Source organism: Paenibacillus abyssi (assembly GCF_014640295.1).
Taxonomy (GTDB): domain Bacteria; phylum Bacillota; class Bacilli; order Paenibacillales; family Paenibacillaceae; genus Paenibacillus_D; species Paenibacillus_D abyssi.
Genome location: NZ_BMGR01000020.1, coordinates 1 through 97,649 on the forward strand (window position 1 = coordinate 1; position 97,649 = coordinate 97,649).

A 97,649-nucleotide genomic window follows, 5' to 3' on the forward strand; every position below is an offset into this window, starting at 1 on the left:
TCTCTCAATGTATTTGAGGGACGGTACCTTCTTTGTTTAAAGGACTTTTTCAGTGGCCTCATTCTTACTGAGGGGGTGTATCTTTCTACATCAAAGGGACTTTTCAGTGGCCTCGATTGCTCCGGGGCGTTGCCGGATTACCGGCTTGTGTACCATTCTGTCAAAATCTCGCCTGCCCGCTTGCCGTAAATATCGAACCCGCGGTTCGTCTTCGCCTCCGACAGCGGGTACAGGTTCACGCTCCAGTCCCACCAGAAGAAACCGCCGAACCACGGCTGATCCCAGAATACCTTGAGGACAGAACTGTAGAAGTTGGCCTGCTCCTCTTCGTCGTACGGCAGACCGCGGTGCATATAATCCCAGGGCATCGTCGCGCAGCCGTGCGCGCTTCTGCAGCCAATTTCCATGAATACGACCGGCTTGTTGAACTTTCTGTGCAGCCGTTCCATTTTCTCGCGGACCGGCAGCCACTTGGCGATCATGTTCTCCTCGGTGTCGCCCGGCACGCTGCCGACCGGATAATACGCGCTCGTACCGATGACGTCCACCTGGTCGAACCACGCGACGCCTTCTTCTTTACCATGGTTGGCGTTATAGATCAGTGGGCCCGAATAAACTTCTCTCACGCGCGCAATCGTATTCGTCCACCTGGCCGTCTGCGACTCGGTCTTGAGCATCTCGCAGCCGACACAGAACATTTCGCAGCCTAATTCTTCGGCCAGCTCGGCATAATGAACGAGAAAGTTCGTATAAGATTCAAACCAGCGGTCCCAGTAGGAGGGGCCGCCGCTTTCCTCCTCCGGAAATCCGATATGCGCCCGCCAGATGCCGTCGTGTGAATTGACCACGGGCTTGAGGCAGATTTTCAGCCCATTTTGTCTCGCTTCGCGCACAGCGGCCTCGATGTCGCGGTCCGTTACGGTATAGCCGTAGTCGAACGGAATCTGCGTCGAATGCACCGTCTCCTGCCAGGTCCAGAACGACAGCGCGATCCATTCGCTTCCGGTTTCCTTCAGCCTGCGCATGGAGTCCGCCGCGGCTTCCGTTCGATAGTCGCCGCGCTTCGAGCCCCAGCCCCATGTCATACCCCTGATGAACAATCTTTCCATGCCGTCCCTCATTTCGGTTTGATCCTGCTGCCGCTTTCGATTTTGGAGCGATTCGATTATACCACGCTATCCTGACGCCCGAGCGCCCTGCGGATGCTGAGCTCCAGCGGAGAGTAATCCGCTTCGTTCTCCCTGTTGAGGTTGAGCCGCTCCTTCACCGGCGTCGTGCGGTTGCACATAAACCGGGGAACGCCGATCAGGTTCTGGGAGGACGAATGGTACAGGAACGGATGGCAGAGAATCGCATCGCCGGGTCCGCCTGTCGTCTCTAGCACGCGCAGCGTGAAGCCGTCGGCATCGGTGTAGTCATTGTTCATGAACTTGTCGAGTCGCTCCGTAGCGATTTCTTCGGTCGACTTTCCGTCCGAACGCCCGGTAGACTGCGCTTCCTGGTCGGCATAGATATCGCCGCCCTCCTTGTTCGCCCTCTGATCCGCGCCGGTCAGCTCGCGCAGATACGGATGCTCGCGGTTCAGCAGACGGATTGCCTCCCCCAGCTCCAACCCCTCCGGATGGCCTTCCAGGAACCGGGCTACAACCTTGTGCGAGCCTTCCACGATAAACGTGCCGCCGCCCTGATGCGCGATGTCGGAGAACAGGCACAGGCACAGCAGTCCCTGCTCCGGGCTGTCGATGTAATGCTTGAAGTGGATGCCGTCCCAATGCCAGCCGTTCACCGGAACCGTCCACGGCTGGTCGGCGTCCAAGAAGAAGTTGACGGGCCACCAGCCGAATCCGCTCAGCTGCTTAGTCTCACCGTATACAGTGCGGTTCGCCCAGCGGCCGTGTCCGATCAAATCTTCAATGGCGTCGCCGAGCCGAGCGCTATTGCAGCGCTCGAAGTCCGGCGTCAGGAACGTTTCGTTGATCCGAACCATCGGCTGCGTCCACGTTGCTTTGTCGTCCCGGCGTACGCTGCTGCGCTTTTCAACCTCGGTCCACAGATAATCCTGAGCCGCCAATGCGTCTTCCCGGGCGTATGCCCCTTCGAGCTTCACCCAGCCTTTCTCGATGAAATGCTCGACCTGCTCTTCCGTCAGCACTTTGTAAGTCATGGTCCGTTTCCTCCTGTTATTCGTAATAGGTAGCGGTGAAAAAGATTATTCTATGAGACGCTGGGCAAAAAGGTTCACCATACTTTCCGCAACACCAGCTAACAGTCCCAAGAGCGCGTGGCGGAGCGGCTATTCAACTTGACGTTACGTCTTGTCCGGCAGAGGATAGACGGTAAGATCCGGCAATTCGTCAAGTGTCACCGTAAGCGGATGCCCGTAAAACTTGAGCAGCATTTCCCGCTCCGTGTATTGCTCGCCGACGACCCATTCACCGTCTGCGTCTCTCAAACATACGAAGTCGCCGTACCATGTGCAGTTCCACGCCCAGGGCGCGCCATCGCCGACCATCTTGTCAGGGTCCGGCAGCGGTCCGTTCTCCGACAGGGCAATAATTTTATTCGCCGCCGTATAGTCCAGAGCTTGGCGAAACCGGTCGACATTAGAAACGTACGTCCGCTCCGGCGGGTAGATGTCCTCTCCGATAATGTCGACATATTCGTCTCCCGGATACCAATCTTTATGCTGACCGTTCCATACCCAGACCAGGTTGTTAAGCCCGTGCAGATTCGTCAGCCTCTCGTACATGGTGATCCACAGCTTGACACAAGGCTCAGGCCCCTGAGCGCCCCACCAAAACCAGCCGCCGGACGCTTCGTGCAGCGGCCGCCACAACACGGGAATCCCCTCGTCCTGCAGGCGCCCCAAATTGACGGCAATCGCGTCGATATCGCGCATCAGAAGTATATAGTCTTCGGATGACTCGTCGTTCATGGCTTTGGCGATATCGAACGTCGTTGCCGTCGTATAGAAGCCCCGGTGCCATCCATTGTCCGGCTCTTCATCAATCAAATCTTTCGGCGGGTTCCAGTGCCAGCAGAACGTGACGATCCCGCCGCGTTTCCACCATTCGATCGCAAGCGGCGTGTCGGTTGGGACAGCGCCGCGTTCGACGCGGGACGGCGAATCGTTCATGAAGTCGAAGCCGCCGACTGCCGGGTATTTCCCGGTTTCCCGAAAAATAACATCCATCTCGGGCGTCGAGACGACGCCGTATTGCTGTCCGGTCAGCGTCCGTTTTCCGTAAATGCTGCACAAATAGGCCATCAGCCGTTTTGCGTTGTCGCTTGCCGCCGGATTGACAAGCTTCGGCTCGACCGTTAATCTCCCTTGCAAATGCTTCTTCATTTCATACGCTTCCTTCCCTTATATGCTTGAAAATAAAGCGGTTCTCGTAGAGCCGCGCTGCGCTTCGAACCGCTTCTTCTTCCGGTTTATTCCGGCCGGTCAGCCGACGACGCCGGTGCGCTCGACGCTTTCGACGAAATAACGCTGAACGAACAGATACAAGATGATGAGCGGCGCAATGGCCAGCAGAATTCCGGTATCGACGATCATCGATACATGGTTCGGATCCGCACGCGCCTCGGTTCCCTCGATGCCGAGCAGGCGGGGAAGAAACTGATTGACGTCGGCCGGGAACGACGCGATCTTAACCGCCATCAAGTTACTATCGCTCATGAACAGCGACGTATAGAACGTGTCGTTATACTGCCAGACGAAAGAGAACAGCACAACCGTGATGATCGGCGGAACCGCGTTCGGCAGCATGATGGTGAAGAACGTGCGCAAGCCGCCCGCACCGTCGATGAGTGCCGATTCTTCGATCTCCTTAGGCAGTCCTCTGAAGAACTGCCGGAAGATATAAATGTACAGGCCTGATTTCAACCCGATGGCGAATGCCGAAGTGATGAGAGAAGGCCAATACGTGTTCAGCAAATTGATGCCTTCCCTACCTGTAAAAAGCTTTACAAAACCGAGCACATCAAATGCCCGGAAATGGAGGTACATAGGTACCATGAGCGTGCTGGACGGAATCAGAATGGTCATTATGACGAGCGCAAACAGAATATTGCTGCCTGGAAAAGTAAACCGAGCGAATCCGTAACCCGCGAGGGCACAAGACGCAGCGGCCAGAACAGTCGTCGACAGGACGAACAGCAGCGTGTTCTGAAGCAGGGGCCAGTAGTCCAGAATGCCCATCGCCAGCTTAATGTTCTCCATCGTATAGTGAACGGGAACCATATAAATCGTAGGGTCGTAAATATCGATCGGAGCTTTGAAGGCGACCGATATTTGTTTCAGGATCGGAAGCAGAATGACAAACGAGATGCCGAGAATCAGGATGTAGCGGAAAATCGACCACAACAGCTCGACGCTCTTGTTTCGAGCACGCTGGTACCGAAGCAGGACGGCTTCGTTTTCGCTTATTTTGGCGGACATTGCCAACCCCCCTCTAGGTACGTCAGTTATAGTAGAACACCCTTCTGGAAATAATGACGCCGACCACGACCAGAATGATACTGACGATGATCGTATACATCCATGCCATCGCCGCGCTAAGCCCAAAATTTTGGGACGTGAACGCTGTTTCATAAATGTACTGCGTCACTTGGCTGTCAGCGAACGAATCGATGATCGTATAGATTACGTTAGTCAAAATAAGCGGACTGACCATAGGGAACGTAATTTTCCAGAACGACTCATACGCGGTTGCGCCTTCCATCTTCGCGACCTCGTACATCGTCGAAGGAACCGATTGCAGTGCGGCCAGGAAAATCAGGATCTGGACGCCCGAGCTGCGGATAATCTCATAGATCCGGTTAACGGCCGTTACGATGTAGTCGATAAACCAGAGCGGGATGCCGCCGTTGTCGAGAATGGCCGCGAGAATCATCGGATCGAAGCCGTTCTGCTGTTCGCCAAGCTCCTGCGCAATCTGGGAGCTTCCGGTCAGCTGAATCAAGCCTGCGGACTGCGCCGCCGCAATTGCACCTGACGCGAGAATAACCGGCAGGAAGAAGATCGCGCGCGCCAGCGGCCGTCCCTTGAACTTCGAATTCAAGAGCGTAGCCGCGAACAGGCTGAAAAACAGGATCATCGGCACGTTGTATGCCATTTCGGAAACGGATTGCGTCAAGATCCGGTTAAAGTTCGGATCGACCCGCAGCGCATTATTGTAGTTATCGAGACCGGTAAAGTTCAGCTCATACCCATTAGGAGCCACTTTCAGTTCACTGAAGCTGAATTGCATGGACTGAACGAACGGCGTCACGAACAGGAAGAGGAATCCGAGCAGCCACGGCAGGATGAAGAAAATCCCGAGAAATGCCCGCTTCTGTGTCAATGTCAGACTTCTCTTGATCAATTGCCATCACCGCCTACCGAGAAGTATTTCGCTTCGACCGCCATGCCGTTCACCGTCACCGGCTTGTCGGTATAGTTGACGTATACCGAGACACCGTTGCCATAGCGCACCTCGACGACACCTTCCTGATGTGCGATATGATCGACGATCGGCTGAGAACGCAAGCCGCCCAGCGCCTCGTTCGCCTTGGCGTACATGTCCGCGGCGGCGTCGATCCAATTCGTGTACTCCGTCGAGAAGAAAATGTCGAACGCCGTAAACTTCAACTCCGAAGACGATTCGTGCGACCACAAGAAGTGCGGCGCCGCGCCATACTCGATCCAACGAAGCAGATGGTACTGCAAATCCTGCTCATCGTTCAAGTTGACTGGCGGGCCCGCATAGTCGATGTAGCCGTGAACGACCATTTGGTAGAACGGAACGGTATCATCGACAATATTGAAACCGCTGCCTTCCATCGGTACGTTAATCAGCTGGTCGGCATACGGAAGTGCATAAGCGTTTCCGCCGGTTACCATCAGGTTCGGAAATTTCCCCTCCAGCTTGCCGAGCTGTTCCGTAACGATATTTTTCGCCGTCTCGCGGAAGACGACCCGGTTGGCGCGATAATCGGCATGGAGCAAATCTCCGAGGTCGCGGAGCGAGACGGAATCGATCTTGTAGTCGTCGTAGCCGGCAATGAACTGATTGACGAAGTACGGAAGCTTGGCCGGCGACAGCAGCCAGTAGGTGCCGAGATCGTAATCCATCGTATTGAACGCCCGGTTGTACGGTGTCCGCGCGGCTTGCTCACGGGTAATGAACCGGGCCGCGTCGGAGGCGGGCTTAAACGCGAAGCTGTCGCGCAGCACATGCTGGAACGCTGCGTCCGGATACAGCTTGCCGCCGGACTCTTCCAGCTTCTCGGCCAGCGCGTGTAGCTCCGTCTTGCTTCCAAGCTTCCCTTCGATATCTACGCTGGCAGGGAGGGAATGCTTCATGCCGCCGTTAAACCAGCCGAGATAACGCATCTGCACGTTCGAAATCCCTTTTTCGTCCAGCACATCCGCGATTTCGCCGGCTTGTTCGATCGTCGTCATCGGCACGAGCCCTTTGTAGGGCACACCCAGGAACGATTTGCGCTTGTCGACCGCACCGAGCACGTCCACGTAGAACGGAAGGCCGCCTTCGGCTTCGACCGGAGTCAGCTGGCCGTCCGCCGCAAGCCGCTCGCGGTACTTCCTGGCCATACCTGCATACGTGGCATCCGAACCGGACAGAAAGTCGTACCGGAGCTGAATATCGCCGGTATAGCGCGCTTCGGACAAGAGCTGAATTTCATCGACCTCGTTGCCTTTATACAGCTCCAGCTCGTCCTCGCCGCGAAGCGCGAAGCTCGCATAGATATTGTTGTACGAATTTTGCCGTCCGCCGATGTCGGCTGTAATGTTTGCGATCGATTCGCCTTTCTCGATTTGCGCGAACCATGCGTTGTCGCCGGATTTCAAGCCGAATACCGGTAGACGGGCATTCTCCGAAACTTGACCGCGCCGGCCGCTATTATCGTTATAATCGTCGCCGTATACACGCTGCGCGTAAACTTCGGCATTCGACTTCCCGTTGTTCAAATGGATCAAACCGCCCGATCCGTCGGGCACCAGCATGTAGCCCTGCTCGTCAAGGCCAGCCGCTCCGAAGAAGTTCAGCAGCTCGAGGTTCCTTATTCTGTAGCCTTCGCTTTCCGCCATCTGCCCTGCCGGCACGTTCACGACGAAGCTGTCGCCGTCGAGACGGTATTCGATGACGACCCTGAAATTCGGTTTTTCTGCGGCTCCGGCGCCGATGCCGTTTTCCTCATTGTCGAACGCGAGATCTTCATCGGTGTAGCCTGCTTTGGCGAAGACGTCCAGCACACGCTGAAGCACGAGCGCACGCGAGACCGCCGTGTCCAGGCGCTCCAGCACGTCGGGATTCGTATCCGACGGAAGATACGCCCTGTTAATCGTCACCTTAGCTTGGTCGTCCAGCTTGCTTAACACCTTCTCTTCCATCCGCTGCTTGCTGATGAACTTCGGCAGCGCGTCGATGCCGAGCGACATGTCGCCGATCGTGTAGGTAAGGCGAAGGCCGTTCTCGATTATCTCGGCCTTAAACTGTTTGTTCAGGATCGAATGCGCATAGTTGGTGAACGTACCGAGCGTCCCGATGCGATCGCGGTAGTTGACCGTTACCTGAGAGGACAGCAGCTCCTTTTCAAAAGGGGAAGCTTTCATGTCCTCGTTCCGCGTCTCCGGATTCGTCCGCCATACTTTCCCGCTCTTTTTGTCCACGACGGCAATTTCGGTTGTTTCTTCATGAAAATACATGGCCAAGGCATCCGTCTCGGCGGCAAGCTTCATGCCCGGAACAGCGCTTCCGGACAAAAACTTGGCTTCAGAGCCGGCGGCCGGCTCCGGCGTCGACACGACATAGGTGGAAATGCTGACGGCCGGGGCTCCTTTGGTCAGGATGACGTAGAGCAGTACGCCGATACCGGCCACCGCGACACAAGCCAGCACCGCATAAAGTTTGTTTCTTCTGTTCACTGGTGCGGCCCTCCTTTACGTACGGAATATTAGTTCGCGGTAGATATCATAGATGAAGTACCAAATCTGAGCCCCCAGGCTAATGGCCAGCGTGCCCAGAAATACGAAGATCCCCATGGCGATGACGGTCAGGATCATCGTGATGACCGTCTTCGAAGCCGTATATTGATGTACCGTCATAATGCCGACAAACAGCAAATAAATGAACCAGATGCCGGCAAAGCTGTTCATCATATAATAGAAGGCCGTTTCCTCCGACACCATGATCCGGCTGATGAACGTCATCGGCAGGTTGAGCAGAATAAGCGGCAGCAAGGCATAGCCTGTCGCCATCACAATTTCCTTAAATTTTCCTTCACCTTCCATCAAGGTTGTAATCGACCAGTTCGCAACGCAGAACAGGAAGAAGGGCAGCAGCGTGTATATGATATCGTTCAGGCTGTTCAGGTCGCGCGGATCATAAAAGTTGACGAGGAAGCCTGAAAACTGCTTCTGGAGAATCAACGTTAGGATCAGCAGCGCGAGAATCGTCAATACGACCCTGACCTTCCCCTTCCGCTCGTATTTCATATCCCAGAACCCGTCGAACGGGTGGAAGATGACATGGAGAGGAAACTTAACAAAATCACGCTTCACGTCTATCACTCCTTCTCACCCTGACTTTCCTCGCGATCCGATAGGCAACGAAGGCGGCGATAAGCACCATCAAGGTCGTCATAAAATTACCGAACTGCTCCTGCATGACTTCGCGGCGGTATCTTTTGAAGGCCGTCGAATAATATTTACGGTGCATGCCGAGTTTGAAATACGCCATCGCTTCCTTGTTCTTTTTCTCCATGAGCAGCGACCGGCCTATACCGAGATAAGCGATATCGAAGTTCGAGTTCAAGCGGAGCACATCTCTCCATATATCGACCGAACGGTCGGTATTTCCGTTGTAATGCTCGATGGTCGCTTCGGTGACGAGTTTTCCGAATTGCGTGGGCTTAAAGACGACGATATTGTTCTTGCCCCGGTCAAGCACAACGAGCTTATCGCCGGCCCGTTCGACCGCTACCGGCGTATTGAAGACACCGAGCTGCGTCCCCCGTCCGCCGAAGGCGTACAGCAGCTCGCCTTCATCGTTGTACGTGAACAGCCGGGCGCGCAGGGAATCGAGCGCGACATACATGCCGTCGCCGAGCACCTTGATGTCAACCAGTTTGGACGGACCCGAGTTGTTCCCGAGTCTCCGGTAGCGGATATCCCCCCTTGGCGGATAATAGCCGAATCGTTTCAGGACATCCTGTCCGGACGGGTTGAGCCGCTTGATCGTTTCGGTCGAGTTGATATCGACGGTCGTTGCATAGACAAATCCTTTGCTGTCGATATCGACACTCGCAAATTCCGTCGGAATGAACAGCTGCATCTGCGCTTTCTGCGCGTCTGTCGCCAGCGTCCGCCAGAGCCGGTCGGCCGGGTTCGTCGACACTTTGATCGTGCCCACATAGCCCAGGAACCGCCCTTTCTCGTCGAACTGCATGATGCCCTCATACATCCCCCGCGCGACGACAAAGATCCGGCCCGCCTTGTCTACGGTTACCTTGAGCGGGACGAATTTGAAGCCTTGCGGCAGAATTTCCGACTGGGGATTATTCACGACCCGGATCAGCTCGCCTTCGTTCGTCAGAACGACGACGCGGCCTTTGTCTGTATCGGCGACGTAGATCTCCTTCTTATCCGATACGAAAATGCCGGACGGGTTCGCGAACTTGTTCTCCGTCCCGTCGATGTCGAAGCTTTCAATCGTCCGAATCACCCGCCATTCGTTGTCGAGAGCGATGATCCGCGCATTCCCGCTGTCCAATATGTAAATGAATCCGTCTTCCGTGACGAAAAGGTCGTTCGGTTGATTGAAGCTGCCCACGCCAAGGCTTTGACCCGAAATGGCTTTCTCAGGGACATACGGCGCCGGCAACGGCACCGAATCTTCATAATAGTTGTAGGTGTATGCCTCATACGGCGTTGCGGCGGAAGCGGCCGGCGACGCTGCGGTCGCGAGCATGGAGACGATCGCCGCCAGCACAAGCGCTTTTTTTAATTTCACGGACGATCCCCCTTAGTCTTTCATGCCGGATGTCGCCATCGTCTCGATAATGCGGCTCTGCGAGAAAATGAACAGCGAAATCGGCACGCTCATCAAGATCAGCGCGACTGCTGCGCCAACGCCGGCACGGGCAATGCCGCCCTGAATGATTTGATTGGACGCATAATGGAGCGTTTTCAATTGCTCGCTGTAGATGAAGCCGTTGCCGTCCGTCCCCCACAGCAGCTGGAACAACAAAATCATCAGTGTGAGCCATGCCGGCTTGACATTGGGCATGACGACCTGCCAGAAAATGCGGTATTCGCTCGCGCCGTCGATTTTCGCCGCTTCCAAGAGCGAATCCGGCAGCTGCTCCATGAATTGCTTCATCAAATAAAGGCCAAGCGGGTACGCGAATGCCGGTACAATGACCGCCCAGTACGTATCGATAAGGCCGATCCACGACATGATCATGTAGTTCGGAATCGACGTTACGGCGCCGGTGAACATGAGCGACAGGACGACCGTCTGGAACAAAGTCGCTTTACCGGGAAACACATGCTTCGCAAGCGGATAGGCCGCCGCCGATGCCAGAATGACGTGTCCGATCACGCCCATCCCGGTAATGAAGAACGTATTGAAAATATAACGCGAGAACGGCACCCACGATTGGCCAAGCAGCGTCATGAGATCGACGAAGTTTGTGAACGTAGGGTTACGCACGAACAGGGTCGGCGGAAACAGGAAAATTTCGTCGAGCGGCTTGAACGCCGCGTTGATCGCGTAGACGAGCGGCAGCGCCATGAATGCGCCGACGACCGCCAGCAGCACAAACAGCGAGAAACTTCCCATGAAAGACCGGTTGACGCGCTTTTTTCGCATCGAAAGGATGTAATTCATGCGATTATTCCCCCACCTTCCTGAGCAGTCGTTGGATCACCAGGTTCGTGCCGAGCATGATAATGAACAGCACGGTCGCGATCGCCGAAGCATAGCCCATCTCGAAGCGGATCGTGCCGAAGTCGATCAGGTGGGTAACGACCGTTTGCGCGGCGTAGTTGACGCTCGGGAATCCGGCGAGGTTAATCGAGACGTCCGCGACGGCGAGCGACGTCGTTATCTGGATGACGGCGCCGAACATCAGCTGCGGCCTCATTGACGGCAGCGTAATGAACCAGAGCTCCTGCCAGCGGTTCTTGATGCCGTCCACCGCGCCGGCTTCATACAGCGTCCTGTCGACCGTCTGCAGACCGGCAATGAATGCCAGGAAGCCGGTGCCCAGAGACAGCCAGAGCTGTACGAGAATGATAATGCCAAGAATATATGCCTCGGTCTTGAGCCACTGAATCGGCTCCAGGATGACGCCGAGCTTGATGAGCAGGCCGTTGGCGATACCGTAACGGTCGCCGGAAAAAATCATCTGCCAGATGAAATATACATTGCCGGATATGGATGGCGCATAAAAGACAAGCGTCATCATTGCGCGCAGCTTCGGTCCGAGCTCATTGATGATCCACGCGAAGATGAAGCAGGCAATGTAACTGACTGGGCCGGTAATCGCGGCGAACAAAAGGGTGTTCTTGATTGCGGTCAAGAACACGTCGTCTTCCAGAAACAGCCTCGAATAGTTCTGCCAGCCGATGAAACGCGGAAACTCGAGCAGGTTAAAATAAGTCAAGCTGATGATAATGGACATAATGACGGGCAAAATCGTAAAGGCCGCGAACAAAAGCATATACGGCGCCATCAGGATGTATGAATGTTTATTGTTTCTGATCTCCCGCTTCTGGACGGCCCACCATGTATGGGAACGTGCCGGTTTGCCGGATCCGGCCGGCTTCTGCTTTGAACGCTCAATCGTGATATTGGACACGGTAGTCTCCCCTTTATTCCGGCAGGCCGAATTCTTTGCGTTTGGCTTTGATTTCTTCGTGAATGTACTGCACGTAGTCGACGATCGCTTCGCGCGGTTCCGTCTGCGCGTTGACCACGGTTTTATAGAATGCATTGAGCAGGTGGCGTCCGGTAAAATACCCGCCCGGAACCTCCGGAATACCCTTTACATATTCGAACTGCGCCTTCAGGTTTTCGTACTCGGTAACCGGCCACGGCAAGCTGTCGAGAGACTCGATGTTGGCGGTCGGGTAGCGGGCCGATGCGCCGAGCAGACCTTCCATTTCGCGGCCGAATTGTGTCTGCGTCTCAGCGGATGTCCACCATTTCATAAATTCCCACGCGGCATCCTTGTCGGCAGCGCCCTTCAGCATGATCGTACTGCTGCCCGCGCTTGGAACGGACCGGTCGATGGTACCGTCTTCTTTCGGTGTGCCGGGTACCGGCAAGAAGCCCCACATGCCGCGAATTTCCGGTGCGAAGACGGTGAGCAGGTTATAAGTCGTATAATCGGCGATGCCGATCGGCATTTGGCCGGTACGGAACCGGTTTGCGAAGTCGAACTCGCGTTCCAGCTTGTAATCTGTGTAGAGCTCCGTCCACGTCTTGAACGTCTCGATGCCGGTACGGGAATCGAGATCCGATTCCTTCCCGTCGTTGCGGTAGAATTGACCACCGTTCTGCATAAGCAAGGAGGCGTAGATCGAGTTCGGCGGCAAGTTCTCTCCCGGATACGTCGGGTTCAGGACGAGCGGCAGGCCGAACTCCATATGATTCTTATTCAAGATGGCAAGCAGATTCGCAACTTCATCCCACGTTTGTGGAATCTTCAGCCCCAGTTCGTTCAAGACGTCTTTACGGTAAAAGAGCATATTGAACGTCTGTGTCTCCGGCAGAGCGTAGACGCCTTTCTCGTACGTGTACGGCACGAGCGCGCTCGGACGGAAACGTTCGGCGACATCTTCAAAGTCGTCAAACTGCGTTAAATCCGCTGCCGCATTCCGCATCGCATAATTGACCGGGATGTCGTTGCCGATTTGCATCGCAACGTCGGGTCCTTGCCCGGCCAGCGTCGCCGGCAGCAGCGTCTGCATTTGCACGAGCTTCAGATTGACGTTAATGCCCGTCTCAGGCGTGAACGTCTCGTCGATCATCGCCTTCAGCGTATTCGCCTGATCGCGGCCGGAGCCGATCCAGACCGTGACGGAGCGCCGATCGTCTCCCTCGGCAACGTTGCCGATCGTATTATAGTCGATGAAGAAGGAGTAACCGAACGTGACGATTTCGTGCTTCAACTCCGAAAAGAATCCGAGGCCCGAACGGGGAAATTTCTTCTCCGGCGAAGCGACGTAGATCTCGTCGATCTCGAGCGGCATTTCGCGAGTCCGCAGCAGCCAGGTGCCAAGACCGCCCGTATTGGTCTTATAGGAGACAAGACGGCGCGGAATGGTATCCGGCTCGTCGATCATTTCGTCGAGCTGCACATACATCGTCTTCAGCAGCGCTTCGGAGTCGCTGCTTCCGCCCGACAGACGGCGAAGCTCCTGGCTGACGAGCTTGAGCCGGTCGCTCTCCGCTTTGAACGTATCGAGCAGATCCGGAATCCGCACATGCACACGGTAGTCGCGGTACTGGTCCGGCGCCGTGCCGGTAATCATCAATATTTTGCGGTATACGCTGTTCAGATTGAACAAGCTCTCTTCGATGGCGCGAATAAGCGGCGCGAATTCACCAAGGTTGTTCTCAAGGCGGATGACGTTCCTGCCTTCGTTCAGCCGGAACAGGTACGGTTCGGCGCCGCCAGGCACATCGACACGGTAGCCGCTCTTAAACCGAAATGGCACACGTTCCGCTTCGCTGAACGGAATAACGCCATTAATAAGCAATCTGCGCGTCGAATAGATGCCCCTCACGAAATTTTGCTGCGATTTGAACCCCAGCTTGTAAAGTCCGGTTTCCGGAACCTCTACCTCCCATTCCATCCATTGACCCGGGATTCGCCAGTTGTAGCCGCCGATCGTATTGACCCGAACCTCGGACGGACTGTAAGGGGTAACCGCAGGGCTGGATCGTTCCGTTTGCGGATAAAGGGTCGGCGATGACTTCGCGACGGCGTCTTCCCCCTGGATCGTCAGCAATACGCCGGTTGGAGCCTGAGTACCTTCCTGCTGGTAGCCATTCAGCGTTTCTTCATAGGAAGCCGGTTCCTTGTGCTGAAACAGCTTCAAATGACGGATCACCATCGGCTCTCGCTGCGAGAGCAGTGACAGCTTATGGGTGCCGGCTGTCAGATAGAACAGGAATGGCTGCTCGAAATAACCTTCGTAATCCTTAAACAGCGTCTCGCGCCATTCAGGCTTCTCGATTTGCTGCGGCCGCAGATCGTTGCCTCGATTGTCCTGCCGCACTTCATCAAGCTCATTGTCCCAGATGCGGTCGAACTGCAGGTACGCCGCCTCTTCGAACGGCACTTCACCGTCGATGAGGAACGACCGCTCGATACTCGAGCTCTTGCCTTCGATGGGATAATAGAATATCGAGATATGATACAATCCCGTCTCCGGCACCTCCACCGTCCAATCAGCCTGCCCCCTCTCGCCGGTCTTCAGCGAGGCGCCGCTTTGTCCTTCGAAATTGTCAAGCTTCTCGAAGCCGTCGCCTTCAATTGCGTCGTAGTCGGCAGCCATGATGACGACTTCGCGATTCGGCCGGACAGCGCTTTCATATTCCGCCGAGTAAGCCGCGTAACTCCCCTTGTCTTGGATCATGGAGAAAAGCTCATCTTCCGCGGACAACTGCACGGTTGCAGTATCGGCTGTATCGTTCGGGCTTTCTGCTGAAATCCAAGGTCCGGAAGTCAATACGCTGAGCGCTAAGACGGTGCTCATCGCCGTCAACGCCATTTTTTTGAGCCGTGGAATCCCTTTCAAAATTAACCCCCCTCAAAAGCTAAGCGACGGATGTCTTCGCGTCACGCATTTGACCGCCTGCTGGAATCAAATACACACCGGGTCTCCTTTTACAATGCATCAAGATGCATCACCAAACCAAACAATAATTAATATATAAACAAAATATGTTAGTCTTTTGTTATTTTATGTTGAAATTATTCCCCGTAATTTAACCGAATTTTGTCAAGTGTCGATCAGAAGTTGTAGACTAGTGTAGATTTTTGGCAGGAATGCTCTTTAATACGATCAGAGAAGATTAGGTCTGTTTGTCAGCAATGCCCAAAAAGAAGGGGTGCGCCGATTTGAGCTGCACACCCCCTCCCCATTATAACCGCATACTGCGTGAACGGTTCTTTTATTGTACCTTGGCGAGCGCAGCCTCAGCGGCTGCCTTGTGCTTCTCAATCGTGGCCGATACCGATTGGTTCTGGATGATGACCTCATCCATGACCGCAAACAGCGGGAAGTCCGGGATTCCCTCTTCGACCGAAAGGCGGCCGGTGCCGTTAATCTTGCTTAGACCGAGGTCGATGTCAGCCTGGTTCTTGAAGCGGGATTCCAGCCAATCTTGACCGAGGTACTCTTCCGTCGGCGGCACGTCGAAGCTTTGCTCCCAGATCGAGTAAATCGTTTTTGCGTCCTGGACGCCTTTCAACATGAACCAGCCATTTAGTCCCGTATTTGCATATGTATACTTACCGTCGCTGTTCGGACCGACCGGGTTCGGCACGACGCCGACTTCAAACGTCAGGTCGCCCACGTTCCAATCATAGTTGACCGACATGAGGACGTCGCCGTCTTTGAACGTGTTCGTCTCATTCCAGTCCATCTTGTTGCCCGACTTGACTTTGACGACGTTTTCCACGTTATAGAGACGGTTGATGAAATCCAGCGTTTCGGCAAATTTCGGATCCGTCATGCCCATCGTCAAATCTTCGTACACGAACATCGCGTTGTTCGTTACGCCAAAGTGGCGGGCGGCATCGACCGGCCAGCCGGCGTAGCCGAACGTGTCCACTTTGCCGTCGTTATCCGTATCGCGCGTCGCGGCTTTCGCGAGCTCCAGGAATTTTTCCCAGGTCCACTGACCGGCGTTGTACAGCTCCTGCGGGTCCTGCACCCCAAGCTTCTTCACGAGATCGCGGTTGTAATAGGTGCCGACAATCGATACGCCGGGCGTGCCGAATGAGTACTCCGTGCCTCCGATCGCAGGCAGCCTGGTCATCAGCTTCTGCTCGTTGTTGATATCGTCCGTGTCCGACGTGAATTCACTGATCGGAAGGATGAGGCCTTGCTTCGCGAGAGGAATCGCGCGCTTGAGCTCCATGATCGCGATGTCCGCGAAGGGCTCGCCCGCAAGCGTCGAAGTCGTTACTTTGTCCATGTACTCTGCGAATGGAACATTAATAAATTCAAATTTGAAATTGTATTGCTTCTCGAGCTCCGCCAGCTTGTCGAGACGCGCTTTCTCGCCTGCCGTGTTACCCGCCGGCTTCTGGTCCCACCAGGATGCAACTTTAATCGTGCGGCCGCCGAGATCGACTGCCGCAGGCGCAGCTTCCTCAACGGCAGGCGCATTGGCCGCTGCAGCATCATTCGTTGCCGCACTGTCGTTCGCGGCATTCTCGGCAGGCGCATTGGGCGCATTATTGCCGCCGGAGCAAGCCGTCACAACGAGCAGAATGGCGATAAGAAGGAATGAAAGCCCTTTCAACTTTTTCATTGTCAAGCCTCCCAATTTAATATTATTTTGTTTTTTGCCGTGGTACTGCGGCGCAATAGCCCGCTTCGCGATGGCCCCTTCCCCGAAAGTAACCGTTTACAAAAATCACTTTAAAATAACCGCCTCATCACCACCGTAATCTGACGTGTTGATTGATTGCAAAACAATCATAACACCACAACCAATCATCGTCAATTCAAATTTAGCAAAAAACTAAATATTTGTTTGGTTGTTGTTATGTTTTTGTTTGGCGGTTTAATTTCGCAAACCTTGCTGCTTAACGGAGAGAGTTTCCTCTCGTTAACTTATTTCATTTAAGTCAGCGCGGCTTCGCTGGCTGCTTTGTTCTTTTGAACCGTCGCCGTTACGGATTCTGCTCGGACATGAACAAGTGTTTCCAAGATCAAAAAGAACCGATACCGGTTCACCGTGTATCGGTTCTTTTTGGACAGATGGATCCTACACTTGCTTGACGCGCATCAAATCTCCCGATGAATCTCCGCCGCGTAAGCGTACTGATCGCGAATAATAATCTCCCCGTAAATCAGCTTTTTCTCATAGGCCGAGCTGCGGTTCACTATCCGCCACAGCATCTGATCGACGGCACGCATGCCGAGCAGCTCTTTATTGACATCCACCGTGCCGTGGATCGGGTGGGTATCGCATGTATTGTCGAAGCCCGTTACGGCGCAGTCCACCGGTACGGAGATATTCCGCTTGCCCAGCTCGTCGATCAGAAATTGGGCCGAAATGTCGTTGGCGCAGACGAACACTTCCGGCAGCTCCGTCAGGGTCATCTGAGGGACTAGCTTATAGATGTCGTCCGCTTCCTGCCCGATCAGGAGAGGGTCCTGATTCAAGACAATCCCAAAGCTTTCGAGTGTCGTCCGGTAAGCCAGCCATCGTTCGATAAAGCTGTGCGCATCGGTTATATTGCCGATGAACTGGAATTTCCGGTAGCCCTTGCTGACGAGCTTTGTCATCAAATTCTGCATGCATCTGAAATTGTCCATGAAAACCGTATCGCAAAGGAACGCCGGATCCGAATGATCGACCATGACGACGGGGATGTCAAGACGTCCGATTTCAAGTAAAATAGGCGTAGAGATTGTACCGACCGTTATGATCCCTTGGATCGCTTCCGGCTTGAGCAGCGAGAAAACATGGTCGCTGGAAGGTTCCGTCAGCGTCAAGATATCGATGCCCTTCTGATTGAGCCTTGTGGATATGCCGTCGAATACAGCTCCCCAATACACCGATTCCTTGTTCTGGTAACGGATGTTGGGAAACAAGACGACAATCGTTCCCGCCCATTTCCGGTCGTCATGATCCTGCAATTCGCCGGAAAAACGTTTTGGCTCGTTATTCTTAAAATAGCCGAGTTGTCCGGCCACCTTAAATATCATTTCACGCGTCGTCGCACTCACGCCGTCCTTGCCGGCAAGCGCGCGCGATACCGCGAATTTTGATACGCCCGCCAAATCCGCAATCTCCTGAATCGTTACTTTCTCTCTCAAAATAATCATCCTAACTGACGAGTTTTCAATTGCTGCTCCTGCCATTATCATACATGATAGGAGAAATCGTGTCGAACCACCTGATCAAGTCGGGCATGTCCAAGATCATTTGACATTATCCGCCGGCAACAGGACGATTTTGTCATCTTCCAGTCGCAGCAGCACCTTGTCGGCGTTTTTTGCTCCGACTGCTTCCAGATAGTGTTCCGGCACCTGGATCCGTCCCGCGCGGTCCATGACCGCATATTCGACATGCGTGTCGTCCGCTTCGCCGTCTGCGGGGGCCGATTCGGCGGTTGTGTACTCGTCCTGCCGCCGGATCATCTCCGAGGAGGTCCGCCCGTCGCGGATCGCCACGACGCGTTTCACCTGCTTCGCAAGATCAAGATCATGCGTGACGATAACGATCGTCAGACCCAGATCGGCGTTCAGCTTCCGCAGAAGCCCCATCACTTGAGCGGAGGTGCGTGTGTCGAGTGCGCCGGTCGGTTCGTCTGCCAGCAGCAGCTTGGGACGGTTCGCAAGCGAGATCGCGATCGCGACCCTCTGCTGCTCTCCTCCGGAGAGCTGCTCGAGACGGTTGTTGATGCGGTGGCCGAGTCCTACCGCCTCAAGCAATTCGATGGCACGCTCCCGCTTTTTCTTCCGATCGTGCAGGAGCATCGGAATTTCTACGTTTTCCCTTGCCGTCAAATAAGGTATCAGATTTCGGGCTTTGTTCTGCCAGATGAAGCCGACCGTCTCCCGCTTGTAGCGCGTAAGCTCTTTGTCCGTCAGTTTCTGCATATCAATGCCGCCGATCGTAAGCCTTCCTGCGGATGGACGGTCCAGTCCCCCCAGCATATTCAGCAGCGTCGACTTGCCGCTGCCGGAATTGCCGATGATCGCCATCATCTCGCCTTGCTCGACCTGCAGGTTCAGTCCCTGCAGCGCCATGACCTCAATGTCGGCCGTCTTGTAAATTTTCACCAGGTTCTCGCATGTGATCATCGGTTTCAATCCTCCCCCAGCTTGACGGCTTGATAGATGTTCATTTGTTTCAGCAACCAGGCGAGAATAATCAGCGCGGCGGCGAGCATGAGGCACGTTGCGGCCGTGAGCCGGACGATGTCGGCGTTATCCGAGATCACTGCAAACGGCGGTACGATCTTCCCAGGATCGAAAGAGAGCTGATAAAGCGGCACGAAGAGGCGGCTTGCGGCCAATCCCGTTGTGATGCCGATCAGGAAGCCCGCGCCTGTCGTCAGCAGCTGCTCGATGATGAGCATACCAAGCAGCTGGCGGAACGAAATGCCCATCGCCCGGTAAATGCCGAGCTGCAGCATGCGTCCTTGCAGCGACAGGAGCCAGAAGAGCATAAAACCGATAAAGCTGATGACTAATGAAACAATGAAACCGAGGCTCATAACGCCGTTAATCGCCATCCGGAACGGGTCGAGACGGCTCTGCGCTATTTCGCCGATCGTATCCTCGAATTTCTCAAGCGCGATACCCTTCACTTCGATTGCTTCAAGAAGCTTATGACGATCCGCGCCCGGCGCCAGCTTGATCCACGCATCGTACGGCTCCATCGCCAGCTCGCTCTGGATCTTCTCGAGATGGCCGATGATCAGCATCGGACTCCGGTTGTCCGGCGCCTCCGCAACAGATGGCGGATTCGGATTGAATGACGGGAAAAAGTCAATGACGCCATAGACGATGAACCGCGTTGGCCGTATCCCTTCCCAGCCGACGTCCATGACGTCGCCGATCTTCGCGCCATAATAATCGGCCGCCGTTTTCGACAGCAGCACGGCGTGAGCGTCGGGTGCCATCAGGTTCAAATAATCATAGAAGTGATGCGGCAGCAGCCCCTCCTTCATCCAGGCGGCTTCGCCGAAAGCGTCTGTATCGATGCCCATCAGCCGAACCTTACCGCTCTTGTTGCCGAGCCATGCGTCCGATTCATCCTTTACGAACACCTTTGCCGCCCGCTCAACACCGGGAAGCTGCTCGATCAATTCGAACGGCGGCTCCTGATAGTTGATCCGGGACGGACTGGCAATCGGCTGGGACGGGCCGGCCTGACCGGGCACAGGAGGCGGCGGAGCGTCACTGACCCAATGCTGGCGCAGCACGATGTCGCTGCCTCTGTCATACCAGATTTGGTCCTCCATGTTCCCGTTAATCGTGCGGGCGGTGTTCGCATTATAGACGCCTGTGCCGATTGTCAGTACGAGGAACACCATCAGACCGTGGTAAAGACGGTTCCGCCTGCTGACCAGCAGCAGCGTGGAATAATGCTGCGGCGCCCAACGCTTTCGGCCAAGCCGATAAATGAGCGAAACGATGAGCGGGTACACACGGATAAGCAGCAGACTCGCCCCGAGAATAAAGAGCGTTGGCACCGTGTAGAGCAGCGGATCCGCCGACAGCGATTTTCCGTCCAGCCCGAGCTTGACCAGATCGCGCATCCGCTGATTGAATAAGTAATAGCCATAAAACGAGAGGCCGAGCAGAACGATGTCCAGGCCGAACGTCTGCCAGGCCGGACGCCTCCCCTCTCTGGCTTTCGCACGGTTCTGATCGACGATCGAAGCGCGGGTTGCCATGTATACAGGGACTAGGCCGACGATCCAGGAGACAACAGCAGCCCCGGCGGCGTACAGCCAGCTTTCGGCGGAAATCTGCACATCCAGCGCGCCGCGGTCCACGAAACTTAAAAACGTGCTGGTCGAACCAAGCATCCGCGTGAACGCCGCGCCTAGAACAGGGCCGGCAGCGAGCGCGGCCAAAGCGAGCAGTCCGAATTCCATCGCGTAGACGGACAAGATATGAAACCGTGTCGCTCCGCGGCTGCGGAGGACGGCGATCTCGGACTTTTGCCGTTCGATCAGCATACCCGTGACCATATAGAGATAGAAACCGATCAGGATAAAAAGCGGAACGTTGAGCGACCAAAGTAAATTGCGAAGCGTCTGCTCCCGGTCGGCATATGCGGTCATTGCGTCGCTGCCAGGAACCCAGACCGACGAGCTGACGGAGAAATTGTAATTGCCCATCATCTCTGCGGCCATGTTGGCTTTGAGCCCAATCATGAATTCCGCCGTCTTGATGTCAAACGTCGTATAATCAGCAGCCGCTAATGCTCCGATCTTCGAGAATACGAACGGACCTTCGTTCGCGAAGTCGCGCGCGAACAACCCGTCTGGCAGAAACAGCGTGTTGCGCTGGGGTCCCAGGCTTGCGCGGCTCCAATAGACATCGCTCAAATCGTTCTCCGCGATGACGGCGACGGGCTTTACGCGAATGTCTTGCCGTTCCGTCTTCGGGTCGTCGATGATATATTCCTGACCGAGCAGCATCTTTAGTTCAACGAGCGCATTGTCCGTTACCATCACTTCATATACGCCGTTCACCGGCTCCTTCTTGGGGAGGACGCCGTCTACGACGCGCACCTTTCCCTCGAGGCCGGTGCGGGCGGCAAATTTGGCCGAACGGTTCTCCGTCGGGTCGACGCGCGACGGGTCGGCCGGTGTGAGGGCGAAACGAACGGTTTCCATGATCCGTTGGTCGTGCAGAAGCTTCAGGCTGCCGCCTGTGATGTTGGCCGACCAGTATGAAGCAAGCCGGTCCATAATAGCGGCTTGTATTTTCGGATTGTCGTCGCGCATCGTAATGTCGATGGAGACGATGCCCGGGTGACTGCCCGTTTCCGCGTAGCTGCGGTCCATGTCCTGGACCAGCATATAGCGGAGTACGGCGTTTTTATAAATCGGCATGCTGGATGTCAGCGCGATGCAGCAAAGCATGCCCGCGAGCAGGCTGGCAACCAGCCAGCGGTTTCTTGCCAGCTTGCGGAACAACATAATGAGAACAGACATTGGCGGGCTCCCTCGTTTCCTTCCGTAAGCTTATTGAAGAATGATCTTCATGCCTTCTTCGACGCCTTGGACGATCTCATACTCCGTTGCGGTCTCAAGCCCGGTCTCGACGTCGAGCTCCTGGCGGCGTTCACCGTCGAGCACCTGCACGAAGGTCCGCCCGAAATAGGTGCGCACGCCGGCCTTCGGAACGACGATTACGTGATCCCGCCGCGCGGCGACGATTTTGACGTCAGCCATCGCGCCGAGCGCCGCACCCTCAGGCAGGCTGTCCAGTTCGACATACAACGTTCGGGAATATTCCTCACGCAGCCTGTCGTCATCCGTCTGCGGCGCCGACGCGGGCGTTTGCGTTACTTTGCCCGAATACGTCCCGCCTTGGAACGTCACTTCCGCTGCCATGCCGACTTTAATATCGGAAAGCACAGGGTTACTGGTCGTCAGCAACGCAAGCCGCACACCCGACGGATCGGCGACCGCCGCCAGCACGCGGCCGGGTTCCGCCCGGTCGCCGGGCATCAGATCGGTGGAGTAGGAGACGACGCCGTCGGCCTCCGCTTTGAGCACCGAAGTGGCTGCCTTTTCCTTCGTTTTGTCGAACAACAGCTCTGCAAGCTCATAATCCAGCCGCGCAATCTTGATTTGCCCTTCATTGCCGCTCTTGACCGCATCATCCAGCGCCAGCCGCTTCCGTTCGTATTCCAGCTCCCGCTGCAGCAGTTCGACATCGAGGCCTTCATTCTCCAGTGTCACGAGCACATCGCCTTTCTTGACTGCGGTTCCTGCGCGTACGCTGACGGTGTCGATGACGCCGCCTTCCCGGAATTGATAATATTTCACGCTGGTCGGCACGAACGTGCCCGAACCCGCGATCTGTCTCACGATGCTCCCCAGCTTCGCGTCGACCGTCCGCGCTTCGGCTTGCGCCGGCTTGACGAGCGGCGGCTTCAGCGGAGTCTGCTCTTGCGGCAGCAGACTGCAGCCGCCCGATACTGCGGCAATGACGACCAGCATGCCCAGCACATATAAGCGGGGGTTAAGCCTCCTTGATGCTTTCCGATCCAATTTGACCATCCTCCAATGCGTATACGTCGTCAACCAGTTCCATAATGTGCGGGTCGTGCGTCGACATGACAATGGTGATCCCCTCCGTTCGGATAAGCTCGCGGAACACCTGCATGACTTGCTTCCCCATTCTCGAATCCAATTCCGCCGTCGGTTCGTCGGCCAGAATGAGCTTTGGCTTGTGGGCGATCGCTCTAGCGATTGCTGTCCGCTGCTGCTCACCGCCCGAGAGCTCCGAAGGCATATGATGCATTCGACCGGCCAAACCGACGAATGAGAGCGCCTGCTCCGCCAGCTTCTTTCGCTCCGGCGTCGGAATGCCGGCGATGCGAAGGCCGAACTCGACGTTCTCGTATGCCGTCATATAAGGAACGAGAGCGAATGACTGGAATATAAGCCCAATCTCGCTCTTGCGCATCTCATTTTTCTGCTGCTCAGTCATCTCACTGCCGTCCCTGCCGCTGTAAAACACTGTGCCTTCGGTAGGAGAGTCAAGTGCGGCCATAATATTCAGCAGCGTCGTCTTGCCCGATCCGGAGCGTCCCTTCAAGGCGATCAGCCGGCCCTGACCGACGCTTAGCGTTGCACCTCTGAGCGCGTACACTTTGCCGTTTCCCTTGCCGAACACACGAGTTACGCTGCGCGTTTCCAGAAGCGGAAAGCAGGCGTCGTCTGTCCCGTTCACATCTCCTCACTCCCATTCTTCGGCTGCAACGACGGTAACCGCCCATCCGCCGCATTTTCCAATGCTTGCGCTTACATTAATATCATAACAAATTGTTGGCATATCGCAATTAAAAGTTTTATAATTACATAAATTGTTATGATAACATACTGACCACTCACAAACTTTTACTCCATATTTCATCCCTGTCGGCGTGCTAAGTTAAGTATTACGGCAATAAATACGTGAAAACATGTGCCGTTATAATATGGGGATCGATACCTCCAGATAGCAAACGGATACCTAACTTCACCTAACATCTTGTCAAAATCCGGATCCGCCGCCTTCTTTGGAACCCTATCGCAAAGAAACAAATTTGCCTTATGGAGATGGTGTATTTCAAAATAAGAATTCTAATTTTTGTATGATATAACAACATCAACCTAATAGAATTCGTCAAATCTCATGGCTATATCCACGAAAATGATGGCCGCCCCGTGCCCTCATGCTAAGAAATGTGGTGGTCTTTACTTTTCCTAGTAACAAATACTAGGTGCCATGAAAAACACCTCCAAGATTATATGAACATCTTTCGATAGTCACATTCAGTCTTGAAGGTATTTTGATTTCACGCGCTTTGGGGTCAGTTCCAAGACGCTTTTTTTCTTGGGCAAAAGTATAGAAGTAAAAAAAGTTTAAGAATTGGGAAAGGCCGTGGGGCCAGAAATAGTCATCCCTCGGATGGAAAATCTTCAAGCTGGCGTAACGAATATAATAAACTCATGTGGGCTATTGGGAGGATAGGCTCTTACTTAATCAACCACTTTTTCTCAAGCTTTAAATTCATTCGATATAAAGCATAAATTAAAGTACCAATTAATAAACTTTCGGCTGCCTGAACATATTCTCCGGCATAAATTAAACCGGTTCCCCATACGGCGAATATGGCTGTTAACCATCCCATAGTCTAGAACTCCCTATTTTTCTTATGGAATTTATAATCAACAAATTCAACAACACTTTCTTGATAGTCTGAATTGAGCCTTCTATACATTGAAATAAGATTAGCTTCCGCTTCCACATCGAAAGTGGATATGATCCTTCGGTTTGTCCGAACCTAGGATATAAAATTTTATCGGGTCTAAAGTACACTTTTTTATCATACATCTTTCAAATTGTTTAAGCTCATATATAAACCAAATGGCAACAAGTCCTTGTATTACAAAGGTTTTGTTGCCATTTGGTGACTCTATAAATTATTCACTTGATCCGCTGCCTAAGCGCCTCGTACAGCAGAACCGTCGTCGCCATCGCCACATTGAGCGACTCGGCGCGGCCGCGCATTGGGATGAGCACCGTCTCGTCCATCAGTGCCTTGATCTGCGGAGAGAGGCCTTGCGACTCGCTGCCCATCACAAGCCAGGATGCCGCTGTCCAATCATAATCATAACAGGAATGATCCGTTTGCAGGCTCGTTCCTGTTAGGCGAATGCCGCGCTGCTTAGCTTCCGGGAGCAGTGTTAGCAGATCCGCTTCCATGATCGGCAGATGAAAGATCGACCCCATCGTAGAACGCACCGTTTTGGGATTGTACAGATCGACACAGCCTTTGCCAAGTATGACGCCGTCAGCGCCGACCGCATCGGCGCTGCGGATAATGGTGCCGACATTGCCGGGATCCCTTACGCTATCCAATACGACGACGAGAGCCCGCTCCTTGTACAAGGCTTCCAAAGAAGGCTTAGGCTTGGCCACCACCGCGAATACCGGCGGCGGCGTATCCGTCTCCGTACACTTCGCAATGACATGCGGAGCTGCCGCTATCCATTCCACCGCTTCCAATTGCAGGATGTCCTGAAGCTCGTGAGGCACGCCCCGTTCCGAATCATATACAATACACTCGATCTCAGCCTGCATCGCCACGGCTTCCTGTACCAAGTGAACGCCTTCAATCAGAAACCGGCCTCTGCGATCGCGGTGCTTCTTTTCCAGCAACCCGGCCCATTCTTTGACCCGCGCATTTTGTGCGGATGTGATTTCAACATGTGCGCTGTTCATTGTTCTTATATCAGCCTTCCGAATAAGCGAGCTCAAGACCCGTCAAATCTGTATTTTTGCCTACTACAACAAGGACGTCGCCCTCTTTGATCGTATCCTCCGCATGAGGTGCGATGTTCATCCCTGCCCCGGACTTAATTCCCATCACGTTACAGCGGAATTTGGCCCGAATATCGAGCTGTTTCAAGTTTTTGCCGAGCATGGCTTTCGGGGCTTTAATCTCAGCAATACTATAATCATCCGACAGCTCGATGAAGTCCAGGATGTTCGGCGATATCAAATGGTGCGCAACCCGCAAGCCCATATCTCTCTCCGGGTATACAACCTTGTCCGCCCCAATTTTATTTAACACTTTTCCGTGCAGCTCGTTTTGCGCTTTGACGATAATCGTCGAAACGCCCAGATCTTTTAATATTAACGTCGTGAGGATGCTGGATTGGATATCCTCGCCAATCGCTACGACGACCACATCTATATTGCGAATTCCGATTGCGCGCATTGCTTCTTCATCCGTTGAATCCGCAGCAACCGCATGGGTAACGATATTAACAACTTCCTGTATTCTATGCTCATCGGTATCGATCGCAAGCACTTCGAATCCCATTTGCGATAAAGATTGGGCGACACTTGTACCGAAACGTCCCATACCGATTACCGCGTATTGTTTTTTCGCCATCCTGTTCCCATCCCTTCAGCATCGCTAATTCATCTTCACATTATATCACATCGAGGTTCTGATTACGCTCTGGATGAAACGGCAGCCTCAGGGACATATTAATCGGGAAAACGACGTATGGAGGGACTTAAGCTTGAATAATCTTGATTTGCGCCAAGCCATCATACAAAGGGTACAAGGCAAAACGGATGAAGATTTAACCGATGTGATCGAAAGCTCAATCGGCAATGATGAACGTACGCTGCCCGGTCTGGGCGTATTGTTCGAAATGATCTGGCAAGAAAGCGATAAAGCCGCACAGACTACAATGGTTAGTGCGCTTCATAACAGTCTCCAGAAGAAAACAACCGTTTAACGCGGGAAATAAGCGCTGCTCTCATATACAAGCGTGCCGTCAACAATGGTATGCGAAACCATCGGATAACGGTCAAACGTATCAACGACCAGTACGTCGGCCTGTTTGCCGATTGCAATGGAGCCTCGCTCACCACCCACGCCAAGCGCTTTTGCAGGGTGGAGAGAAGCCATTCTTACGGCCGCCGCCAGGTCAATGATGCCTTGCTCGGCGAGCTTGAATACAGCGGCAAGCAAGGAGGCCGGATGATAATCGGAGCAAAGAATATCCGCTGCGCCGAATTGGATCGCATCAACGGCCCGCATATTTTTGTCGTGGGAGCCGCCCCTTACTACATTAGGCGCTCCCACACAAACGTGCAGGCCTTGCTCCGCTGCGAATTGTGCCGTCCCGATATTCATCGGGAATTCCGATACATTCACGCCAAAGCCCATAAACTCCCGTACCCGATCAGGCGAATCATCATCATGGGAGGCAACTGAAATTCCCTGCTCGGCCGCTAACCGCCCCAGATCGCTTAGATGCTTCCAGTCCACCCGCTGCTGTCTCTCCAGCAGATCCCTCACAATCTCCTGCACCTCGATCACATCAACGCCTTGATTTTTCATCACATAACGCTCAAAGGATCCCTCTTCCTTATATTGTCCCTGTCCGGGTGAATGATCCATAAACGATAAATAATCGACCTTACGTTCACGTACAAACTGCTCTACAATCGGCAATCCTGCCAAATGAGCCACCTCATACCGCAAATGAATCCCATGCCTGATCATCGCTCTGCGGCTGCGGTAACGATGGATGAGCTTGATCATCTGTGTCAGCAGATGGTCTCCCCGCAAGCTTAATCCCACCCCAAGCGATAAAGAATGATACATGGAGGTAATGCCATGCACAGGCAGCTTTCGTTCAAATTCGATGAGCGCCATCTCCAGCGGAAACAACGTGTTCGGACGAGGCTGAACCTCCTTCTCGATCGCATCGCAGTGAATATCGATCAGCCCGGGCAGCACATATTTCCCTTTAGCATCTATACATCGAGCCTTATCTTCACCACCACGTTCAGCGGCTGCTGCTTCCCGCCCTGCTCTGCCGTCCTGTTCGGTTAAAATTGCTGTAATACGCCCATTTTCAATGACGATGTCGCCCTCTGCCAGCCGGTCTTCCAGCACGACACGTCCTCCCTGGATAAGAAGCTTTTCCGCTCCCATGTATGGATATCCTCCTTTGCTCCAATAGCCGCAAAAATCTATGAGAATTATTGTAAACGTTTCGTGAAAGGAAAGCCACTATTCTCTCTTGCGTGATCGCACCAGGTCTGTGAACAAAACAAGAGACAGCGCCGTTCCAGCGCTGCCTCTTTATTGAGCTCTATTCGATTAATGGCCTTCCATGAAAACGTAACGTGCGACGATCAAAATCGCGAGCACCCACATCAGCCAGTGGATCGAGTATTTTTCTTTTGCTTTGCCGCTTACATTCGCGATCACAGCAAGAACAACGTAGAATACAATACCGAACGAAATACCGTTAGCGATGTTGTATGTGAAAGGCATCATCACGATGGTAAAGAACGCGGGAATCGCATATACCATATCGCTAAAGTCGATTTCCTTCACAGACTGCATCATCAGCACACCGACAATAATCAATGCCGCTGCAGTTGCTGAGCCCGGAATGAGCGCAATAAGCGGGGAAAGGAAGATCGCCAGCAAGAAGCAAATACCCGTCGTTATAGCAGTAAGACCCGTCCGGCCGCCCTGCGCGATACCGGCAGAGCTCTCGATGTAGGCTGTTACTGTACTTGTACCAAGCACCGCACCGCCGCTTACGCCAATGGCGTCAACAAACATCGCTTTACCAACTTTTTGCTTGCCTTTATCTTTGTCCTTCATAAAGCCGGCGCGGTTGGCCGTACCAACCAACGTGCCGAATGTATCAAACAATTCCACAAAGGTGAACGTCAGGATGACTGTAATGAGGCCAACCTCGATAACCCCTGCGAAATCAAAGTGCCAAAAATTCAATTCAGCAAAATTAGGCATCCATGTTTTGCCGCTCAATGTAGCATTCACATCCACGTTGCCGACCAGAATAGCCAAGATTGTCGTGAGCAGGATCCCGAACAGAATTGCGCCTGGAACACGCAGTACCATCATAATCGCGATCGCAAGAATAGCAAATATCGTCAACAAAATGCCTTCATTATGCATGCTTCCCATATGAATGACGGATTCAAAGCCCATCAGGTTTGTGAATTGTCCTGCAGGCACATCATTCACCGTTTGAACTGCAACGGTAAGCAGGCCGCTGTTCTTCAAACCGATGATCGTGATGAAAAGACCGATCCCAACCGTGATCGCATGCTTAATGCTGTCAGGCACCGCTTCGAGCAGCATTTGACGAATCTGAGTGACGGTCAGGATAATAAAGATAATCCCCGAAATAAATACGGCGGTTAATGCCATAGCCGGCGAAATAGGTGTGCCGGTTGCTTGTGAAGCCAGTACAACTGCTGCAAAGTAAGCATTTAACCCCATACCCGGCGCCAAAGCGACCGGAAAGTTAACAAACAAACCCATTGCAATCGTAAAAATCCCTGCGGACAAAGCCGTCGCCAAAAACACGGAATCCCAAGTAAGACCTGTTGGAACCAAAATTGACGGATTGACAGCCAAAATATAGGCCATCGTCATAAAAGTCGTCAGTCCCGCCATGATTTCCGTTCTGACATTTGTTCCGTTTTCCTTCAGCCGAAAGAAACGTTCCATTTTTCTAAACCCTCCTAAAAAATGTAGTGGAACAAAAATAACCTAAAAAAGCGCCATATTGGCATGCTCTTCTAGGTTCCGCGCAAAACAGGAAAAGTATACCCTTCGGATCATATCGCTCCGGATGTGCTTATTACTTTTCCCGCTTTTCGTAGCCAGATCATTTACGGTGACCTCGTAGAGACTTCCAAGCCTATTCTTGGAATTATACGAAAAGGTATGCTGTTGTTCGTTATCCTCATTTATTCTAATGAGAGCTGTACAACTTTGTCAACAGATTTTACGAATAATGTCGATTTTTCATAAACCATTGTTCGGAATTAGGAAGTGATGGCATTTTGTAAACGTTTGCACTTGAAATATTTCCGATTTTTCCCTGATTGCTGCTGCAGTTACGCGGAAAACCCGAGCAGGAAATTTAACAATGTGTGTATATCCTGAGGACCGTGCTGCGGTTGCAGCACTGTATCACGGTAGTCGAACCATAATGAAAAAAGCCGCCAGGCCATTCCGGCATTCTCCCTTAGGAAAACCCTTTAGTAGGCACTGACGACGCTTATATCATGCTTTTATGGAGTTACATCCTTATTCCCACTCGATGGAGCGGATAGGACTTGTAAAGCCTGTTGTTATCACATTTATAAGGTGTCTCCCTTATCTTGGAGACAGTTTTGGCGACAATCGTTTCACCGTTTGATTACCGACAAATGCAAATTGCTTACTTGTTGCAGTGTTAATTTTGATAATGCCTGCCATTGATTCTGCGACAGCGTCATCAATTCCACGCCACAAATGTGCATAGTGTTTTAGCGTAATTTCTGGCGAACTATGCCCGAGACGTTTTGAGACAACCAAGACAGACGCATTTAATTCATTGATGAGAAAGCTTACATGTGGATGACGTAGACCTTTAGCCTGTATTACTGGAGAACCTGCTAGCTTCGCATAACGAGCAATAATTCGGGCTATCGTTGATTTAATCATGGGTAAGCCGTCATAGGAGAAAATGAAATCCACATTTCCGTGTTTTGCTTGTCGTTCTTTCCATACACGCAATACTTCAATCGTATCATTATCTAAAGCGAGCACCCGTTTTCCATCAACTGTTTTCGTGTGATTCTTCCGAATGTAATTCTTTCGACTCCTAGTGACTAACATATGATGAACACGAAGCTGTTTTTTCTCAAAATCAACATCATTCCACCAGAGAGCAGCTCCTTCGTTCACACGAACACCTGTCATATAATAGACCCACAACATCACAAAGCACAAATGCTCATAAAAATCTTCGGTGTAAATCTTTGAGATTACTTTCTCAAATTCATCTTTCGTCCAGTATGCAACATCCGTTTTCACTTTAGCAATTGGTTTCACTTGTCGAGCAACATTCTTATCAAGGTAATTGAGGGTTACGGCAAATTCAAGAATTTTCTTAAACATTCCAAAGACCAATGAAGCGTATGCCTGTGAATATCCTGCCGCATTTTTATCTAGAAGCCACGTTCTGAAAAATTGAATATCGTGCAAAGTAATCTTCCGTAATGGCTTCTTTCCGAAACGTTCGAACAGAATTTTCAACGATGGATTCCGTGACTCAAATGTATTTTCTGTCACCTCAGTCTTATAATGTGGAATGTAGACATTATTCATGAATTGTTCAAAGGTCATACCATAATCAGAATATCCTTGAGTTTGCAGAAAGTCATTTTTTACACGGATAGCTTCCGCATAGGCTTCTTTTGCTGACTCAAATTTCTTTCCAGATTGCGACTTGCGACCTTTACGCTTGATACGCTTTCCTGTGATTTTGTCCGTACCTAAGCTTACCTCGTAATAGAATTGCCCATTTTCATCCTGATAAATATCTTGGTAGCTAGTTTTTGACAAATTTAATCCTCCGTTTCGGACAACTCAACATCACCGATAACGGATTTTACCGCCTGTAAGGGGACAACAGAAATACGCCGCCCCTCGTAAAACTCATACCCTTGTTGTACCATATAGTGTTTTGCTTGTCTAATGATATTGGAAGCCGTGTAAGGTGAGAATCCAGCACGCTTTAAGTCCTCTGAGTTCACCATTGTTTTACTCATCGCCATCCCCCATTTCTTTATAAATTTTCTTAATGGGTCTTTCCGAACTGTAACGCCTTGAATCTAGTAATCTTGAGAAGAAATACGTTTTATCTACGATTAACTCAAGCAACAAATAATCATTACTTCTTGCGTACATTACAAGTTCTTCGAATTCCTTAAAATCTTGTTCTGCAATCACATCAATAATGCTGTTCAAAAATTCACCCGTATTATGCTCAACAATGAATTTCCCAAGTTCAAATCCACACCCCCACTCAATATCTTCTGTTTGGTAGGGTGTCTTATCTGGATTTTCTGCGTGTGTGAAATACTCATACATTCCTTTTGGGGACATCACAACCTCAACATGCTTTGGAGCGTTAAGCTTTTCGCTAATCAGACTTGAAACCTGCGAATAGCTTTTCAAAGAATCAAAGTATAGTGCACCGTGCTTGTGTGCCTTTTTAATTTCCCCTGTCTCTTTATTCACGTCCTTATCGTGCCAAGGGCTCAACACAAAAGGTATGTGCATTTCTTCTAAAATCTCTAAATAGTTCTTCGGGGCACTCTCTTGATAGAAAATGAACGCCCATTTATTGCTTCTCTGCTCTTTTTTCTTATCCATAGTTCATTTCCCTCGATTATTGATTATTGATCCCACGGGGGTCGTAGTAGCCCCGTGGGATATCGCTTTCTGCCATCTTTCAAGAATAGCGGAGCTCCTTTGCTTCTGCCCAAGGCAGGCAAAAGCTCCGCTATTCTTCACCTCATTTTTGTTCCCTCAATTGTCAGCCAGTGTTTGTACCGTTCAAAATTCGAGAAAGTGTAGTCTGGAAAGCGACTTGATATTTCTTCTCGAAGAATTTCTTTTGCTTCTAAGATTAGTTTTTGTGCTTGCATGTCATTTGGCAATTTAGCGAGATAGGTGATTTTTTTATTCCTAATATCAATGATGGATTTTCTGATTGCTTTATTATGCTGTTGTAGCTTGAATATCCCTTCACCTTCATGGTCTGCCTGTCTCATTAGGAATTTTCTTAAACGGAAGCTAACCCATATTGAATTGAACCAATTCCCTAATGAGTCATGAACTATCCTTGTTATTAGTTCTGGAACTACCAGTATCAGTAAAGCCCCGACCGATAACAGAATCATCCCATCCAATGTGTTGGAAATTGACCCCAATACTTTAGACATTATTTCTGAGTATTCTCTCAGGAATGAACTTGTTTCATCGTTCAAAAGACTTTCTATTATTTTGAACGCAACTCGAAATAGAAGGAGTATCAATCAAATAAATAACAGAAATCGGTTAATATGGAACGTCCGAATGAAGAATGATTTACCTGTTTTTTTCATCTACATTACTCCTTTCAAATTATTAAATGTTGGTGTTAGTAATGGAATAATTTGAAATGGGTGCTCCGAGTCAATAACCTGTATCAGACCCGTCCCAATTCCTTGCGGTATGACTATCCCCTCAAGTGAGAGGTCGGGAAATAGAAATTGTGTTGTCTTGGAATTAATATTCCCAACCTGAATTAACACATTGAGTTGCTCTCTACAAGAAATAGGAATTGCATTGTTATCAAACCTCTGTGATACCAGTAGCAAATGAACCTTTGAAGCTCTACCTAGTAATGAAATCTGCGACAGAAGACTAAAGAATGCTTCCTTAATCGGCTTTGCCACACCATCACTCAATGCTAGAACCTCGTCAATTACCAACGTATAGTGTTCAAAGTCGGCTTGAGGGTTATCGTAAAGCACCTGCTGCCGTTGATGAATTAGCTCCAAGCACTGGCTAAGCTCTGCATTCACACTTGAGACAAAATCATTCTTGTTCCTGTTATCAGTTGGGGCTATGACTTTAACATGGTTTTCCCTTCCCCACCTACTAGGCATATCACATTTCGGATCAATAATTACGAGTCTTGAACTCTTTTTCAATACACATAAAAAATATGTCAACACATAGGACTTGCCTGAACCTGAATTTCCTGCGATAGCAATACTTGTGACTTTGTTTAGATTGATAGTGTAATTCTCCATCACAGGAACTTGGTTAAGTGGCAAGTCATCAACATATTTTTCGATATCCCGTACAATCAATCTTTTTGAAATGCCTTGCCTCCAAGGGAAGAACAATGCCCTTTTCACATGAATATCTTCTGTATCCAGTGGGACAAAATACGATCCCGTTTGCTTTAAAAGCGTATAATCTGGATATAAAACAGCATTACTGATGAGGTAAATCTTTTGATAAAGCTCATTATCAACGACATAGCTTGCAGGAAGGCGAGGGACGAAGTAAAAACCTTCGTCCGCTACACTTACATCAAATGAGTTCGTGTAAGAAGTCTCACCATTTATCTGTAATGCCATGTTCAGAGCTTGGATCAAGTAGCCTTCAAGTTCTGAGTTTTTCATTATTTAACAACCCGTACCCCTTCTGAACGGAAATACACATTCGAGCGGATTTCGATTGCTTCAAGTTTATCTAGCCTTACTTCAGAAAGGAACGGTGCTAATGATGGTTTCTTCACAAATTTAACCATAAAGGGGTTAACTCCTTCCTGTACAAAATAAAGCTTGTACCCTGTTACTTCATCTGTACGTTTACCGTCGATCCAGTTATATTGTGTTTCTACTTCGGAAGAAACACTGATGATTGGTTTCTCGTCTGAAATATACTGCTTTGCTGTATTCTCGTTGTATGCGTTTCGCGAATTTTTTGTTTTCATAAAGGTCTCCTTTTGCAGCGTGACTAATGCATATTGAATAGATTTATTTATCCCTGTACTCATGATTCCTTTGACTTTTTTATTCTCCGCTATATAGGCTACATAAAGGCTGCATTCCCTTTACCTGTGAACCGTCATTTACCTTGAAGCCAAGCTCCCTAGCACCGACTAAAAGCATTTTCTATTATGTGTTCATCACCTTGTAATTAAATTCAACATGGCCATGTCGTATCTTTATTGTAAAAGAGCCATATTCAGATAACGAGAACCTAAACGGCAAATTGAGGGCATCATTTTCCGCGATTGTCACTATACGACTTTGTATAGTAAAATAATTTCATGGACTAGGAAAGGAGCGGAAAAATGACCGATAAAAAAGGATCGAATATGCGAAAAAAAGATATTACACTTGGGCGCGTTAAAGAATTAAGAGAAATAAAGAATCTTACACAACTCGAATTTGCAGAAAGTATTGATGTTTCATCCAACACCATTAGCCGCATTGAGCGTGGAGAGATGAGCCTTTCATCTGACCTAGCTTTGAAAATTGCAGATACATACGGAATTAGCCTTGATTGGCTTTTTTATCGTGGAAATGAACAGTTAAGTCCTAAGCTTCGAGCAAATTTGGAAGAAGCCTTTAAATGTATACAGGAAAGCACCTCAATTCCTATACGCTTAAAAATCAACAAAAAAACGCCCTCGGATTAAAATCCAAAGGCGATGTGAATATATCAATTTCTAGAATTCAAATTCTTAACCGCTATTATAGATTAATCAAATCTTTCCACCTACACCCTTGAACTTATCCACAAAGGCAGAGATTTTCTGAAAAACACTCTGCTTTTTGGTTAAATACTGAGGATTGAGAGGACTCATTTTAGGAAGAACTTCATTAAGCTCTGTCCCATTTTCACTGGCATATTCTCTTCTCAATGAGGTTAACATGTATCTTTTTGCTGCCTCTTCATTAAGTTTTTCCGCACTAATCAGTTCTTCTGCTTCACGTATTTGCTCCATCTGAGCAAAGGAGAAAAACTTATCAATAATACTGGCTTTATCTTGGATATTGTCTAAATCAGCTTGGTTGATAAAATCAACGACTAAGCTTTCTTTTGCACGATTTCCTACACTAGAACGAATTATGCGGCGAACTTCTTCAACCAAGGATGCTTTATCCTTCACCTTTTTGTTGTATTCGAAAATAAGTTCAAGAATGTAATCCAGATTGATCTCTTGGGATTTCAGTAGATCTACCTCAAAGACAACATCATCCCAATCAATAGCGGAATTCCCCTTTTCTTTTCCCGTTTTTTCACGACGCAGCCAATCACGAATATCATTGTATGTAGAACGATAATCTTGAACCGTCCTTTCCTCTAACACTTGAACCCCTTGCATGCTAGCTATATCTTCATCTGTTACATAGTGAGTAGACTTAAAATCTTCAACCGCATCCGAATCCGTCAGATCTATAGTTTGCAAAGCTTTCAGACCTGAAAATTCATCATAGTTCTGTAGGATATTTTCAATCCGCAAATATTCACCGAAAAGTTTAACAAATTCTTTCTTATCCCTTTCAGTAACAATCTCATCAATATTAGAAAAACGTTCCTTTAATTCTTTTACTACGTCAACATAACCACGACGGGCTTCACCTGTTGTCACATCAGCGAACCCTTCCATATACTCTTTGTAGCTTTTTTCCAGCACTACATTTTTAGTGTTTTTATCACCAAACAGCGTAATGGCGTCTACGGTTGCTTGTTCTAAATCTCGAAAAGTAACAATGTTTCCAAAGGTTTTGGTGGAATCATAAATACGGTTAGTTCTCGAATAAGCTTGCATTAACCCGTGATACTTAAGATTTTTATCGACAAATAAAGTATTTAATGTGGGGGCATCAAAACCCGTTAAAAACATGCCGACTACAATCAACAAATCAATTTCTTTGTCTTTTACTCGTTTCGCAAGTTCACGATAATAGTTTTGAAACTCCTTACTTTCTACGCCATAATTGGTTTTGAACATCGCATTATAATCTTTAATGGCTGCGCTTAAAAACTCTTTAGCACTGCTATCCATAGCGGTTGGTTCGAACGTTTCATCCAGAATTTCACCGATCGCCGTTTGCTCTTCATTCGCAGCAAAGGAGAAAATTGTCGCAATCTTAAGCGGTTTATCGCTTCCTTGTTGCAAATTATTCAGAGACTCATAGTAAAGTTTGGCTGCGTCAACACTGCTCACAGCAAACATAGCGTTAAATCCTCTACCACTTGCATTCAAACGGTGCGTTTTATTTTTAAAGTTATGAAGAATGTACTGAGAAATTTTTTTAATCCGTTCAGGATGTAGCAATGCTTCTTTGTTTTCTGCAGCCGATAGCTTTTTTTCGTCCTGTTCTTGCTCAATCGTTTTAAACTGTGGGCGGACATCGTTATAATCTACTTTGAACTTTAATACCTTCTCATCTCTGATCGCATCGGTAATGACATACGAGTGTAACTCTCTGCCAAAGACAGAAGCCGTCGTTTCAGAACCTAAGGCATTTTTCGGAAAAATAGGCGTGCCTGTAAATCCAAATTGATAAAACCTCTTGAATTTTTTCTTTATGTTTTTTTGAGCTTCCCCAAATTGCGAACGATGAGCTTCATCAAATATAAATACCACTTGCTTATGATAGATAGGTAACTCGGTTTCGCCCTTCATCAGATTATTTAGTTTTTGAATCGTCGTCACAATAATTTTATTGTCAACTTTTTCAAGATTACGCTTCAACCCTGCCGTACTCTCGGAACCATTCACACTATCAGGAGAAAATCGCTGATATTCTTTCATCGTCTGAAAGTCGAGGTCTTTTCTGTCTACAACAAAAAAGACTTTATCGATAAAATCGAGTTCAGTAGCCAAGCGAGCTGCTTTAAAACTAGTAAGCGTTTTCCCGGAACCAGTTGTATGCCAAATATACCCGCCACTTTCCGGGCTACTCCATTTTTTCGCTTGATATGTACTCTTAATCTTCCATAGTATTCTTTCTGCTGCGGCTATTTGATAAGGTCGCATCACCAGCAGGTTATCGCTTGTATCAAATACGGAATATTTTAGCAGTATATTTAATAACGTATCTTTCTGAAAAAAAGTCGCCGTGAAATCTTTCAGATCTTTAATGAGGATATTATCCGCTTTGGCCCAATTCATCGTAAAGTCAAAACTGTTCTTATCCCGTTTCGTCGTATTGGCAAAATAGCGGCTATCTGTGCCATTAGAGATCACAAAGATTTGTACATACTTAAACAATGAGTTTTCGGAATTAAAACTCTCTTTGCTATATCGATGAACCTGATTAAAGGCTTCACGAATGGCAACCCCACGCTTTTTAAGCTCCACTTGTACTAGTGGCAAGCCATTGACTAAGATGGTCACATCATATCGATTCGCATGCGTTCCTTTTTGTTCAAATTGGGATATAACTTGTACCTTGTTACCGGCAATATTGTTTTTATCTACTAGGTAGATATTCTGAATATGTCCATCATCAAACACAAAGTCATATATATGATTGTCATGAATTTTACGGGTTTTATCGATATGGTTGTCACTCTGTTTATCTAAATACTGCTCACAAAACCTAAGCCATTCGGCATCTGAAAATTGCATTTTATTCAAGTCTTGGATCTGCACACGAGCATTCGCAAGCATCTGTTCAGGAGAAGTGAAGTTAGGTAGTTTTTCATAGCCTTGATTCACTAAATCTTGAATCAGTTCTCGTTCTAAATTAGCTTCCGTTTGATAGCCGACTCCTTGTTCGGCTATCTTGCTATATTTATCTAGAACGATGTAGTGATTTGATTCAGCAATGGGTATGTACTCGCTCATCTTTATGCCTCCTTCCTAAAGCTATAGTTATTTATCAAATGATCGAATAATAACCTAACTGTTTGTTTTTCCTGAGGAGACGGCTCTGCTGCACTTGAATCCGCCAGAGTAGAATGACTTGTAAATTGAATAATCCGATTATAATATGCTTCTTTATTATCAGGTAATAAGTCTGACCAGTATGGAAATCCAAGAAAACTAGCTGTTTTTTCATATAGATTTCTTAAAAGAGTGAAATGATATTTTTGTACTTGATTGTTCTCAATAGCTTCCTCTATCGTATTCTTCAAATGCAAGTGGTATGAAAAACTCTTATTTGAGTCTCCTGGTTTTTCTTCTAATTCGAAAGTACCATCTTCTTTACGGCCTAGCATGTAGCAGGTCTTTTTATTAACTTCATTATAGAGCACATTATAAAAAATAGGATTGTGAGTTGTAATAACAAACTTTAGTTCGGAATCACTTTTTTTGATCAAATGAGCCAAGTCTACAGCCAGTTGAATTAAATGGTTATCGTCTAATGAAGTTACAGGATCATCAATAAACACATATTTCAACTGATTAAGTTGATCTGTTTCTCGTTCACTTGGCTCAGCTATATTTAATACATCAATCACTTGGTTAAGCAAGCTATAAAAAACACTCCAAACAAAGCTGCTTTCCTCACCTTTGGAAACCTTAATGTTTGGAGAAGGTTCTTCATTTCCTCGTTCATAAGAAAATGTAACTTCCGAAAAATCCGAATTAAATTTAGGTGTTAATGTACGATCAGTATAATTCTGAAAATGACTAATAACATTTTGATCTTGTCCCTGTTCATTAAGCACCCATTCAGTAAAAGAATTGGGATGAATTTTAAGTTTTAAATCAATATCATTTGCTAGATCATTGTCCCAATAGAACAAATCTTCCGTAAAAGCGTTATAGTAAATGATTTTTTTGCTGGCTAGCCCCGTTTCGTCCGTCTCTGTATCGTTTTTAGGTGCAACCAGCAATCTAAATTCTTTTGATAGTCTGGTTTTTCCATTTCCATTAAAGCCATAAATTAATTGAACTTTTTTATCGCTCTCTTTTAATTGTTGTGCAATTTCAATTAAACTCTTCCCCATACTATGCTTCTACCTCACTTTTCGGAAATGAAAGTAGCATATTACGATAATATTCGTATTGCTTTTTACGCAATTCTATTTCACGAGGTAAGCCCTCGGTAATAGAAGATGTCAAGGCATCGAATTTGTCTAAAATAGATACTATACGCTTTTTTTGTATAGGTAAAGGATTAGGAACCATTATGCTATTCAAATTCTTCTGATTTAGTTTAGGTTGAGCTGCCCCCGATATATAGGGGGTTAAATCTATATAATTTAAATAAAACTCAACAAATCTACGATCTTCATAAGTCTTAAACTTAAGTACATGAGCATGATTGTTAACCCATATTTTCCCACTAGCACTAAATGCAATTGGTGTATTTCTGGCAACCAAGTTTGCCCCATCTTCCGAAATAAGCAAAAAATCCCCTTCAAAAATATAATCTTTTACATAATCAACAATACCGGATGCTCCATAATATGGGATATCACCAAACTCTCTTACGCCACTAGTAACCGGTTTACGCATTGAGTCAAGATTCTCAGCAAGCTCCCCCAACGGTTTCCAGTCAATCTCACCCTCTTCAAAAGTCAACAACCTATCACGATAGTATTCATACTGTTTTTGACGAGCTGTTAGCTCTGCTGTTAGCTCTGCTGTTAGCTCTGCTGTAAGCTCTGTGAAGGCGTCCAAAATACGGACGATTTCTTTCTGTACTTCAAGGGGCGGAATGGGGAGTTTGAATTTTTCTAACTTATCTCCATGTACTCGAATAACCTTAGTTCCAGTTCTATTTTGCTTTTTATATTCAAAAAACATAGGGGTTTGCAGATAATAAGCTAAATACTTTGGATTTTGATTATGCTTAAAAATGTAAGTCTCTCCGCTGACACAGACCTCAGCCTCACCCAGCCAAACTAGAGGCTTACAAACATCTTCAATATTTTCGCTTGTAGTTGCAATTATTAAATCGCCTTTCTGAGCTTTTCTCAACTTTGTTGCCAGTGTTTGTGAAACAAAAGATTTTGTTTCATATGCAAAATTTCCGTAGAAAGTATAAATTTGACCATAGTGGATACAACCCACACCGCTTTCTGTGAAATCACTTTTTTGCAGTCCACTACCTCGAACAAACTCCCCTATTTGCCCTAATGATTTCCATTCAACTTCAACCCCCTCTAGGAGTTTCTCGATATAATTCGGATTAATCAAGATTCAATCACCTCAATAATGTCATCAATTTCGGCACGAAGTTGGTCTATCTTTGCTACAGTTGTTTTTATTTCTGCATTCAGCTCATTTATATCAATCACTTCACTTGTGTCTTTCGCTACCACATATGCGCTTACAGATAGGTTGTAATCTTTTTGAACGATTTCATCATAATCAGCAGATGTCGCAACATAATCAACATTTTCTTTCCTATCAAAAATCCCCATAATTTTCTCAATGTGTTCATCTGTAAGTATGTTATTATTGGTCGCTTTCTTATAGAAATCTACTCCACTTGCATCAATAAATTGAGTTTTATTATCGGTTTTATGTTTAGAGAGAACCAAGATATTAACCGCTATTGAAGTTCCATAAAAAAGGTTAGGTGCTAATGAAATAACAGTTTCAACAAAGTTATTATCAATCAGATATTTTCTGATTTTCTGCTCTGCACCACCACGGTAAAAGATACCAGGGAAGCAAACGATAGCAGCACGACCTTTGCTTGAAAGGTAACTAAGCGAATGAAGTACAAAGGCAAAATCAGCTTTGGACTTTGGCGCTAATACGCCTGCAGGGGCAAATCTTTCATCATTAATAAGCGTTGGGTCATCACTACCAATCCAATTTACGGAATAAGGTGGATTCGATACAATCGCATCAAAAGGTTTTTCATCACCAAATTGAGGGTCTAATAGTGTATTTCCTAAAGCAATATTAAACTTATCGTAGTTTATGTTGTGTAAGAACATATTCATACGAGCAAGGTTATAAGTTGTATGGTTAATCTCCTGTCCATAAAACCCATCTTCGATAATATGAGCATCAAACTGTTTTTTTGCTTGTAATAAAAGTGATCCCGAACCGGCTGCAGGGTCATAAATTTTATTGATTGTTGTTTGCTTGTGTATTGCTAATTGAGCTATAAGTTTTGATACATGCTGAGGTGTGAAGAATTCTCCTCCAGATTTCCCTGCATTGGCAGCATAATTAGAGATTAAAAACTCATAGGCATCACCAAAAAGGTCAATTTGATTATCTTCAAATTTACCAAAATTAAGCCCTGCAACACCTTTAATGACAGCAGCTAAACGACTGTTTTTGTCTTTCACAGTATTCCCCAGTCTATTACTTGTGGTGTCGAAATCAGCGAATAATCCTTTAATATCTAGTTCAGATGGATAACCATTTGCTGAACTTTCAATGGCAGCAAATATAGCAGCTAGATCTGTATTCAAACTTTCATTTGTGTTGGCGGTTTTCACAATATTAGAAAACAGCTGACTCGGATATATGAAATAACCTTTTGTTTTAATGGCATCCTCTTTGATTTCTTTCGATATAATATCATCAGGAAGGTCTGCATACTTGATACTTTCGTCTCCAGCTTCAATATAGCTAGAAAAGTTCTCGCTAATGAAACGATAAAAAAGCGTTCCTAAAACATATTGTTTAAAATCCCATCCATCTACTGAGCCACGGACATCATTGGCTATTTTCCAGATTTGAGATTGTAATTCGGCACGTTGTGCTGCACTTGTCATTTGTATACCTCCAAATTTTCCCTCTTACTTATATTGTCTATAGAAGCACTTCTTAAAGGCTTTATAGCCCCTTACCTATTCCAACATACTTATTCCTCACTCTAGCCGGAAATCCTTTTATTCGACAGTCACTTACCACATAATACACCATGCCATCGTGATGAAGCTAATCGATCAGAAATGTCCTAAAGGAAATCCCTAGGCATCTTCATTATGTTTCGCGCATTCCACGCACTCAACCGGCTAAAGCCTAAATAAAAACTCCCACCGACAATGATTCGGCGAGAGTTTTTGGCGACAATCTTGGAGACAATTCAAGTGAATTCGGGTTTCAGTAAGTCTTATGAGTTTTACTTAAACAGCGTAAAATCAACGTTCTGGGATGAGTAAGGTGTCACTAACTTATTCCCACTCGATTGTTGCCGGCGGCTTCGACGTTACGTCGTAGACGATACGGTTGACGTTGTCGACTTCGTTGACGATGCGGGTCGAGATTTTCTCCAGCACGTCCCACGGAATACGCGCCCAGTCGGCGGTCATGCCGTCAATGGAGGTTACTGCGCGAATGCCGACGGTGTAGGAGTAGGTGCGCGCATCGCCCATAACACCAACGCTCTTCATGTCCGGCAAAGCGGTAAAGTACTGCCAGATCTCACGGTCGAGTCCGGCCTTGGCAATCTCGTCGCGCAGAATCGCATCGGATTCACGGACAATTTCCAGCTTATCTTCCGTGACCTCGCCCAATACACGGATCGCAAGACCCGGTCCAGGGAATGGCTGGCGCCATACGATCTCTTCAGGCAATCCGCACTCCTCGCCGACCTTGCGCACTTCGTCTTTAAATAATGCCTTGAGCGGTTCAACCAGTTTGAACTTCATGTCCTCAGGCAATCCACCGACATTATGATGCGATTTGATCGTTTGCGCGGTAGCTGTGCCGCTCTCTACGATATCCGTATATAACGTGCCTTGCGCAAGGAATTCAAAATCATCGAATTGGGATGACTCTTCTTCAAATACGCGGATAAATTCATTACCGATATTTTTCCGTTTCACCTCAGGATCGGAAATGCCTCTAAGCTTGTCCATAAACCGCTCGCGCGCATCGATTTTGACCACTTTCATATCGAATTTGCCGACGAACGTCTCCATGACGCCTTCCGCTTCACCTTTGCGGAGCAGGCCATGGTCAATAAACATGCAGGTCAATTGGTCGCCGATCGCTTTGTGCAGCAGAATCGCTACTACGGAAGAATCAACGCCGCCGGACAATGCGCACAATACCTTGCGGTCGCCCACTTGCTCGCGGATATCGCGAATTGTATCCTCGATGAAAGTTTCCATGCTCCAGTTGCCTTCGCATCCGCAAATGTCATACAGGAAATTGCGGATCATTTCGTTGCCGTATACAGAGTGGCGAACTTCCGGATGGAACTGTACCGCGTAGAATTTCTTCTCCGGATGGCTCATCGCCGCAATCGGCGCATGCTCCGTGCCCGCATCCACTTGGAAGCCGGCAGGCGGCTCAACTACCAGATCGCTGTGGCTCATCCACACCGTTTGGCGTTTGTCCAGTCCTTTGACAAGGTGGCAGGCGTCTTGGAAATCGACCTCTGCTTTGCCGTACTCGCGTTTTCCTGCACGCTGCACCTTGCCTTGCAATTGATGCGACATCATCTGCATGCCGTAGCAAATCCCGAAGATCGGGATACCCAGATCATATACCGCAGGGTCAACCAATGGCGAATTTTCAGCGTATACGCTGGCCGGTCCGCCGGAGAATACGATTCCTTTTGGATTCAATTCGCGAATTTTGTCTACTGTCGTGTTATACGGCAGCAGCTCGCTGTATACTCCCAAGTCACGGATACGTCTGGCAATAAGCTGGTTGTATTGGCCGCCAAAGTCCAAGACAACAATAATTTCATTCGATTTATTCATTTCCGAGCCTCCCTCGATTCATAAAGAATATTATATCCAACCGGATTTACGGCAGTCAAGAAGAAACGGCTATCGCCGTTTTTGGCGGCTTATGTCGTTTCGTGAACCGAGGATGATGCGGTCAGATTTAATCGGTTGGAACTCACTATTTGCTCTATGGGAGATGCTGCGGCGGGAGCGTTCATGTAAGATGGATCGCTTGCCGCAAAATTTACGGGGCGATCCTTGGCTGTGTACGAGATGATGCGTGTCAAGCGATGCGGTCTATTCTGTCAAATCATTAGGGACGTTTGCGCTTTTGTGAAAATGCGAGCAGCGCTTTGATCGTCGCAGCCAATGTATCAGGCGGCGGGGGCGCAGGCCATTCCTTGCCGAAGCGAGCCTGTTCATCCCAGCGGACAAAATCCTTCAGCTGCTGGTTCCCATACGCCGGCAGCGTAAGCGAACCGGCATATTCGCGCGCGGTCATGGCCGGCGGCCTGCCCCCATACTGGCGGTAAAGTATCCGCCAGCACGGGTGGGCCACGGCCAGGAAGCGTCCGCGCGCATCACGGCCGGCGGCATACGCCCGGCCGTAGCGGCGCAGCGCCAGCGCCAGCGCAAAGCGCGCGCGGCTGCGCCATGCCGCGGCCAGCGCTGCGCATGCCAGCGCTGCCGCAACCGCTGCGGCCCCCGCCCATCGGCGGGCCGCAGGATCCGCGGCGGCCGCTGCGAGCCGCCCGCCCGCGCCCAGCGCGCGCTCCGCGAGGGCTTCCGCCCCTCGCGGCAAGGCGATGGCGGCCTGCACAGCGGCCGCCTGCAGCCGCGCATACGCCCGGCCGGCGAAGCCGCCGTGCGCAAGCGCGGCCCGTGCCGCATCGGCCTGTGGCCCCGATGCGGCATCGCCGCCCGCCGCCGGGCTGCTGCCGGCGGCGTCCCCTTCGGCTGCGGACATAATCGCAGCCGCAGCTGATGCAGCGCCGTCATAACCCGGCGTCGGATCGAACGACACCCAGCCCGCTTCCGGGATGAAGACCTCTACCCATGCGTGGGCGTCCTGGCCCCTAATGATATAACGCTGCTCTGCCTGCGTTACGCCCGGGCCGGAGGTGCCCAGCATTGACGCTTCATCATTGATCAGCTCTCCCGGCGCAAAACCTTTGACCCAGCGTGCCGGAATGCCTTGTGTGCGCAGCATCACCGCCATTGCCGTTGAGAAATGAACGCAGTAGCCCTGCTTCTGTTCAAACAGGAAATGGTCCACAAAATCGTCTCCCGCCTTCGGTGACCGACTTCCCTCCAACGTATAAGCAAAATGACCGCGCAGATAACTTTCGATTGCTTTCGCCTGCTCATAACGGCTGTCCCCGGCAGTCGAAACAATCTGCTCGGCAAGCTCCTTCACCCTGGCAGGCAGCGTGCTTGGCAGCTGAAGATAAGCCGCTGACAGATCAGATGGATCCCGGGCAATGCCGCCTGCCTGGTTGTATTCTGCGATCTTTTCCCCTGCCGTCCAATGGGCCGGGTCTGTGATTACCGATTCAACGGTGTAAGCGGCAATAGAGACGGTCTCTGCAGGAGCAAACACCCCCTCCGACTGTTCATTTTTACGATAGGACTGAAGCGACCGGGGAGGTTCTCCTGCAATGATAGAAGTTACGCGGACATCGCTTCCTCCCGCAAACAGCGGCCACCCGGCCGCCGCACGGGCCATCGTTACCGTCTGTTGAATCATTCTGCTGGTTTTCAATTGTTTTTCACTTGCCGGTATCTCACTGCCGGGTTCCTCCATCGTTACCGATTGTGGAGTTACCCTGCTATTGTCCATTGCCTTTTCACTTGCCGATATATCAATGCCCGGATTCTCCGCCGGAGACGTCTGTTGAATAGCGCCGCCGCTTTCCGTTTCCTTCTCGTTTGCAGCCGATTGACGGACAATCTCTGCGCGGTCCATTACTTCTTCCGCTGCCGTGACCTTACTCTTCTCTATCGATTCTATCCCGCTTCCTTCCATGCCGGCCTGCTGGGCCTGAGCTTGCTCCGGTGCAGGCTGATCGGCAAAAACAGAGCCATCTGCCACCTTGTTGCCGTCCATTGCCTCATCAATCGGAAGCAGCACCGTTTGCCGCTCGCCCGGTTCCCAGCCGCTCCCGTTATAAATCTCCAACGAATCTCCCCTCCAATATAACGGAGCCGGGGAGGTCGCTGTAAATACGACCGAATCATCCACGACGAGCGGCGCGCCTAATCGCCTGTCGTCAAAGCCATAACCGGAAAACGCCGCATTCATTCTTACGCCGGGCCTTTGCGTCTCTCCTATTGACCGCAACTGCGGATCAACGCCTGTTAAAGCTGCCAATTCCCACATCATATCGCTGTCCAGCGTCCAAGCTGCCGGCTCGGATAACCTCGGTTTTTCCCAGGATGCCCCATAAGCCGCAGCCAGCAGCACAACAGCGCTGGTCAAGCCAGCCGCCCACCAACGCAGCGGCCACATCCCATGCAGCTCTATCGGGCTTACCCGCTGTACTCCGCTTCCATACCGCCGCACAGCCATCATATAGGTAATCAACGCGGTGAGCAGCAATCCTTCCCCGGCGACGCGAAGCAAGCCCATATGTATATCGGCGCCCGTGAACCAATGAATGACCAACAGATATACAGCGGTCAGAACAGCCAGTCCCGGTCCCCAGTATCTTACCCAGACAAGAGATTGCAGTGCCGACACGAGCATCGCCGATCCGGTAAAGAGCAGCAGCGTCCGCAGCTCACCGGATACGAAACCGCCGCTGCCGCTTGCCAAAGCGGCAAGGTCGCTTTGCAGCGTTCTGGTCAGCTCAGACAGCCGCATTACCGGATTCAAGCCTTCATAAAATAACCACATCACGCTTATCGTACACAGGCTTCCGTTCAAAATAAACGACAGCCACCAAGGAGGCAGCAGTATGCCGATTGCCAGTACAAAACCGGCAACGGCAATCAGCGGCCCGATCCGGTATAGCTGTGTCCAATGGCCGAACAGCTCCAGCGGAAATATCCATTCAACGAGCAAACCGAATAACAGCAGACTCGTCACGATGCGCAGTGTCAGCGGCAAATAGACCGTCTCTGTCACATCCGCTGATTTTCCGCTGCGCTTATTTTTTCCGCTTTCATCGCCCGGAGCCGATTTTGCAAGGTTAAGAAACGCCTTCATCTGCATCGTCTCCTTCCAGAGCTTCAGTCAGCTTCCCGGTTTCGGCAGGCAGTGTCCATACGCGAACCTTACAACCGTAAGTCTCCCAGTCCCGAATCCCCTCACGCAGCGCATAGGAAGGCGCCTTGCCGCCCACGATCAGCCACAGCTCCATCCGGCAGCCGCGATTCACCGCCATCCTGACCGCTTCCCTCCAGTCTTGAAGCCCTGTCGTAATAACGACAGCAGTGCCGCCCCTAGACAATCCTCCAAGCATATGCGTCAGCAGCCAAGCCAGCGGCTTATCGGAATCCGCCTTCACTCGGGCTAACCGGTCCGCTGCGCGCATATAGCTGCCGCGCGCTTCCCTGTGACCTTCCAGCTTCACAGGCTCGCTGCTGCCGCAATACAAGCGTACGCGGGAACCTGCCAGCAGCGCTTGCTCGAACGCCCACAGCGCTTTGCTGATGCAGGCATCAAATAACCGCTCCTCTTTCCGAAATGAAACTTCTGAACAATCCACGGCGATCAACCGATCAAAGAGCGGCTCTTCCGGTGATTCCTTGCGCGTCTGCCAGCTTCTTCCTTTAGCCAAGCCGCGCCAATCAAGATACCGGAGCGGATCGCCGGCCGAATAAGAGCGTACCTCTTCCCCCGCTCCTGCTTGAAGCCCGGCTGTTGCCAGCCCTCCTGGTTCCCCAACCGGCGTGGGAATCGTCCGGGCCGATTCGGCCATACGAGTTTCTGCAAGCTGCCATGTTTTCCTGTCCTCCCGCTCTCCGATCAGCTCAGGCAGTACAACCGCCCTGCCCTCACAGATTAATGTAATCTGTCTGACAGTAAGCCCGAATAGATCGCCCGCGGTCACCACAACCGGTTCAAATCTTAATTCGCCGCGCCGGAGGGGACGGACTACATAATCGATGGTATATTCACGCCGCAGCCATGGCAGAATCACACGCCGGTATATGACCGGCTCTATACGCGGGTTCGTCGTATTCCTTATTTCCTCTTTCACGGCAATCCAGATCATCGGCAATATCAGACCCGCGCGAAATTCCAGCCTGACCCTTAATTCTGCGCCTGCGTGCAAGCCCGGGTTCAACAAGCTTCGCTTGACGCTGATTCCTCTTAATGACAGCATCGGCGCAGCGGCACCGAATAAGATCACCCCTGTCAAAACGATCAACGCGAACCATTCCGTGGCCCCGCCGCGCAGCTGGGCTGCAGTCATTAATCCGCTCCAGAGCATACAAAGCAGCAGCCATCCGATGAGCCGTTGTTCTTTCCCTTTCATCGCTTTCGCCCCGTTCCCGCTGCATCCACAGGCTGCGGCAGAGACTGCATGATCCGCTCCAGCACCTCTGCCTGCCGGGCAGCTCCTGTTTCATGACCGGAACGCAGAACAAGCCGGTGGAGCAGCACTGGTGCTGCAGTTGCTTTGAAATCATCGGGAACCGTGAAACCTCGACCCTCGATATATGCCTTTGCCTGCGCGGCGCGCACCCAATCCCGCGAAGCGCGGGGACTGGCGCCAAGCGTCAGCTCCTTTGCCCTGCGTGTCGCCCAAGCTACTTCAACGACATATGCAAGCAGAGCATCATGGACATGCACCTGTGCCGCTTCCTGCTGCAGCTTGATCCACTCATCCGGTACCACAACCGGTCTTAAACTTTCCAGCTTTTCAGCGGTGCTTCCGGTTCCAAGCATGCGAATCTCATCCTGCGGAGCCGGATACCCGATCGACAGCCGCATGATGAATCGGTCCAGCTGCGCTTCCGGCAGCGGATAGGTTCCCTCATCCCGCAGGGGATTTTGTGTTGCAATCAGCATGAACGGCTCGGGCAGCCGCCTTGTCGCGCCATCGACGGATACGCATCGCTCTTCCATCGCCTCAAGCAGTGCCGATTGCGTGCGGGGCGATGTGCGGTTAATTTCGTCCGCCAAAACGACATTGCTCATGATTGGCCCCGCGCGAAACACGAAATCGCCGCGTTTCACATCCCAGATCGAGCCGCCCGTCACATCGGACGGCTGCAAATCCGATGTGAATTGAATCCTTGCAAACTCGCCTCCCATCACTCTCGCAAAAGCGCGGGCAAGCATCGTTTTCCCGACTCCCGGCACATCCTCGAGCAGCACGTGTCCGCCTGCCAGCAGCGCCGTCAACGCCATCGACACCGTGTCCCGCTTGCCGATCAGCACGGACTCCACCTTGCCGCGCATGCGATGAAGCAGGGCATGCGGTTCCATCGGCCATCTCAATTCATCTGTATTGTCTCTTGGCATGTTTGAATTAATCTCTGCCATTCCCATGTTTCGAACAACCTCCCGGTAATCTATTTCTATCTACCAGTGTCGCCAGCCTCATCAACTTTTAGACGCGATAGATTCGGGAGTCCGCAGGCCAAGCGGAAATGACAATCGAAGTGCGCATGCGGGCAAAAAAAATAACCTGCGCCTGCCGCAGGTCATCATACTTGCCGGTGATGGACTTTATAGCTGCCCTTACCCGATTCTTTTATTTCGTACATCGCTGTATCCGCTTCTCGTATGACGGAGTAGATCGATGATAGATTGTCGTTTAATATGCTGCAGCCAACGCTAAGCGATACGTTTATTTCATATTCCTGCACAAAGACCGGCAGTTTGAATTCATCTAATAACGACTGGGCTAATCGGTCAACATCGTTTTCAACATCTATGCGGTCCATAATGATAATGAATTCATCCCCGCCATAACGAATGAGGATATCCTTGCTTTTCAGCACTTTTCTCGTCCGGTCGGCGATCTCGACTAACACTTGGTCTCCGCATTGATGCCCGTAAACATCATTAACCTGTTTAAAATTATCCACATCGATAAATAAAATGGCGGATGGGTGCTTCAATTCGTACCGTTCAAGAAAATGGCGGTTATAACAGCCGGTCAAGCTATCTATAAATGCATGATTTTCGATTTCGGCCACATAACTTATCATTTCCGCCATGGACTGAAGCAGCGACAGCTCGCTCTGGCTATACTCCCTTTTCTTGCGGTCCATCACGCATAAGGTGCCATACGCAGGATTGTTGGACACCTTAATCGGAAAGCCTATAAATGAAGCTGATCCAAGCACCTGTGTTATCGGCATAACAGAAGATAGCGGATCTTTCATTGTATCGCTTATCGTGACGCTCCCGGAATCACTTTCAAACACCAAGCTGCAATACGTCTTGTGTAAAGGAAGTATGCTGCCCTCCTCGACAAGGATCTCATCGCGGTTGTAAGCTCTGATAATCGTATTATTTAATCCGTCATTGGTAGCAACAAATAACGTATTCACACCGATAAAATCCTTGAGTACCTCTAAAACATTATTCGCGATTTCCAATACTGTGCGGGACTTTTCTCTCATGTCTATTTCACCTGTTCTTTTAGGTAGAATCAAATGCCAACAGCATAGTAGTGCCTATTGCCTATATTATACCCTTTAAAACCTAACATATAAAGTAAAGTTTTTTCGCCATGACATGACAAACGGCCACCGCCGATGTTCAAAACAAAAACAGGAGCCCAAGGGCCCCCGTTCCTCATCACCTATGCACGTTACAAATTTTCTTTAACATACTGCAGCACTTCCTCAATATGGCCGCGCACCTTTACCTTCCGCCACTCTTTCACCAATACGCCGTCAGTATCAATGACGAAGGTCGAACGGACGATCCCCATGTACTGCTTCCCGTACATTTGCTTCATTTGCCACACGCCGTAAAGCTCGCAAACCCGGTGCTCCTCATCGGTAAGCAGCAAAAAAGGCAGGTTGTATTTATCAATAAACTTTTCATGCCTGTTGATCGGATCAAGACTAATTCCCAGAATCACCGCGTTTGCCTCGCTAAAGTCTGAGTGACGGTCTCTAAAATCACATGCCTGCGTTGTACAGGAAGAAGTCATATCCTTGGGATAAAAGTACAGCACAACGTTTTTGCCTTTCAAATCTGATAAGCGAATATTTTCTCCGCTTGAAGCCGGCAGAGTAAAATCAGGCGCCTCCCGGCCGATCGTTAGTTCCGACATGTTAACTGCAACTCCTTTTACTGACAGATTATGATCCCGCACCGCGGTATCTCTTCACTCCATGATTCCATATCATTAACCCGATCGCTGCAAATACAAAACCGACAACCGGCGTGAGCAGCGCCATTGAAGCTTCTTCCCCCTGCACGCGTTCCAAGAAATAAGAGGCGGGGTAAACCCCGACAAAGGCAAACGGAATGACCCAGGTCAGCACAAACCGGATGGCCTTATTGTAAATGCCGACCGGATAACGGCCATAGTTCTGGATATTGTACATTAACGGCAGTATTCCCGTAGGAGCGTCAGAGTAGAATGCTATCGCTGTAAGCGATGTATACACACCCATGTAGATCAGGACAGAACCGGCAACAAGCAGCGTCAGCATCAGCAAGTCGGTCAGTTCAAAGCCCATCCCAAGCTGCGTCCAGGAGATTGCCATAATAATCGCTCCGGCCAGCGAGCCAATCAGGGATGGCGGATCCATGTTTTCCAGCAGTACCTGGAACAAATTATGGGCCGGACGCGTCAATATGCGATCCATCTCGCCTTTGACGATATACCGTTCGCTAAACCCCCACAAATTAAAGAAGCAAGCGAAAATACCGTAGGGAATCATAAAATAGCCATATACGAATACCACTTCAGCCTGCGACCAGCCGCCAAGCGATTCCGTGTGCTGGAAGACAATCAGAATAAAGATCAGGTTCATGCCTTGAAACATTAGATCAGACAAGACTTCAATCCAGAAATCCGCTCGATAAGTGAGCCGGGTTTTCGCATAATTTTTTAGATATTCCCAAAATAAAGTGATATAGAACATTGCCTCAACCTCCCTGCACGAACAACCGGTAGCGTGCCATTCTCCAAACCCACCAGATCGGCAGGAGCAGCACAACAAACCAGATGGCCTGCAGCCCAAGCACGCCCCATACTTCACTGCCTGCGGTTCTGCCGGTAAATACGGAGCTCGGCAAATAGGTAATGGCCTGGAACGGCAGCCATTTCATGACCATCTCCAGCCAGCCGGGGAAAAAGGAGATCGGCACGACGACACCGGAGAATAAATCAACCATAACCCGCTTCATCCGCATCATGCCTTCATTGTTTTCCACAAAAAAAGCAAATAATCCAGTCAACATATTAATCTGTGTATTGATAAGAAAGCTGAATGCCAGCATAACCAAATACAACAGCCATACAAAAGGATCGGTCGGAAGCGAAACAGGGAAAATAAGACAAACAATGATCATCCCCGGCACCATGAACAAAAGCAGACGGAAGATGCCTTCGCCCAGTCCCTGCATCATTTTGACCATCAGATAAGAATAAGGCCGGATAAATTGAATCGCGACGCTGCCATCCCGGATTTCGGTGGCAATCTCCCGGTCAAGATTATTAAAATAAAATGCCCTTGCCATCCAGGATACAGCCACATAGGTCGTCATCTGCGCTACAGTAAAACCGCCTAATGACGGCTGATCGCCATAGATTGCCTGCCACAGAAAATAATAAGCGCCGATATTGATGGCATAAATGATAATTCCGCTATAATAATTCACCCGGTAAGCCAGCATCATCATAAAACGAATGCGAATTAAATCAAGGTATGCGCTGTTCATGAAGATACCTTCTCTGATCGATAAATTTCGCGTACGATTTCATCGGTATTTGTTTCGAAAATTTTAATGTCCCGAATTTCAACGGCTCCGACGACACGCGCCAGTGCGTCTGACACATTGACCCCATGAGGCAGCCACATTTGGGCAGTCAGATCATTCTCCAAGGTCCACTCTACGCCAAGGCCCAGTGTCAGCTGCTCCAGCTTGTCCAACCTTGTATGGTCCGCGAACTGGAACAATACCTCCCGCCCTTTGCTCCAATTGGCCTTGAGCTGCTCCAGCCCGCCGTCATAGATGATCTTGCCGTCATCGAGCATAATGACGCGGGAACAGAGCGCCTCGATATCCTGCAGATCATGCGTCGTTAACAGGATTGTCGTGCCATGCTCGCGGTTCATCTGCTTGAGAAAATCGCGAATTTCTGTTTTCACGACAATATCCAGACCGATCGTTGGCTCATCCAGGAACAGGATCGATGGATTATGCAGCAGCGATGCAACCAGCTCGCAGCGCATCCGCTGGCCGAGGCTCAGCTTGCGGACCGGACGGTTGAGCAGATCGCCCAGCTGTAATCGTTCCACAAGCTCATTCAACCGATTTTGAAAATCCACCTCGGGCACTTTGTAGACCTTGCGGAGCAATTGAAAGGATTCAATGACGCCGATATCCCACCATAGCTGGCTCCTCTGACCGAATACGACACCGATTTCCTTCACGAACTTCTCCCGTTCCTTAAATGGAACATAACCGTTAACAAGCAAGCGTCCGGAAGTCGGAACAAGAATGCCGGTCAGCATTTTAATTGTGGTTGATTTACCTGCACCGTTTTCGCCGATATATCCGCAAATCTCGCCCTGCGGAATTTGGAAGCTTATATCTTTTACAGCTTTGACTTCGATATACTCACGCATGAACAGATCTCTAAGCGCACCTGCGAGCCCTTCCCGATTTTTCTGTACTTTGAACTTCTTTTGCAAAAGCTGCACATCGATCGCTAACATAGTTGATACCTCTGCTCCTCTCGCTTCGACATTTCCCGGGAAATTATGATATATTTTTAACATATAGGAAATGGCTTGCTTTGATACCCTCCGGCAAATTATAATTTTATGATATGTAATAATACATGATCTTTAATGAAATCGAAAGAACAATCACGAAAGGGTGATCATGACCGCATGGAAAGCAGGGTCAGGAAAGGCAAAAAGAAACCGTGGAAGTTGGTTATTTACAGCGTGCTCATCGTACTAGCGCTGGTAGTCGGTTATGCGGCTTACCATGGCATTAGCATATATAACGCTTTAAACGGCCTTCAAAAAGCAAATGCGGAATCCCGGTTCGATCAGTTTGATGATGCAGAGGTAAAAGAGCCTCCCAAATGGGAAGGCACGGAGCGTGTCAACATTCTGCTGCTTGGCGGTGACGGAAGGGCGGAGAACAGCAATGGTATCGCACGTTCCGATTCTATTCTTATTGCATCATTAGATCCGGTAACGAAAAAAGCGCATTTATTTTCCGTTCTTCGCGATACTTACGTCGATATTCCCGGGCATGGCAACGGGCGCATCAATACAGCCATTACGCTGGGCGGACCGAACCTGGCGATGGAGACGGTCGGTAACCTGTTAGGACTTGATATTCAATACTACGTTTATGCTGAATTCGAAGGTTTCAAATCATTGATCGACGCCATCGGAGGGATCGACTTCGAGGTTGAGAAGGATATGACCTGGATTGACAACGCGGATGGCAACCGGTACGACATCAACTTGAAAAAGGGATTTCAGCATCTGGACGGAGACGAAGCGCTCCAGTATGTCAGGTTCCGGCATGATGCGATGTCCGACTTCACGCGCACGGAACGCCAGCGGAATTTCATGAAAGCCGTCGCCTTAGAGATGCAATCAACATGGAATCTCTTGCGGATGACAAAAATCATCGAGAGCGTGCAGCCTTATATTGAAACGAACCTTTCAGCACAGGATATGCTGAGGCTCGGACAGCTCGGATTGAGCATGCACATGGCCGGCTCGGCACAGATTCCGCCGATGAATCTGCTCGCCGAGTCCAACATTGGAGGCTCCGTACTCGTCGTACGCGACGAGCAGAGGCTGCTCGAGTATGTTCAGGAATCGCTTAGCAAGGATGAGACCATTCCTGAACCGGTTGAAGGTGCCGCGGATGGCAGCACTGCCGATGGCGGCAGTGACGCCGCAGAGAACGGAACCAGCGGCAGCACACCATAATAATCATTCAAAGGGCTGACCTCATCGATGTTGAGGCAGCCCTTTCAATACCCTGATCAATCTACGGAGGTAAAATTACTATGTCCATTACACATCGTCCAAATTCAGAAGCGCTATATGAGGAAGCCCTGTTGCATATTGCAGGCGGGGTCAACAGTCCCTCCAGATCCTTCAAAGCTGTCGGCGGAGGCGCTCCCGTTTTTATGGAACGGGCATGCGGTGCATACTTCTGGGATGTCGACGGAAATCGTTACATCGACTACTTGGCTGCTTACGGCCCCATTATTACCGGCCACGCGCACCCTCATATTACCGGCGCGATTGTTCGTGCCGCTCAGAACGGCACCTTATACGGAACGCCAACCGAGCTGGAAATCAAACTGGCTAAAATGCTGAAAGATGCGATTCCCTCACTGGACAAGGTGCGATTTGTCAATTCCGGAACCGAAGCCGTCATGACGACGATCCGCGTGGCGCGTGCCTATACAAAGCGCAGCAAGATTATCAAGTTTGCCGGCTGTTACCACGGCCACTCCGATCTCGTGCTTGTCGCAGCCGGTTCCGGCCCTTCAACGCTTGGCATTCCCGACAGCGCCGGCATTCCGACCACGATCGCCCAAGAAGTCATTACCGTTCCCTTCAATGATCTTGATGGCCTGAAGGCAGCATTGGAACATTGGGGCGATGATGTCGCCGCTGTGATGGTCGAGCCGATTGTCGGTAATTTCGGAATGGTTATGCCGGAGCCCGGTTTCCTGGAAGGGCTATGTAAGCTGGCGCGTGATGCAGGAGCACTCGTGATTTATGATGAGGTCATCAGCGCATTCCGCTTTCACTATGGTTCCGCGCAAACCTTCAAAGCCTTCCAAGACCACAAAGCCATTGAACCGGATTTGACCGCACTGGGCAAAATCATTGGCGGCGGACTGCCGATCGGCGCCTATGGCGGCCGCAAAGAAATTATGGAACAGATCGCTCCATTAGGTCCGGCATACCAAGCCGGGACGATGGCCGGCAACCCTGCTTCAATCTCGGCCGGCATCGCCTGCCTCGAAGTCCTGCAAACGCCAGGCGTATACGAGCGCATGAACCGATTGGCTATCATGCTGGCCGAAGGCCTGCAGCAAGCTGCAGATCAACACGGTATCGACATCACGATCAACCGGATCCGGGGTTCATTCTCAGCCCATTTCTGCAATCATCCGGTCACGAACTACGAGGAAGCACAAGATACGGATGGAGAGCGGTTCGCCCGTTTCTTCCAGCTCATGCTGAGCGAAGGAATCTGTCTGGCACCTTCCAAATACGAGGCATGGTTCCTTACCACCGAGCATTCGGAAGAAGACATCAAGCAAACGATTGAAGCTGCCGAACGCGCCTTTGCACAGATGGCCACCCGGAAGTAAATCCAGCGCAGAACTGTTCACACAGAAAAAAGCCGTATCTCCTCAATGGTTAGGAGGTACGGCTTTTAACGAGTTCAGAGGAAAGAATGTAACGATCCGGAGCGCTTCCGATAAAGTTAAACGGATAACAGGTCGTGACCGTCAGCATCGCTGAATCCGTCGGTATGATGACGCTTCGGTCGTCCGCATCGACAATTTTGATCGAACGAACCTGATACGTGAACTCTCCGGCAGATGTTTTGACTGTAAACAGATCGTTCTTCTCTAATTCACCAAGCTTGCGGAATACAGTATCGCGGTGGCCCGATAGCACACTATTGTCGTTCTCTCCAGGCAGAACGCTCTGGGCAAAATGCCCGACGCCTTTTTCAAGCTCATCCGGATCCGTTCCGTGAATGATAGGCAGGCTTACATCCAGCCTTGGAATATACAATGTACCTAATGAATCGCCTTGTCCCGGCCGATTCGGATAAAGCACTCCGTTCTTGGCCGCAATGCCGGGCAGACGCTCAGGCGTACCCTGAGCATTATCGGCTGATGGAGGGATTTCTTTTGCTTCAACTGCGGGATCAGCGGCCGCTTTTGCCCCCATCGGATCCTCCACATCCGCAGTTACCACATCCGGCGTATCCGGCAGCTGGCCATACGCTTTAAGATCGCCTGAATCATAGGTATCAATCGCATCAACGTTGTTTGACACAGTCACAACGTGATCCGTTATAACTTCCCTGCTTTTTAACGCTAAAGCATAAGTAGTACCTATGTGGTAGACAGCATAAAAGATGAGAATCCCCCCCAGCAGAATCGCTGCCAAGGGGAGATACTTCATCCATATTTTAGTTGCCGGCTTCAAGACGTTTCACCATGATGTATCTTCCTGCTGCTCCAGCCAGAACAAGCAGCATTCCGATCAGCAGTAGATTATACCAAGGTGTTGCTGTGTCAGGCAGCACCCCGCCGGTCATCGTCGGCACATTGACCACTTGGTCACCGAGCACATAGCTTTCTTGATCAGCTGTCATAAATTCGCCTGCAATCGCATAGGTTCCGGCAGGAGCCCGGTCGATCGTATAGACCATATTGCCCTCGCCTTCCACCTCATACACTTGCCCGCCAATGTCAAATCTCCAAGTGCCTTGCTGCTGCATATCCTCAGGAAGCATTGTCACGATCACCAGCTTTCCGTCTCCTGAGAACAATACTTTAACATCTGCATCTTCCACCAGCGTTTTCATATCGCTTGTCATCTTGAATCCGTTCGCAACGATAACCTTTTGATCACCCGTTGCCTCTTTATCCTTATCGTTCCAACCTTTTTTATCGATGACTTTTTCGATAACTTTGTCTTTATCTTTGCCTTTATCTTTGCCATCCCATGCTGCATTCTCGATCTCAAATTTCACCTGAGAGGTCATCCCTGCTTCGAGATCAATTGGCAGCAAACGTACTTTCTGTCCATCTTTATCTGCTTCGAAGTGTCCCTTCAGCTTAATTTTATCCTTCGGCGCTTTGCCGATTACATAATACAGGCTTCCCTTGCCGTCGATGGTTTTCTTCTTGCCATCAATGATTAATGACCAAGTTCCCTCTGTCTCCTTCAGATCCTCCACGATCAGATGAATCGCCCAGCTGCCGTCGTTTAACTCAATAAGCTGGAATGTAGAGGAATCAACCAGTATTTTGCTTTGGTTCTTAAGAATTTCCTCGAGCAGGATGACTCTCGCCACATCCACATCAATCGTCACCACATCATCAACCGTTACTTCTGTATCCACTTGGGGTTCACATGCAGCAGGCCCCACAATATCGGTCACCAACACGTCGGAGTCGCTCTTCAGTGTCGCCGAGATCACCTGTGGTTCCGGATTGCCTTTGATCGTGAAGGAATGAATCAATGATTCATTGTTCTTCATCGGCTCAGTAAACTTCAATACTTTGTAACCGAACACCTTATCCGGCGCGCCCAAGATGACGTTTGACTCGGAAGCTTCAACTAACGCGAGATCGTAACACACGTTCATCATGGTATAGTTTAGAACTTGTGTATCACCTCTCCTATCATCTTTCACGGAAATGCGATACGACCACGTGGATTCATCAGCTGCAGAATCATACGATTTACCCATAAATTCCATCACAAACGGCGATTCCTCCAGCGATATTGCCTTCTTTACATCTGCGGCTGCGACAATAGGAGAGATGACCATGGCGAACAGGACAACAAAGGAAAGGGACAGCATTCTCATTTTTTTCATAATTTCAGGATGACCTCCCATAAAATAATGGTTCACGATGTGCCGGCATCATGGCGAGCTATAGAGACTTTACACCCATTTACGCGCTTTCAAACAGAGAAAATGAAAAAAGTTTAATGAAGAAAAATGCGCTTCACTGTCCTTATGACAGACAGCATCATTTTATGCCACAAACAAAAAAAGACCGTCGATTAACGGTCCCTTCTCTGATGTACGGCACATTCCAATTCTCCGCTAGTCTGACGACGGTTTTTGACTATCCGCCTTCGCCTGCTCCATGTAACGGTCATAACGGCCATCCAGCTCCTGTGCCATTTGGCGGTAGCGAATGGTCTGCTCCACGATCGGATCTGATTCGGTTTGGATCCGAATCTCATAAGGAACCGAAAGCTTTCGGCGAACCGCTTGCTCCTTTGCCCCATCATCAGAAGCGCCCGAAGACGCCTCGCCTTCCAGCAAATGTTGAACAAGCTCCTTTTCCAATGTTTGCATCACATCCGAAATCTGTTTCGCCGGCTGGTCCCGCTCGGGCATTTCCTCTGGGCCCCGATCTTGGCCGGCGTTCCCGCGGCGGCTGTTCAACTCGAAATTGTCCATATCAGATCAACCCTCCAACTAGTTCATGCATCTCACACTATGCACTTTGGCTTGATACAGCAACTCCCTCGGGCAGCACCGCCGCCTGAGGGAGTCGTTCTAATGATAAGCCTGTGCCCATGCTGACGCCTTTAGCCCTGCGCTTCCGCTTTTTTCAGCGCATCCAACAGCTCATCGTGAATATGGCCGTTGCTGGCTGCAACGTTTCGAACCGATAGATGATAAGGCTCTCCGAACGTATCGGTTACACGTCCCCCGGATTCTTGGATCAGCAGCGATCCGGCGGCAAGGTCCCAGCTGTTCAGTCCAATCTCCCAGAAGCCATTAAGCCTTCCTGCTGCAACATAAGCCATATGGAGTGCCGCAGAACCGGCGATACGTATGTTTCGCACTTGGGGAGTTATTGCCTGCACTCCCTTCAGATTGATTGGCAGGGCATAATGCTGATCCGCCGGCAGTCCCGTTGCCACTAAGCTCTCGCGCAACGTGGTCTGCAAAGCTACGCTCGTTCGCTTGCCGTGCATATAAGCCCCTTTGCCTTTCTCGGCGACGAACAGTTCATCCCTGGAAGGGTCATACACGACCCCGACAATGACTTCGCCGCGGTAAGCAAGCGCAATGGACACCGAAAAGAATGGAAATCCATGCACAAAATTGGTTGTACCGTCAATCGGGTCGACAATCCACACATATTCCTCTTCAAGTGCGTTTTGCAGAGCTTTCTTCGAAGCTTCCGGCCCAGCCTCCACCCCTTCTTCACCAAGAAAGGAATGGTCCGGAAAATGCGTCATGATCAGATTGCGTATCATCTTCTCCGAGCCGCGGTCTACCTCCGTTACCAGGTCTTGCGACGAATATTTAAGATCAAGGCTCGAATAGGCCCCGAGTTTCGTTTTAATCCATTCTCCCGCTTTAGCCGCACAGTTGATGGCCACGGCGGTAAAGCTTTTTCTTCCAACGATCGATTCATTTCCTGGATCTGACACTGTCCATCACTCTACTTTCCTATCAATTCGTTTCAGCGCTCACTGCTCTAATATACGAGAGGATATCTTCTTAGTTTCGCCCAATTCTTGCAAAATTAAGCCTAATTCAGATATCCATCCACGTCAACTCGTAATCAAAGCTTCGCCAAGCCTTCCACAATGAGCTGAATGGCCAATAGGATTAACGTGATCCTCAGCAGCCATAACAGCTTTTTCCCTGTCATCCTGCCTGCAATATAAGCGCCGAGCTTGCCGCCAATCCATGCTCCCGGCACGAGCAGCAGCACCAGCCAATAGTCGATCTCCCCAAGCCAGCCATGTACGCCGCTCCCCAGTATAGAGGACAGAAATATGACAAACATAGAGGTCGCTGTCGCTACATGCGCAGGGAATCGAAACAGCAGCACCATAACAGGGACAAATAAGGAACCGCCGCCAATGCCGAACAAACCGGAGACGAGCCCAACCCCGAATCCTACGGCAAGCGCCGGCGCTATAGCAAATCCATACGTATGAACGTTCCCTGCGGCATCCACATAGGTACGTTCGATTGGCCAAGCCTTCGTAATCGGCTTTAAATATTCGCGGGCAATTAACAAGCCGGCCATCGACAGCATGAACAGGCCGAATACGAGCTGAAAAGCGCCCCCCTGCAAAAGTCCAGTCATCAATGAACCGATCATGGTCGCCGGGCCGCTTGTAATAAATAACATCCATCCGCTACGAAAATCAACGCGCTTTTCTTTGGCATATGACATCGTTGAAGCGAGCGCCGTCACAATAAGGACGGTAAGCGATGTGCCCACTGCAGTCGCATGATCGATAGGCGCTCCGGTTAACTGCGACCCCAGCAGCATAAGCGCAGGCACGATAATAATGCCCCCGCCAAGGCCTACGATACTGCCGAAGATCGCGGCGATAAGTCCGAGCAGCACAAACAAAACAATTTCAAGCATTCGATTAGCCTACTCTCGTTGAAAAATCGAAAACCCTACACTGCCGGTAAACAAGCAGTGCAGGGTTGAAAGAAGGGTATTTTACACCCCAACGATATGATACCCATTGTCGACGTAGATCACTTCGCCTGTAATGCCGCGCGAAAGATTGCTCATCAGGAACATCGCGGTGTCGCCGACCTCTGCCGTTTCGGTTGTCCGGCGCAGCGGCGCCTTCTCCTCCACTTGGCGCAGAATCGAGTTGAAATCCTTGATGCCTTTGGCCGCCAATGTACGAATCGGTCCTGCAGAAATCGCGTTCACCCGAATGTTATGCGGTCCGAGATCATTCGCTAAATACCGGACAGAAGCCTCCAGTGCCGCCTTTGCAACGCCCATGACATTGTAGTTGCGCAGCGCGCGTTCCGCACCGAGATAGGTCATTGTCATGATGCTTCCGCCCTCAGTCATCAGCGGATACATCCGCTGGGCCACGGCTGTCAAAGAATAGGCACTGATATCATGTGCCAATGCGAAGCCTTCACGCGACGTGTCCACAAACATGCCTTCGAGCTCCTCCGTTTTGGCAAATGCAATGCTGTGCACCAAGCCGTGCAGCACGCCGAACTGCTCCTTTACTTGATCGGCCAGGGAATCAATCTCCTCATCGACCGTTACATTGCAAGGAAGAGTAATTGCGCCCGGTATGGTATCCGCCAGCTTGCGCACCCGCTCCTCTACCCGCTCACTTTCGTATGTAAAAGCCAATCTGGCGCCCTGCGAAGCCAGCGATTGAGCAATCGCCCAAGCGATACTGCGGTCATTGGCAACTCCCATGACCAGAATATTTTTTCCTTTTAGTAACTCACTCATTATTTTATAATCCTCCTCTCCCATATGGGAAACGTATACAATACCTCATGTCCAAATTACTGCATTTGGCAAAAGATATCAAGAGTCAGCGCGAATTAATCTCCACACTTGCTCCATCAATAACCGTTACAGGTTCGCCCGCTTTCTCCAACAAACGAAGCTGCTCCATCAGTTGAAGCAAAGCCGCATCCTTCTGTTTGGCTTCCAGCATGACATCGATGCGCGGTACGGAGTCTGCGATCTCATATAAATATCGAAGCAGCGGTCCAGGTTCCACATGGTCGGCATGGCTGCGCGGATCGCGCTCGCTTCTGGGGCTGGAAGCATGCAGCTTTGGCGGCAGCTCGTCGCTATACCCGCTTGGCTTAACTGATGCGGCTTGTCCCAGACGGCGCTTCCGCTCACCTTCCCAGGTGCGGACGATCCGCGGCCAGATCTCGCCTGTCAGCCGGGAATCAGGCACCCCGCCGCCATTAACCGCATGATGATGGATATCCAGCACCATCGGCACGTTCGATGCTTCCGCGATCGCCAGCGTTTCCTCCGCCGTAAACGTCTTATCGTCATTTTCCAGCGTGATCCGCCTTTTATATCGGTCATCCAGCTCGGCGAACTGCCTAATAAACCGCTCGCCGGACGACTTTTTATCCCCGTATGCGCCCCCGACATGAATATTGCACTTGCTTCTTTCGTCTTGCCCCATTGCATCCAGCATCCGGACGTGGTTCTCCAGGTCCGCTATAGACTTGGCAAGCACCTCCGGGCGGGGCGAATTGAGCACACAAAAATGATCCGGATGAAAGGATACCCGCATCCTTTGCTCACGCACATAACGTCCCACCTCGGCAAATGCATCCTTAAGCGCTTCAAACGGATTCCAATCATGAAGCTCATCATGGGTGGACAACGGAATAAGCCTGGAAGAGAAACGGTATACGCGAATATCGTGTGCCACGGCATGCCGGAGCACCCTCAGCGTGTGGTTCAAGTTTTCTTCCGCGATTCGCTCCAGCTTCCGCACAGCCGCTCCCCGGTCGGCCAGCTTGGCAAAGTTCTTGTAGGTCATCGTACGCGAAGGCGATGCATTCTCAAGCAGCATGCTCATCGCGACGAAGCCGAACCTTACGATCATTCTCGTTCGCCGAAGAACATCTCATGCGCGAGAGCCGTCTGAATTCTCGACTCTTCCTCGGTGAGCTTGCGCACGAGTTCCATCTCTACCTGTGTAATTTCCTCTCCCTGGAAATTAATCTCGGCAATGGACGCGACGATCCGCACGATCGCGATCGCCTCATTTTTAGGCGTGTATGCAATGACCTTCTGTCCCGTCGGAAAAACGCGAAACCCGCTTTTGACCATTTTGCCGCGGCCGTACTCAAGCAGCTCATACAGCTCTTGCTCCGACTTGAACTTGCATACCGAATTAAACTCCGTTCCAAACCCCATTCTCAAACCTCCTAATTCTAATTACAACGAACCGCCGCTATAATCAATTTGCTGTTTATCGGCATGGCGGGCAAGCGCCAGATCGATGAGTGCATCAAGCAGCTCCCGGTAGGAAACGCCCGTTTCCTTCCACATGAGCGGGTACATGCTGAACGGCGTAAAGCCCGGCATCGTATTGACTTCATTAATGAGCAGCTGTCCATCGGACTTGCGCATGAAGAAATCGACACGCGACAAGCCGGAGCCGTCTATCGCCATAAAAGCGCGCAGCGCCATGTCCCGCACTGCTTGCGCCGTTTCATCCGGAATTTCAGCAGGAATCTGCATGACGGACTTGCCATCCATGTACTTCGCTTTATAATCATAAAATTCGCTGGAAGAAATGACTTCGCCCGGAACTGAGGCTCGCGGCTCGTCATTTCCAAGCACGCTCACTTCAATTTCCCGCGCTTCGACAAATTCCTCAACGATGACTTTGCGGTCAAAACGGAATGCATATTCGATCGCTTCAATGAGCTCCTCGCGGTTTTTCGCTTTCGATATCCCGACGCTCGAGCCAAGGTTGGCCGGCTTAATGAAGCAAGGATAACCAAGCGACACTTCAACCTCCATAATGAAAAAGTTTGGATCCTTTTTCCATTGCGTCCGGTTAAAGTAGCGGAATATACATTGAGGCAGCCCTTCCTGCGCGAATACCTTTTTCATCAACACCTTGTCCATCCCGACAGCGGAGGCCAAAACACCAGCTCCCACATAAGGGAGGTTTGCCATTTCAAGCAGCCCTTGAATGGTTCCGTCCTCACCATACGTGCCGTGCAGCAGCGGAAACACAACGTCGATCTCTGCATCTGCATGTTCGGACTTCGAAGCAGCGGCAGTCAGCCCCTTAAATACCGGTACCAGCGCATCTTCCTCCTGCTTTCCTTCCCCCGCATCGAACCGCAGCTGAGCAACTTCCTTCGGCGCCTCCAGCAGCAGCTCACCTGCATGCCACTGGCCTGACTTCGAAATATAAAAAGGTTTAATCTCATACTTGTTAAAATCGAATGCCTTCATGACCGCGAGTGCGGTTTGCAGAGACACCTCATGCTCTCCCGATTTCCCGCCGTAGATCAATCCAACCCGCACTTTCTCCCCCATTAGCTTTCCTCCGGTTACATATAATTTCCCATACTTTGCAGCAAGCGTGCTTCAATCATTAAAACTCGTCGGCAATGTGAAAAAAACGATATTTGGTCATTTCCGTCCATGCATAAGAATCACGATAGTCCCAATAACGATGGCGGCTCGATACCGTATTTGCGTTCACAAGCGGCATCCCATTGGTATCAAAAGCTGTTACAATTGTACTGTGCTGGTAACGTCCGTCACCGTTCCAATCATAGACAATGACATCCCCCAGAGCGAGTTGATCCGCAGATTGCACCAATTGCGCGCGCAGCCCTTGCCCCTTGGAAGCAGCCAATAACGATTGAAGCGCATTGGACACCGCCCAGCTGTAGCTCCACCATTCCTTGCCGTTATCCCTGCCTTGGTACCACCATCCTAATTCCCTTCTACCAGTATAGTTCATCGGAGCTTTGCCTGCAAAGAGGCACTGAGACACGTAATTGGTGCAGTTCACCTCGAATTCCTCATAGGAAGGGTTCGGTTTATCCCACCAATGATCGGCATAAGCTGCCGCCAATTCCCTGCGGTACGAAATTTTTGAAGGCCGATGATTGAAATGCGTTAAAATGTCATAATTTAAATAGGGTATTGAAGGGAATTTGTAAATGGGCCGATGTTCATGTGACGGCGGTATGACTTCTTCCGCCGAGGCGGAGGCTGACGCGCCAAAACGGGGCCGCCGCTCCGCGACAACAGGCTCGATGCGAATGATTCGCCACGAGTTTATATATTCTTGTACCCAAACCCGCTCATATTCACGCCGTTCTTCCAAATAACTGCTGCCTTTATGTTCGACAGTCCTTTTCAGGTCGAACCGAAGCAGCACCGAAGCCTCCTGGCCGGATTCATGAACACGGACAAGTTCCGCCTTTGCTTCATTCCTGACAGAGCGTGCATGGCGGGACTGCTCCCGTTCTCGCGTTCGGACAAGCTTCCAATCCAGCCGGTTCAAATGATCCGAATCCGCAACAAACGGTCTTAGCAGCGAAGCGTCATGTTCAATCTCCGCTTGATTGATCAGCTTGACGTATTCGTGAATGGCGGCTTTCCAGCCCTGCAGGCCTTGCGGCTGCGGCTTGGTTCTGTGCGAACGCGGCATGACTAACCCTCCCCGGCTTTTGGTTGACGTTCGGAAGTGCGCAAACGACTTGTTCATTATATGAATAAAATGACGTTCTCATGATGAAAACCCTCTTTACGTTCACCCTAAATTAACGATATACTAAGAGTAATCGCGATTATGAAAATGTGTTTCATACAGTGAAACTAACTCAACGAATCGCAGCAAAACCGATGAAAGCGACAAGGAGGAACTAACAATGTCTAAACAAGATCAATACTCCGTTCGCACATCGCTCGACGCCGGCGGCAAGTCGTATGCCTACTACCGGCTTCAGGGGCTTGAAGAGCAGGGATTGGGAAACATCTCGAAGCTTCCTTTTTCCATTAAAGTTCTGCTCGAAGCTGCTGTCCGTCAATTTGACGGCCGTGCCATTACCCCCGAGCATGTGAAACAATTGGCCACCTGGGCGGATGGCCGCGAAGATAAGGAAATTCCATTCATCCCTGCACGTATCGTTCTTCAGGATTTCACCGGCGTACCGGTTGTTGTCGATCTCGCAGCGATGCGCGACACCGTGAAGAAAGCAGGCGGCGATCCGAAGAAGATCAATCCGCTTGTACCGGTTGATCTGGTTATCGACCACTCCGTAATGGTGGATGCGTTCGGAAGCCCGGATGCTCTTGAGTTCAATGAAAAAATCGAGTTTGAGCGCAACGAAGAGCGCTACCGCTTCCTGCGCTGGGCGCAAACGGCATTCGATAACTTCCGTGCCGTACCTCCGGCAACGGGTATCGTTCACCAAGTTAACCTTGAATACCTGGCTTCTGTTGCCGCAACGAAAACCGTGGATGGCGAGACTGTCGTTTATCCTGATTCCCTCGTCGGAACAGATTCCCATACCACAATGATCAACGGCCTTGGCGTTGTTGGTTGGGGTGTCGGCGGTATCGAAGCAGAAGCTGGTATGCTTGGCCAACCGCTTTACTTCGTTATGCCTGAAGTTATCGGCATGAAGCTGACAGGAAGGCTGGCCGAAGGCGCTACCGCTACAGACCTTGCACTGACTGTTACACAAATTCTTCGTAAAAAAGGCGTTGTCGGCAAATTTGTCGAGTTCTTCGGACCAGGCCTTTCCAACATCAGCCTGCCTGACCGTGCGACAGTCGCTAACATGGCGCCAGAATACGGCGCAACGATCGGCTTCTTCCCGGTTGATACGATCGCACTGGATTTCCTGCGTCAAACAGGGCGTACGGAAGAACAAATCGCACTCGTAGAAGCTTATTACAAAGCACAAAACATGTTCCGTACCGATGACACGCCTGATCCGGTGTTCACCGATGTACTGGAGCTTGACCTGTCCTCCATCGTGCCGAGCCTTGCAGGTCCGAAACGTCCGCAAGACCGGATCGAACTGACGTCGATGAAGCAAGCCTTCAACGATATCATCCGCACGCCGATTGATAAAGGCGGATACGGCCTGAGCGACAGCCAGATCGATCAAAATGTTGAAGTAAAACATAATGACGGCCAAGTCAGCAAAATGAAAACCGGCGCTGTTGTTATCGCCGCAATCACAAGCTGTACGAATACGTCCAACCCTACCGTTATGCTGGGTGCCGGATTGGTCGCTAAAAAAGCGGTCGAGCGCGGACTCGTTAAGCCGGCATATGTAAAAAGCTCGCTTACGCCAGGTTCCCTGGTCGTAACGGAGTACTTGAAAAAAGCTGGCCTGATCGAGCCGCTCGAAGCGCTTGGCTTCCATGTTGCCGGTTACGGCTGTGCAACTTGTATCGGCAACTCCGGACCATTGCCGGATGAAGTAAGCAAAGCGATCGCAGATAATGATATGACGGTTGCTGCAGTACTTTCCGGTAACCGGAACTTCGAGGGCCGCGTACACGCGCAGGTAAAAGCAAACTACCTGGCATCGCCGCCGCTTGTCGTCGCTTACGCGCTTGCCGGTACGGTCAATATTGATTTGGCGAATGAGCCGATCGGTTATGATCAGAAGAACGAGCCGGTATACCTGAAAGACATCTGGCCATCCTCCAAAGAAATTGCCGAGGCAGCCGATGCAGCAGTCAATGCGGAAATGTTCCGTGACAAATACGCGAATGTATTTACACAGAACGAACGCTGGAACGCGATTCCGGTACCGGAAGGCGAGCTGTACGAGTGGGATCCTAACTCGACTTACATCGCTAACCCGCCATTCTTCGAGAACCTTGGTTCCGAGCTGAACGACATTGCGGACATCAAAGCCGCAAAAGTGATGGCTTTGCTCGGCGATTCGGTTACAACCGACCATATCTCGCCAGCAGGTAACATCAAGGTTGACAGCCCGGCCGGCCAATTCCTGATTGAGCATGGCGTAGCCAGACAAGACTTTAACTCCTACGGCTCCCGCCGCGGTAACCATGATGTGATGATGCGCGGTACGTTCGCTAACATCCGGATCCGCAATCAGGTTGCTCCAGGAACGGAAGGCGGCGTAACGAAATACCTGCCGACCGATGAAGTGATGTCAATCTATGATGCATCCATGAAATATCAAAAAGATGGCACGAACCTCGTTGTTATTGCCGGTAAAGAATACGGAACCGGAAGCTCCCGCGACTGGGCGGCTAAAGGTACGTTCCTGCTCGGCGTAAAAGCCGTTATTGCTGAAAGCTTCGAGCGGATTCACCGTTCCAACCTCGTAGGCATGGGCGTGCTGCCGCTGCAATTCCAAGAAGGCCAAGGCTGGTCTACGCTTGGTATTACCGGCCGCGAGACATTCGATATTCAAGGGCTGTCCAACGCCGTTACACCAGGTCAAAAAGTTACCGTGGTCGCAACACGCGAAGACGGCACATCCTTCGAGTTTACAGCGACGGTTCGCCTCGACTCCATGGTGGATGTCGATTACTATCGCAACGGCGGTATCCTGCAAACGGTACTGCGCCAAATGATCGCTCAAATGTAATTCAGCTCAACTCGCTAGAGACATCGCTCACTAGGGACAAAATGGATAGATACGAAAGAATGGCGGTACAGGGTGTTATTCCTGGACCGCCATTCTTCTATTTTCTAAATCATGATATTCTATTATGTTAGTTGATCCACTCGTTCACTTTATCCGCATTTTGCTTCACCCATGCTTTAGCAGCATCTTCCGGAGATTTACCTTCTGTGATCTCAACCATGACCGCAGCCATGTCGTCCGGTGTCCAGGAGAAGTTGTCCAGCAGGGCATAAGCATCGGCCTTATCTTCTTCCAAGCCTTGACGGGCGATCGTATGGATCTGCTCATCACCGCCGTATACATTTTTCGGATCTTCCAGGTACTTCAGATCCATCTTCGCGAATTTCCAGTGCGGCGTCCAGCCGGTCACAATAATCGGCTGCTCGGCTTGATAAGCCTTATCCAGCTCTTGCGCCATTGCTGCAGAGGAGCTCTCCAGCACAGTCCACTGACCGCGCAGCTCGTACTCATCCAATACCGATTCTGTTGCCATCATTAGGCCAGCACCTGGCTCGATACCGATGATTTGATGGTTTACTGTCTTTCCTACTTCTTCGCTTGTCAGATCCTCAATGCTGTTGATGTCCATGTAAGCCGGAACTACAAGACCGATCTTCGTGCCATCCAGATTAGGGCCGAGGTCTTCGATCCGGTCACCATACTGGTCGATATAAGAAGCATGCGTGGTCGGCAGCCATGCGGCTACCATCGCATCCGCGCTGCCATCAGCGATACCCGCGAACATCGGGCCGGCATCGACCTGCAGCATCTCCACATTGTAATGCAGCTTCTGTTCCAATACTTCCTTCACCACATAGGTGCTGGCTATCTCGGAATCCCAAGCGACATAAGCCAGCGTAATGTTCTTCTCATCGCTATTCGCAGAGCAGCCTGCGAGCAGCAAAGTGACCATAAAAACAGATAACAACAAGTTCAGTTTCTTCAACATAAAATCCCCCTATTTTTTTATTTTTTTGATTTCTTCATCACGGTTTGCGTCAAGCGGTCAAGCAAAATGGCTAAAATGACGATAACAAGCCCGGCTTCAAAGCCGGTACCGATTCTTGTCTGCTGTACAGCGCGCAGAACATCGGTCCCTACGCCCTGCGCCCCGATCATGGAGGCAATAACGACCATCGACAAGGACAGCATGATCGTCTGGTTAATACCGGCCATAATGGTTGGCATCGCAAGCGGCAGCTGCAGCTTGTAAAGCTTCTGCGACGGCGTAGAGCCAAATGCATCCGCAGCCTCCACGAGCTCCTGCGGCACCTGCCGGATCCCAAGGTTCGTCAACCGGATCGTCGGCGGAATCGCGAAGATGATCGAGCTGATCACCCCTGGGACAATCCCCAGCGAGAAGAATGAGATCGCCGGCAATAAATAAACAAATGCAGGCATCGTCTGCATGAAATCAAGCACCGGCGTAACGATATTTTGTACGACGTTCTTACGGGCACATAAAATCCCGAGCGGTACGCCAATCACAATGGATAACAACGCTGCAGTCAGTACAAGCGACAAGGTCTGCATCGCATTGCTCCAATATCCCAAATTGTGGATGAGTAATAGGCCAATGAGCGCAAACAAGCCCATTCTCCATTTTGCAATGTACCATGTGAGTGCAACCAGAATAACAAGAAGCAATAAATCAGGTGTACCCCGCAGCACAATATCGAAGCCTTTAACGATCATCCCGATAACAAACTTAATCACGTCGAAGAACGGACCGAAATTGGCGCTCATCCAATCCTCCAAGGCTTCGATCCAGCTGCCTAACGGTATTTTAGGAATGTCCAAGCTGTACACCTGCTTCCGGTACGGTATTACCCGCAAGAGCGGCCAGTACGGCACCCTTGATAATAATCCCTTTTAATCTTCCGCTTTCATCGACTACTGCTACCGGCAGCCTTGTATTACCCATGATTTCAAACAGCTCATTAAGAAGCGTATCCGGACTGACGGAAGGCAGCTCGCGCTGAATGATATCGTCGAGCGGCAGGCCTTCCTTGATTGCACCTGCAGCATCCTCTGCGGTAATGACGCCAATCAGCTTCATGCCTTTATCTTTATCGACAACATAAAGGCTGGATACGCCTCTATCCCGCATCAGCTGGAGGGCAACACGAGGTCCGCGTTCAGCCGTTATCGTCTCCGGCTTGCGCATCACATGTGAAGCAGTCAATATTTTGGATAAATCCACATCTTCGACGAATCGTTCCACATATTTGTTGGCGGGCTGCATCAGAATTTCTTCAGGCGAGCCGATTTGAACGATGCTTCCGTCCTTCATCAGGGCGATTTGATCCCCAATTCTCAGCGCCTCATCCAAGTCGTGCGTGATGAATACGATTGTTTTCTTCATCTTCGACTGCAGCTCAATCAGTTCATCCTGCATATCCTTGCGAATTAGCGGATCGAGCGCGCTGAAGGCTTCATCCATAAGCAGCACGTCCGGATCGTTCGCCAGTCCTCTTGCAAGCCCTACACGCTGCTGCATGCCGCCGCTTAACTGATCGGGATAGCTGTCTTCCCAGCCCTTCAGTCCAACCAGCTCCAAGGATTGCATGGCCATCTCTCGTCTTTTGGCTTTGCTCATCCCTTGAATCTCCAGGCCGTATTCCACATTCTGAACCACGGTCCGGTGAGGGAACAGCGCAAACTTCTGAAATACCATCCCCATATTTTTCCGCCTGAACTGGCGCAACTGCTCGGCATTCATCTGCAGCACATCACTGCCGTTAAACAACACCTGCCCCGAGGTCGGCTCGATCAACCGGTTAAGAAGCCGCACCAATGTTGATTTTCCGCTGCCCGAGAGGCCCATGATGACGAAAATTTGTCCTGTCTCAATGCTGAATTCCGCTTGGTTGACCCCAACCGTCAGCTTCGTTTCTTTAAAAATTTTTTCCTTGCTCCATCCGTCCTTTAATAAAGGAACGGCACGTTTAGGATCTGTCCCAAATATCTTAGTAAGCTTTTTGATCTCGATAATCGGCACTTTCCCCCTCCTTTACATCTGGCATTCCTTGACTTGTAATAGTTTAGTGCTTTTTTCCTATAATGGGCAAACGGGCTATAACTCCATATACTTTGTACAGTTTTAACTTTACGCACTTTTATTACTGTATACTCTTTATCTCATTGATTTTCACTATAAGATGCTCCTTTACATCCATGGGCTTGTTTGTTTACAATGCTTGATAGACAGCCTTAAAGAGAGGAAGCCGGACACGTCCTCGGGAGGATAACGACAATGAAAGAATTAGAAGGCTTAACTGAAGACCAGCGAAATAAAATCATCCAGGCACGGCAGCGAGTCATTGAGTCCATCGGAAAGAATATGGATCTATATGGCATCACGCTTTCCATTGGCCATTTATATGGAAATATGTATTTCAACGGCGCTCCGGCAACGCTCGACGAAATGAGCGAGACGATGGGCATGAGCAAGACATCCATGAGTACGGGTATGCGTACATTAATGGATTTGAAGATGATCACCAAGGTATGGGGCAAAGGCTCGCGCAAGGATTTGTATGAGGTCGTGCCGGATTGGCATCAAAATTTCATCGACTATTTCTCTATCAAATGGAGGAAAGCGGTCGAGATGAATTCGAGCGCACTGATGAAGTCACTCAAAGAAATTCGTGAGCTGAAACAGCTGAATGAGGAGAATCAGCCTCTGTGCGAGCTGCTGATTAAGGATGAGGAAAAAATAAAAGAAGCCCTGAATTACTACCATTGGCTTCTGCGTCTGATTGATTCCTTCGAAACCGGTAAAATCTACGAACTGATTCCTAAAGAAGAAAAAGATTTCTAGTGACAAACATGCAGTAAAATGCACCTGCTTGAGAAAAACCAGCTCCAGTCATGCAAAGAAGGCTCATTCGATATGCCGCATAGGGCATATCAGATGAGCCTTAAAACGCTGTTTACAAGGATGCGCACAGTTGAACTATTTGAGCATTGTACCCATTAATCGTGCTGAATTCATGATCACCGGCGCATGCTCCTTCATGATCTCTCGCGTAAGCCGGTTAGCTGGGCCGGAGATCGACAACGCCGCGGCAAGCCTGCCTGAGCGATTAAAGATCGGCGCGGCAACCGCAGCCGCACCCGGCTCGCGCTCTTCAATGCTTGTCGCGTAGCCATTTCTTCTTATGTCCTCCAGCTGCTCCCGGAAAAGCCCGGCATCAATAGATGACGGCCACGAAGCATCCGCCATAATCGCCTCCCGCTCCTGCGAATCCGCAAAAGCAATCAGTACTTTACTTGATGCCCCGACATATAACGGCAGCCTGACGCCGACCGGCGCAACCCGCCGCACCGCTTGATTGCTCTGAACCGCCTGAATGCGGATCCGTTCTTTTCCGTCGCGCACATAGAGGCTGACTGTTTCGCCAAGCATGTCGCGAAGCCTTTCCATTTCCGGCAGCCAAATGATCGCAGGATCGTCATTATTGGACAAATGCGCCGATAACTCCCATACCCGCATACCCAGACGGTACCGGTCGGTTACCCGGTCACGAGTGATAAACCCTTTATCCTCAAGCGTCGCCAGCATGCGGTGCACCGTGCTTTTATGCAAACCGACACGGTCCGCAATTTCCGTCATGGCCAGATCCGTTCCGGCAGTGAAGCATAATAATATATCGAGCGCCCTTTCAACGGCGCGTACATTCGACTTTTGCTCTTCCATGCTGGCAGCCTCCCCTTTGTGTTTCACACAATGAAACACAATTACACCTAGTATAACCTATGAGAATGATTCTCGTAAAGCATCTCTCGTTATTTTACAGCTATATTACAAGTGTTTAACATTACGTCCAGATCAATTGACAGTCTGGTTCGAAAGACATACGATGAAAGTAAGTCATTCAGTAAAACGCTTTCATCTCATATTAATCAACCTATGTTCAGTCTTTGTTCATTCTTTATATAGGTAATTTTATCCATGGGAGGGATAATGATGAGCACCTCTGTCCTGTCACCGCTGCCGTTGGAAGGCGGCTTTTCCCCCAATGTCCATCCCGGCTTGTATCCCGATCACGGATCCCAGCCCCGCAGCATGCCGGCTGCCGAGCAGGTTCGGCGAAGACATATCGCCATCGCTGTTCTGTCAGCGGTTGTCGCATTTACAATGCTGCTTGTTGTCGCTTTTCATGGTTTTATTGCATGGATGCTCGCCAATCCCTATGTCGCGCCTCTTACCTCTAATCCCATGCTTGCCAAGAACCTGAATTATTCCGATGTGGTGTTTCCGAGCGCAAGCGGCAAAACAATGGTCGACGGCTGGTATATTCCTGCCGGGCAGTATTCTGAACGCACTGTAGTATTCAGCCACGGATATGGAGCAAACCGGGAAGAAACCTGGGTGCCGATGTATGATTTAGCGGACCTGCTTCACGGATTAAATTATAATGTACTGTTATTTGATTACGGTTATGCATCGACCACCAATAAGTATCCGGCAACCGGAGGCCATGAAGAATCCCAGCAGCTTCTTGCGGCTGTAGAATTTGCCAGGGCGCAAGGCGCGAATGAGATTGTCGTCTGGGGCTTCTCCATGGGTGCGGGAACTGCGCTGCAGACCGCGCTGCAGACGAATTTGATTGACGCCATGATTCTGGACAGCATGTTTCTCCCGGATCCGGAAGCCTTATTTCAGAATGTGACACAGCTTGTGAATTTGCCCCGGTTCCCATCGCTGCCGCTGATTGAATCCTTGTTGCCCGTATGGACCGGCACGAGCTTCAACCAGATTCCGGCACAACAAGTAATGCAAACCGCCTATTCGATACCGATCTTTATGATTCATGGAACAGCGGATTCCAAAGCGTCTGTCGACACGGCTCAAGCCATCTCCAATATGCAGATGAACCCGCTATCCGATGTCTGGATCATTCCCGATGGCCACCACGAGCTGCTCTTCCGCGCTCAGCCCAAGGAATATATCCATCGGGCTGCATTATTCTTAAGCCGGGTACACGACCAAACAACCTTAGCAAGCGCGACATAGTCCAACCCTCCTGCTGAATACATCTTATGAAGTAGAGGATGTATTCAGCAGGAGGAGGCCTGGTGTCGTGCTTTTTATTTACGGGCGTTATATGCCCTTGAGATGGCTGGAAGAAATTTTATTCTGGAAGACCCAAGAAAAAGAGCATACTGTTGTGATCCGGGAAATCACGCCTAATCTGGAGCCGCAGTATGTGAATCTGCTAAAGGAATGGGAGCCTGTCTTCGCCAGCACAGAGCAATGCGCTGCCGCGTGGCTGAAAAAGTGTCTGCCTCAACCGGAACAGATAACACCGGAAACCGCCATGCAGGTGGACAGCCTGCTTTACGCCTCGGTTAATCAATCCCGAACATTTGTCGCTCAGTTAAACATGCTGATGCAGCATAGCGGCGCCGTTCGCAGCAGCCCCATTGCCCAAACCGTCATCCTTCATATCATAAGAGAGTCTGAATATTTCTTGCATGTTATCTCCGACATAACACGTAGTGATAATCAGGCGGAAAAAGAGGCTGACGTAAAGGATGACGGCGGCAATCGTGCAGAGAAAGCTTCCGTTCCGATCGGCGGCCACACCCTGCCGCCTCTTCCTTATGCTAATAACGCGCTGGAGCCTTATATTGACGAAGCTACGATGCGGATTCATCACGATAAACATCATCAAAGCTATGTGGATGGGCTGAATAAGGCGGAGAAGGAGCTGGCTGACGCCCGCAAGAGCGGGAATTTTGATCTGATCAAGCATTGGGAACGGGAACTGGCCTTCAATGGCGCAGGTCACTATCTGCACACGTTATTTTGGACTGTCATGTCCCCGCAGGGCGGCGGACCCGCGACAGGGCCGGTAGCGCAGCAAATCAACAACGACTTCGGCAGCTTTGAAGCGTTCAAGAAACAGTTCAGCCAGGCAGCCGAGAAAGTAGAGGGCGGCGGATGGGCGATCGTTGTCTGGAGTCCACGGAGCCTCAGGCTGGAAATTCTGCAAGCGGAAAAACATCAGAATTTGTCCCAATGGGATGTGATCCCGGTTCTGCCGCTGGACGTTTGGGAGCATGCCTATTACCTCAAACACCAAAACAAACGGGCCGACTATATCAAGGACTGGTGGAATGTCATTAACTGGCCTTATGTGAACGAACGGTTTTTGCAGGCCAGCAAGCTCAAATGGGAGCCTTTTTGAATACTGCCTGAGCCTTGGGGTGGTACAGTAATGTCAAAAAAAGTCCCGGGTGTATACTAACCCGGGACTACGCTTGTCGAATTGTAAAATCTAATGCTTGAGCAGTGCCAAAAACTCTGAACGCAGCGCCGAATTTTTGCGGAATTCGCCACGAACTGCGGAAGTGACCGTATTGCTGCCTGTTTTCTTCACGCCGCGGGCGCACATGCATAGATGCTCACCCTCAACGACAACCATTACGCCATGCGGCTTCAAAACCTCATCCATAATATCTGCTATTTGCGAAGTGATCCGCTCCTGCACTTGCAGACGGCGCGTAATGGCGTCAACCAGTCTGGCAAGCTTGCTTAGACCGGCGATTTTACCGCTTGGAATGTAACCGATGTGCGCTTTACCGAAGAATGGCGCCATATGATGCTCGCACTGGCTGTAATAGACAATATCTTTTACGATGACCAATTCTTCGTGCTGCTCGTCAAATGTCACACCAAGCACATCACGAGGATCCACCTCATAGCCGGCAAAAATCTCCTCGTACATCCGCGTCACACGGGCGGGCGTTTCAAGCAGGCCTTCACGCTCCACATCCTCGCCAACGAGCTTTAGAATCTCCTTGACGTGTTTCTCGATCTGTTCCCGATTACGGGTGACCATCGAATTGACGTAATCTTTTTTTCCCGCCAACCCGTTCCCCTCCTCTTTCATAACCCCTGCAAGCTGCTGTTATTTGCGGCCGGGTTTTTGATTTTTCATCATGTTTTGCGCGCGCTGCAACTGCTGTTTGTTCATATTGTAACCCATCTGTTTTGCCATCTTCTGCAGCATTTCGGGATCGCTTTGCATTTTTTCAAGCTGTTTGCGAAGGTAGAATACGCCGATAAAAAAGCCGCCTGCCAACCCCGCAATTAACGTAATAATTGGAATAATAATATCCCATACCATATTCTTTCCTCACCTTTCCATCTTTGTTAGTGCACTTTATAATACCATGTCTATCTGTAATTTTTCCAGTCCAAGCAATCGGATTTTTATGTCGGGGCCACCGGATTCATGTCGACAAATGACCATTCGCCTCATCGGACTGTCGATTTGAAGTAATACGTAACGGTTGGTGTTCTTGGCCACCCATTCAATCTCTTTTGCATGCTGCAGCTTTTATCTGACCCAGGGCATCTTCAATCATGGAGCGGGCCTCCCCGTCCTGTTCGTGCCTGGCCGCTTCGCTTAGCGCAGCTTCCGCTTCCTTGCCGCCAATGCGCCCCAGTGACCATCCAGCAGTTCCCCGCAGCACTGGACGCGGATCCTCGCGCAATACAGCAATCAACGCAGGTACCGCACTTGCGTCCTTAAAATTGCCCAGCGCGATAACAGCGTTACGTTGGAGCGGTTTTCTGCCTCGCCACGAGGACGAGCTTGTACCATACTTTTCCTGAAATTCACGGTTGCTTAATGTGAGCATCGGTACAAGAAGCGGCTTAACCTGGTCTGGATCAGGCTGAAGCTCAGGCTGATGGGTCCAGTTCAACCCTTTGTTAACCGGGCATACAACCTGGCAGGTATCGCAGCCATAGAGGCGATTGCCGATCTTGCGCATCATCTCGTCAGAGACAAATCCTTTGGTTTGCGTGACAAACGAAACACAACGTTGGGCATTCAGCTGCCCTGGGCCGACCAGCGCTCCCGTCGGACAAGCATCGATGCATTTTGTGCATTCGCCGCATTGATCGATTATCGGGATATCCGGAGGAAGTGGAAGGTTCGTCAGCATTTCGCCTAAGTATACCCATGAACCGAATTCCGGCGTTATAATGGAGCAATTTTTCGCACTCCATCCGATTCCTGCACGCTGCGCCACAGCGCGATCCACAAGTTCGCCTGTATCCACCATACTCTCCGCACGAAAATGAGGAATCCGTTCCTTAAGCCACGCTTCCAGTCTGGCCAATCGATTTCTAAGCACATGATGATAATCCATCCCCCAAGCCGAACGTGACAAAATGCCCCGGTGGGCGCCAGGCTCGGACTTCGGAGCGTTTTTCAGTTTGGACGGATAAGCGACAGCAATTGAAATAATCGACTGCGGATCATCGAACAATAACGCCGGATCAGTACGCTTGTCCAAATCCGGCTCCTCAAAGCCCGACTCATAGCCGAGCTCACGATGTCTGTACAATGTATGTTTTAACTCTCTGAACGGCTCAGCCGACGCAATACCCAGCTTGTCGATACCAAGGCTAGGCAGCGCTTCAAGCAGCTCGGCTTTTAGCTTAGCATAATAAGACTTGCTCATCACTGCCTCCTTGGATTATAGAAACTTCATCTTCGTAATCGGCCAGAGAATGACATCTGCTCTGCCGAGAATCATATCCTCCGTTACCGTGCCGAATGATCTGCTGTCCCTGCTCGCTCCGGCATGCCTATTATCCCCCATGATGAAATATTTTCCCTGTTCAACCGTATGGGGCCCAAAATCCAAATCATCCACATCGGAATCTGTATAGGCTTCCAAGAACAGCTCTCCATTACGGTACAACTTCTGGTTGCGAATCTCAATCACATCACCAGGTACACCGATAACTCGTTTCACCAGATAATCCTTGCGCTCCGGTCCCACTTCCGGATCTTTTAAAATCACAACATCGCCCTGCTCGGGCTGACCTAACAAATAGATGGCTTTGTTGACGAACAGCCACTCTTTCTCATCCAGCGTCGGTTCCATCGAAGAGCCTTCTACCGTGGACAAATTAAATACAAAGAAATGAAGCAGCAGTACGATCACCAGTGCAAATGCAAGCGTTTTGAACCAATCGAGCAGCTCTGCCAGCCATTTGGAACGGGAGGGACGCGGTGAACCTGGATTATCGCTCGACTTGCGTAAGGAAGCACGGCTCATGTTACACCTCATTTCTGTCTTTTTTCCAACCAGCATAATAACTGTATACAGCATCGTCATTAAAAGGCGGATTGCCCCCGCGTACACGCCCTGTTAACTGCCTCAATCCCGCCATGACCTTATCCTCCACAAGCTGCGGGTACAGATAAACCGCTTTATGCTGTTCATATTCATCCCGATCAACGACAAACATCGAACCGTCCGATGTTCGGATCACATCCAGATCATAATCGATATAAGTAAGAACATCTTCATGGAGATAAGGAGGGGACGCTACATTACAATAGTACCGAATTCCCGGTTCTTCAAGCAGGGCAACGACATTAAACCACAGCTTGGGAATAAAGAAAGATACGGCAGGCACCTTGCTTGTCCATATTTTACCGTCCGACTCTTGAATCGGCGTCTGTTCATTGATCAGCACAATCATGGATTCGACCGCATGCTCAGGCGCAAGCAGGTGACTTGGCACAAGCCAATTTTTAAGCCACATTCGATGCAGTTTTCCATCGTGTTTAAAGCTCTTGATCACACATGGTCGGTACGTTTTCATGCGGTACTCCCTATAATCTTTTCTATTTATAAGAAAAGCACATCTCATCGCCAAAAGCAATGGCGTATAAGACATGCCCTTAAAGAAAAAAGGCCGGCGATCGGCCCGTAAATTGTGCTGCTCTTTGCCCTATATCACGTTTACCAATTAACCTGCGACAATGCTGAGCTTCTGAAACGAACGAAAGAAATCTTTTGCTGCATAACCCATGGATTCATAGAAAGGCAAAATCGGCTCATTATGCTCATCAGCGGTAATCATGATCTTGGATACATTGCGCTGTTCAAACCGCCCGCGCAAGCTATGAATTAGCGACTTGCCGATTCCCTTGCGCTGATGATCAGGATGAACGGCCACGCGGTAATAGTAACCTTTATTTTTGTCGATGGTGCCGATAATCATACCGACGATCTCGTCATTTACACTCGCGATCAGTACCAATTCACTGTCCCATGACAGTTGTCTGGCAAAAGCCTCCATCGTCTCCTCATAACATTTCTCCGATAAAACCATTTCAAGCAATTGAGTGACGGGCCGATAATCAGATAGTTGAAAAGAACGAACCTGCATGAGTGAGCTCTCCTCTTATACGCATGTCTTTTTTTTCGGTAAAGTTATTATTACGACAAAACTTTACGTATTCCTGCTAAAACTTTAAAAAAACCTTAAAAAAGTTAACAAATCAAAGGTTTTCTCCTGAAAGCGCTTTATTACAAGCGTTTTCAATTCTATAATAGGAAGGAATTGTTTTGCTGATGTAAATGGATTGCTGTCTTTTTACACTTATTTTACTTGGCCGCATAAATCAACAAAAAAAGATTGTATATTTCAAGCTGTTTTGCGTGATCTTAATTTGGGTAATAATGACGGTCGAATCGGTGTCGGCGTTCTATGTCGATAAATGGATCAGGTTATCCGGATGCATGAACTATTCCTTGCTTTCTATTCAACAGCATATGTCAGCACTTTGACGGCACACGCTTAATCGCAGCTTTTTTTATCGCCGGACTTAAGAAACATAAATGTTGATTTATTATGGAAAATAGGGGATAATGGTGCTTGGATAACTACATATCACACTTTAGGAGGTTGTTCATTTATGGCACATCAATTGCCTGCTTTGCCTTATGCTAACAATGCGCTTGAGCCTCACATTGACGAAACGACAATGATGATCCACCACGATCGTCATCACAATGCTTATGTTACAAATTTGAACGCTGCACTGGAGTCCGCTCCTGAGCTGCAAAGCAAATCGATCGAAGAGTTGATCTCTGATCTGAACAGCGTACCTGAAAGCATCCGCACAGCTGTCCGCAACAATGGCGGCGGCCATGCGAACCACTCCCTGTTCTGGGAAACAATCGGACCGAACGCTGGCGGTGCTCCAACTGGCGCGCTTGCTGACGCGATTGCGAACGAACTGGGCGGCTTCGAGAAATTCAAAGAAGATTTCGCGAAAGCAGGAGCAACGCGCTTCGGCAGCGGCTGGGCTTTCCTTGCAGTTTCCAAAGAAGGCAAGCTGAAAGTATACAGCCTCCCGAACCAAGACAGCCCGATCATGGAAGGCGAAACGCCGATTCTTGGTCTGGACGTATGGGAGCATGCGTACTACCTGAAATACCAAAACAAACGTCCTGACTACATCGCCGCTTTCTGGAACGTTGTTAACTGGTCTGAAGTTGGTAAACGTTACGAAGCAGCTGTGAAATAAGATTTTCAAACAAACGAAGGGGCTCTCCCAAGTCATCCAGACTATGGGAGAGCCCCTTCGTATTGTTTGGTCAATCAGCGATTACTGGCTACTCGGTCAGTCCCGCTCCTCCCAATACTCTCGCAATATACGAAGGAACACATTCGGGAAGGCCAGCTCTCTCATGTCCTCCAGCCCGATCCAACGGTAGCCTTCGGGCAGCTGCTCATTCACATGTGAATCCAAACATGTCCTATCAGAATCCAATTGCTGATCCTCAGCACTGCCTGAAGCTTTCAGCGCATCACTTGACTGCCGGGTACGATACACTCCACTTGATTCCGCCGCTGCAAGCACCTCCGCTTGATTGGCATTGTGCTCCAACACGAATCCAAAGTCGGCTAGATAGACCTGCACATCCCATATGATGTGGCTGAACACATGCTCAGCCTCCATCCACCACCGCCGCGGCCGCACCAGCAGCCGCGTCTCCTCGGCCAAGGAGCGGCAGAGCAGCGCCATGCGCTCTGCCTGCTCCGGCGCCGGCGCAGCCGTTGCCGCGGGCTCAGCGGTCGCGGCACGCACAGCAGCCGAGGCTTGGCCTCCGGCTGCCGCATCAGCGCCGCCGGCGCCAAGCGGCGCTGCGGCCGCCGCATAAGCGGCTGCGGCGCGCTTTCGCCCACGGCCCCGCTGCGGCTGCTCAGCCTGAGCCGCCGCAGGGCCGCTGCCGCCCGGCACGAGCACGTGCGGCAGCTCCCACATGCTCGCGAGCAGGCCCGTTTCCGGGCGCTGGCGAACGAGCACTTTGCCGGCATATTCGCCGGCGCCTTCTACGATCGCCGCGAACCGCTGCTCCGGCCGCGGCGGCTTCGCCTTCGTCTTGATCGGCAGCTCCAGCTCCCTGCCTGCCAGACGTCCGGCGCAATGCGCCATAACCGGGCAAGTAAGACAGCCCGGCGACTTCGGTGTGCATACAAGCGCGCCGAGCTCCATAAGCCCTTGATTAAAATCGCCTGCCGCTCCTTCAGGAATCAGCGAAGCGGCCAGCACCTCTATATTCACGCGCGTTCGAGCCTTGGCGATGTCCTCCTCCAAACAGAAGTAACGCGACAGCACCCGCATCACATTGCCATCCACAGCCGGCTCCGGCCGATTGAATGCAATACTCATAATTGCGCCCTTTGTATATGGCCCGACGCCTTTTAAAGCTGCGACCGATGGCGCATCATCCGGTACCGCTCCTCCATACAGCGCCATTACCTCGCGCGCGCCGGCCTGCAGATTGCGGGCCCGGGAGTAATAGCCCAGGCCTTCCCACATTTTTAACACCTCTGATTCAGGTGCCCCCGCTAAAGCCTTAATGGTAGGAAATTTGTCCATAAACCGCTCGTAATAAGGAATCACCGTATCGACCCGGGTCTGCTGCAGCATAATTTCAGATACCCACACCCGGTAAGGATCCTTGCTTTGCCGCCACGGCAGATCCCGTTTGTTCCTGCGATACCAATCAAGCAGCTCACTGCTAAAAAACAATTTTACATCCACTGTCATCCTCCACCGACCTCATTCCCTGCGGGCAAACTCGCCATCCTCTTATCCGGAGAGGTCTTATCCATATAAGTGTTGCGGTAGATTTTCCGGTAACGGCTAGGTGTCAAGCCCGTATAGATCTTGAACATCCTCGATAAATAATGATTCTGCATTCCCACCTGCTTGGCTATGCAAGCCACATGCTCATCAGAGTGCTCCAACAGGTGCTTGGCACGTTCGAGGCGCCTTTGATTTACATATTGAATCGGTGGGGACCCGACCATGCTTTTGAAAAATTCGATAAAATAATTCGGATGCAGATACGCAAGCCGAGCAAGCTCTTCAATATGAATCGGACTGTCCAAGTGATTCTCTATGTATTGAAGCACATTGTCCAGCTTGGACAGATCCTCCCTGTCGCCGCCCGCACTCTTCACAAAATCGCAGCGGTCCAAATAATAGGACAGCAGCTCGAGCAGGGCCGCCTTTAGCCGCAGCCCGCTTGTCAATGTACGCTCTTTCAACGCAGTGATCATTTTGATATATAAACTTTTAACAAAATCTTCATCATCAACTGAAACATACACTGGAAGCTTTAATACCTCCAATAACTGCATATCCCCAAGGTTCGCGCGGAAATGGCACCAATACCGTCCAAAGCTCTCTTCACCCAAAGTACCATAGGTTTGTTTTACGCCTGCCGGCAAAATATACAATTGCCCTGGCTCGCTAACATACTCTTTTCCACCCATTTTCAGCCAAGCGGATCCCTTCTGGGTAAAAACAAATCGGTAAAAGTCAGGCTTGACCCCCTCTTCCTCCCAATTCGGATCGTTCTCCGAGTAAGCTGCCAATGATACTTCTGCTTGAATGTTATGAAGATGGCTTTGCATAATATGTCTATAGATACTTTTCATTGCAGCCCCTGCCATTCTCATGTTAGTTTAAGCTTGATGTCTATGCTACTCTATGAAATCAGTACCACCAACTTTCTATTATACTGATTTTGCAGAAAAATGATATGGGACCTATACTTAGGACAGGCCATCTGAAATATCTCCCGGAGGTAACGATTTATGAAAAAGAAGCCTATACGTATTATCGGCATCTCTATGGTTAGTATGATACTGCTTTTTCTGTTAGCCGGGTGCGGCAGCAAGAATTACCTGGATGGTCCGGAAGAAATGATGACCGTCTACCGCCAATCCTGCTTGTCTTGCCATGGCGCCGAACTGCAGGGGCGAGTCGGCCCACAGTCGAATCTTCAGAAGGTCGGCGAAAGACGCTCCGAAAGTCAGATTCAGCAAAAAATCAAGCAGGGCGGTGTCATTATGCCGTCCTTTTCGGACAAGCTAACCGAAGAGGAGATTGAAGGATTAGCTGCTTGGTTAGCTGAAAAAAAATAAGGTGCTGTCCCATAAGTCATCGATGATGACTTTGGCATGGCCCCTTTCTCTTAAAAGCTTTGGTTTTACCGCATTCACTGCGCAGTCGAATGTTCTTCCGACCGCTGACGCTTCTCCAGGATCATTCGATCTGCTTCGTTTAGGCGTAACCGTTTCTTTCCTAAAAACAAAATGGAGTATCTCCGCCATAAACAAATGGCAAGCGAGCGATTGAAGAGTGAAGAAGGCCGCAGTTAACCGAAGACGAGAAATGGCGCCACAGAGAGGAGATCTGTGACGCCATTTTTACCGTTTTAGAGGCACCTATCAAGCTTCAATATCTCATTGAAGATCCCTTTTGGGACGGCCTCCTTTCATCTGTCTAACCTATCATTTCCCTTTCGATCACCACAAAAGCGGAAGCCATTGTTCGCTCGTGCGTGATCGTGACATGTATACGCACCTCGTCCTTATGCAGTGACAGCCGCTGCCATGCTTCTGTCGTAAGCTTACAAAGCGGCTGCCCCGTTTCCCCCGGCACGACTTCCATATCCCGAAAACCAATCACAGCTCCAATGCCGCAGCCAAGCGCCTTGACGATCGCTTCCTTAACAGCGAATCTGCCAGCTACAAACTCTGCGAGCCTCGTTTCACGCTGATCCGCAATAATAAGCTCCGCCTCTGTCAGTATCCGTTCCATAAAGCGCCTGCCCGAGGCTCCTTTTACAATCCTGCTTATCCGTTCGATCTCCACGAGATCATGTCCTATCCCTAGAATCAAGGCTTCACTCCCTGTCCATCCTTGCTCGGCTGCTTTAGCCGCAACAAGATGCATTTTTGCATCTTATTCGCAGCTCATCTGCCCTTTTCACTCAGCAAGGTGCATTATTGCACCTTAAACTCTCCATAGCAGACATTTGGGGAGCAATCTAGTTGGTGCATCTGCCCCTCAACCAGAAGAAGCAAGCACTCCCTTTCATCTGTGCACCAATAGAAGAACCCCTGGGGGTTCCCCAGAGGTTTAAATGCCCGGTATCGGGGCTCTTTTATGCTCCGTCTTCTTGTACTGCTTCTCCAGCTTTTCCCGAACGGCCTCATCGATCTCTTTGCCTTCCAGATAATCGCTGTTATCCTCGTACGTGATGCCAAGCTCAGCTTCATCGGTCTGGCCGTCCCAAAGTCCGGCAGTCGGCGCTTTATGCAGCACGCTGTCCGGTACGCCAAGCTTCGCAGCAAGCTGCCGCACCTGACGTTTGTTAAGTGAACTGAGCGGTGTAATATCTACCGCGCCGTCACCCCATTTGGTATAAAAGCCGGTTACTGCCTCCGAAGCGTGATCCGTGCCCACCACCAGCAAATTCAGATCAAATGCCAGAGCATACTGCACGACCATGCGTGTGCGGGCTTTGACATTGCCCTTCCCGCCGCGGCTAATATGACGATGTATAGATAACGACTTAAAGGCATGCTCGACTTCAAGAGCAATCTCATTGACCGCATCTTCAATATTCGTCTCAGCGGTATGCTTGAGTGCGAATGCCTTCGCTACCGCATAGCTGTCCGCAATATCCTCTTGCTCACCATAGGGCTGAAACACGCCTAGTGTCATGTATTCCTGCCCGGTTTCCGAAGAAAGCTCATCCGTAGCCTGCTTGCACAAGCCTGCTGCCACCGCACTGTCGATCCCGCCGCTGATCGCAATAAGAAGTCCGGTTGTTCCCGCATCACGTACATGCTGCTTCAGAAAATCAACGCGTCTGCGGATTTCAGCATCAACATCAATCTCCGGCTTCACGCCAAGCCGTTCAATAATTTCCTGCTGTAAGGTCATTAGGCCTCTTAGCGGCAGAACCGTTCGAACGCTGCTGTCAAATCGGCGGAAATCTCTTGTGCAGAGCGGTTCTCGATTTGGTGACGCTCGATGAAATATACCAGCTCTCCATCCTTCATCAGCGCGATCGAAGGGGAAGAAGGTGGATAAGGTGCGAAATATTCACGCGCTTTAGCTGTCGCTTCTTTATCCTGCCCTGCAAACACGGTGTACAAATGATCTGGAGTAATATCATGCTGCAGCGCAGCTGCAACACCCGGACGGCACTGGCCGGCTGCGCAGCCGCATACCGAGTTCACAACGACAAGCGCTGTTCCTTTAGATTCAGGCAAGCTTGCTTCTACTTCCTCCGGTGTACGCAGCTCCTTAATGCCATGGCGAGTTAATTCATCGCGCATAGGCTGCACCATATCCAACATGTATCGTTCAAATGACATTGACATCTGTGTATTCACTCCTTAAGCTATCATTATTTTAGTTCTATTATACTCCCCAAATGCCATGAAAGCAAAGGGCTTAAGCTGTCTGCCCATACAAAAGAAGGCCTCTCCACTGCAAAGAGATGGATTGGCCTTCACGATTTATATCTCGTCTTCATCCGTATCGGATTTCCGCCGGCTGGTTTCATTGCTGTATGCGACATCTTTATCGGGATGCATGAAAATACCGCCTTGCGGAGGTATTCCCTTCTCGAAGCAATCCCGGTTCTCGGCTGTTGTAAACCCGATATCCTTATAGGGATGAACCCACTCATCACCGCTCATGATTGAAGGATCCGTCTCTTTGGACCATTGCTGCAGCGGAGACTGCTCCGATTCATACATGTGATCGCCGATTACAACCCCGTGCCTGTTCACAAATGGTTCTTTGGGACCTCGTCCCTTACGGTATTCAGGCAAAAACTCAATTTCGTACGGATCCAGATCGGAACGGTCTGTCACCTTCGTTCACCTCCAAGCGTAAACAGCTGTTCACAGGCAGTCAGGTTGACGGCCGGTTCGGTCCGTTCAGCTTTTTGTCGAACCCCTCAGCTTCAGGCTGTTTTCCGCTATTATTACGACGCTCTGCAGCTGCGGCTCCTTGTTTGCTCTGATCGTTGCGATTGGCTGGCATCTCCACCGCCTCCTTCCAAGCAGTAGTATGCGCAGCCGGTTGCTTGTTTATGCTCAGCACAGAAGGCTGCACAGGCAGCTGGTTCTGTTGGTTTTACTGTTAGACTTGTCCAACTTCTTATGCTTCCTGTGCTTCGTCAGCTTGCTCAGCTTGCTTCATAGGTTCCGATTGGGTATGCTTCGTCGTAGTGAAGACCCCGATAATCCCATGTGCAATAAATATCCACTGCATGCCGGTTAACCCCAAGGTCGTACGAATGAGTTCACCCGGCGGATATACCGCAAACAGACTGACCACCAGCCCTCCGAAGCCCATCCCCAATAAATACAGCCGCAAGACTGCAGCCGATCCCTCTTCATTACTTGACCGGACAAGGTACAGGTATAAGATCGCGTTTAATAAGGCATAAGGGACCTGATAAGGAAACGCCGACAACAAATTCCATATAAAAAGCGACGGCAGCAGCGCGAAAGGCAGCACGCCTAGAAATGCCTGCAAGGGAAGCTTGCGCTTGCGAAGCGCGAAGGCCAAGTAAATAACCGATAACGTCAGCCCAATCAGCGCGTCCAGCTCACTTCCCCTCACCATTAACAGGCTAAGCGGGCGCTCCCATAACAATGACGGATCCCCGATCAGAAATCCAAGCTTCCAGCACACGCCTGTAATTACGATGACATTGAACAGCAGATCTACCCATGGTCCTTCTCGCAGCTGATGCTTTGTACGCATCCATGCCGTCAAAGCTAACAAGCCGGCTGCCGCTGATATCAAAACGGACAGTAAAAGACCATCCAGCGTCAGAGGCCCTAACGTCACCATTTCCGGCATATTTATTCTCCTTTTTAGCAATTCATACTCAAGCTATGTCACAGTAAAAGTCACGACAAACGTCGTTCCCACATCTTCTTTGGAGGTCACTTCAATCTTGCCTAGATGCTGCTCCACGATGCTTAAGCATAACGCGAGGCCCAGCCCGGTTCCCGAGGTTTTTGTCGTATAAAAAGGCTCGAACAGATGATCAAGCTGTTCCTGCGGAATTCCGCAGCCTGTATCAGACACTTGCAATTCAATCACATTGTCGATTTGTTTCGTTCTGATCACGAGCAGGCCTTTGTCTCCCATCGCCTCCATTGCATTACGGGCAAGATTCAGAATCAGCTGTTTGATTTCCTTTGCATTCATATCAAAGCTCGCAAGCGACGGCTCTAATTCCAGCTCAACCGACTGCCCGCGCAGATTGGCATCCGCCCACAGCAGAGGCGCTAATTCATTAATGATTGCATTAAGTGAGCTCTTCTCCTTATCGACGATCCGGTTCTGTGCAAGAGAGAGGAAGTCATTGATTATGCCATTGGCACGGTCCAATTCTTCCATCACAATATGATAATATTCACGCTGGTTTTCCGGGCTTCTTTCCTGCATCAGCTGAACAAAGCCGCGGATAACCGCCATCGGATTACGAATTTCATGGGTTATGCTTGCCGCCATCTGTCCGACCAGGCTAAGCCGTTCCATCCGCCCGACCTCATCGCGCAGCCGGGTAAGCTCGGTAATATCGTGAACGATAAGCGCGGCGCCGATAATCTTCTGATTATGCATATCCCGCACCGTAAATCCGGTTCTAATATAGATTTTGTTATCTTCATGTTCCATTTCCGAAGTCGAATTATGGCCATTTAACGCATCCGCAATCAGCCTTCCGCTGGTTTCATGAATGACAGATTCATATAATTCCGTAAAGGGCTGGCCGATCAGATCCAAACGGCTGGTTTTCGTTATTTTATCGCCCATGATTCGCATCGCCATGTCGTTCAGATGTGTGATGTCGCCTTTACGATCAACGATAATGACGCCAAGCGGCGTAACGTCGATAAACTGCTGCAGCTTCTGCACTTCGTTCCGGTAATTGAGCGACATTCGCTGCAGTTGATGCTGCAGCTGCTGTTTTTCTTTGACACTTTCAATAATAAACACAGCCGACCACATGACACACAAAAAAATCACGGCCATGACGGCAAGAAATATAGGAACCTGAATACCCATGGAAGCATCATGCTGCACAAGCGTGGCGATATAGGTCAAGAAAAAAAGCTGCAGAATAACTATCGCCAATCCGATAGCCATTCTCTGCTTCCCTTTGCGGCTCGCCCGTTCAAAATACCGGATCGACAACAACAGCACCGGGACAACAAGAATGAGATATACGATGAACCCGACCTGCTCCCACACACCATCGAGCATATTGATTCTAACTGCCACATACAAGATCGTGAGGACAACGGCAACCGGCACCCCGCCATATAAGGAGCCGATAATATAAGGAATCAAGCGATAGTCCAGATCATATCCATAGATGGTTTCAGTAGACATCAGCATGCACATGATCATAGAAACACCGCATAGAGTGCCTAGAAATAGTGGAATACCTTTATGCCTGGTTGGCCGATCAAGCCACATCTGAAAAGCGACAACGGGCAATAAAGCAATCATGACCTGCAGTAGTGTTTCTTTTAACACGAAATACCGGTCTCCTCCTTATGCCACAAAGACTTTCTACTACTCCGATTAAAGCATATGTCCCCTTATTTTACAACAATCATCGGGACTTTTGTCTCATATAAATACAACAAAAACCGCAAAGAACGGATCGTTCCCGCGGTTTCATCATCATGGGCGTATTATTTCTTCAATATCTTGTATCCCACGCCCCTTGAGAATCCCTTCGATCCAATCCACAACAGTATAGAGCATCCGTTCTTTATCGCGGTCATTATGCAGCTCGTGGAAGCCGTCCTCCCACGCATAGAATGTACAGGCCTTATCAAGCTTGTCGGCCAGCTCCTTACTGGCAGGCATTGAAGTGATATTGTCGGCTGTTCCATGCAGAAGCAGCAGAGGAACCTTCAAGCGGTCACAATTGGCAAGCGCCCATTCCCCTTCTTCTTTCAGTGCATAAAACATCCCCGCTGAAATCCGATTGTGCGCCAAGGGATCGACCGGCATCGTTAATTCAGCATCATGGTATAAATTAGCGGAATTGAGTCCGGTAGAAAGAGAGAAAGCGGGCCATAACCGGGCCATTTTTTCTCCAATCCATAGCTTGTATGCCGGTGGAAGAAACGCCAGGCGCAGCCACGGACTCGTTAAAATAAGCCCTGTTATCTCAGGCTGAAGCCGCAGCGCGCAGCTTAGCGCGACATTGCCTCCCATGCTGTGCCCATATAAAAAGACCGGCAGCCCGGGACACCGCTGCTTAGCCAAATTGATCAATGCGGCAGCATCTCCCGTGAGCTGGGCAATCGAGTCACAGTGTCCCCGCTTTCCCGGTGAGCGCCCATGGCCGCGCTGGTCATAGTTGAACAGCACAAAGCCAACTGCTGTTAATACCGAAGCAACTTCCTCATAACGGCCGCCATGCTCTCCCATACCGTGAACGAGGCACACCGCGGCCCGCGGCGCTCCCTCTGCGGCCCGCCACTCGCGCGCAAACAGCTCTATCCCGTCATTAGCCGTTAATAGCAACTCTTCATAAACCATCGTCGATCCGCCTCCAGACTCACATAAAACCGCTCAACCGCTTCAGTTATTCATCTTATGCAGCAGCAGATGCTCGAGCTCTTCTAAATGGCCGATTACCGCCTCGGGTACAGGTTCGTCCGGAACAGGCTTATTACCTCTATTCAGCCATACCGCCCTCATACCAGCCTGCATGGGACCGATGACATCATTCATCCAGGAATCGCCGACAAACAACGTTTCGACCGGTTTGAACCCCATCCGGGAGGCAGTGATTCTATAGGCGTCCGGCTTCGGCTTAGCAGTGCCTAATTCATCCGATACAAACACATTGCTCTTTGTAAACAATCCGTCCAGCCCCATGCGGCGCAGCTTATCGTACTGATCCTCAGAGGTACCGTTGGTCAGTATGCCAAGCTGATAAACCTCGCCCCAGCGCTTTAATCGTTCAATTAATAAGGGATCATGCGGGATATACGGCGCCCGTACGGTCCAAAACCATCTTTCGAAGGCTTCCGCTTCCTCAGCCCCTGTAGAGATATTAAACTCAGCTAAGGTATGGATAAACCTCAGCCGCCGAAATTCGCCGCCATCAATCACTCCACTCAGCCATTGCTCATGAAACAGCTCATCTTTCTCCAAGAAAACGGGAAACAGCCGATCCATGCCAATTCCTTGCGTCAATGGGTAGCTCTCGAAGGATTCATACATGCTCCGCTTCCAGTAGTCGTCAAAATACAGCAGCGTATCATCCAAATCAAAAAGAACCAAGCGGATTCCTTCCATGCTGTCACCTCGCTGTCGATTTGAAGTTTCCTCACTTAACCTTTACCATTAATTACAGACGATGTAAACCTCATTTGCCAACTGCGTTTTTACATATACAATAGAAGAATCGACAAGTACACGATAAGGAGTCTATATGAAATACGATGTCATCATTATTGGCGGCGGACCCTCCGGTCTGATGGCCGCTGTTGCTGCAAGCGCGCACGGAGCCAGAGCATTGCTCGTTGATAAAGGAGACAAGCTCGGACGCAAGCTTGGCATCTCCGGCGGCGGCAGGTGCAACGTGACAAACGCAAAGGAGATTGATGAGCTCATCACGCATATTCCCGGTAACGGGAGGTTCCTCTACAGCGCCTTCTCTCATTATAATAACCGGGATATTATCCGCTTCTTCGAGAATTTGGGCATCGCTTTGAAGGAAGAGGACCGCGGCCGGATGTTCCCCGTTTCCGATAAGGCAAAGACCGTGGTGGATGCGCTTGTCGGGAAAGTGCGCAGCCAAGGCGTAGAGATTCTTGTTAACCGCGCAGTGGCCAAGGTGCTGTACGAGGAAGGCAGGACGGCGGGCATACAGCTGAAGGACGGGCAAAAAATCGAGAGCAGCGCTGTCATCGTGGCAACCGGCGGCAAATCCGTGCCGCATACCGGCTCCACCGGTGACGGTTACCCGTGGGCGGAGATGGCCGGCCATACGATTACCGAGCTGTTTCCGACCGAAGTGCCGCTCTTATCCAGAGATGCCTTTATCCAGAGCAAAGAGCTTCAAGGCATCTCCTTGCGTGATATCGTAGCGACCGTCTGGAATCCCAAAGGCAAGAAAGTGATCCAGCATGACGGCGATCTCATCTTTACGCACTTCGGCCTATCTGGGCCGGTCGCGCTTCGCTGCAGCCAATTCGTTGTGAAAACACTGAAGAAGTTCGAAGTCAGTACAGTTAAACTGACCATCGATCTCTTCCCGCAGAAGTCGGTGGAAGAATTAGTTGAAGAATCCTTAAATCTCGCTAGAAGCGAGCCTAAAAAGGCCATTAAAAATGTGCTCAAGGGTTTGCTGCCCGAGCGGATGATCCCGATCATTCTGAAAAAGTCCGGGTTAACCGGCGAAACCACCTATGACAACATTCCCAGGCAGCCGTGGTCCGACATGGCCGCTTTATTAAAGGGCTTTCCGGTCAACATATCCGGCACGCTCTCCATCGAAGAAGCTTTCGTCACCGGCGGCGGCGTCCATCTGAAGGAAATTGATCCGAAAACGATGCAGTCCAAATTGATGGAAGGACTGTTCTTCTGCGGCGAAATTTTGGATATTCACGGATATACCGGGGGATACAACATTACCGCTGCATTTACGACCGGTTATACGGCAGGCAAAAGCGCCGCTGAATCGGTACAGAGCGCGGGGACAAACTGAATTATGAGTATACACGATTCATTCAATCCCTCTGAATGCTGTTAAATGATCTGCACAAAAACACCCTCCCACATGAGTTGGAAGGGTGTTTTGCCCGTTTGAATTAGGCAGCCATTGCCCGGCAAGCTTCAGCACAGGAGAAGCAAGCTTCAGCACAGCGCTGGCAATGCTCGTGATCATGCTTTTTGCATTCATTGCCGCATGCCTCACAGATCTCTGCGCAAATTCTGCACAGCTCTTTAACATACGACGCGTTAATCGTCATCGCATGAGCGGCAAACGCGCAAATATCCGCGCATTCCCGGTCTAACCGGATGCATTCCTTCATGTCATGATCTTCATTGAGGCATGCATCATAACAGCGATTGCAGGCCTGCATACACCGGATACACTCCTCAATACAAGCTTGGAATTGTTCATGGTTCATGTTCATGGGAATAGCCTCCTTGTTATATGGGTTTCGTTATTACTTAACCTGACACAGGTTCGCTCACACAATCGTTTCATGTCCATATGGTTACAATTAATGTCCAGCGTGACCGCCGGCGTTACTGCCGCTTTCACTATCTTCACTGTCCTCGTTGCTTTGGCTGCCTTCACTGCTGCTGTCATTGCCGCTAGTATCGCCGCCGTGGCCGCCATGGCCTTCACCGGATGCAGACACAATCTCTAACATCGCGTCGATCTCGCCTTGGGCGGCCATAGTCAATGCATTGGCGTCACCCGTTAACCAAGAGTGGTTATAGGGACCCTCTGTCGGAGACTCCTCATACTTAGGCTGTACGGACATTACATAGTCCATTACACTGTCCGGCATGCTGTCCTTATCCGTCCAGAGCAGCGGCGTATGTTTTCCTAAATGAGAGAAAGGTGCAGCACCAAGCGCAAGCTCTGGCGAATCCATGCTTACGAAGGAGAAAGCGTGTCCTGGCGTCGTAATGCCCCAGCCAAAACCAGTTGCAGGGTCTTTATATCGGGAGAAAGCGATCGCGTTCTTATACGGATCATCCCCGGCGATTCGCACCACGGTACCATACTCGCCCAGCTGCTCCTCCACGGCTGCGGAGATCACAGCTTCCGGTCCGAGAAGGTAAATGTTCGCATTGCCGCCACGGGCATTCAATGCATCGATCGTACCCTGCGGGATCTCATTCTCCGTTACGTAGAGCAGAGGCTCCGGCATGTGTGCAACCCAGTTAATGGCCGGCATCGTGTACTCCATGCTGTCCATGGAACCTACGATGACCGATTGCGAAATCTCGCCAGTAACCTCGGAATAATAAGCATCAACCTCTTTTGCTAGAGCAGCGGGATTGTCAGCCGTTATCTTGTCCGTTTTAAATCCCATTTCGATTGCTTGTTCTTCAACAGCCTGATCCAAATCGCCGACCAGCATCACTTGAATGCCATCGTTCATCTCCACGCCTTTAGGCCGAAGACGGGTTAACTCATTACGCGTTACATCCGGTATGCCGTCTTTGTCCACAAACAGGATCGGACCGTCGTTCGGGTGATGGATAAGATTCGCGCTGACCACTACGGTCTGCCAATCTTCAGCATTGGCAAGAATCACACCACCGGGGCGGTTCATATCGCTGGTTGCCATCCATAACATTTGCGACACCAGTACCGCTGCTTGGGCGGGATCGCTTGAGTTCACACGCGTTGTGTTTTTGGAGGCGATCCACGGCAGGTTTCCCGTAACAGCAGGCTGTGACTGTATATTGCCAGACTGCTCACCATTAGACTCGGACTGCGTATTTCCCGCTGGCTGTCCCATATGATTAGCATGGTTGTTGCCTCCATCGAAGCAGCCCGCCAATACAAGCGCCGTCACAAGCGACAACACGCCTACTTTGACCATTCTCTTCATACCTTGTCCCCCTTATTCATTTATCATTTCACCGTTATCGGCAATTTGCTTCCACGTAGTCCCATTATCCGGTGTCAGATAAATATTCTTATTTGCAGTAGCAACAGTGATCTCCGATGGATTGACAGGATTGATGGCCATGTAATAGATTGCATCTTCGCTGTCCAGCGGAATATCAATCTCGATGATCTGCCCGGACTCTACATAGAGTTCAACTAAAGGAGCGTCCGCTTCCTCCGTGCCGATCAGCAGATCCCCGTCATCCGAGATGGCCAGGGCGGTTACCGACTCATCCATCGACACTTTCGTAAAAGACTGTCCGTAATCATTCGACAAATAGGCGCCCGTAGTTGTCCCAAGCGCAATGATTGACCCATCCGTCGGATGCACGGCAAACGCCGTAATCGGATCCGTTACGCCTTCCATATTGCTTCTGGTCCATGTCTTCGTTTCATCCAAGCTATAATACAATCCGCCCTCCTCCATAATGGAATTGGGACCCGGATTCAGCACATAGATCGTATGGTCACGGAAGCTCGCCGCCAGCCCATGGAAGTCCACCTCCCCTTCAAGGGAAAGAATTTCCAGCGATACGCCCTCATCGGTGCTTTTTACGATGCCAAGCGGATCTTTGTAATCTGAGCCAGGTGCAGGGTGGCCGCTGCTGTAGAAGCCTTTATCAATAGGCGCAAAGCCCATGTAGTCATGCTTTTCACCAGGTACTTCATTCCACGCGCCGCCCTCGTAAACACTCAGTCCATGATGGACGGGTACAAATAAACGCTCCCCATCGCCTGAATAACCTAGTCCATGCACATGCATAAACACAGATGAATTCGAGGTGTGACCTGCATGCTCTTTGGCCGAATTGCTGGAACAAGCTGCTGTGATGATAGAAACAGATAATAAGAGTGTCAGAATCAAACCTTGTCGTTTCAGAAAGATTCCCCTTTCAAATTCAGAATTGCCGACGATTCTATACTAAGTGTAACCACGATTTTTGAAGAACTTATGAAGATGAGCCGATTGAAGCGATTATTTCGGAAGCTCGACACAAAATATGGCGCCCTGCCCGCTCTCCGCCCATATTTTCCCGCCGTGGGCTTTGACCAGTTTATCCACGATCGCAAGCCCTAAGCCGCTGCCGCCGGTTTTGCGGTTTCGAGATTTTTCGCCGCGGTAGAACCGGTTAAATATATGAGGAAGATCCTCCGGGGCAATGCCCACGCCGGTATCTTTTATAGTGAGAAGGACCGTATCTTCCTCATTCCTTGCCTCAATGTGAACCTCTCCTTGTTCAGGCGTATATTTAAGCGCATTGGTTAGCAGATTGACCAAAACCTGAATCAGCCGGTCCGGATCCGCTTGCAGGCTGATACCCTGCGGGATATGGTTGTGAAGCGTTATTTTTTTCTCCATGAACGATGCCGCTACCAGCTCGACTCCCTTGGCTGCAATCGCACCCAGCCTGACCTCTTGTTTGACGAGCCGGAATCCCGGTGATTCCATCGCGTTCAGCTCCTCGAGCTCGCCGACCAGAAGGGTCAGCCGTTCGATTTCCTCGTAACAAGAATGAATGCGCTCTGGCGTAGGCTCCCAGATTCCGTCCTCGAAGGCCCTCATATGGCTTTTCAGCGTTGTCAGCGGGGTACGCAGCTCATGCGCAATGTCCTCAGTCATCGTCACTCTTAGCTTTTCTTGCCGGTCCAGCTGCTTGGCTAACTCATTCAATGATTGGCCCAGCATCGCCAGCTCATCATTGCCTGATACGTTCACTGTGACATTTAACCGCCCTGCAGCCATTTGCTCAGCGACCTTCTTCATCTCCACCAATGGAGAAGAAATCCGTCTGGCAGCGTAATATCCCATAATCATCGCCAGCACGATCGATCCGAGCGCCGACCATAATACCGATTGAACAAGCGCCATTTCGAAATGCCTGCTAAGAGAGGGATAGCTGTGCAACATCTCCCCCAGCTGATTCTGGTACATGACAAAATGATAATGCGTGCTCAAGATCACACTGACCGTTGAAATGAGAATGATCACAGTCGCGATTCCAATGATAATGGCAGCAAGTCGGATATGCAGCTTCTTATTCATTGCGCCCTCCCATGAATCGATAGCCTGAACCATAGACTGTGATAATATAGACCGGCTGCTTCGGATCAGGCTCGATTTTTTGCCGTAAGTTTTTTACATGCTGATCGATGGTCCGAATATCGCCGATAAAGTCGTATCCCATTACTTTGTCGACAAGCTCCTCGCGTGTAAAATGACGCTGCGGGTACTTGGCCAGCGCGATCAGCAGTTTAAACTCATTCGGCGTTAATAAGGCAAGATCTCCTCCGCAAAACACCGTATGACGAAGAGAATCGATGACCAGATGCCCGTTGTTGAATGAAATCCGGTCAGCCAGCAATTGATCACGGTCCGTCCTGCGCAGGATGGCGCGCACTCTTGCCACCACCTCTCTTGGATCAAAAGGCTTGGTCAGATAGTCGTCGGCTCCGATGGACAAGCCTTGAATCCGATTGGCATTCGTTATTTTGGCCGTGAGCATCAGGATCGGCACGGAGCTTGTCCTGCGAATGGCCTGGCATACCTCTTCGCCGCTCATATCCGGAAGCATGAGGTCAAGAATGACCAGATCGATCGTATGATCATACACCATCTCAACCGCCTGCCGGCCGGCTTCCGCTTCTAATGTCTTAAAGCCTTCTTTGGCGAGATAGGATTGGATGACATCCCTTATTTTTTCTTCATCGTCAACGATAAGTATCGTTTTCATATACCCCTCCGTACTTGTCGTCTTTTCGTATTTAGCTTACTAGTCAAAAATGTAGAACTTATGTAGATTAGTTGGATTTAGAGCTAATAGCCAGTGCAGAGCAAAGCTTGTTAATCGTTAATGCCGCTTGCTTATAGTATAGCGCTCTCAAAATAGGAAAAGCCAACCTTGTGCAAGGTGAGGCCACTGAATAACTTCCGATTTTTGAAGTATGAAAAAGCGATTGAACAAAAAAGACGA

The 97,649-nt window shown here is 50.1% G+C and carries 89 protein-coding genes and 1 riboswitch; of the genes, 12 read left to right on the top strand and 77 right to left on the bottom strand.

Annotation, left to right across the window (positions count from 1 at the left end; all coding sequences use genetic code 11):
• Window positions 1-137: 137 nt before the first annotated feature.
• The 15 genes from IEW11_RS22615 to IEW11_RS22685 form a co-directional block, all read right to left on the bottom strand.
• Window positions 138-1,121 carry a glycoside hydrolase family 113 gene (locus IEW11_RS22615; protein ID WP_444544005.1) on the bottom strand — a complete coding sequence of 328 codons (984 nt, stop codon included), beginning with the start codon at window positions 1,119-1,121 and terminating at the stop codon, window positions 138-140.
• A gap of 44 nt (window positions 1,122-1,165) precedes the next feature.
• A complete protein-coding gene (locus IEW11_RS22620; protein WP_188533362.1) occupies window positions 1,166-2,164 on the bottom strand; it encodes a phytanoyl-CoA dioxygenase family protein in 999 nt (332 codons plus the stop codon).
• Window positions 2,165-2,308: 144 nt separating this feature from the next.
• Window positions 2,309-3,349 (bottom strand): glycosyl hydrolase, encoded by a 1,041-nt coding sequence (locus tag IEW11_RS22625; protein ID WP_188533363.1) that lies wholly within the window; start codon window positions 3,347-3,349, stop codon window positions 2,309-2,311.
• 99 nt (window positions 3,350-3,448) lie between these two features.
• Window positions 3,449-4,444, bottom strand: a complete 996-nt coding sequence (locus IEW11_RS22630) for a carbohydrate ABC transporter permease (protein WP_188533364.1) — start codon at window positions 4,442-4,444, stop codon at window positions 3,449-3,451.
• Between the two features lie 22 nt (window positions 4,445-4,466).
• The gene (locus tag IEW11_RS22635; RefSeq protein WP_188533440.1) at window positions 4,467-5,366 is read right to left on the bottom strand and encodes a carbohydrate ABC transporter permease; all 900 of its coding nucleotides are present in this window, start codon (window positions 5,364-5,366) and stop codon (window positions 4,467-4,469) included.
• The gene (locus tag IEW11_RS22640) at window positions 5,366-7,813 is read right to left on the bottom strand and encodes a DUF5696 domain-containing protein (RefSeq protein WP_229725596.1); all 2,448 of its coding nucleotides are present in this window, start codon (window positions 7,811-7,813) and stop codon (window positions 5,366-5,368) included. The genes IEW11_RS22635 and IEW11_RS22640 overlap by 1 nt, the downstream gene beginning before the upstream one ends.
• 135 nt (window positions 7,814-7,948) lie before the next feature.
• Window positions 7,949-8,569, bottom strand: a complete 621-nt coding sequence (locus IEW11_RS22645; RefSeq protein WP_188533366.1) for a YIP1 family protein — start codon at window positions 8,567-8,569, stop codon at window positions 7,949-7,951.
• Entirely contained in the window at window positions 8,559-10,019 is a 1,461-nt protein-coding gene (locus IEW11_RS22650; protein ID WP_188533367.1) for an NHL repeat-containing protein, read from the bottom strand. The genes IEW11_RS22645 and IEW11_RS22650 overlap by 11 nt, the downstream gene beginning before the upstream one ends.
• Before the next feature lie 12 nt (window positions 10,020-10,031).
• Window positions 10,032-10,898 carry a carbohydrate ABC transporter permease gene (locus IEW11_RS22655; RefSeq protein ID WP_188533368.1) on the bottom strand — a complete coding sequence of 289 codons (867 nt, stop codon included), beginning with the start codon at window positions 10,896-10,898 and terminating at the stop codon, window positions 10,032-10,034.
• 4 nt (window positions 10,899-10,902) lie between these two features.
• Entirely contained in the window at window positions 10,903-11,775 is an 873-nt protein-coding gene (locus IEW11_RS22660; protein WP_373289382.1) for a carbohydrate ABC transporter permease, read from the bottom strand.
• 109 nt (window positions 11,776-11,884) lie between these two features.
• The gene (locus IEW11_RS22665) at window positions 11,885-14,794 is read right to left on the bottom strand and encodes an extracellular solute-binding protein (protein ID WP_188533441.1); all 2,910 of its coding nucleotides are present in this window, start codon (window positions 14,792-14,794) and stop codon (window positions 11,885-11,887) included.
• Between the two features lie 403 nt (window positions 14,795-15,197).
• Complete coding sequence (locus tag IEW11_RS22670; protein ID WP_188533370.1) at window positions 15,198-16,565, bottom strand: ABC transporter substrate-binding protein; 1,368 nt, start codon at window positions 16,563-16,565, stop codon at window positions 15,198-15,200.
• Between the two features lie 479 nt (window positions 16,566-17,044).
• Window positions 17,045-18,082 carry a LacI family DNA-binding transcriptional regulator gene (locus IEW11_RS22675; protein ID WP_188533371.1) on the bottom strand — a complete coding sequence of 346 codons (1,038 nt, stop codon included), beginning with the start codon at window positions 18,080-18,082 and terminating at the stop codon, window positions 17,045-17,047.
• Between the two features lie 105 nt (window positions 18,083-18,187).
• Window positions 18,188-19,072, bottom strand: coding sequence for an ABC transporter ATP-binding protein (locus IEW11_RS22680; protein WP_188533372.1), 885 nt, complete (start codon window positions 19,070-19,072; stop codon window positions 18,188-18,190).
• Window positions 19,073-19,077: 5 nt separating this feature from the next.
• On the bottom strand, window positions 19,078-21,519 hold the full coding sequence (locus IEW11_RS22685) for an ABC transporter permease (RefSeq protein ID WP_188533373.1): 2,442 nt from the start codon (window positions 21,517-21,519) through the stop codon (window positions 19,078-19,080).
• A gap of 31 nt (window positions 21,520-21,550) precedes the next feature.
• Between IEW11_RS22685 and IEW11_RS22690 the strand changes: the two genes are divergently transcribed.
• Window positions 21,551-21,766, top strand: coding sequence for a hypothetical protein (locus tag IEW11_RS22690; RefSeq protein WP_188533374.1), 216 nt, complete (start codon window positions 21,551-21,553; stop codon window positions 21,764-21,766).
• Between the two features lie 209 nt (window positions 21,767-21,975).
• Here IEW11_RS22690 and IEW11_RS22695 read toward each other — a convergent pair whose 3' ends face one another.
• The 5 genes from IEW11_RS22695 to IEW11_RS22715 form a co-directional block, all read right to left on the bottom strand.
• Window positions 21,976-23,082 carry an efflux RND transporter periplasmic adaptor subunit gene (locus tag IEW11_RS22695; RefSeq protein ID WP_188533375.1) on the bottom strand — a complete coding sequence of 369 codons (1,107 nt, stop codon included), beginning with the start codon at window positions 23,080-23,082 and terminating at the stop codon, window positions 21,976-21,978.
• Complete coding sequence (locus IEW11_RS22700) at window positions 22,982-23,695, bottom strand: ABC transporter ATP-binding protein (RefSeq protein WP_188533376.1); 714 nt, start codon at window positions 23,693-23,695, stop codon at window positions 22,982-22,984. The genes IEW11_RS22695 and IEW11_RS22700 overlap by 101 nt, the downstream gene beginning before the upstream one ends.
• 787 nt (window positions 23,696-24,482) lie before the next feature.
• Window positions 24,483-24,638 (bottom strand): hypothetical protein, encoded by a 156-nt coding sequence (locus tag IEW11_RS22705; protein WP_188533377.1) that lies wholly within the window; start codon window positions 24,636-24,638, stop codon window positions 24,483-24,485.
• 296 nt (window positions 24,639-24,934) lie between these two features.
• Window positions 24,935-25,732 (bottom strand): TrmH family RNA methyltransferase, encoded by a 798-nt coding sequence (locus IEW11_RS22710; RefSeq protein WP_188533378.1) that lies wholly within the window; start codon window positions 25,730-25,732, stop codon window positions 24,935-24,937.
• 10 nt (window positions 25,733-25,742) lie between these two features.
• Window positions 25,743-26,408, bottom strand: coding sequence for a potassium channel family protein (locus tag IEW11_RS22715; protein WP_188533379.1), 666 nt, complete (start codon window positions 26,406-26,408; stop codon window positions 25,743-25,745).
• 133 nt (window positions 26,409-26,541) lie between these two features.
• Here IEW11_RS22715 and sspI point away from each other — a divergent pair, with 133 nt between their 5' ends.
• Window positions 26,542-26,763, top strand: a complete 222-nt coding sequence (gene sspI, locus IEW11_RS22720) for a small acid-soluble spore protein SspI (RefSeq protein ID WP_229725600.1) — start codon at window positions 26,542-26,544, stop codon at window positions 26,761-26,763.
• On the opposite strand, the gene IEW11_RS22725 is transcribed toward sspI, so the two are convergent.
• The 8 genes from IEW11_RS22725 to IEW11_RS22760 form a co-directional block, all read right to left on the bottom strand.
• Entirely contained in the window at window positions 26,760-27,971 is a 1,212-nt protein-coding gene (locus IEW11_RS22725) for an alpha-D-ribose 1-methylphosphonate 5-triphosphate diphosphatase (protein ID WP_188533381.1), read from the bottom strand. The two genes, sspI and IEW11_RS22725, sit on opposite strands and share 4 nt — an antisense overlap.
• Window positions 27,972-28,139: 168 nt before the next feature.
• Entirely contained in the window at window positions 28,140-29,531 is a 1,392-nt protein-coding gene (locus IEW11_RS22730) for an NCS2 family permease (RefSeq protein WP_188533382.1), read from the bottom strand.
• Window positions 29,532-29,663: 132 nt separating this feature from the next.
• A riboswitch (purine riboswitch) is annotated at window positions 29,664-29,764 on the bottom strand.
• A gap of 421 nt (window positions 29,765-30,185) precedes the next feature.
• Complete coding sequence (locus tag IEW11_RS22735) at window positions 30,186-31,418, bottom strand: tyrosine-type recombinase/integrase (protein ID WP_188533383.1); 1,233 nt, start codon at window positions 31,416-31,418, stop codon at window positions 30,186-30,188.
• A gap of 2 nt (window positions 31,419-31,420) precedes the next feature.
• Entirely contained in the window at window positions 31,421-31,624 is a 204-nt protein-coding gene (locus IEW11_RS22740; RefSeq protein WP_016819295.1) for a DUF3173 family protein, read from the bottom strand.
• Window positions 31,617-32,231 carry a replication protein gene (locus tag IEW11_RS22745; RefSeq protein ID WP_188533384.1) on the bottom strand — a complete coding sequence of 205 codons (615 nt, stop codon included), beginning with the start codon at window positions 32,229-32,231 and terminating at the stop codon, window positions 31,617-31,619. Before IEW11_RS22745 ends, IEW11_RS22740 begins: the two co-directional genes overlap by 8 nt.
• Window positions 32,232-32,368: 137 nt before the next feature.
• On the bottom strand, window positions 32,369-32,632 hold the full coding sequence (locus tag IEW11_RS22750; protein WP_188533385.1) for a hypothetical protein: 264 nt from the start codon (window positions 32,630-32,632) through the stop codon (window positions 32,369-32,371).
• 333 nt (window positions 32,633-32,965) lie between these two features.
• Window positions 32,966-34,036, bottom strand: coding sequence for an ATP-binding protein (locus IEW11_RS22755; RefSeq protein ID WP_188533386.1), 1,071 nt, complete (start codon window positions 34,034-34,036; stop codon window positions 32,966-32,968).
• Window positions 34,036-34,350 (bottom strand): hypothetical protein, encoded by a 315-nt coding sequence (locus IEW11_RS22760; protein ID WP_188533387.1) that lies wholly within the window; start codon window positions 34,348-34,350, stop codon window positions 34,036-34,038. Before IEW11_RS22760 ends, IEW11_RS22755 begins: the two co-directional genes overlap by 1 nt.
• Window positions 34,351-34,713: 363 nt before the next feature.
• Between IEW11_RS22760 and IEW11_RS22765 the strand changes: the two genes are divergently transcribed.
• On the top strand, window positions 34,714-35,061 hold the full coding sequence (locus IEW11_RS22765) for a helix-turn-helix domain-containing protein (RefSeq protein WP_188533388.1): 348 nt from the start codon (window positions 34,714-34,716) through the stop codon (window positions 35,059-35,061).
• Window positions 35,062-35,127: 66 nt separating this feature from the next.
• Here the strand turns inward: IEW11_RS22765 and IEW11_RS22770 are convergent, their stop codons facing one another.
• The 13 genes from IEW11_RS22770 to IEW11_RS22830 all read right to left on the bottom strand — a co-directional run bounded on the left by IEW11_RS22770 (window position 35,128) and on the right by IEW11_RS22830 (window position 53,849).
• Window positions 35,128-38,226 (bottom strand): type I restriction endonuclease subunit R, encoded by a 3,099-nt coding sequence (locus IEW11_RS22770; RefSeq protein ID WP_188533389.1) that lies wholly within the window; start codon window positions 38,224-38,226, stop codon window positions 35,128-35,130.
• 2 nt (window positions 38,227-38,228) lie between these two features.
• Window positions 38,229-39,335, bottom strand: a complete 1,107-nt coding sequence (locus IEW11_RS22775; protein ID WP_188533390.1) for an AAA family ATPase — start codon at window positions 39,333-39,335, stop codon at window positions 38,229-38,231.
• A 1-nt stretch (window position 39,336) separates the two neighbouring features.
• Window positions 39,337-40,530 (bottom strand): restriction endonuclease subunit S, encoded by a 1,194-nt coding sequence (locus IEW11_RS22780; RefSeq protein ID WP_188533391.1) that lies wholly within the window; start codon window positions 40,528-40,530, stop codon window positions 39,337-39,339.
• The gene (locus IEW11_RS22785) at window positions 40,527-42,074 is read right to left on the bottom strand and encodes a type I restriction-modification system subunit M (protein ID WP_188533392.1); all 1,548 of its coding nucleotides are present in this window, start codon (window positions 42,072-42,074) and stop codon (window positions 40,527-40,529) included. The genes IEW11_RS22780 and IEW11_RS22785 overlap by 4 nt, the downstream gene beginning before the upstream one ends.
• Window positions 42,075-42,476: 402 nt before the next feature.
• The gene (gene guaA, locus IEW11_RS22790; protein WP_188533393.1) at window positions 42,477-44,015 is read right to left on the bottom strand and encodes a glutamine-hydrolyzing GMP synthase; all 1,539 of its coding nucleotides are present in this window, start codon (window positions 44,013-44,015) and stop codon (window positions 42,477-42,479) included.
• Window positions 44,016-44,295: 280 nt separating this feature from the next.
• A complete protein-coding gene (locus IEW11_RS22795) occupies window positions 44,296-47,190 on the bottom strand; it encodes a transglutaminase TgpA family protein (RefSeq protein WP_229725602.1) in 2,895 nt (964 codons plus the stop codon).
• Entirely contained in the window at window positions 47,174-48,466 is a 1,293-nt protein-coding gene (locus IEW11_RS22800) for a DUF58 domain-containing protein (protein WP_188533394.1), read from the bottom strand. Before IEW11_RS22800 ends, IEW11_RS22795 begins: the two co-directional genes overlap by 17 nt.
• Complete coding sequence (locus tag IEW11_RS22805) at window positions 48,463-49,485, bottom strand: AAA family ATPase (RefSeq protein WP_229725604.1); 1,023 nt, start codon at window positions 49,483-49,485, stop codon at window positions 48,463-48,465. Before IEW11_RS22805 ends, IEW11_RS22800 begins: the two co-directional genes overlap by 4 nt.
• A 158-nt stretch (window positions 49,486-49,643) precedes the next feature.
• Window positions 49,644-50,567, bottom strand: a complete 924-nt coding sequence (locus IEW11_RS22810) for a sensor domain-containing diguanylate cyclase (RefSeq protein ID WP_188533395.1) — start codon at window positions 50,565-50,567, stop codon at window positions 49,644-49,646.
• Between the two features lie 191 nt (window positions 50,568-50,758).
• Entirely contained in the window at window positions 50,759-51,229 is a 471-nt protein-coding gene (gene bcp / locus IEW11_RS22815; protein ID WP_188533396.1) for a thioredoxin-dependent thiol peroxidase, read from the bottom strand.
• 28 nt (window positions 51,230-51,257) lie between these two features.
• Window positions 51,258-52,049, bottom strand: a complete 792-nt coding sequence (locus IEW11_RS22820) for an ABC transporter permease (RefSeq protein WP_188533397.1) — start codon at window positions 52,047-52,049, stop codon at window positions 51,258-51,260.
• A gap of 4 nt (window positions 52,050-52,053) precedes the next feature.
• The gene (locus IEW11_RS22825; RefSeq protein WP_188533398.1) at window positions 52,054-52,848 is read right to left on the bottom strand and encodes an ABC transporter permease; all 795 of its coding nucleotides are present in this window, start codon (window positions 52,846-52,848) and stop codon (window positions 52,054-52,056) included.
• The gene (locus IEW11_RS22830; RefSeq protein WP_188533399.1) at window positions 52,845-53,849 is read right to left on the bottom strand and encodes an ABC transporter ATP-binding protein; all 1,005 of its coding nucleotides are present in this window, start codon (window positions 53,847-53,849) and stop codon (window positions 52,845-52,847) included. Before IEW11_RS22830 ends, IEW11_RS22825 begins: the two co-directional genes overlap by 4 nt.
• A 177-nt stretch (window positions 53,850-54,026) precedes the next feature.
• Here IEW11_RS22830 and IEW11_RS22835 point away from each other — a divergent pair, with 177 nt between their 5' ends.
• Together IEW11_RS22835 and IEW11_RS22840 are read left to right on the top strand one after the other, a co-directional pair.
• Complete coding sequence (locus IEW11_RS22835; RefSeq protein WP_188533400.1) at window positions 54,027-55,094, top strand: LCP family protein; 1,068 nt, start codon at window positions 54,027-54,029, stop codon at window positions 55,092-55,094.
• A gap of 80 nt (window positions 55,095-55,174) precedes the next feature.
• Window positions 55,175-56,500 (top strand): glutamate-1-semialdehyde 2,1-aminomutase, encoded by a 1,326-nt coding sequence (locus IEW11_RS22840; RefSeq protein ID WP_188533401.1) that lies wholly within the window; start codon window positions 55,175-55,177, stop codon window positions 56,498-56,500.
• 49 nt (window positions 56,501-56,549) lie between these two features.
• Here IEW11_RS22840 and srtD read toward each other — a convergent pair whose 3' ends face one another.
• The 10 genes from srtD to IEW11_RS22890 all read right to left on the bottom strand — a co-directional run bounded on the left by srtD (window position 56,550) and on the right by IEW11_RS22890 (window position 65,861).
• Window positions 56,550-57,353, bottom strand: coding sequence for a class D sortase, LPxTATN-specific (gene srtD / locus IEW11_RS22845; RefSeq protein WP_373289379.1), 804 nt, complete (start codon window positions 57,351-57,353; stop codon window positions 56,550-56,552).
• Entirely contained in the window at window positions 57,337-58,755 is a 1,419-nt protein-coding gene (locus IEW11_RS22850) for an LPxTATN C-terminal sorting signal domain (RefSeq protein ID WP_188533402.1), read from the bottom strand. The genes srtD and IEW11_RS22850 overlap by 17 nt, the downstream gene beginning before the upstream one ends.
• A 234-nt stretch (window positions 58,756-58,989) precedes the next feature.
• The gene (locus IEW11_RS22855) at window positions 58,990-59,352 is read right to left on the bottom strand and encodes a hypothetical protein (protein WP_229725606.1); all 363 of its coding nucleotides are present in this window, start codon (window positions 59,350-59,352) and stop codon (window positions 58,990-58,992) included.
• 131 nt (window positions 59,353-59,483) lie between these two features.
• The gene (locus IEW11_RS22860) at window positions 59,484-60,338 is read right to left on the bottom strand and encodes an inositol monophosphatase family protein (RefSeq protein WP_188533403.1); all 855 of its coding nucleotides are present in this window, start codon (window positions 60,336-60,338) and stop codon (window positions 59,484-59,486) included.
• A 134-nt stretch (window positions 60,339-60,472) separates the two neighbouring features.
• Complete coding sequence (locus IEW11_RS22865; protein ID WP_188533404.1) at window positions 60,473-61,294, bottom strand: sulfite exporter TauE/SafE family protein; 822 nt, start codon at window positions 61,292-61,294, stop codon at window positions 60,473-60,475.
• Between the two features lie 81 nt (window positions 61,295-61,375).
• On the bottom strand, window positions 61,376-62,146 hold the full coding sequence (gene fabI / locus IEW11_RS22870; RefSeq protein WP_188533405.1) for an enoyl-ACP reductase FabI: 771 nt from the start codon (window positions 62,144-62,146) through the stop codon (window positions 61,376-61,378).
• Between the two features lie 85 nt (window positions 62,147-62,231).
• Window positions 62,232-63,278, bottom strand: coding sequence for a UV DNA damage repair endonuclease UvsE (gene uvsE, locus IEW11_RS22875; RefSeq protein ID WP_188533406.1), 1,047 nt, complete (start codon window positions 63,276-63,278; stop codon window positions 62,232-62,234).
• Complete coding sequence (locus IEW11_RS22880; RefSeq protein ID WP_188533407.1) at window positions 63,275-63,592, bottom strand: hypothetical protein; 318 nt, start codon at window positions 63,590-63,592, stop codon at window positions 63,275-63,277. Before IEW11_RS22880 ends, uvsE begins: the two co-directional genes overlap by 4 nt.
• 21 nt (window positions 63,593-63,613) lie before the next feature.
• On the bottom strand, window positions 63,614-64,732 hold the full coding sequence (locus tag IEW11_RS22885; protein ID WP_188533408.1) for a D-alanine--D-alanine ligase: 1,119 nt from the start codon (window positions 64,730-64,732) through the stop codon (window positions 63,614-63,616).
• A 58-nt stretch (window positions 64,733-64,790) separates the two neighbouring features.
• Window positions 64,791-65,861: an amidase domain-containing protein gene (locus IEW11_RS22890; RefSeq protein WP_188533409.1), complete on the bottom strand. Its 1,071-nt coding sequence runs from the start codon at window positions 65,859-65,861 to the stop codon at window positions 64,791-64,793.
• A 220-nt stretch (window positions 65,862-66,081) separates the two neighbouring features.
• Between IEW11_RS22890 and acnA the strand changes: the two genes are divergently transcribed.
• Window positions 66,082-68,793 (top strand): aconitate hydratase AcnA, encoded by a 2,712-nt coding sequence (gene acnA / locus IEW11_RS22895; RefSeq protein WP_188533410.1) that lies wholly within the window; start codon window positions 66,082-66,084, stop codon window positions 68,791-68,793.
• A gap of 127 nt (window positions 68,794-68,920) precedes the next feature.
• On the opposite strand, the gene IEW11_RS22900 is transcribed toward acnA, so the two are convergent.
• The 3 genes from IEW11_RS22900 to IEW11_RS22910 are packed head-to-tail and all read right to left on the bottom strand — an operon-like array spanning window position 68,921 to window position 71,833.
• Window positions 68,921-69,781, bottom strand: coding sequence for a glycine betaine ABC transporter substrate-binding protein (locus IEW11_RS22900; protein WP_188533411.1), 861 nt, complete (start codon window positions 69,779-69,781; stop codon window positions 68,921-68,923).
• A 17-nt stretch (window positions 69,782-69,798) separates the two neighbouring features.
• Window positions 69,799-70,632, bottom strand: coding sequence for an ABC transporter permease (locus tag IEW11_RS22905; RefSeq protein ID WP_188533412.1), 834 nt, complete (start codon window positions 70,630-70,632; stop codon window positions 69,799-69,801).
• Window positions 70,619-71,833, bottom strand: coding sequence for a quaternary amine ABC transporter ATP-binding protein (locus tag IEW11_RS22910; protein WP_188533413.1), 1,215 nt, complete (start codon window positions 71,831-71,833; stop codon window positions 70,619-70,621). The genes IEW11_RS22905 and IEW11_RS22910 overlap by 14 nt, the downstream gene beginning before the upstream one ends.
• Before the next feature lie 255 nt (window positions 71,834-72,088).
• On the opposite strand from IEW11_RS22910, the gene IEW11_RS22915 reads away from it, so the two are divergent.
• Window positions 72,089-72,655: a GbsR/MarR family transcriptional regulator gene (locus IEW11_RS22915; protein WP_188533414.1), complete on the top strand. Its 567-nt coding sequence runs from the start codon at window positions 72,089-72,091 to the stop codon at window positions 72,653-72,655.
• A 135-nt stretch (window positions 72,656-72,790) separates the two neighbouring features.
• Here the strand turns inward: IEW11_RS22915 and IEW11_RS22920 are convergent, their stop codons facing one another.
• Window positions 72,791-73,534 (bottom strand): IclR family transcriptional regulator, encoded by a 744-nt coding sequence (locus tag IEW11_RS22920; protein WP_188533415.1) that lies wholly within the window; start codon window positions 73,532-73,534, stop codon window positions 72,791-72,793.
• A 270-nt stretch (window positions 73,535-73,804) separates the two neighbouring features.
• Here IEW11_RS22920 and IEW11_RS22925 point away from each other — a divergent pair, with 270 nt between their 5' ends.
• Entirely contained in the window at window positions 73,805-74,854 is a 1,050-nt protein-coding gene (locus IEW11_RS22925) for an alpha/beta hydrolase (protein WP_188533416.1), read from the top strand.
• Window positions 74,855-74,921: 67 nt separating this feature from the next.
• Window positions 74,922-76,031, top strand: coding sequence for a Fe-Mn family superoxide dismutase (locus IEW11_RS22930; protein ID WP_188533417.1), 1,110 nt, complete (start codon window positions 74,922-74,924; stop codon window positions 76,029-76,031).
• A 90-nt stretch (window positions 76,032-76,121) separates the two neighbouring features.
• Here the strand turns inward: IEW11_RS22930 and folE are convergent, their stop codons facing one another.
• From folE to IEW11_RS22960, 6 genes are all read right to left on the bottom strand, one after another.
• On the bottom strand, window positions 76,122-76,715 hold the full coding sequence (gene folE, locus IEW11_RS22935; RefSeq protein ID WP_188533418.1) for a GTP cyclohydrolase I FolE: 594 nt from the start codon (window positions 76,713-76,715) through the stop codon (window positions 76,122-76,124).
• Window positions 76,716-76,754: 39 nt separating this feature from the next.
• On the bottom strand, window positions 76,755-76,973 hold the full coding sequence (locus IEW11_RS22940; RefSeq protein WP_188533419.1) for a YneF family protein: 219 nt from the start codon (window positions 76,971-76,973) through the stop codon (window positions 76,755-76,757).
• Between the two features lie 187 nt (window positions 76,974-77,160).
• Window positions 77,161-78,321, bottom strand: a complete 1,161-nt coding sequence (queG, locus tag IEW11_RS22945; RefSeq protein ID WP_188533420.1) for a tRNA epoxyqueuosine(34) reductase QueG — start codon at window positions 78,319-78,321, stop codon at window positions 77,161-77,163.
• A gap of 15 nt (window positions 78,322-78,336) precedes the next feature.
• The gene (gene lepB, locus IEW11_RS22950) at window positions 78,337-78,924 is read right to left on the bottom strand and encodes a signal peptidase I (protein ID WP_188533421.1); all 588 of its coding nucleotides are present in this window, start codon (window positions 78,922-78,924) and stop codon (window positions 78,337-78,339) included.
• A 1-nt stretch (window position 78,925) separates the two neighbouring features.
• Window positions 78,926-79,477 carry a DUF402 domain-containing protein gene (locus IEW11_RS22955; protein ID WP_188533422.1) on the bottom strand — a complete coding sequence of 184 codons (552 nt, stop codon included), beginning with the start codon at window positions 79,475-79,477 and terminating at the stop codon, window positions 78,926-78,928.
• A gap of 147 nt (window positions 79,478-79,624) precedes the next feature.
• Entirely contained in the window at window positions 79,625-80,047 is a 423-nt protein-coding gene (locus IEW11_RS22960; protein WP_188533423.1) for a GNAT family N-acetyltransferase, read from the bottom strand.
• Between the two features lie 529 nt (window positions 80,048-80,576).
• On the opposite strand from IEW11_RS22960, the gene IEW11_RS22965 reads away from it, so the two are divergent.
• Window positions 80,577-81,191 (top strand): superoxide dismutase, encoded by a 615-nt coding sequence (locus tag IEW11_RS22965; protein ID WP_188533424.1) that lies wholly within the window; start codon window positions 80,577-80,579, stop codon window positions 81,189-81,191.
• Between the two features lie 96 nt (window positions 81,192-81,287).
• Here the strand turns inward: IEW11_RS22965 and mutY are convergent, their stop codons facing one another.
• On the bottom strand, window positions 81,288-82,721 hold the full coding sequence (gene mutY / locus IEW11_RS22970) for an A/G-specific adenine glycosylase (RefSeq protein WP_188533425.1): 1,434 nt from the start codon (window positions 82,719-82,721) through the stop codon (window positions 81,288-81,290).
• Window positions 82,718-83,617: an AraC family transcriptional regulator gene (locus IEW11_RS22975; protein WP_188533426.1), complete on the bottom strand. Its 900-nt coding sequence runs from the start codon at window positions 83,615-83,617 to the stop codon at window positions 82,718-82,720. The genes mutY and IEW11_RS22975 overlap by 4 nt, the downstream gene beginning before the upstream one ends.
• 159 nt (window positions 83,618-83,776) lie before the next feature.
• Between IEW11_RS22975 and IEW11_RS22980 the strand changes: the two genes are divergently transcribed.
• Complete coding sequence (locus IEW11_RS22980) at window positions 83,777-84,106, top strand: c-type cytochrome (RefSeq protein ID WP_229725607.1); 330 nt, start codon at window positions 83,777-83,779, stop codon at window positions 84,104-84,106.
• 361 nt (window positions 84,107-84,467) lie between these two features.
• Here IEW11_RS22980 and acpS read toward each other — a convergent pair whose 3' ends face one another.
• The 9 genes from acpS to IEW11_RS23020 all read right to left on the bottom strand — a co-directional run bounded on the left by acpS (window position 84,468) and on the right by IEW11_RS23020 (window position 91,331).
• Window positions 84,468-84,866, bottom strand: coding sequence for a holo-ACP synthase (gene acpS / locus IEW11_RS22985; protein WP_188533427.1), 399 nt, complete (start codon window positions 84,864-84,866; stop codon window positions 84,468-84,470).
• A gap of 240 nt (window positions 84,867-85,106) precedes the next feature.
• Window positions 85,107-85,916: an NAD(+) synthase gene (nadE, locus tag IEW11_RS22990; protein ID WP_188533428.1), complete on the bottom strand. Its 810-nt coding sequence runs from the start codon at window positions 85,914-85,916 to the stop codon at window positions 85,107-85,109.
• Between the two features lie 8 nt (window positions 85,917-85,924).
• On the bottom strand, window positions 85,925-86,359 hold the full coding sequence (locus IEW11_RS22995) for a BrxA/BrxB family bacilliredoxin (RefSeq protein ID WP_188533429.1): 435 nt from the start codon (window positions 86,357-86,359) through the stop codon (window positions 85,925-85,927).
• 138 nt (window positions 86,360-86,497) lie between these two features.
• On the bottom strand, window positions 86,498-86,857 hold the full coding sequence (locus IEW11_RS23000; RefSeq protein WP_188533430.1) for a DUF3905 domain-containing protein: 360 nt from the start codon (window positions 86,855-86,857) through the stop codon (window positions 86,498-86,500).
• A 40-nt stretch (window positions 86,858-86,897) separates the two neighbouring features.
• Window positions 86,898-87,029 carry a hypothetical protein gene (locus tag IEW11_RS25180; RefSeq protein ID WP_268237437.1) on the bottom strand — a complete coding sequence of 44 codons (132 nt, stop codon included), beginning with the start codon at window positions 87,027-87,029 and terminating at the stop codon, window positions 86,898-86,900.
• A 117-nt stretch (window positions 87,030-87,146) separates the two neighbouring features.
• The gene (locus IEW11_RS23005) at window positions 87,147-87,857 is read right to left on the bottom strand and encodes a hypothetical protein (RefSeq protein ID WP_188533431.1); all 711 of its coding nucleotides are present in this window, start codon (window positions 87,855-87,857) and stop codon (window positions 87,147-87,149) included.
• A 33-nt stretch (window positions 87,858-87,890) separates the two neighbouring features.
• A complete protein-coding gene (locus IEW11_RS23010; RefSeq protein ID WP_188533432.1) occupies window positions 87,891-89,546 on the bottom strand; it encodes an ATP-binding protein in 1,656 nt (551 codons plus the stop codon).
• A 150-nt stretch (window positions 89,547-89,696) separates the two neighbouring features.
• Window positions 89,697-90,566 carry an alpha/beta hydrolase gene (locus IEW11_RS23015; protein WP_188533433.1) on the bottom strand — a complete coding sequence of 290 codons (870 nt, stop codon included), beginning with the start codon at window positions 90,564-90,566 and terminating at the stop codon, window positions 89,697-89,699.
• Window positions 90,567-90,608: 42 nt separating this feature from the next.
• A complete protein-coding gene (locus tag IEW11_RS23020) occupies window positions 90,609-91,331 on the bottom strand; it encodes an HAD family hydrolase (RefSeq protein ID WP_188533434.1) in 723 nt (240 codons plus the stop codon).
• 136 nt (window positions 91,332-91,467) lie between these two features.
• Here IEW11_RS23020 and IEW11_RS23025 point away from each other — a divergent pair, with 136 nt between their 5' ends.
• Complete coding sequence (locus IEW11_RS23025; protein WP_188533435.1) at window positions 91,468-92,745, top strand: BaiN/RdsA family NAD(P)/FAD-dependent oxidoreductase; 1,278 nt, start codon at window positions 91,468-91,470, stop codon at window positions 92,743-92,745.
• 103 nt (window positions 92,746-92,848) lie between these two features.
• On the opposite strand, the gene IEW11_RS23030 is transcribed toward IEW11_RS23025, so the two are convergent.
• The 5 genes from IEW11_RS23030 to IEW11_RS23050 form a co-directional block, all read right to left on the bottom strand.
• Entirely contained in the window at window positions 92,849-93,172 is a 324-nt protein-coding gene (locus IEW11_RS23030; protein WP_188533447.1) for a four-helix bundle copper-binding protein, read from the bottom strand.
• A gap of 96 nt (window positions 93,173-93,268) precedes the next feature.
• On the bottom strand, window positions 93,269-94,618 hold the full coding sequence (locus IEW11_RS23035) for a cell wall-binding repeat-containing protein (protein WP_188533436.1): 1,350 nt from the start codon (window positions 94,616-94,618) through the stop codon (window positions 93,269-93,271).
• 12 nt (window positions 94,619-94,630) lie between these two features.
• A complete protein-coding gene (locus tag IEW11_RS23040; RefSeq protein WP_188533437.1) occupies window positions 94,631-95,542 on the bottom strand; it encodes a F510_1955 family glycosylhydrolase in 912 nt (303 codons plus the stop codon).
• A gap of 111 nt (window positions 95,543-95,653) precedes the next feature.
• Window positions 95,654-96,721, bottom strand: coding sequence for a sensor histidine kinase (locus IEW11_RS23045; RefSeq protein ID WP_188533438.1), 1,068 nt, complete (start codon window positions 96,719-96,721; stop codon window positions 95,654-95,656).
• A complete protein-coding gene (locus IEW11_RS23050) occupies window positions 96,714-97,409 on the bottom strand; it encodes a response regulator (protein WP_188533439.1) in 696 nt (231 codons plus the stop codon). The genes IEW11_RS23045 and IEW11_RS23050 overlap by 8 nt, the downstream gene beginning before the upstream one ends.
• Between the last annotated feature and the right edge of the window lie 240 nt (window positions 97,410-97,649).

What these genes read in the sequence shown, in the direction of transcription:
- IEW11_RS22810 (WP_188533395.1), bottom strand. Translation starts at nt 50,567, where the DNA reads ATGAGAGAAAAGTCCCGCACAGTATTGGAAATCGCGAATAATGTTTTA.
- IEW11_RS22865 (WP_188533404.1), bottom strand. Translation starts at nt 61,294, where the DNA reads ATGCTTGAAATTGTTTTGTTTGTGCTGCTCGGACTTATCGCCGCGATC.
- IEW11_RS23030 (WP_188533447.1), bottom strand. Translation starts at nt 93,172, where the DNA reads ATGAACCATGAACAATTCCAAGCTTGTATTGAGGAGTGTATCCGGTGT.
- IEW11_RS22625 (WP_188533363.1), bottom strand. Translation starts at nt 3,349, where the DNA reads ATGAAGAAGCATTTGCAAGGGAGATTAACGGTCGAGCCGAAGCTTGTC.
- IEW11_RS22840 (WP_188533401.1), top strand. Translation starts at nt 55,175, where the DNA reads ATGTCCATTACACATCGTCCAAATTCAGAAGCGCTATATGAGGAAGCC.
- IEW11_RS22740 (WP_016819295.1), bottom strand. Translation starts at nt 31,624, where the DNA reads ATGAGTAAAACAATGGTGAACTCAGAGGACTTAAAGCGTGCTGGATTC.
- IEW11_RS22940 (WP_188533419.1), bottom strand. Translation starts at nt 76,973, where the DNA reads ATGGTATGGGATATTATTATTCCAATTATTACGTTAATTGCGGGGTTG.
- lepB (WP_188533421.1), bottom strand. Translation starts at nt 78,924, where the DNA reads ATGAGCCGTGCTTCCTTACGCAAGTCGAGCGATAATCCAGGTTCACCG.
- IEW11_RS22920 (WP_188533415.1), bottom strand. Translation starts at nt 73,534, where the DNA reads ATGGAAGAGCAAAAGTCGAATGTACGCGCCGTTGAAAGGGCGCTCGAT.
- IEW11_RS22770 (WP_188533389.1), bottom strand. Translation starts at nt 38,226, where the DNA reads ATGAGCGAGTACATACCCATTGCTGAATCAAATCACTACATCGTTCTA.
- IEW11_RS22775 (WP_188533390.1), bottom strand. Translation starts at nt 39,335, where the DNA reads ATGGGGAAGAGTTTAATTGAAATTGCACAACAATTAAAAGAGAGCGAT.
- IEW11_RS23035 (WP_188533436.1), bottom strand. Translation starts at nt 94,618, where the DNA reads ATGAAGAGAATGGTCAAAGTAGGCGTGTTGTCGCTTGTGACGGCGCTT.
- IEW11_RS22615 (WP_444544005.1), bottom strand. Translation starts at nt 1,121, where the DNA reads ATGAGGGACGGCATGGAAAGATTGTTCATCAGGGGTATGACATGGGGC.
- IEW11_RS22750 (WP_188533385.1), bottom strand. Translation starts at nt 32,632, where the DNA reads ATGAGACAGGCAGACCATGAAGGTGAAGGGATATTCAAGCTACAACAG.
- guaA (WP_188533393.1), bottom strand. Translation starts at nt 44,015, where the DNA reads ATGAATAAATCGAATGAAATTATTGTTGTCTTGGACTTTGGCGGCCAA.
- mutY (WP_188533425.1), bottom strand. Translation starts at nt 82,721, where the DNA reads ATGACAGTGGATGTAAAATTGTTTTTTAGCAGTGAGCTGCTTGATTGG.
- IEW11_RS23020 (WP_188533434.1), bottom strand. Translation starts at nt 91,331, where the DNA reads ATGGAAGGAATCCGCTTGGTTCTTTTTGATTTGGATGATACGCTGCTG.
- IEW11_RS22715 (WP_188533379.1), bottom strand. Translation starts at nt 26,408, where the DNA reads ATGGCGAAAAAACAATACGCGGTAATCGGTATGGGACGTTTCGGTACA.
- IEW11_RS22820 (WP_188533397.1), bottom strand. Translation starts at nt 52,049, where the DNA reads ATGTTCTATATCACTTTATTTTGGGAATATCTAAAAAATTATGCGAAA.
- IEW11_RS22835 (WP_188533400.1), top strand. Translation starts at nt 54,027, where the DNA reads ATGGAAAGCAGGGTCAGGAAAGGCAAAAAGAAACCGTGGAAGTTGGTT.
- IEW11_RS22755 (WP_188533386.1), bottom strand. Translation starts at nt 34,036, where the DNA reads ATGAAAAACTCAGAACTTGAAGGCTACTTGATCCAAGCTCTGAACATG.
- IEW11_RS22730 (WP_188533382.1), bottom strand. Translation starts at nt 29,531, where the DNA reads ATGGAACGTTTCTTTCGGCTGAAGGAAAACGGAACAAATGTCAGAACG.
- IEW11_RS22960 (WP_188533423.1), bottom strand. Translation starts at nt 80,047, where the DNA reads ATGCAGGTTCGTTCTTTTCAACTATCTGATTATCGGCCCGTCACTCAA.
- IEW11_RS25180 (WP_268237437.1), bottom strand. Translation starts at nt 87,029, where the DNA reads ATGCCAGCCAATCGCAACGATCAGAGCAAACAAGGAGCCGCAGCTGCA.
- IEW11_RS22665 (WP_188533441.1), bottom strand. Translation starts at nt 14,794, where the DNA reads ATGGCGTTGACGGCGATGAGCACCGTCTTAGCGCTCAGCGTATTGACT.
- IEW11_RS22745 (WP_188533384.1), bottom strand. Translation starts at nt 32,231, where the DNA reads ATGGATAAGAAAAAAGAGCAGAGAAGCAATAAATGGGCGTTCATTTTC.
- IEW11_RS22710 (WP_188533378.1), bottom strand. Translation starts at nt 25,732, where the DNA reads ATGAACAGCGCACATGTTGAAATCACATCCGCACAAAATGCGCGGGTC.
- bcp (WP_188533396.1), bottom strand. Translation starts at nt 51,229, where the DNA reads ATGTCGGAACTAACGATCGGCCGGGAGGCGCCTGATTTTACTCTGCCG.
- IEW11_RS22795 (WP_229725602.1), bottom strand. Translation starts at nt 47,190, where the DNA reads ATGAAGGCGTTTCTTAACCTTGCAAAATCGGCTCCGGGCGATGAAAGC.
- IEW11_RS23015 (WP_188533433.1), bottom strand. Translation starts at nt 90,566, where the DNA reads ATGGTTTATGAAGAGTTGCTATTAACGGCTAATGACGGGATAGAGCTG.
- IEW11_RS22995 (WP_188533429.1), bottom strand. Translation starts at nt 86,359, where the DNA reads ATGTCAATGTCATTTGAACGATACATGTTGGATATGGTGCAGCCTATG.
- IEW11_RS22825 (WP_188533398.1), bottom strand. Translation starts at nt 52,848, where the DNA reads ATGAACAGCGCATACCTTGATTTAATTCGCATTCGTTTTATGATGATG.
- acnA (WP_188533410.1), top strand. Translation starts at nt 66,082, where the DNA reads ATGTCTAAACAAGATCAATACTCCGTTCGCACATCGCTCGACGCCGGC.
- IEW11_RS22760 (WP_188533387.1), bottom strand. Translation starts at nt 34,350, where the DNA reads ATGAAAACAAAAAATTCGCGAAACGCATACAACGAGAATACAGCAAAG.
- uvsE (WP_188533406.1), bottom strand. Translation starts at nt 63,278, where the DNA reads ATGATCGTAAGGTTCGGCTTCGTCGCGATGAGCATGCTGCTTGAGAAT.
- IEW11_RS22880 (WP_188533407.1), bottom strand. Translation starts at nt 63,592, where the DNA reads ATGGGGTTTGGAACGGAGTTTAATTCGGTATGCAAGTTCAAGTCGGAG.
- IEW11_RS22785 (WP_188533392.1), bottom strand. Translation starts at nt 42,074, where the DNA reads ATGACAAGTGCAGCACAACGTGCCGAATTACAATCTCAAATCTGGAAA.
- queG (WP_188533420.1), bottom strand. Translation starts at nt 78,321, where the DNA reads ATGAGCAAGTCTTATTATGCTAAGCTAAAAGCCGAGCTGCTTGAAGCG.
- nadE (WP_188533428.1), bottom strand. Translation starts at nt 85,916, where the DNA reads ATGACCTTACAGCAGGAAATTATTGAACGGCTTGGCGTGAAGCCGGAG.
- IEW11_RS22805 (WP_229725604.1), bottom strand. Translation starts at nt 49,485, where the DNA reads ATGGGAATGGCAGAGATTAATTCAAACATGCCAAGAGACAATACAGAT.
- fabI (WP_188533405.1), bottom strand. Translation starts at nt 62,146, where the DNA reads ATGAGTGAGTTACTAAAAGGAAAAAATATTCTGGTCATGGGAGTTGCC.
- IEW11_RS22725 (WP_188533381.1), bottom strand. Translation starts at nt 27,971, where the DNA reads ATGGGAGCGGAAAAGCTTCTTATCCAGGGAGGACGTGTCGTGCTGGAA.
- IEW11_RS22980 (WP_229725607.1), top strand. Translation starts at nt 83,777, where the DNA reads ATGAAAAAGAAGCCTATACGTATTATCGGCATCTCTATGGTTAGTATG.
- IEW11_RS22705 (WP_188533377.1), bottom strand. Translation starts at nt 24,638, where the DNA reads ATGGGATGGTTAACAGCCATATTCGCCGTATGGGGAACCGGTTTAATT.
- IEW11_RS22890 (WP_188533409.1), bottom strand. Translation starts at nt 65,861, where the DNA reads ATGCCGCGTTCGCACAGAACCAAGCCGCAGCCGCAAGGCCTGCAGGGC.
- IEW11_RS22670 (WP_188533370.1), bottom strand. Translation starts at nt 16,565, where the DNA reads ATGAAAAAGTTGAAAGGGCTTTCATTCCTTCTTATCGCCATTCTGCTC.
- IEW11_RS22850 (WP_188533402.1), bottom strand. Translation starts at nt 58,755, where the DNA reads ATGAAAAAAATGAGAATGCTGTCCCTTTCCTTTGTTGTCCTGTTCGCC.
- IEW11_RS23045 (WP_188533438.1), bottom strand. Translation starts at nt 96,721, where the DNA reads ATGAATAAGAAGCTGCATATCCGACTTGCTGCCATTATCATTGGAATC.
- IEW11_RS22885 (WP_188533408.1), bottom strand. Translation starts at nt 64,732, where the DNA reads ATGGGGGAGAAAGTGCGGGTTGGATTGATCTACGGCGGGAAATCGGGA.
- IEW11_RS22915 (WP_188533414.1), top strand. Translation starts at nt 72,089, where the DNA reads ATGAAAGAATTAGAAGGCTTAACTGAAGACCAGCGAAATAAAATCATC.
- IEW11_RS22800 (WP_188533394.1), bottom strand. Translation starts at nt 48,466, where the DNA reads ATGAAAGGGAAAGAACAACGGCTCATCGGATGGCTGCTGCTTTGTATG.
- IEW11_RS22975 (WP_188533426.1), bottom strand. Translation starts at nt 83,617, where the DNA reads ATGAAAAGTATCTATAGACATATTATGCAAAGCCATCTTCATAACATT.
- IEW11_RS22680 (WP_188533372.1), bottom strand. Translation starts at nt 19,072, where the DNA reads ATGATCACATGCGAGAACCTGGTGAAAATTTACAAGACGGCCGACATT.
- IEW11_RS23005 (WP_188533431.1), bottom strand. Translation starts at nt 87,857, where the DNA reads ATGCCGGAAATGGTGACGTTAGGGCCTCTGACGCTGGATGGTCTTTTA.
- IEW11_RS22830 (WP_188533399.1), bottom strand. Translation starts at nt 53,849, where the DNA reads ATGTTAGCGATCGATGTGCAGCTTTTGCAAAAGAAGTTCAAAGTACAG.
- IEW11_RS22965 (WP_188533424.1), top strand. Translation starts at nt 80,577, where the DNA reads ATGGCACATCAATTGCCTGCTTTGCCTTATGCTAACAATGCGCTTGAG.
- IEW11_RS22630 (WP_188533364.1), bottom strand. Translation starts at nt 4,444, where the DNA reads ATGTCCGCCAAAATAAGCGAAAACGAAGCCGTCCTGCTTCGGTACCAG.
- IEW11_RS22855 (WP_229725606.1), bottom strand. Translation starts at nt 59,352, where the DNA reads ATGGACAATTTCGAGTTGAACAGCCGCCGCGGGAACGCCGGCCAAGAT.
- IEW11_RS22900 (WP_188533411.1), bottom strand. Translation starts at nt 69,781, where the DNA reads ATGTTGAAGAAACTGAACTTGTTGTTATCTGTTTTTATGGTCACTTTG.
- IEW11_RS23025 (WP_188533435.1), top strand. Translation starts at nt 91,468, where the DNA reads ATGAAATACGATGTCATCATTATTGGCGGCGGACCCTCCGGTCTGATG.
- IEW11_RS22925 (WP_188533416.1), top strand. Translation starts at nt 73,805, where the DNA reads ATGAGCACCTCTGTCCTGTCACCGCTGCCGTTGGAAGGCGGCTTTTCC.
- IEW11_RS22620 (WP_188533362.1), bottom strand. Translation starts at nt 2,164, where the DNA reads ATGACTTACAAAGTGCTGACGGAAGAGCAGGTCGAGCATTTCATCGAG.
- IEW11_RS22955 (WP_188533422.1), bottom strand. Translation starts at nt 79,477, where the DNA reads ATGAAAACGTACCGACCATGTGTGATCAAGAGCTTTAAACACGATGGA.
- IEW11_RS23050 (WP_188533439.1), bottom strand. Translation starts at nt 97,409, where the DNA reads ATGAAAACGATACTTATCGTTGACGATGAAGAAAAAATAAGGGATGTC.
- IEW11_RS22655 (WP_188533368.1), bottom strand. Translation starts at nt 10,898, where the DNA reads ATGAATTACATCCTTTCGATGCGAAAAAAGCGCGTCAACCGGTCTTTC.
- IEW11_RS22765 (WP_188533388.1), top strand. Translation starts at nt 34,714, where the DNA reads ATGACCGATAAAAAAGGATCGAATATGCGAAAAAAAGATATTACACTT.